Origin of the sequence: Pseudomonas sp. NKUCC02_KPG, from assembly GCF_019345465.1 — a bacterium.
Lineage (GTDB): Bacteria > Pseudomonadota > Gammaproteobacteria > Pseudomonadales > Pseudomonadaceae > Aquipseudomonas.
Genome location: NZ_JAHKRC010000016.1, coordinates 1 through 115,343 on the forward strand (window position 1 = coordinate 1; position 115,343 = coordinate 115,343).

Here is a 115,343-nt window from a genome sequence, read left to right on the forward strand (position 1 = left end):
CTGCACAACGACCCGGCAACCGGCGTGATGCGTCACGCAGATGCGGGCTACGACATCGCCATCGACTGTGCAAACGAGCAGGGCCTGAACCTGCCGATGATCAACGGCTGACCCACGGGCACGAACCCTGTGGGGGCGGGCTTGCTCGCGATGCAGACGCCTCGGTGCTTCAGGCGATACGAGGCGATTCAATTGCAGGCAGGCCCGGCGACACAGTACGGGCTTGTTTGCGGATATTCAGAGGGTGTGAGCATGAGCAACAATCCGTTTACCCAGCAACTGCAAGGCGTTCGTGTACTGGACATCAGTCGCGTACTGGCCGGGCCACATTGCACCGCGATGCTTGCTGACCTGGGGGCCGATGTCATCAAGTTTGAAGTGCCCGAGGAGGGCGATGATGCCCGTCATCTGGGGCCGTTCCTGGACGGTGAAAGTGTCTACTTCGGCTTGATAAACCGCGGCAAGCGAAGCGTTGAGATCGATTTTAAAAACCCTGCGGACCGTCAGCGCTTCTATGAACTGGTAGCCGATGCCGATGTAGTGGTGGAGAACTTCCGCCCCGGTGTCACTCAGCGCCTGGGTATCGATTTCGATAGTCTCAAGCAGCACAACCCGCGCCTGATCTACGCCAGTATTTCCGGCTTTGGCCAGGAAGGCCCGCTGTCCAGGCGTCCAGCCTACGACATCGTGGCGCAGGCCATGTCCGGCCTGATGAGTGTCACCGGCTTTGCCGCCACCGGCCCGACTCGCAGCGGTGAGGCCATCGGTGATCTGTGCGCTGGCGTCTATGCCGCCTGGGCAATCAGCTCGGCACTGTTTGCCCGCGAACGGCATGCGCCGGGGGCGCAGTACATCGATGTGGCCATGTTTGACGTGTTGTTCAGCCTGCAAATGACGGGCTTGTCCAACCTTTACGCCAACGGTGTGGCTCCGGGGCTGGTCGGTAATCGGCATCCGGTTTCGACGCCCTTTGACACCTACCGTGCAGCGGATGGCCTGGTGGTGATTGCAGTGGCGAGCAATCGTCTGTTTGAGCGTTTGTGCCAGAGCATGGGGCAGCCGGAACTGGCGACGGATGCGCGCTTCATCAATGACACCCAGCGCACCCTGAACGAGCCTGCGCTACGGGCCGCCATTGAAGCCTGGACCACACAACACAGCGTCGAGCAGTTATGCGATGGCTTGCTCGATGCCGGTGTGCCGTCTTCCCCGGTATGGGATCTGGCCGAAGCAGCAGGCAGTGAGCACGCCCGTGTTCGCCAGTTGCAGTTCCAGCCGGAGGGCGCAGCGCTGCCGCTGGTGCCGCAACCGGTTTTCTTCAACGGCCACAAACCCCACGCGACCACCATTGCCCCGCGTTTGGGAGCAGACAACGCCCTATTTGGCTTGAACAAAGCAGGAGTACAACCATGAACTTCGAAATGACTGCAGAAGAGTTGGCCGTGGTCGAAAGTGCCGAGCAAGTGGCCCGTGAAGTGATTCAACCGCTGGCCCAGCACTACGACGAAACGGAGTCGTTCTGTCTGGCGAGCATCAGGGCCCTGGGGGATTTGGGCTGCATGGGGATCAACCTGCCAGAAGAGTATGGCGGCCTGGGCATCGGCAGTCTTGCCATGAGTCGTGTGGTGGAAGCGGTGGCGGGTGCCTGTGCCTCCACCGCATCGGCCATGACCGCGCACTTTTTGGCCACTGACTCGATCCTGCTTGGCGGCACAGAAGAGCAAAAGCAGGAGTGGCTGCCACGGGCGGCCAGTGGCGAATTGCTCGGAGCCTTCGCCCTGACCGAACCGGCGGCGGGCTCCAATCCGGCCGACATGCGTAGCCGCGCAGTGCGGGAAGAGGGCGGCTGGCGTGTGCGCGGCAGCAAGCACTACATCACCAACGCCAAGGAAGCGGACTTTATCGTGCTCTACGTCAAGACTGACGCAGACGCCGGTCACAAGGGCATAAGCGCATTTATGGTGCCCCGTGGAACAGCGGGTATCAGCTTCTCCAGCCCGGAAAAAACCATGGGCCTGCGTGGCAGTACCATCTATGAGCTGTCCCTCGATTGCTGGCTGCCGGAGTCGGCGCTGCTGGGTGTTGAGGGTCAGGGTTTCAACACGGCAATGGCGGTGCTGGATCGCGGGCGGGTGGAAGTCGCGGCCATGTCGCTCGGCATTGCCAATGCTGCACTGCAAGCCAGCCTGAGCTGGGTGCGTGAACGTCAGATCGGTCCCAAGCCGCTGGCGGCCTATCAAGGCACGCAATGGCGGCTGGCAGACATGTACGCACAGCTTGAAAGTGCGCGCATGCTGACCATGAAAGCTGCCGCCCGGCGTGACAGCGGCGAGCGCTTCAGCCTGGACTCGGCCACCGCCAAGCTGGTGGCCGCCGAATGTGCGGGGTTTATCACCGATGCCGCGCTGCAATTGCACGGCGGTTATGGCTACAGCCGGGACTTGCCGCTGGAGCGCTATGTGCGTGACGCGCGAATCCTGCGGATTTTCGAAGGCACTTCCGAAGTGCAGAAAATCATCATCTCCCGTGCCTTGCTCGACGCCGCCAGATAGTCGGTCTGTGGCAGGTTCGGATTGGAGCCTGCCCGCTGTTGCAAGGATGCACTGAGGTTCGGTCAAGGATTGGAAAAGTCTTTCCCAAAACAACACGGCGCACCTTGGGTGCCAGCCTGAAGGAACTGCTTATGTCCACGCACAACCAGGATTCACCACGGGCCTCGCTGGTCGAACAGCGTTCTATTGATTACATCCCTGAATCGGAGCGCCACGGCCGCCTGTTCAGTCAATTCACCCTGTGGTTCGGGGCCAACCTGCAAGTGACCGCGATTGTCACCGGGGCCCTGGCCGTGGTGCTGGGCGGCGATGTGTTCTGGTCGTTGATCGGCCTTTTGATCGGGCAGGTGCTGGGCGGCACCATCATGGCGTTGCACGCTGCACAGGGCCCGAAACTGGGGTTGCCGCAGATGATTTCCAGCCGCGTGCAATTCGGCGTCTACGGCGCCGTGATCCCGATTGTGCTGGTGTGCCTGATGTATGTGGGCTTTTCAGCCAGCGGTTCGGTGCTGGCCGGGCAGGCCGTGGGGCAGTTGGTCGGGGTGAGCGATTCGTGGGGCATCTTGATTTTTGCTGCGCTGATCGTACTGCTGACCGTTCTGGGGTATCGCACCATTCACATGATCGGCCGCGTGGCGAGCGTGGTCGGGGTGCTGGCGTTTTTCTACCTGTTCTACACCTTGATTTCACAAAACGACATTGGCCTGCTGCTCAGCAATAAACACTTTTCGCTGAGCAGTTTTCTCCTGGCCATTTCGTTGTCCGCATCCTGGCAGATCGCCTTTGGACCATATGTTGCGGACTACTCGCGTTACTTGCCTGCCAACACCTCTTCGTTGAAAACCTTTCTGGCGGTGGGGCTTGGCTCTGTGGTCGGCTCGCAAATCTCGATGGTTTTCGGTGTGTTTGTGGCGGCGCTGGCGGGAAGCCAATTTGCCGGACATGAGGTGTCGTACATCGTCGGCATGGGGGCGAGCGGGGTGATGGCGGCGGTGCTGTATTTCTGCGTGGTGTTCGGCAAGGTGACCATCACCACGCTCAATGCCTACGGCAGTTTCATGTCGTTGGCGACTATTGTCAGCGGTTTTCGCGGTAATCACGACATATCCAAACCCCTGCGCCTGTTTTACATCCTGCTGATGGTGGGTTTTGCCACCGCACTGGCGCTGCTGGGGCAGCATTCGTTTCTCAAGGATTTCTCGGCATTTATCCTGTTTTTGCTGGCGTTTTTCACCCCGTGGAGCGCGATCAACCTGGTGGACTTCTACCTGATCAGCAAAGAGCGGTACGACGTGCCGGCCTTGTCTAACCCGAATGGCCGATACGGGCGCTGGAACCTGCGCGGTATTCTGGTCTACGCCTTTGGGGTGGTGGTTCAATTGCCGTTCATTGCGACCAGCTTCTACACCGGGCCTCTGGTGGAGCAACTGGGCGGGACTGATATCTCGTGGATCATCGGCCTGACGCTGCCTGCGCTGGTGTATTACCTCGTGGCGCGCAAGTCGGTGCAGTCGTTGCCGGATCAACTGATTTTGCCCGTCGAGCCCGCAACGGTTTAAGGGCTATCCAATCAACACAGGTGCGCAGTGCTGTTTGTTGTCGGCACTGCCCCTGTAGCCATAGAGGAAGAAACTATGAAGGTGCTGGCCTGTATCAAGCGCGTGGTCGATTACAACGTTAAAGTGCGCGTCAAAGCGGACAACTCCGGCGTTGACCTCGCCAACGTCAAGATGTCGATGAACCCCTTCTGCGAAATCGCTGTGGAAGAAGCCGTACGCCTTAAGGAAAAAGGGATTGCGACTGAAATCGTCGTCGTCTCCATCGGCCCGGCCACCGCTCAGGAACAGCTGCGTACCGCGCTGGCACTGGGTGCAGATCGCGCCATTCTCGTCGAGTCCGCCGAAGACCTGACCTCCCTGGCCGTAGCCAAGCTGCTCAAGGCCGTTGTCGACAAGGAACAGCCTCAGCTGGTGATCCTGGGCAAACAGGCCATCGACAGCGACAACAACCAGACCGGCCAGATGCTGGCTGCGCTGACCGGTTTCGGTCAGGGCACTTTCGCTTCCAAAGTCGAAGTGGCAGGTGACAAGGTTGCCGTGACCCGTGAAGTGGATGGCGGCGCGCAAACTGTTTCGCTGAGCTTGCCAGCGATCGTCACCACTGACCTGCGTTTGAACGAGCCGCGTTATGCGTCCTTGCCAAACATTATGAAAGCCAAGAAGAAGCCGCTTGAAGTGCTGACCCCGGACGCGTTGGGTGTTTCCACGGCTTCGACCAACAAAACCCTGAAAGTTGAAGCGCCTGCAGCACGCAGCGCTGGCATCAAGGTCAAGTCGGTGGCTGAACTGGTCGAGAAACTGAAAAACGAAGCGAAGGTGATCTGAGCATGACTGTCCTGATAATCGCAGAGCATGACGGTGCGGGCATTGCATCGGCAACCCTGAATACGGTGGCTGCTGCTGCCAAAATTGGCGGTGATTTGCACGTGTTGGTTGCAGGCCAGGGCATTGGCGCTGTAGCCGAGGCCGCCGCGAAAATCGCTGGCGTGGCTAAAGTGCTGGTCGCCGACAATGCGGCTTACGCCCATCAGTTGCCTGAAAACGTGGCGCCATTGGTTGCTGCTCTTGTTCAAGGGGCAGGGGGTGCTGGCTACAGCCACATCCTGGCGGCTGCCACGTCCAACGGCAAAAACATCCTGCCGCGCGTTGCTGCGCAGTTGGACGTGGATCAGATCTCCGAGATCATTTCGGTCGTCAGCGCTGATACTTTCACGCGTCCGATCTATGCCGGCAATGCCATTGCCACCGTGCAGTCCACTGCGCCGGTAAAAGTGATCACCGTACGTGCGACCGGTTTCGACCCGGTTGCCGCAGAAGGTGGTTCGGCAGCGGTTGAAGTGGTTGCAGCGGTTCACGATGCAGGCACTTCGTCGTTTGTTGGCGAAGTACTGGCCAAGTCGGACCGCCCTGAACTGACCGCTGCCAAGATCGTCGTTTCCGGTGGTCGCGGCATGCAGAACGGTGACAACTTCAAGTATCTGTATTCTCTGGCGGACAAGCTGGGTGCCGGTGTGGGGGCTTCCCGCGCAGCAGTGGACGCAGGTTTTGTGCCTAACGACATGCAGGTCGGCCAGACCGGCAAAATCGTTGCGCCACAGCTGTACATCGCGGTGGGCATTTCCGGCGCGATCCAGCATCTGGCCGGCATGAAAGACTCCAAGGTGATCGTTGCGATCAACAAGGACGAAGAAGCACCGATCTTCCAGGTGGCCGATTACGGCCTGGTAGCGGACTTGTTCGAAGCTGTGCCTGAACTGGAACAGGCAATCTGACCCCAGAGGTGAGAGATGCAAAAAAGCCCCCGGAGATTGTCCGGGGGCTTTTTGGTACAGCAGGGGTTATCAGCTGTAGCTGTTAACTTTGACCAGTGCAGGCTCTGTTTGAGCCTTTTCCCAGGTCAGGGTCAAGGTTTGCAGGATGCGCGCCATGTAGTCGCTATCGGCGGCAGCCTTCTTGCCCACGTAGCCTTGGCCACGGCGGTACATTTTGAGGTGGGCTCGCATCTGTGGACGGTCCTCCTCGAAACTGGTTTCTTCCTTGCACGAAGTCACTGCATCGATACGAACATCACCGGCGTCACTGATCCACAGAATGTGATCGTTCAGCGTGTCTTTCTGGGCGGCGAAGAGTCGAGCCAGCTCGTTAACAGTCGGTTGGTTATTCAGGTTCATAGCTAACTCCTTGACCACTCGTTGATCTGTCTAATTGATTCGCGCAACTGCACCTGCAGCGCTACGTAGTGTCCATCTAAAGCAGATCTGTCTTGAGTTCGTCATATGTAGTCGTAAAACCCGGCACTACATAAAGAGCGTAAAGCGAGGGAGATCAGCGTGAACCAGGATGCCAGGGTGACATGACGCATCAGCCACAAGCTTCTTGAGGACGTTTCGCTAGCCTCTGTCGTCTTTGACGCGGACGATCAAGCCAGGTCAGCTTCATCAATTCTGCCTTGTGGGCAGTACCTATCCCGGAACAGCCCGACAGCTCGTCGGACATGCTTGCAACAACCCTTTCCAGCGCTTCCGGTGGGGAAGACGTCTGCATAATGCTGGGGGAAAATCGTGTCGTCAATACATATGTAGTGATTATTTTCGAGCACTACATATGTGACTGACGGGTCGTTTTTCAGCATGCCGGTCATCCCGTCAAGCCCGGGCACACGCAGCCCGCGCCGCGATGTTTCGCTGGGCGACGGGCTGCCTGGGGTTAGATCAGGTGGGGTGAGCCGGCGCGTTGAAGCGCCTGCAGAATCAAGCTAGAGGCTGCGCACCCGCCCCGGATAATTCATCACAAACTGCACATGGGCCTTTACGCCCGTGGCCAGGGTTTGGTCATCGGCGGTGAAGTAGGGGCTGTGGTTATTCGCCACTTTGCTCATGTCCTGGTCTTCAGGCGTGGCCCCCAGGAAGACGAACAGCCCCGGCACTTTCTCGGCGTAGTACGAGAAGTCTTCGCTGGGCGACAGGGATGCCTCCAGCCGTTGCACCTTGCCGGGCGCTGCGAGTTCAAGCGCCGGGACCATGGCCGCCGTCAGTTGCGGGTCGTTGGTGGTGACCGGCGCATGGTTGACCAGCAACAGGTTGGCTTCGGTCTCATAGGCGCTGGCAATGCCTTGCACCAGCGGCGGCATTTTTTTCAGCAGGGTGTCGCGCACCGCCGCGCTGTTGCTGCGGATGGTACCGGTCATTTCCACGGTCTCTGGAATGATGTTGGCCGCCGAACCTGCATTGACGGTGCCGACGCTGATCACCCCCATCCCCTGGGTCAGGTCGGCGCGCCGGCTGACCAGGGTCTGCAGGCCGTTGATGATGCCTGCACTGGCCACCACGGGGTCAACTCCGCTCCAGGGCGCCGAGCCGTGGGTCTGCTTGCCCTTGACGATGATGCGAAAGCCGTCGCTGCTGTTGAGTACGGTACCGGCCTTGTAATACAGGTGGCCGGTGGGATAACCCGCCATCACGTGCACGCCGAAGATGGCTTCGACCTTGGGCGAGTCCAGTGCACCGTCGCGGATCATGGCCTGGGCGCCAATCAAGGCATCGGACTCGAACTCGTCCACGTCCGCCGCGCCTTCTTCTGCGGGCTGGAACAGAAATACGACCGTGCCCGCGACCTGATCACGGTGTTCGGCCAGTACTCGGGCTGCGCCCACCAGCATGGCGGTATGGGTGTCATGGCCGCAGGCGTGCATGACCGGAACGGTTTTGCCCAGGCGGGTACCGGTGGCCGTGCTGGCGTACGGCAGGCCGGTCATCTCCTTGACAGGCAGTGCGTCCATGTCGGCGCGCAGGGCCATCACCGGGCCGGGGAGTCCGCCCTTGAGCACGGCCACCACCCCCGTCTTGCCCACTTGGGTGCGCACCTGCAAACCCAGGCTCTTGAGCTGTTCGGCGACCAATGCAGCGGTCTTGAACTCCTGATTGCCCATTTCGGGGTTCTGGTGAAGGGTATGGCGCAGCGAGATGACCTGGGCGTTGACCGAATCGACGGCGGGATCGACCCAGCTCAGGTCCGCGGCCTGGCTGGCGGTGGCAGTCAGTGCGCTCAATAGCGCGAGGTACAGAGGGGCAGGGCGTAGACGGGCAAGCATTGAGCTTCTCTTGTTTGTTGTTTTTGGGCCGCACAGGTTATGTCGTCACCCATCGGAGTGGTTCGACCGGCTGGCTAAAACCGTTCGATTATCGAACATTGGCCAAGGGTCCAATTGATCTGCACCCATGAGCGGGCCTACTCTGGCGTACGTGACACCCATAAAAATGACAACACCGAGTACCTTGCCGATGGATAGCCGCCTGCTGAGTGAACGCAGTAGCGTGTTCCGACACGCAGACCCCCATGCCGTATCCGATTACGTGAACCTGCATGTGGGTCAGCACTGTATTGGCCTTTCCAGAACCACACGCCCCCTGGCGAGCCTCAATCACCGAAAATTCGCCGAACTTGACCTGTGCCGCATCAGTTACGGCGGCAGTGTCCGCGTGACGTCACCTGCGCTGGAGACCATCTTCCACCTGCAGGTCCTGTTGAGCGGCAATTGCCTGTGGCGTGGCCCGACCCGTGAGCACCATCTGGTGCCGGGCGAGCTGTTGCTGATCAATCCCGACGACCCGGTCGACCTGACGTACTCCCAGGATTGCGAAAAATTCATCCTTAAAATACCGGCCAGCTTGCTTGAATCGGTGTGTGACGATCAGCGCTGGCGGCGACCTGCGGGTGGTGTGCGCTTTATGCGCAATCACTATAGGCTCGATGAGCTGGAAGGCTTTCTCGGCTTGCTGGGCATGGTATGCCAGGAGTCCGAGGCCAGCGACCCGCTGCTGCGGGTGCAGGAGCACTACACGCAGATTATCGGCAGCAAGTTGCTGACGCTGATGCAGACCAACATCAGCCGTGAAAACCTGGCCTCTGCCAGTGCCAGTATCGAGCGCATCCTCGACTACATCGAACGCAACCTGAAGCAGGACCTGAGCGGTGAAGACCTGGCCGCACAGGCGCACATGAGTCCGCGCTCGCTCTACACCCTGTTTGAACGCCAGTTGGGCTTTACCCCCCTGCAATACATCCGCCAGCGCAAGCTCGAGCGTATCCACGCCTGCCTGAACGACCCGAGCTGCACGGTACGCAGCCTCACGGAACTGGCGCTCGATTACGGCTTTATGCACTTGGGCCGTTTTTCCGAAAGCTACCGTTTGCAGTTTGGCGAGCTGCCTTCGAGCACCTTCAAGCGCCGGCATTGCGTCGCCCTGTAGATACTCTGTTGCCAGCCGGCCTGTTCAGAGAAATGTGCTTCGCTAAAAAGGTCGGCCTGTAGGCCGCCTCGGCGGGCAGTTGATCTTGTTTTTGCACTGGTTTTTGATCTGCCTGCCCTTCGGGAGGCCGGAGCGAGGGCCGTACGCCAGGGCAAGGCCTTTTTGGTTCCTTTTGTGGCTGTTTGACAAAAGGGACTCGCCGTAAGGGCGAAACCATCGTTTCAGTTAACCGCGAATGCTGGATATGTACCTCGTGTGCCAGTTGTTTTGCGATGCGCCCGCAGCGATGCCGAGTACATATCCATTCGATGTGTCACGACTTTCTACGGGTTCCGCCCTTACGGCGGGTCACTTTTTCCAGACGCCGAAAAAGTAACCAAAAAGGCTTGCCCTACCATACGGCCGCCTCGCCCAGGCTCGGTGGTTCCCTCACTCCGGCACTGTCATGGAGGCACGCCGCGACGGGCCATCCATGGCCCATCGCGGCTGGCGCGGCGTCCTGCCGCGCCACCCCCATAACAGCACCTGCGTTCGGCCTTCTGTGATGGGCATTCGCGTCGTCTGGACATACGTGTGGCTCTAGCAAAAGCAAAATGCATCGCAGACGCCACAGAGCCTTGCACAAAACGTTTTAGCGCCAACAAACAAGTCGCTGACGAGGAACGAAGGCTGCGATCGGCATGATCGCGGTGCATCTGAAGCATCGGATTGAATGGTTTTGCGGTCGCTGCGTGCCCGATCGCAGCCTCGCGGAGCTCGTCAGCGGCTACGTAGTGACAGAGCTCTGCGCACTAATCGGATAACGATCCGCAGTAAACGGATATTGCTTCTCGAATCGACTCCCTAACCTGACCGGGCCTGAACAATAACAACGGAGGCCCTGGCCATGTCCCTGGGAATCGATTACTTGAATGCCATGCTTGAAGAAGACAAGGACAAGGGCGTCTACCGCTGCAAGCGCGAGATGTTTACCGACCCTGATCTCTTCGAACTTGAAATGACCCACATCTTCGAGGGCAACTGGATCTACCTCGCCCACGAGAGCCAGATCCCCAACGTTAACGACTTTCTGACCACCACCATTGGGCGCCAGCCGATTTTTATCGCGCGCAACAAGGCCGGTGAGCTCAACGCTTTCCTCAATGCCTGCAGCCATCGCGGCGCCATGCTGTGCCGGCACAAGACCGGCAATCGTGCCAGCTACACCTGCCCGTTCCACGGCTGGACCTTCAACAACAGCGGCAAGCTGCTCAAGGTCAAGGACCCGAGCGCGGCCGGCTACCCCGAAGGTTTCAACTGCGAAGGTTCCCACGACCTGACCAAAGTTGCCCGTTTCGAGTCCTATCGCGGCTTTCTGTTTGGCAGTCTCAACCCTGACGTCAAATCCCTGGCCGAACACCTGGGTGAGTCGGCCAAGATCATCGACATGATCGTCGACCAGTCCGCCGATGGCCTGGAAGTACTGCGCGGCGCCAGTTCCTATATCTACGAAGGCAACTGGAAACTCGCCGCTGAAAACGGCGCCGATGGCTACCACGTCAGCTCCGTGCACTGGAACTACGCCGCCACGCAAAACCAGCGCACCCTGCGTGAAGCCGGTGAAGAAATCAAAACCATGAGCGCCGGTAGCTGGGCCAAGAGCGGTGGCGGTTTCTACTCGTTCGACCACGGCCATTTGCTGCTCTGGACCCGCTGGGCCAACCCCCAGGATCGCCCGGCCTACGAGCGCCGCGACGAGCTGTCACGGGACTTCGGCCAGGCCCGCGCCGACTGGATGATCGATAACTCGCGCAACCTGTGCCTGTATCCCAACGTCTACCTGATGGATCAGTTCAGCTCGCAAATCCGCATCGCCAGGCCCATCTCGGTCGACAAGACCGAGATCACCATTTACTGCATCGCCCCCAAGGGCGAAAGCAGTGAAGCGCGCACCAAGCGTATTCGCCAGTACGAAGATTTCTTCAACGTCAGCGGCATGGCCACCCCGGATGACCTGGAAGAGTTCCGCTCCTGCCAGACCGGTTACGGCGCAGGTCGCGGCTGGAACGATATGTCTCGCGGTGCCGAGCACTGGGTCGAAGGTGCCGATGCCGGTGCCCGTGAAATCGACCTCAAGCCCTTGCTGTCCGGCGTTCGTACCGAAGATGAAGGCCTGTTTGTGCTGCAACACAAGTACTGGCAGGAAACCATGCTCAAGGCTACGGCGTGCGAGCCTGGGCTGATCCCCGTGGAGGCCGTGCAATGAACAGCCTCTATGGAATGGTGTGCGAATTTCTGTATCGCGAAGCGCGTTACCTGGACGACGGCCAGTGGGATCAATGGCTGGAACTGTACGCCGCCGATGCGAGTTTCTGGATGCCGTGCTGGGACGACAACGACACCCTGACCGAAGACCCGCAAAGCGAAATTTCGCTGATCTGGTACGGCAGCCGTGGCGGCCTGGAAGACCGGGTGTTCCGGATCAAGACCGAGCGCTCCAGTGCGACCATGCCCGACACCCGCACCTCCCACAACCTGAGCAATATCGAGATCGTCGACGAGGCCGACGGGCTGTGCCAAGTGCGCTTCAACTGGCACACCCTGAGCTTTCGCTACAAGACCACTGACAGCTACTTCGGCACCAGCTTTTACACCCTCGACCTGCGCGGCCCCCAGCCGCTGATCAAGGCCAAGAAAGTAGTGCTCAAGAACGACTACGTGCGTCAGGTCATCGACATCTACCACATCTGATCAACGCTGTGATGCGTGCCTGAAGGTGCCTGCGGGCACCTGCGGCCCGGCATCGCCTGCGAGGTACATTATGAGCTTTCAAATTGCGCTCAATTTCGAAGACGGCGTTACCCGTTTTATCGAAGCCAACAGCCAGGAAACCGTCGCCGATGCGGCTTACCGCCAGGGCATCAATATCCCGCTGGACTGCCGCGACGGTGCCTGCGGTACCTGCAAGTGCTTTGCCGAAGCCGGGCGCTACGAGCTGGGCGACGACTATATCGAAGACGCGCTGAGTGAAGATGAAGTCGAGCAGGGCTACGTGCTGACCTGCCAGATGCGTGCTGCCAGCGACTGCGTATTGCGTGTGCCCGCTTCTTCGACAGTGTGCAAGACCCAGCAGGCCAGTTTTGAAGCGAGCATCAGCGATGTGCGCCAGCTGTCCGAGAGCACCATTGCGCTGTCGATCAAGGGCGAGTCCCTGAGCAGTCTGGCCTTCTTGCCGGGTCAATACGTCAACTTGAATGTACCGGGCAGCGACCAGTCGCGGGCTTACTCCTTCAGCACGCTGCAAAAGGATGGCGAGGTCAGTTTCCTGATTCGCAATGTGCCCGGCGGATTGATGAGCAGCTTCTTGACCGGGATTGCCAAGGCGGGCGACAGCATGACCCTGGCCGGGCCGCTGGGCAGCTTCTATTTGCGCCAGATCCAGCGCCCGCTGTTGCTGCTGGCCGGAGGCACGGGGCTGGCACCGTTTACCGCAATGCTGGAAAAAATCGCCGAGCAGGGCAGCCCGCACCCGGTGCATCTGATCTATGGCGTGAGCAACGACTTTGATCTGGTTGAAATGGACCGCCTGCAGGCCCTGAGCGCCCGCATTGCCAACTTCAGCTTCAGTGCCTGCGTGGCCAACCCGCAGAGTCAGCATCCGCTCAAGGGCTACGTCACCCAGCATATCGAGCCATGCCATCTGAACCAGGGCGATGTCGACGTGTACCTGTGCGGCCCGCCGCCGATGGTGGAGGCAGTCAACCTCTACATCCGTGAGCAAGGCATTACACCGGCCAATTTCTACTACGAAAAATTCGCCGCGGCCGCTTGATTCCTTTTTAACCGAGGTTGCCATGAACAACAGATTCGACAACAAGGTCGTGCTGGTTACCGGCGCAGCCCAAGGCATCGGACGCCGTGTGTGTGAACGCTTGCTGGCCGAAGGCGCGCAGGTCATTGCGGTGGATCGTTCTGAACTGGTTTTCGAGCTGCAGGGCGAGGGCGTGCTCACCCTGACGGCCGACCTTGAACAGTACACCGACTGCGCTCGGGTGATGGCTGAGGCGGTAAAAACCTTTGGCCGTCTCGATGTGCTGATCAATAACGTGGGCGGCACCATCTGGGCCAAGCCGTTCGAGCACTATCAGGTCGAAGAAATCGAGGCTGAAGTGCGCCGCTCGTTGTTCCCCACCCTGTGGTGCTGCCATGCGGCGCTGCCCTACATGCTGGAACAGGGCCGTGGCGCAATCGTCAATGTGTCTTCAATCGCCACCCGCAGTGTCAACCGCGTGCCTTACGGCGCGGCCAAGGGCGGAGTGAATGCACTGACTGCCTGCCTGGCGTTCGAGAACGCCGGGCGCGGCATTCGGGTGAATGCCACCGCACCGGGGGGGACCGAGGCACCGCCGCGACGTATTGCGCGCAATGACGCCGAGCAAACCCCGGACGAGAAAGTCTGGTACCAGCAAATCGTCGACCAGACCCTGGACAGCAGTTTGATGAAACGCTACGCCAGCCTCGATGAGCAGGTCGGCGCGATCCTGTTTCTGGCCAGCGACGAAGCCTCCTATATCACCGGCGTAACCCTGCCGGTCGGCGGCGGCGACCTCGGCTGAAGGGCCGGTATCAAGTACCTGACGGGAAGACTGAAATGAACCAAGTCCTGATTGAAAGCCTGACGACCCTGATCGTCGACCTGCCCACCATCCGCCCGCACACGCTGGCGATGCATACCATGCGCAAGCAGACCCTGGTGATCCTGCGCCTGCGTTGCAGCGACGGCATCGAAGGTATCGGCGAAGCCACCACCATCGGCGGCCTGGCCTACGGGTACGAGAGCCCGGAAAGCATCAAGGCCAACATTGATGCGCACCTCGCGCCAATGCTGGTGGGCAAGCCTGCGGACAATATCAATGCCGCCATGCAGACCCTGGACAAGATTGCCAAAGGCAATACGTTTGCCAAGTCCGGGATCGAAAGCGCGTTGCTGGACGCTCAGGGCAAGCGCCTGGGGCTGCCGGTCAGCGAGCTGCTGGGCGGTCGGGTACGTGACAGCCTGGAAGTGGCCTGGACCCTGGCCAGTGGCGACACCGCCCGGGATATCGCCGAAGCCGAGCAGATGCTGGATGTGCGCCGTCACCGGATCTTCAAGCTCAAGATTGGGGCCAACCCGCTGGAGCAAGACCTCAAGCATGTGCTCGCCATTAAAAAGGCCTTGGGCGACCGGGCCAGCGTGCGCGTCGACGTCAACCAGTACTGGGACGAATCCCAGGCCATCCGGGGCTGCCAGGTGCTGGGTGACAACGGTATCGACCTGATTGAACAGCCGATTTCACGGGTCAACCGCTCGGGCCAGGTGCGCCTGAACCAGCGCAGTCCGGCGCCGATCATGGCCGACGAGTCCATCGAAAGTGTCGAAGACGCCTTTAGCCTTGCGGCAGACGGCGCGGCCAGCGTATTCGCCCTCAAGATCGCCAAAAACGGCGGCCCTCGCGCCGTGCTGCGTACTGCGCACATCGCCGAAGCTGCGGGTATCGCCCTGTACGGCGGCACCATGCTTGAAGGTTCGGTGGGCACGCTGGCATCAGCCCATGCGTTCCTCACCCTCAAGCAACTGACCTGGGGCACAGAACTGTTCGGGCCGTTGCTTTTGACCGAAGACATCGTGACCGAGGCGCCCCAGTACCGGGATTTTGAGCTGCACATTCCGCGTACCCCGGGTCTGGGCCTGATGCTGGACGAAGAACGCCTGGCGCGCTTCAGCCGCTGACACTTGTCCTTTCCAAACCCGCAGTAATGATTTTCAAGGAGCCCCCCCATGCTTTTCCACGTAAAAATGACCGTGAACCTGCCACTCGACATGGACCCGGCCAAGGCCGCGACGCTCAAGGCCGACGAAAAGGAACTGGCCCAGCGCCTGCAACAGGAAGGCAAGTGGCGCCACCTGTGGCGCATTGCCGGGCACTACGCCAACTACAGCGTATTTGACGTGGCCAGCGTCGAGGCCTTGCACGACACGCTGCTGCAATTGCCGCTCTTCCCCTACATGGATATCGAGATCGAAGGGCTCTGCCGCCACCCGTCCTCGATCCATGACGACGACCGCTAACCCTTTCATTCCCTCGCACAAGAACAAGATAAGGTGAGCCCCATGACCGTGAAAATATCCCACACTGACGGTATCCAGAGCTTCTTCAAAGAAGCCGCCGGCTTTGGCAGCGACAATGGCAGTCCGCGTCTCAAAAGCATCATCCTGCGAGTGCTGCAGGACAGCGCAAAAATCATCGAAGACCTTGAAATCACCGAGGACGAATTCTGGAAGTCCGTGGACTACCTCAACCGTCTGGGCGGCCGCTCGGAAGCCGGTCTGTTGGTAGCAGGCCTGGGCATCGAGCACTTTATCGACCTGTTGCAGGACGCCAAGGATGAGCAGGCCGGTCAGGTCGGCGGCACGCCTCGCACCATCGAAGGCCCGCTGTACGTGGCCGGTGCGCCGCTGTCCGAAGGGCACGCGCGGATGGACGACGGCAGTGAAGAGGGTGTCGCCACTGTGATGTTCCTCGAAGGCCAGGTGTTCGACGCCCAGGGCAAGCCGCTGGCTGGCGCCACGGTCGACCTGTGGCACGCCAACACCAAGGGCACCTATTCGTTTTTCGACCAGAGCCAGTCTGAGTACAACCTGCGTCGGCGCATCATCACGGATGCCGAAGGTCGCTATCGCGCCCGCAGTATCGTGCCATCGGGCTACGGCTGCGATCCACAGGGGCCGACCCAGGAATGCCTGGATCTGCTGGGGCGCCACGGCCAGCGTCCGGCCCATGTGCACTTCTTTATCTCGGCCCCCGGCCATCGGCACCTGACGACCCAGATCAACCTGTCGGGCGACAAGTACCTGTGGGACGACTTTGCCTATGCCACCCGTGAAGGTCTGGTGGGTGAAGTGCAGTTTCGCGACGATGGCGCCCGTGATGTGACGGGGCGATATGCCGAACTTGCCTTCGACTTCCAGCTGCAGCAGGCCGCCGCCCCGGCAGCCGAGTTGCGCAGCCATCGCCCGCGGGCGTTGCAGGAAAACTGTTCGTCCAGCAACAGTTGAGCAACACCCAGGCGTGAATCCGGGCACTCCGGAGGCGGGTAATCCCCCCGGACGAGCCCTGAATCCGGGCCCGCAAGGTGAATCGATACAGCGGCATGGTCTGTGCAATGTTCCTGAAAAAACACTTCAGGAACCACACCCATGCCTGCAACCGCTTCGAACAAACCGCTCATTCGTCGTAGCCGACTCTGGCAAGCCCTGACCCTGGCCGTCGTCAGTACAGGGCTTGCGACACTGGTCAGCGCCGATGACAGCGATGTCCCTTCGCTGGCCGGCAAACGCATCGCCATCAGCATGACGGGCACCAGTCATTATTTCGATGTGAAAGCCTTTGAAGCGCAGGTCGAGGAGGTCAAGCGCCTTGGCGGCACGCCGATCACCCTGGATGCCGGGCGCAATGATAAAAATCTGGTGACGCAACTGCAGACGGTGGTGACGCAAAAGCCGGATGCCGTGATCCAGACCCTGGGCACCCTGAGTGTGATTGACCCGTGGCTCAAGCGCATCAGCAAAGCCGGTATACCGCTGTTCACCATCGACGCACCCTCGCAATACAGCCTCAACAACACCACTTCGGACAATGTCGCCACGGGTAAAAACCTGGCCGGGCAACTGGTGGCAGACAGCGGTGGCAAGGGCAATATTCTGGTGTTCAACGGCTTCTATGGCGTGCCGGTGTGCGCGATCCGTTATGACCAGCTCAAGCTGGCCCTCAAGGATCATCCTGAACTCAACATCATCGACCCCGAACTGCGGGATGTGATCCCCAACACCGTGCAGGATGCCTACAGCCAGGTCAGCGCGCTGCTCAACAAATACCCCAAGGGCAGCGTCACCGCGATCTGGTCCGCCTGGGATATTCCCCAACTGGGCGCCAGCAAGGCGCTGGTGGACGCCGGGCGCACGGAGATCAAAACCTATGGTGTCGACGGCACGCCTGAAGTGCTTGAGCTGCTTAAGCGCGAGGACTCACCGGTGGGCGCAGTGGTGGCCCAGCAACCGGCACTGATCGGTAAAACCGCCGTGCAGAATGTGGCGCGCTATCTGGCCGGGCAGCATGACTTGCCCAAGGAAACCCAGGTGCCGACGTTGCTCACTACCGCGGCCAACCTTGAGCAGGTGCAACGTCTGCGAGGCGATCAGTGATTCCCCCCGCGCTGCATCTGCAGGGTATCGCCAAGCGCTTCGGGCCTACCCAGGCGCTGGACGGCGTAGACCTGTGGGTCGAGCGCGGCTCGATTCACGGCCTGGTGGGTGAGAACGGCGCCGGCAAATCGACCCTGATCAAGGTACTGGCTGGCATCCACCGGGCCGACAGCGGCACCCTGGCGATCGACGGGCAGCCCTTTACTGCGTTGAGTCCGCGTCAGGTCGAGGCCTTGGGCGTACATTTCATTCATCAGGAGCGTCTGTTGCCCGCCCGTTTTACCGTGGGTGAAGCGCTGTTCTTTGGTCATGAACTCAGGTGCGGCCCTTTTGTCCGGCGCCGCGCCCAGGACCGTGAGGCGGCACGGCTGTTACGTGAGTACTTTGATCTGGAGTTCCCGGCGGGCGCACTCGTCAGCGAGCTGGACAGTGCGCAGCGTCAGATTCTGCAAATTACCCGGGCCTTGCTGGCCAAGCCCAAAATACTGGTGTTCGACGAACCCAGCGTGTCCCTGGTCAAGCGCGAAGTCGATCAGCTGTTGGCAATCATTCGTCGTTTGCGCGATCAAGGCCTGACGATTGTGTATATCTCTCACTACCTGCAGGAAATCGAAAGCCTGTGCGATCAGGTTACGGTGCTGCGCAATGGTCGGGCCGTGGCGGTGGTCGATCCGCGTACCACCTCGACCACGCAGATTGCCCGGCTGATGGTCAATCGCGACGTCGGCGAGATGTACCCCAAAGATGTGGTCAAGCCGGGTGAGGTGGTGCTTGAACTCAAGGGTTTGGGTTTTGGTTCTGCGTATCACGACATCAATGTGAGCCTGCGCCGGGGCGAGGTGCTGGGGCTGACCGGACTGGTGGGGTCCGGTGCCAAGGAACTGCTTAAAAGCCTGTTCGGCCTGGTGCAGCCCGACCGTGGCAGTGTGCACTTGCAGGGGCGCCTTGTGCGCCTCAAGTCCCCCCGCGACGCCGTTCGCAAAGGCATTGCGCTGGTTCCTGAAGAACGCCGCAGCCACGGGGTAGCGCCGCTGCTGTCAGTGCTTGAAAACCTGACCCTGGCCGGGCTTTCGCGGTTCAGCCGCTGGGGGCTGATGAACCCCGCGGCCGAGGCCCGGGAAAGCGAACGACTGATCGCTGAACTGGGTATCAAGACTGCGGGCCGCGACGCCCCGGTCCGGCAACTGAGTGGCGGCAATCAGCAAAAAGTCGCACTGGGTAAATGGCTGGGTCGCGGCTGCGCGGTGTACCTGCTTGACGAGCCCAGTGTGGGGGTCGACATCGGGGCCAAGGTCGAGATCTATCGCCTGATCGGCCGCCTTGCCCAGCAAGGCGCGGCAGTGCTGGTGCTGTCCTCGGACTTGCCGGAGCTGATGGGTATTACCGACCGGATTCTGGTGATGCACCGTGGGGCCCTGGCCGGTGAGTTCGATGCACGCCAGGTCGACAGCGACCGTTTGCTGGCCTGCGCCACAGGGGCCCGTGAGTTGTCCGCCCCGTGCCTTTCTTTCGAGCGGGAGCCTGAACATGCCTTCGTCTGAAATCCTCGCCCGGCCTTTAGTGCGCAGGCTGGGCCTGCTGGTGCTGCGCCGGGGTTCACTGCTGGCGTTCCTGCTGATTCTGGCGGTGTTCGCGGTCAGCGCGCCCAACTTTCTCAGCCCGGGCAACATTGCCAACGTGTTTGCCCAGTCGGCGATCCTGGGCATCCTCGCCTTTGGCCTCACCTGCGTGGTGATCGGCGGTGGTTCCAACGTTGTTTCGGGCGGTCTCGATCTGTCCCTGGCGGCCAATCTGGGCCTGTGTGCGGCGGTCTACAGCAGCCTGAACAACGCGGGACTGCAGGCCGGGGAGGCTATTGGCCTGACCTTGCTCTGCGGGCTGGCCGTCGGTGCCCTGAACGGTTTTACCGTGGTGGTGCTGCGCCTGCCGCCACTGCTCGCAACCCTGGCGAGCATGAACCTGATTGCCGGGCTGGAGCTGGTACTGACCCAGAACAGCGTGTTGCCCACCGATTCGGCGTTGCTGGACACCCTGGCCAATGGCGAGTGGCTGCAGGTGCCTGCGCTGGCCTGGGTGCTGCTGGGTGTGGCGTTGTTGCTGGGCCTGCTGATTCAGCACAGTCCTTATGGATTGCGTTTGTACGCGGTAGGCGAATACCCCGAGGCGGCACGGGCCGCCGGGTTGGGGGTGGGCCGCTACGTGTTTTCCAGTTACCTGATCGCGGGGCTGTGCGCCGCCATTGCCGCCTTTTGCTCGGCCGCGTATTTCAGCGGCAGCACCACGGGTTCCGGAGAAATGCTGCTCTCGGTCGTGGCCATCGCTTTTCTGGGGGTGGTGTTTTCAAGGCGGCTGGTGGCGAACATCCCCGGCACGTTGTTGGCGACGCTGTTGCTGGGTTTTTTGATTAACGGTTTCCAACTGCTGAACATCGCCAGCTTCTGGGTCAATGGTGTGCAGGGGGTCCTTATTTTAGTGGTGGTGGCCATGTCCAGCGCCTTGCGCACAGAGGAGGGCGGACAATGACCACGCTCGCTGCAACGCCCGTGTCTACGCTGTTTTTATCCCGCGCATTGCGGGGGATCCTGCCGCTATTGATCGTCGTGATCGTTGGGTTTTTCGCGGCGACAGCGCCGGGGTTCTTGACCCTCGGCAACCTGAGCAGCCTGCTGCTGAACAATTTTGTGCTGCTGGCGATAATTGCCATCGGCATGACCTGGGCGGTGGCGGCAGGGGGGATCGACTTGTCGGTGGGCACGGCGCTGGACTTCGCCAGCCTGGCCTTTGTGGTGGTGCTCAATGGCGGTCATGGCCTGGCCATTGCGATACCCGCAGCCTTGCTCGCCGGGGTGCTGGTGGGCGGCTTCAATGCGGGGCTGATCGCAGGTCTTGGCATTACGCCGTTTCTGGCAACCCTGGGTACGTTGTTTATCGGCATCAGCGTTCAGCAATTACTGTCTGAAGGGGGGCAGCCGATCTACATCGCGCAGAGTGTTTTGCCGGGGCTCACCGGTATGACGTGGCTGGGGGTGCCGCTGCCGTTGTGGCTGGTACTGGGCGTGGCGGTGGGGTACGGGGTGATACTGGCCCGAGGGCGACTGGGGCGAGAAATCCTGGCGGTTGGCACCCAGGTGCAACTGGCGCGCTACTCGGGGCTGTCAATCCGCGTGATCAGCCTCAAGGTGTTTATCGCCAGTGCGCTGGCCTGTGCCGTGGCCGGGATTGTGCTCAGTTCCACGGTCAACGCCTACGTGCCGATGTCGGGCAATGCGTTCTTGATCAATGCCATTGGAGCGGTGTTCATGGGCACCACCCTGAGCCGAACCGGGCGCGCCAACATCCCCGGCACGTTGCTGGGGGTGTTGTTCATCAATGTGATTGCCAATGGTCTGTTGCTGATTGGCTGGAACTTCTATTGGCAGCAGGTGGCGACCGGCGCGCTGATTTTGCTGGTGCTGGCGTTCAGTTTCGCCAGCCGCCGCCTGCAGTTGGGGCACTCGTCGTGATCTATCCGGCCTTGAGGCTATTGCCGATCTGCCACACATACAGTGGCTCAGTCCCGTTGACGGCCCAGTCACCGACTATCCGTGCCTTGTATATCCACGGGTTGTGGGAGGCTGCCGTGCGGGCATTGCGCCAATGGCGATCCAGCGCCTTGCTCACACTGACCCCTGAAGCCCCCAGGGCGTTGAACAGATCGCTGGTCGCCCGCAGGATCAACTCCGACACCACGACCTGAGCTTTTGACGTCTCGATTTCGGCATCGATGTTGGCCTGGCGCTCGGCGTCTGTGTCCTGGGCCAGTCGCGCTACATAGGCCCGTTGCAGAGGTTCCGCCGAGCGCAGAGTAGCCGCTTCGGCCGCATACACCTGGGCCGATATCTGCCCGACCACCTGCAGGATCTGGGCGTCGCCACTGGCGGTGTCGGCATTGCCGTGGCTGAACACCCGTTTGCGTTCGCGAACCTCTTGGGCAATATCCCGTTCCACGGCACGGCCAATGCCCGCCAGTACGGCCAGCAGCACCAATTGATAAAACGCCGTCTGGTATTTAAACCGCGTCTCGAAGGGAATCACGTGTTCGGCGCTCAGGGGGACATCCACATACTGCGAGGTGCCGCTGCCGGTGGTGCGCTGCCCGAAGCCGTCCCAATCATCGCTCTGGGTCACGCCGGGGTGACTTGCATGCACCAGCGCAATCACGTCGGCGCCGTTGTCGGAGCGTTGGGCGTACACATCGATCCAGTCGGCAAAGATACTGCCGGTGCTGTAGTACTTGGCCCCGTTGAGCAGGTAGTTCTCACCGTGGGGGGTGATTTTGGTGAGGATTTCCCCCAGTTTGACCGCGCCGACCTCGGTCCAGCCATTGCCTACCAGTTCACCTGCCACAAAGCGTGCGAACCAGGCCCCGCGTAACGGGCCAGGAGGTGCATTGAGGCGGTCTTCGACAAACGCAAAATGGCCGCGCAGTGATTGTGGAATGTTGGAGTCGGCTTCGGCCAGCTCGATCAGCAACTGGAACAATTGACCGATGGACGCACCGGCACCGCCATACTCGACGGGCACTCTGATTGCGCCAAAACCGGCCTGTTTCAACCAGCGAATGGGCTCGTAGGGCAGCTCGCGAGCGTGTTCGCGTTCAACATTGCCGGCGGCGATTTTGCGGAACAAGGGACGAAAGCGATTGGCCAGGGTTTCGTAGTCGGTACCCGCGGACAGAGGTGAAGCGGTCATGGCAGTTCTCCTGAAATGGAAGATTCCTGTCATGGGGGATTGCATGGTTTGTGCCGTTGGCGACAAGCCCGCAAAGCCTGGGATTCGCTCAAGCCAACTGACTGCTGGCCAACAGTTAAAAGCCAAGGTGTACGAAAACAGCACAGCCACCCTCACGAATACCCCTGTGGGAGCGGGCTTGCTCGCGGGGGTATCGCCGCGGTTTAACTCAAGGATCGCGGCGCCCGTATCTCGACCAGGCCCGCTCCCGCAGAGCAGGCGTAGAACCGGCACGGCCTGTGCAACAGCGCCTGCAATGTGTAGCGTCAGGAGCAATTCGATGTCCCGTGAAATCCGTTTGAATGCCTTCGACATGAACTGCGTCGGCCATCAGTCCCCGGGCCTGTGGGCCCATCCCCGTGACCGCTCGTGGCAGTACAAGGATCTTGAATACTGGACCGACCTGGCCAGGATCCTGGAGCGTGGCAAGTTTGACGGGCTGTTTATCGCCGATGTGCTGGGGATCTATGACGTGTATCGCGGCAATGGCGATGCGGCGATCCGCCAGGGCGCACAGGTGCCGGTCAATGATCCGCTGCAATTGATCCCGCCAATGGCCCTGGTGACGGAGCACCTGGGGTTTGGCCTGACCGCGTCGTTGTCGTTCGAGCATCCGTACCCCTTTGCCCGGCGCCTGTCGACGCTTGACCACCTGACCAAGGGCCGCGCGGGCTGGAACATTGTCACCTCCTACCTTGAAAGCGGTGCCAAGAACATCGGCCAGCAAACCCTAACCGAGCACGATGCCCGCTATGACTATGCCCAGGAGTATCTGGAGGTTTGCTACAAGCTGTGGGAAGGCAGTTGGGAAGAGGGCGCCATCCTGCGTGACCGTGAACGGCGGGTGTTCAGTGACCCGAGCAAAATCCATGAAATCCGCCACGACGGCAAACATTTCCAGGTTCCGGGCATCCACCTGTGCGAACCCTCGCCGCAGCGTACGCCGGTGCTCTATCAGGCTGGCGCCTCCAGCCGGGGCAAGCAGTTCGCAGCCGAGCAGGCCGAGTGTGTGTTTGTGGCCGCGCCGTCCAAGGTGCTGCTGAAAAAAACCGTCGCCGATATTCGTCGACGTGCCGCCGAGGCGGGGCGCGACCCCTCGAAAATTCTGATTTTCAACCTGCAGACCGTGATCCTCGGCGAGACCGATGCACTGGCCAAGGCCAAGTTCGAAGAATACAAAAGCTATGTCAGCTACGAAGGTGCAATGGCCTTGATCAGTGGCTGGACCGGGATCGATTTCAGCCAGTTCAAGCCTGACGAGCCCCTCAAGCACGTGCACACCAATGCGATCCAGTCCGCCGTCGAAACCTTCTCCACGGCCGATCCGAACACCCTCTGGACCCCCAATGCGCTGGCGGACTGGGTGGGCATCGGCGGTTTCGGACCGCTGTTTGTCGGCAGCCCTGAAACCGTGGCTGACCTGCTCGAAGAGTGGGTGGCCGAGACTGATGTGGACGGCTTCAACCTGGCTTATGCGGTGACCCACGAGACCTTTATCGATGCCGTGGATTTGCTGGTGCCTGAGCTGCAAAAGCGCGGTGTGTACAAGAAGGAGTACGCCCCGGGCACCCTGCGCGAGAAGTTGTTTGGCGAAGGTCCCCGCCTGGCTGAAGGACACCCGGGGGCGGGCTATCGCAACCTGGGCGAGCTTAATCGGGCCCAGGAAAAACAACGGGCCTGAAGCCCGGCGCTGGACACAGCGGGTGAGCTGAACGCAGCATGGGTGATCGATCCTGCGTTCAGCGCTTAATAACTTCAAGAACGAGTGAGTAACCATGAGTGAGCCGCAAACCGGACAGGCAACTCCTGCCATCCGTGAGGCCGATGTATTGATTGTGGGCGGTGGCCTGAGCGGCACCTTGTTAGCCATGCAACTGCTGCGCTTACCCGGCGCCCGGCGCATCGTGCTGGTGGAGCCCAGGCCCGAGCTGGGCCGGGGCGAGGCTTACAGCGCCACCGAACTGGGGCATACCCTGAACGGTAATGCAGCGCGCATGAGCATCGAGCCCGATGATGCCGATGACCTGACACGTTGGTTGCAGGCCCACCTTGATGACGGCGGCTGGCCGGAGTCGGGTGCCCAGGATCTACCGGCCAGCGAATTGTTCCCGCCCCGCGGGCTGTTCGGCGTGTATGCCCAGCAGCGTCTGGCGCAGGCACTGATCATCGGCGAGGCGAATGGCTCCAGCCTGACCCATGTGCGCGATGAAGTGATCGACCTGCAAACCCTGGAGCACGGCGTGAGGGTCACGCTCAAGGAGGGGGCCCGGTGGCAGGGCGCAGTGGCCGTATTGGCAACCGGCATGTTCCCGGCGGCCCGTACGGCCCAGCGCGAGTCCAGCGGCCTTAACGCTGCGGCACTGGACCCGTGGAATGTCGAAGCATTGCGAGCACTGCCGACGGATGCCCGGGTGCTGATCATCGGCTCGGGGCTGACCATGATCGATGCCCTGGAATCCCTTGACCAGGCGGGTCATCGCGGGCCGATCGACGTGTATTCGCGTCACGGCCTGTTGCCCCATGTGCGCCGTCAGCCGCCCGCCTGGGAGGATTTTCTGAGCCTGTCGCCGGAGCTGCGCAGCCCCTTGCAGTTGCTGCGCGAACTGCGTCGTCAATGTGCGCTGGCGCAGGCGCAGGGTATCGACTGGCAGGCGCCGCTGGACACTGTCCGGGTGCACATTCCAAGGCTTTGGAGCCAGGCCAGTGATGCACAGCGCCGTCAATTTGTGCGGCATGCCCGGCCCTGGTGGGAAAGCCATCACCATCGTTCGCCGCCCCAGGGCAATGCCTTGCTGGAACGGCTGCTCAAGGAAGGTCGGCTGACGGTGCGTGCCGCGTCCCTGCAAGGTTTAGACAGTGCCGGCCTTCGAATTCGACTGCGTTACCGTGGGCAAACTGAAGCGGTGTGGGTGCAAGGGGATGGGCTGATCAACTCCACCGGCATCGAGTACGACTGGCGCCGTGTGGATAAAGCCTTGCCCCGGCAACTGCTGCAGCGTGGGTTGATACGGCCCGGCAACCTGGGGCTGGGCATTGCCGCCGACGCGGGCGGAGCGGTTTTGAATGCCGACGGCGAGCCGGGACAAAGGCTGTTTGCGATGGGCCCACCGTTGCGTGGCATGTGGTGGGAAAGCACTGCGGTGACGGACGTTGCACTACAAGCCAAGGCATTGGCCAATCGGTTGGCTATAGAGTTTTGACCTGACAGACCGCGTCGGCCGCATTCACTGTCTGGCACAAATCCCTGTGGGAGCGGGCTTGCTCGCGATGGCATCTACGCGGTACGGCTGAAAGACCGCGTCCTCAGCATCGCAGGCAAGCCAGCTCCTGCAGGTCTTGCGCTAGCCCCTGAATCTGCGTCCCGGACATAGAATCGGACACGCACAATGGCCATATAAATCCCCTTTTGGCCTGCCTCCCTCTGTGATCGGTTCTGGCTGTCGGCAAGAATCAACCCCACCACTCAAATAACAACAAATCCTTTCGTCCTTACCCTCGGCCTTCTAAAGGCCTCTGCCGTGTACAGAACATAACAACTATCGATCTCACGCCGAACCTGGGGAACTGATCCATGGACACTCTGAAATGCTTACTGGGCGCCACTGTCTGTGGGCTCACGCTGCTGGCCACCAGCGTACATGCCGAACAGCGCGAGTTGCGGGTTTACAACTGGGCGGACTATATCCTGCCGTCCGTTCCCAAGGACTTCGCCAAACAGACGGGCATCAAGGTGACCTGGGATTCTTTCGACACCAATGAAGCCCTTGAAGCCAAGCTGCTGACCGGCAACTCGGGGTATGACCTGGTGGTGCCGTCCAATCAGTTTCTCGATACCCAGATCAAGGCGGGAGTGTTCCAGAAACTGGACAAGTCCAAGCTGCCCAACTGGCAGCACCAGGACCCGGCCCTGCTCAAGTTGCTGGACACCAATGACCCTGGCAACCAGTACGCGGTGCCTTACATGTACGGCACGGTGCTGATCGGCTTCAACCCGGCCAAGGTCAAGGCCGCGCTGGGCGAGAATGCACCGGTGGACAGTTGGGATCTGGTGTTCAAGCCCGAAAACATGGCCAAGCTGAAATCCTGCGGCGTGGCGATGCTCGATTCACCCTCGGAAATCCTGCCGTTGGCGCTGCATTATCTGGGACTGGACCCCAACAGCCAGAACCCGGCCGATTATGAAAAAGCCAAGGAGCTGATGCTCAAGATCCGCCCCTACGTGACCTACTTCAACTCGGCCAAGTACATGACCGATATCGCCAATGGCGACATCTGCGTGGCCATCGGTTATTCGGGCAGCTTCTACCAGTTCGGCAATCGCGCCAAAGAGTCGGGTAACGGTGTCGTGGTCGACTGGCGCTTGCCCAAAGAGGGCGCGCCGATCTGGTTTGACACCTTCGCCATCCCTAAAAGCGCGAAAAATGTCGAAGAGGCCCACGAGTTCCTTAACCACCTGCTGGAGCCCAAGGTCATTGCCGGGATCAGTGATTTCCTTGGCTACCCTAATGCCAACAAGGACTCCCTGGCGCTGATCAACAAGGACATCACCGCCAATCCGAACCTGACCCCAACCAGCGAGGCGCTGGAATCCCTGTATGTGGTGCAGCCGCTGCCGCAGAAAATGGAACGGGTGCGCACCCGGGTCTGGACCAGTATCAAGTCTGACAAGTAACCCCTCTGGGGTAGTGAATGGGGGTTATCGTCAAGTGCCTGCCGGGTTCCTAAACTGGGGGCACTTAATCGAACGACGAGAACAGCACCATGCGTATCCGAGAGCTTGGCATCACTATCGGTTCAGGTACCCCGGGCGTGTACAACGCCATCACCGACGTACCGGGTGTGCGAGTGGGGCATCACACGCTCAATGTTGAAACCGATGGGGTTTCCATCCATTCCGGTGTCACCGTGATTGAGCCCCGGGCCGGAGCCACCCATTTGCAGCCGTGTTTTGCAGGCGTGCATGTGCTCAACGGCAACGGTGACGCCACGGGGCTGGAGTGGATCCGGGAGGCGGGCTTGCTGGCCTCGCCCATTGCCTACACCAACACCCACAGTGTTGGCGTGGTTCGCGATGCGCTGGTAGCTGCCGAGCGGGAGATGGGCAAGCAACATACCTACTGGTGCATGCCCGTGGTGCTGGAGACCTACGACGGAACGTTGAACGATATCTGGGGCCAGCACGTGACTGCCGAGCATCTGCAACTTGCCCTGCAAGCGGCCGAGTCCGGGCCTGTGGCAGAGGGCAACGTCGGGGGCGGTACCGGAATGATCTGCCACGAATTCAAGGGCGGGATCGGCACGTCATCACGGGTATTGAGCCCGGAGCAGGGGGGCTGGACGGTAGGGGCGCTGGTGCAGGCCAACTACGGCGTGCGTGAAGCCTTGCGGGTGGGCGGCTACCCGGTCGGCACGGTGCTGGATGACGTGCCATCGCCCTTCAAAAGCGGGATCAATGTCGGCGTGCCGGGCATGGGGTCGATCGTGATTACCCTTGCCACCGACGCGCCCTTGTTGCCCCATCAGTGCACCCGTCTTGCACAGCGTGCCAGTGTCGGGTTGGCGCGGGTGGGGGGAGGAACCGAGGACTCCAGCGGCGATATCTTCATTGCCTTTGCGGTGGGCAACCAGAACTTGCCAGCGGCCAACTTCGGTCATCCGGGTGAGCCGACAACGGCGTTGCAGATGGTCAACAACGACTACATCTCGCCGCTGTTCGTGGCAGCGGCCGATGCGGTAGAAGAAGCCATTCTCAATGCCATGCTGGGCGCCGATGACCTGACAGGCTGTGGCCATACGGTGCTGGCGCTCAAGCCTGAGCGATTGCTGGCGGCGCTCAGGCAGGTGGGCTGGAAAGCACCTTGAGCCTGTAGTCGCTGCCGAGGCACGAAGGCTGCGAGCCTTTAGCGATATACATCGCCAATCGCAGCCTTCGTGCCTCGGCAGCGACTACGGCCGGGGGCGGGATATTGGTTCAGAGCTTCGGCAATTGCCCGACGCGAGCCATCATTTCGGTGACGATCTGCAAGTCCAGCATGAACTGCTCGACCGTCTTGAACTCGTTGTCGGTATGGCCGGTGTACTTGACGTTGGGCATGGCCAGACCGAACTGCACGCCATTGGGCAGTTCATGGACCGATGTCGCACCCGCCGAGGTGCCGAAGGTGTGTTCCATGCCGAGGTTTTCGCTGGCTACGGCCAGCAGCGCCTTGACCCATTCACCCTCCGGGTTGCGGTACATCGGTTCGGCGATGGTGTAGTCAAACGTCACCGCCACCTGCTTGCTCTTGCTCCAGGCATCCAGCTTCCCGGCAATCTGCTCCTTGAGCACCTGCGGGGACTTGCCCTTGGGCACGCGCAGGTTCACGGCAAGCTTGAGGGCCTTGTCATCCAGCCCGACAAACGTCAGTGACGTGGTCAGCGGCCCCATGAACCCGTCGGCAAAACCAATCCCCAACTTGCCACCTTCGTAGTCCAGGCCCCAGTTCTCGGCGCCATAGTGTGCGGCATCGGTAACGTGGTTGTGCTTGAGGGCGACCTGGCCATCAATGCTGCTGATGAAGTCCAGCATCCTTGCCACCGGATTGACCCCGGACTCGGGCTCTGAGGAGTGGGCAGACACCCCCGTGACGGTCAGCACGACATCCTTGCCGACCACCTTGGCGCTCACTTCGAAATTCACGCCATTGCGCCTGGCATAGTCGGCACCGGCTTTATTCAATGTGGCGGCCAGCTCTTCAGGCGTGTCCGTGACCAGGGTGGCGACCGAGGTCGACGGGATCTGATTGGTTGCCATGCCGCCCGTGAGCGAGATGATTTCCGCGCCCTGACCCTCGGCGTTACGCCGCGCAAATGTGGCCATGACCGTGCCGTAGCCTTTCTCGGCGATCACTACGGGGTAGCCGCCATCCAGCGCCAGGTTGTAGTTGGGGACCGGGTTGTTTTCGAAGTAATAGGGGATGGCGTCACCGGAGGTTTCCTCGGTGGTGTCGATCAGCAGCTTGAAGTTTCTGGCCAGCGGCAACTTCTCCTCCTTGATCACTTTCATGGCGTACATCGCCACCACGATGCCGTTTTTGTCATCCTCGGTGCCACGACCGTACATGCGATCGCCAATCAGGGTGACCTTGAACGGATCGAGTTTTGTGCCGTCCTTGAGCACCCAGTTTTCCGGGGTTACCGGCACCACGTCGGCGTGGGCGTGAATACCGACCACTTCATCGCCACTGCCTTGCAGGGTGACTTCATAGACGCGGTTGTCGACATTGCGAAAGTTCAGGTCGAAGGCCTGGGCAAGGCCCTTGATCTTGTCGGCGATCTTGATGAATTGCGGGTTCTCGTACTGGGGCACGCCGTCCAGGTTGACGGTCGGGATGGCAACCAGCTCTCGCAGGGTCTGGGTGGCCTCCTTGCCGTATTTCAACCGCGTGTAGAGGCCCAGCAGACGATAGATTTCGTTCTGTTGCTCAGGGGTCAATGCCTTGTTGTCGAGAAAGGCGTTGAGGGTCGGCTGCAGGTTGTCGGCCCTGGCAAGATCGCTCTTGGCCAGCGCACCCAGAAAATGCCTGAAGTCAGTGACCGGGGTTTCACTGAAGGTCTTGAGGATGGTCGCGCTCTGTTGCGGGGTGATGGTGGCGTGGGCAGCGGTGCTGAACGCCGCAAGGCTGGCCATCATCAATGTCGCGGCGGCCAGGTGCTTAAGTGGAAAGTGCATGGTGTGGGGCATTCCTTTGCGGGCAGTGGGGTGGAAATGGAGGCAAATGAAACAAAACATTTCCAAACTTACACTGCAAGGAAGTGCAACGGTAGGTGCTTTTTATTCCTGCGCCTGTAAAAACAGCGAGAACAGTTCGGACTGTGACTTGATTCCCAGCTTGCTGTACATGTGCTTGCGATGCACCTTCACCGTCTCTGCGGAAATCGCCAGTTTTCGGGCAACTTCCTTGTTCGAACAGCCGCTTAGCAGCAATAGCCCCACCTCCATTTCCCGTGCGGTCAAGGGTGTACTCAACTGCTCGGTAGCGGTTTCCAGGCGGCTTTGCCAGTTGGGTGTCAGCTCTGCTGCCTCCCTGGGTTCGCGCTCGAACACCAGGCGCTGGCGCATCAGTGCGGCCACCCAAGGCTGTACCAGCCCCAGCAATGCGGTCTGTTCCAGGCTGAACCGGCACTGGCTGCCCAGTGACAGGCTCAGGGTTCGTTCATTGTCGAGTTGCACATTGATATGCACCTCGTCGGTGACGATATTCAGGCGGAAGTAGCGCTGGTAGTAATCGGTCTGTTCAAAGCATTCCGGGGCCACGTCCTGCAGCCGGAACAGCCCGCTTTTCGGTGATTCGCGGTTGGCAATGTAGAACGGGTCCAGCAGGTACAGGCCCTTGAGATAATCCTGGAACAGTGAATCCATACCGCCGTCTTCGCCGGGGGATTCGGCCAGGACCTGCGGTTTTCCCGCGCTATAGATCAGCACCACCCAGTTGTCCACGGGCACATAGCGGCCCAGCAAACGCACCAGCGCCGTCCAGAAATTGGGCTGGTCGAGGGTTTCGATCACCCGGCCCACCGCGTCATGCCAAGCCACATCCTGCAACGTCAGATTCATCTCACTACCCATTGGGTGTTACCCCATCGAAGTCATTTAAAGGCGCTGTGCCGCGCACCATACTCGGCTCATCCCTGGGTAAAAGGACCTGAGATGAACATTGAAATGGTGCAACTGGCTGGCCGTGACGGCGACACCGCTTATAACCTGTCGCGCACATTGAATGCCATCGCCACCTGCGCTGGCGATACGGATTTGCTGGTGTTTCCAGAGACCCACCTGACCGGATTTGTCGGCGGCCAACAGCTGGCGCAGGTGGCCGAGCCCCTGGACGGTCCGACTCTGCACGCTGTGTTGCAGGCCGTACGGGAGCGTGGTGTCGGTGTGGTGGTCGGGATTGCCGAGGTCCATGAGGGCACGTTCTACAACACCTCGGTACTGGTGACGCCCGAGGGGATCGCGCTGCACTACCGCAAGACCCATCTTTGGCCGTCGGAACGTGGCGACTTCTGCCCTGGCGACCGTTTTACCACCGTTGTGTGGCAGGGCGTTCGGATTGGCCTGCTGATCTGTTACGACATTGAACTGCCGGAAACCAGCCGGGCCCTGGCGCAACTGGGGGCCGAACTGATCATCGTCACCAACGGCAACATGGATCCCTATGGCCCTGTGCACCGCACGGCAATCATGGCCCGCGCCCAGGAAAACCAGGCATTCGCCGTGATGGTCAACCGCGTAGGGGCAGGGGACGACGGGCTGGTGTTTGCGGGTGGCAGCATGGCGGTCGACCCGTTTGGGCGGGTGCTGGTTGAAGCCGGGCGCGAAGAAAATCGCCAGGTGGTGGCGCTGGATTTTGATCAGCTGAAGGCTGCCCGCCGTGATTACGACTACCTCAAGGATCGCCGTTTGTTGCTGTCGGGCACACAGCTCGAACATGCAGACGGTCGTCGCGAACTGTTGATCGGAGCCTGAACATGAATAATAAAAACGGTATGCGCCTGGCCCTGGCCGCGGTGTTGAGTTGCAGCCTCGCGAGCGCGGTTGCGGCGCAACAGCAGGTGAACATCTACAACTGGTACGACTTTATTGCCCCCGACACGATGAAAAACTTTAAGGCCGAAAGTGGAATCGGCTCGATGTACGACGTGTTCGATAACAGCGATGTGATGCAAAGCAAGCTGATGGCCGGGCGCAGTGGCTATGACGTTGTCGTCGCCACCGGGGATCTGCTGCCCAACCTGATCAAGGCCGGGGTGCTCAAGGAGCTGGACCCCGCGCAGTTGCCCAATCGCTCACACCTGGACCCGGACATCCTGGCCAAGATGCAGAGTAACGATCCGGGTAATCGCTACGCCGTGCCTTACCTGTGGGGCACCACGGGGGTGGGCTATGACGTCGACAAGGTCAGGGCCGTGCTTGGGGCGGATGCGCCGGTCGATTCCTGGGACCTGATCTTCAAGCCCGAGAACCTGAGCAAGCTCAGCCAGTGTGGCGTGGCGATGCTGGACGCTCCCAGTGAAATCATCCCTATCGCCCTGCATTACCTGGGGCTGCCCTACAACAGCACCAACCCCCAGGACTACCAGAAGGCCGAGGCCTTGCTGCTGACGCTGCGGCCTTACATTCGCTACTTTGACTCGTCCAAATTCATCACGGACCTGGCCAATGGCAACGTGTGTGTGGTGGTGGGTTGGGCAGGCGGGGTGCAGGACGCCAAGACCGCCTCCCAAGTGGCCGGCAATGGGCGAAACATCCGTTACAGCATTCCTCGCGAAGGTGCGCCGATCTGGGTCGAAAGCATGGTCTTGCTCAAGGACGCGCCCAACCCGCAGCAGGGCCTGGCATTCATCAACTACATGCTGCGCCCGCAGGTGATTGCGCAGACCTCGACCTACCTCAAATACCCCAATGCCAATCAGGATTCCAGGGCGCTGATAGACGAAAAAATCCGTGACAACCCGGAAATTTACCCCGGCAAGGACGTCATGCAGACGCTGTTCCCGCTTGAGCCGCTGCCCCTGAAACTTGAGCGGGTACGGACACGGGTATGGAGCAAGGTTAAAAGCGGGACGTGAGCCTCACAAAACCAGAGCTTCATCATCACTGTGGGAGCGAGCAAGCCCGCTCCCACAGGAGTGCTACAGAATCGCCGTCTCGCGACAGACTTTGCTCGCCCTCGGCATCGCCGGCAGCACTGCTTCTTGCAAGGTCCGTGCTGCCGGGTGGGTAAAGCGCATCTGCGGGGTAACAGGCATGTCCTCCACCAGCTTGCCTTCGGCCAATACCACCACTCGCTGGCAAAAGCGCTGCACCAGGCTCAAGTCATGGGTAATCAGCAAAAAACCCGTGCCGCAGTCGCGCCTTACTTGTGCCAGCAAATCCAGAATCTGCACTTGCAGCACCCGATCAAGGTTGGACAGGGCCTCGTCGAGAATAATCAGCTGAGGCCCGATCGCCATGGCCCGGGCAATCCCGGCGCGCTGCAGTTGGCCGCCGCTCAGTTGCGCGGGGAGTTTGTCGATGTCCCGGGCCTCCAGCTGGACCTGCTGCAACAGGTGTTCAACCCGGGCCTTGCACGACTCGGTAGACATTGTGCTGAGATGGCGCAGAGGCTCGGCAATGCTCCAGCCAATGCTGCGCTGGGGGTTGAAGGCACTGAGGGCGTCCTGGAATACCATCTGCACGCTTTGCAAAAACGGCGGCTGGCCATTGAACACGATGCTGCCCTGATCGGCGGTTTCCAGGCCCATCAGCAGGCGCGCCAATGTGCTTTTGCCGCTGCCGCTGCCCCCCAGCAGGCCAAGGCTCTGGCCTTGCTCCAGGTCCAGATTCAATCCGTCGAGCACGTGCACTCGATGCCGTTTGCTGAAAAAACCGCCAGCGGTATAACCGTGACTCAGGTCGCGTACTTGAATAAAGCTCATGGCGCGCAGCCCTCCAGGGTCAATGAGTGATGCGCCGCCAGCAGCGTGCGCGCTTCCTTGCTTTGCGGTGCGTTGAACAGTTCATGCACACCGGCATGCTCGACAATCCGCCCGTTGGCCATGACGCTCACCCGGTCGGCGCAGCGCGCGACGACGCCCATGTCATGGGTGATCAGCAGCACGCCCAGGTTGCGTTGTTCCACCAGCCGCTCGAGCAGGTCGAGAAAGCGGGCCTGGGCCACAACATCCAGATCGCTGGTGGGTTCGTCGGCCAGCAAAAAGCGGCTGTCGGCCAGCAGGGCCAGGGCAATCATCATCCGCTGCAGCATGCCGCCGCTCAGTTGAAAGGCGAATGAGTCGAGCACCCGCTGATCATCGTGCAAACCCACTTCGTGCAAGGTGGTCTGGATCAGCCGCTCGGCCTCGGCGCCTCCCAGGCCACGGGTCTGCAGGGTTTCGAGTGCGTGCTGGCGCAATGAGCGCACCGGGTTGAAGGCGCTGCGCGGGTTTTGCAGCACCAGCGCCACTTCACGGCCGCGCAAGTGCGTGGCTTCAACCGGGCGCCCGTCCAGTAGCAAGGTTGCGCCGCTGCTGTGGACACCGGGGGGCAATAAATCGAGGATGCCCAGGCTGGTCAGGGACTTTCCGGAACCGCTGGCGCCCACCAGCGCATGCACCTGGCCAGCCGTGAGGGTCAGTTCCACCCGGTCAACCAGGGTGCGTTGCTGGTGTTTGAGGGTCAGGTCGCGAATGGTCAATGTGTGCTTCATTCCTTGATCTCCGCCAGTACGCTTGGGTCGAGCCGGTCACGCAATGCATCGCCCAGCAGGTTGAAGGCCATGACCGAGATAAAGATCATCAGGCCGGGCCAGAGCAGGAGCTGCGGCTGGGTCCAGATAAACTCCTTGGCGTCGTTGATCATCACCCCCCACTCAGGCGTCGGCGGGCTGACGCCCAGACCGAGAAAGGACAGGCCCGAGACGTGCAGCATCATATGGCCGATGTCCATCGACGCCAGGACCAGCAACTGCCCCACGACGTTGGGCATCACGTGCTGGCGCAGGCGGGTCAGGCGTGAAGCACCGGCCAGTTGCGAAGCCAGTACATAGTCGCGATTGCGCTGGGCCAGGACCATGCCGCGTACCATTCGCGCATACCAGGCCCAGTGGGACAGGGCGATCGCGATGATGACGTTGGTCAGGCCGGTGCCCAGCAAGGCAATCAGAAAGAACGCCAGCACCAGAGTAGGGAAGGTCAGGAACATGTCGCAAAGACGCATCAGGAACATGTCCACCTTGCCGCCGACGATGCCCGCGATACCGCCAATGACCACGCCCAGCACCAGCACCAGGCCCAGCACCAGCACCACGCTGCCCAGGGACAGTTGCGTCCCGACGATAAGGCGCGAGAGCACGTCGCGCCCCAGGTGGTCGGTGCCCAGCCAATGGCTGGCGCTGGCGGGCAGCAGGCGGTCGTCCAGATTCACCAGGGTCGCGTCGTAAGGCGCCAGCCAGGGGCCGAGCAGCGCCATCACCAGCAACAGGGCCACCAGTACGTAACCGATGCGCAGGCCGTGTTTTTTGCGGGTATAAGCCGCAGCTATTGCGCTCATGCCATCACCCCCGACAGACGCGTACGTGGATCGAGCCAGGCGTAGCAGATGTCCACCACCAGATTGCACACCACCAGCAGCGTGGTCAGCAGCAGGGTGAAGCACTGCATCACCGGAAAGTCGCGATTGAGCACCGCGCTGACCGCGAAGCGCCCGACACCGGGCCAGGCGAAGATGGTTTCGATCACCAGTGCACCGCCCAGCAACTCGCCGATATGCATGCCCGTGGCGGTCACCAGCGGCATCCAGGCATTGCGCAGGATATGGTCGCGCCACACCCGTTTTTCATTGAGGCCACGGGCCCGGGCGTAAAACACATGACGATGCTGGCGCACGTCGAGCAGGCTGGCGCGCAGCAGGCGGGCGTTGATCGACATCGACATCAGCGCAATGGCCAGGACCGGCATCAGCAGATGCTGCGGGCTGCCCCGGCCCATCGGTGGCAACCAGCCCAGCCACAGGGAGAACAAGGCGATCAGCAGAAATGCCAGCCAGAAATTGGGCATCGACACGCCGATAAAGGTGATGAAACGCACCACCTGATCGGGCCAGCGTCCTTTCCAGCGGGCAGCCGCCAGGCCCAGAGGAATGCTCATCACCAGCGTGGTGAGCAGGGCCAGGCCACCCAGCTGCAAGGTAGCAGGCAGGTAATAGAGGATGTCGTCGAGCACCGGGCGCCCGGTGATATAGGAAATGCCGAAATCGAGATGCAGGGCATTCCACAGCCAGGTGAGGTATTGCTCGGGCAGGGGGCGGTCAAGGCCAAGGGCATGGCGCGCCTCGGCCAGAGCGGTGTCGGTGGGCGGGATCTGCGACAGGCGCAGATAGTCCAGTGCCGGGTCGCCGTTGCCCAGGTGCAGCAGGACAAAGACGATCAACGACACCCCCAGCAGCACCGGGATCAGCAGCACAAGCCGCAGGATGATATAGCGCAGCATGGTTATGGCTTCCCTGTGGTTGGGTGCATGACCTCGAACGGCACGTCAAACAGCGTGCTGCCGAATTGCACGTTGTCGACGTTGTTGCCGCTGACACTGATGGCCGTAAGGTGTGAGATCGGCAGGTACACCGCCTGATCGTGCAGGGTGGTGAGGATTTCGCGGTAATCCTCGGCGCGCTTGCTTTCATCCGTTTCGCCCAGGACTTCGGCGATTTTATGGTCGATGGCGTCCTTCATCGGCAGGCCGCGTTGGGCCATGTAATCCGCGTGGCCTGCGTAGCGCATGGAGCTGACAAATGAGTGGGGGTCATAGGGCGCGCCCCAGGTGTCGGCGAAAATCATGCCGAACTTGCCTTCACGCTGGCGCTGGACCAGGGCGCCGTCTTCTTCGGCGCGCAACTTGACCTCGATACCGACCTTGGCCAACTCCCCCTGAATGATTTCAGCGAGATTTTTTTGCAGGGCGCTGGGGCCCAGAAACACCAGGTCGGTGCTCAGTGGCTTGCCGTCTTTCTCGCGAATGCGTTTACCCGCAGGGACTTTCCAGCCAGCCGCCTCAAGGGTTTTTTTCGCCTGCTCGGGGTCATGGGGCAAAGCCTTGAGGCCAAGATCGGCGTACGGCATGTTACTGGCGAACAGCGCATCGGCACGGGGTTCCTGGCCATGCAGCACCTTGGCGATGATGGTGTCCTTGTCCACGGCCTGATTGATTGCCTGGCGCACCGCCAGTTCATTGGTGGGTGCCAGGCCGGTGTTCATTGCCACGGTGCGAGTGGCCAGTGGTGCGGAAATGGCGGCTTTGAAGCCTGAATCGCGCAGGCGTACGAAAGTGCCCGGCGAAATTTCGCCGTCGGCGCCCTGGATCAGATCGATTTCTCCGGTTTGCAGGGCGATGGCGCGGCTGTCGGGGTCGGAGATGACCTTGACCATGACCGAGTCATAGGCCGGTTTTGGCCCCCAGTAGTGCTCGTTACGGTCGAAGCGGTCGTATTCGCCGCGCCGGGTCTGGGCGAGCACCCAGGGCCCGGTGCCCACCGGCGTGCCCGGCTTGGCGTCGGGTGCGCCAAACCGCAGCGGGCGCACTTGTGCCAGCTCCATCAGGGTCGGGTAATAAGGGTGTTTGAGCACCAGCACCAGCGTGTGCTCGTCCGGCGCTTCGACGCGCTCAAGGGTGGAGACCAGCTCCATCCACTGGTGGCGCTTGCTGTTGGCCAGCACCGCATCAAGGTTGGTTTTGGCGGCACTCGCGTTGAAGGGGCTGCCATCACTGAAGGTTACGTTGTCGCGCAGGGTGAAGGTGTAGGTCTTGCCGTCCGGCGACACGGTCCAGTGAGTTGCGAGCCAGGGTTCCAGGGTGCCCTGTGCCGTGTACCGCACCAGGGGTTCATAGACCATTGCCTGGGCATACATCTGGTTGGGCGAGTAGCCTCGGGGGTCCAGCGGACCAGCATTGGTCGGCCATGAATAGGTCAGCGTGGGGGCCGGGGCGGCGGCCCAGGCAGTCGAGATGCCTGCGCTCAGGCAGGCTCCAATCATCCATAAAGCCAGCTGTTTTTTAGTCCGTGACTGCTTCACACTGCTTCTCCCTCAATTGATGGCTATTGGCCTGATCAGATGCTGGGTATGAAGTCTATGTCAAAAGTTCATAACTGCGAGGCTGATTGGATGCTGAGGGTCACTATTTCGCTGGACGATGATTTGTTGGCTGCCATTGATGCGCGCGTGGGCACCCACGGCTATCAGGGGCGCTCCGAGGCCATACGTGATTTATTGCGTGCCGGGTTGCTGGAACCGGAGCAGGGTGACCCTCAAAGTGCCTGTGTCGCGACCTTGAGCTACGTGTATGACCACGCTACGCGGGAGTTGTCCAAGCGTCTGAATACGGCCTTTCATGAGCACCATGACCTGACGCTGTCGACGCTGCATGTGCACCTGGATCAGGGCAAGTGCATGGAAGTCTCGGTGCTCAAGGGCACGGTGGGGAAGGTGGCGGAGCTGACGCGTCATGTGATGGCCGAGCGTGGGGTTCGGCATGGCAGTGCGCAGATTATTCCGTTGGGCTAGGTGGGCCGGGTACCAAAAGCACTATGTGGCGGCTTGCGCACGACCTGTAGTCGCTGACGAGCCGTGCGAGGCTGCGATCGTCTTGGTGCGCCACTGCGACGTAGCAGTCGTGAAATCAGCTTGCACGATTAATCAGGCACTGCGCGTGTACCGGTTTAGCGACTGCTTCACGCTCGAACGTAGCCTCGTTCTACTCGTCAACTGCTACGTAGAGGGCCCGATACAACGCGTTGCAGGTGTCGCCACACCAGTCGGCCCAGGGTAATGGACCAGTTGCACAAGGCAATCCCCAGGATTATCCAGAGCAGGGTGTGCATTCCGTAGTTAACGATGATCTGCCCGGCCAGCCAGGGGAAACCGAATACCCCGACAAAATACGCCAGGCTGAACAGCACCAGCGACTGTGGCGTCAGCCCGGTAGGTGCTTCGTTGGCAGCCAGGCCGTTGATTACCGAGTACGTCAGGCCGTAGCCGACCCCAAGCACAATGGCTGCCAATAAATAGATGAACCCGGAGCTGACAAAGAACATCAGCATCAACACCGAAACCACCATCAAGGCCGTCAGCAAGCAGGACATGACATAGGGGTCACGCCTGACAATCAACCCCGCAATCAGCAGGCGACAGGTGATTGCGGCACCCATGAAGCCCAGGAAGAAGAGTGAATAGTCCAGCTGGTTGAGTGTCGCGTAAGAGGTTTGAAAACTGGACAACCCTCCGAAGATGGCGCCGCCCAGGCCAACCATCATGATCGCGAACACGGCCTTGGAACGCAGCACCAGCGCAGCAGCCTGCGGCGTGATTTTGCAGGGGGCGACGGAGCCGGGTGTGCTGTGCTGGCGCTTGATTCCTGGGCCGATGACCACAAACATCAGGCCACCCAGCAGGCTGGCAACGGCCGCCACCAGGAACGCCGATTCCACCGGGTAACCCAGTGCCTGGGCTGCACGACCGAGCAAGGGGCCCGTGCCGATGCCGGTCATCATGCTGCCCGAGAGCAAGGCGAAGTGTTTCACCCGTTGCGCGGGCTCGATGAGCATGGCCACGACGATCGGCCCCAGGTTGTAAAACACTCCCCAGCCCAACCCCAGCAGCAAGCCAAAGATCAGCACCGCGGTGCCATGATCGGGCAAGGTAGCGAAACCCAGGCAGGCGGCGGCCAGCAGCAGGGAGCCACAGGCTATGGCCCTGGGAGCGCCGAACAGGTCGGTCAGGTGGCCGGAAAAAATCACTGCCAGGAAGGTACTCAGCATGGCGACCGAGATGATCGTGCCAGCCTGCGACTCACTGCCGCCGTGGGCGCTGAGCATCATGGCCAGTAAAAAAGTGGTGCCATAAGACAACGACAGCAGGTAACTGGCGAGGCAGAAGAGCCCGAAGACGCCCTTGGCCTGTTGGGGGGGAGTGGATGGCATTGCGGGTCGTCCCTGAAGTTCGAGTGTTGTTGTGCGGCACATCGAACGTTAATAACAGACAACCCCTGATCTCAGGATTCAAACCTTTGAATCCTGAGATCGGCAGAACCTAAACAAACACGCTGTCGAGACGCTTCAAGCCACAGAGCGCAGCCTTGGGTTACTGGTCAGCGGCCACAAATCCCGGTTTCAGGCTCGCACTTTGATGGGCGCGGGTAATCACCGTGATGACCGCCAATGCCGCAATGACCAGTCCCGGTGAAGTCGCCAGCAGCACCCCGGTCGTTCCGGCCCCGGCGGCGAGGATCTGACCTGCGGCCAAGGGACCTGCAACCGAACCCAGGCGCCCGATAGCGACCGCAGCGCCGACGCCGGTTGCCCGTACGGCGGTCGGGTACAGTGGCGGAGCCATTGCATACAGCACCAGCTGCGCCGCCATGACAAACAGGCCCACGGCAAAGCCTGCGGTGGCCACGGGCACAATCCCTACCGAAAAGCCGATCCCGGCCAGTGATGCCAGTAGCCCGGCATAGACGCCCAGAACCACCTTGATCGGGTTGCAGCGGTCCAGCAGCAGGCCACCGAGCAAGGAACCCAAAGCACCGCCTATGTTGAACAGCATTTGCACCATGCCCGCTTGCGGTTTGGTAAAGCCCTGGGCGAGCAGCAGCGTGGGCAGCCAGTTCAGCAGCATGTACATCACGGTCAGGGTAAAGAAGTAACTGAGCCACAACGCCAGGGTCGAACGGCCACGACCTTCACCAAACAGTGCCTGGCCCGTGGACACGCGCAAAGCCTGACTGACGTCCTGGCGGAAAACCCGGGACTCGGGCAGCAGGATGATCATCAGGGGCACTACCAGCAACGGGGCCAGCCCGCCGATGATAAAGGTGGTTTGCCAGTGGTCATGGGAGAACATCGCCACTACCGCTGCCAATGCGCCGCCCAGTGGCACGCCGCAATACATGATGCTGATCGCTGTGCCACGACGGCGTTCGTCTACCGCTTCGGCACACAGGGCGATCAGGTTGGGCAGGGCAGCGCCCAGGCCAAGACCCGTCATGAATCGCACCAGCAGCAAGTGGGAGTAGCTGTCTACATAGGCGGTCAACAGGGAGAAGACGCCAAACAGGATGACCGCGCCGATGAGGATCTTTTTACGGCCGATTCGATCGGCAATCCAGCCGCCGAAGAATGCACCGGGCAGCAGGCCGATGATCCCGGCACTGAACACCCAGCCCATCATTTTCGGGTCCAGGGCAAAGGTTTGACGCAGGCCGGCGGCGGCAGTGCCCGCGGCTTGCAGGTCAAACCCTTCGATAAGCGCAACGATAAAGCACAAAGCGATTGTCAGCGTCGAACGATGCTGTGGAGTGTTCATGGACGAACCTCGTTATTGTTTTTGTAGGGGGGCTTTCTGCGAGCCAAATAAAGATTAACAAAGATAACTAAAAAAAGAAGCTGAGATTGTTATTGGCTTCAAAATGAGATTAAAGGTGTTTAAGACGGGCTTTTAGCCAGTATCTGCCAGTGAATATCAAAACTAGATAAGAAACATAATGTTCGATTATCGGTCATTTATGATTGACGTTGCTTTGACTTGTTTCCATTCTCTGGCTCAGGAAACGCCAAGAGAGCGTTCTGGTTCTGTCAAAAACAACAATAAATGGACATTCAATATGCATACGCTCAACCAAGGCGCCCTGCGCTTGTTCCCGCTTTCGTGCATTGCCCTGTGCCTGTTCAGCACCCCGGTTTGGGCCCAGGGATTTATCGAAGACAGTCACGGCACCCTGACCTTGCGCAACTACTACATGGACCGTGATTACAAGGACGGTGGCGCCAAGACCGCAGCGCGGGAATGGGCCCAGGGCTTCATTGCCAACATGGAGTCGGGCTTTACCGAAGGTACAGTCGGTTTCGGGCTGGATGTGCGTGGTCTGCTGGGGGTCAAGCTGGACTCTTCGCCTGACCGCAGCGGCACCGAACTGCTGCCGGTCAATAGTGACAAACAGGCTGCGGATGAGTACTCGCGACTGGCCTTCACCGGCAAGCTGCGTTTTAGCCAGACCACGCTCAAGACCGGTGATGTGTCGATTTTTCTGCCGTTTGCCTTTGCCAGCCCGTCGCGGCTGTTGCCCCAGTCCTTTCGCGGGACCACCGTCAGCTCCAAAGAAATTGACGGCCTGACCTTCAACACCGGTTATATCGACGCGATCAACAAACGTGACTCCACCAACTACCAGGCCATGACCATCGCGTCCCCCAATGGCCGATTCAAGGGCTCGGCTGAAACCTCGCACCTGGCTTACGGCGGTGGTGATTATCAGGTCAACAAGAACCTGAGCGTGCGCGCCTACCATGTCGAGGTGGCGGATTTGTACAAGCAAAGCACCCTGGCATTGCTGCACGACCTGCCCCTGGGTGACGGCGTGCTGACCACCGACCTGCGCAGTTTTTTCAGTGATGAGGCGGGCAGTGCCACAGCAGGCAAGGTCGACAACATCAACGCATCGGCGCTGTTGGGTTATCGGCTGGGTGGGCATCGTTTAAGTGTGGGCTACATGCACTCCAGCGGTGATACGGCGACGCCTTACATCTCGGGTACAGAGTTGATGGGCATGAGCGAAATGACCATGAGTTCGGACTTTCTCAATGCCAAGGAGCGCACCTGGCAGGCCATTTACGACTACGACTTCACGGCGGTGGGGGTGGTGGGATTGAAAGGGCGGTTGCGTTATGTGCGCGGTGACAATATCGAACTGGCGTCCTTGAATGCGGATGATCGCAAGGAGCGCGAGTTTCAGATGGAGCTGGGGTACGTGATCCAGAGCGGGCCGCTGAAAAACCTGGGTCTTTTGGCGAGGAAGTCTATTTACCGAAACGACTTCCCGACAGGTGCGGCCTTTCGCGATGAAAACCAGACCCGCTTTCTGGCCATCTATACCTTGCCGATCTGGTAGGGGCGGTTTTGCGACCGCTGCGCGCTCGATCGCAGCCTCGTACTACTCGTCAGCGACTACAACACGGAGATGGTGGTGAATCTGTAGTCGCTGACGAGCCGTGCGAGGCTGCGTCCGGCTGCGAAGCAGTCGTGAAACCGGCTTGCACGGTTAATCCGGTATTGCGCGTGTTGCGGTTTTGCGACCGCTGCGCGCTCGATCGCAGCCTCGTACTACTCGTCAGCGACTACAACACGGAGAGGGTGGTGAATCTGTAGTCGCTGACGAGCCATGCGAGGCTGCGTCCGGCTGCGAAGCAGTCGTGAAACCGGCTTGCACGGTTAATCAGGCATTGCGCGTATTGCGGTTTTGCGACCGCTGCGTCGCAGTGGCGCACCATCTCGATCGCAGCCTCGTACTACTCGTCAGCGACTACAACACGGAGAGGGTGGCGAATCTGTAGTCGCTGACGAGCCGTGCGAGGCTGCGTTCGGCTACGCAGTGGCTACAGCGCCAGGTTACTCCTGATACACCTTTTTCAGCAGGCGCAGCAGTTCTTCACGCTCGGCGCTATCCAGCGCCGAGGTCGCGTCAATGTCGCTTTGGGCAGCGATGGCCTTGAGCTCTTTGAGCAGGGCTTCTCCGGTCTTGCTCAGGAAGATGCCGTAGGAGCGCTTGTCGGGTTTGCAACGAACCCGTACCGCCAACGCCCGACTCTCCAGTTTGTTCAGCAATGGCACCACTTGCGGGGGCTCAATCGCCAGCGCGCGGGCCAGGTCTGCCTGCATCAGGCCGGGATGCTGGTCAATGATCGCCATTGCCGAAAACTGCGCCGGGCGCAGGTCATGGGCCGACAGTCGGCTGATCAGGTTCTGGAACAGCTTTAACTGGGCGCGACGCATGGCATAGCCGATCAGTTCGTCCAGCGCGGTGTCCAGGGGGGCCTGTACGTCCGGGCTTTCAGGCAGGGCCTCTTGGGCGACGACAGGGGTGGCTGACTTGGCCATAAATAGAGGGATCCTTGCTCGAATGAAGTTAATAAACCTATCTAGTTTGCCGCGGTTGAAGGTTGATAGCCACCGCTGCGTTATTTTACGTGCGGTTGCCGCCAAAAAATTTGGTTAATTTAATTAATGGTTAATTGACATAACTAATTTTGCCGGTTAGTTTTTACTCATCTTCAAGCGAACAACAAGAGAGCAATCGCTATGAGCCAATACGAAGGCCGCTGGAAAACCGTCAAAGTCGAAATCGAAGACAGCATCGCCTGGGTGATTCTCAATCGTCCGGAAAAACGCAATGCCATGAGCCCGACCCTGAACCGTGAAATGATCGACGTGCTGGAAACCCTCGAGCAGGACCCGCAGGCAGGCGTGTTGGTGTTGACCGGTGCGGGCGATGCCTGGACGGCGGGCATGGACTTGAAAGAGTACTTTCGCGAAGTGGACGCCGGTCCCGAGATTCTTCAGGAGAAAATCCGCCGTGAAGCGTCGCAGTGGCAATGGAAGTTGCTGCGCATGTACGCCAAGCCAACGATTGCCATGGTCAATGGCTGGTGCTTTGGTGGCGGTTTCAGCCCGCTGGTGGCGTGCGACCTGGCCATCTGCGCCGACGAGGCAACGTTTGGCCTGTCGGAAATCAACTGGGGCATTCCACCGGGCAACCTGGTCAGCAAGGCAATGGCAGACACCGTAGGCCACCGCCAGTCGCTGTACTACATCATGACCGGCAAGACCTTCGACGGGCGTAAAGCCGCCGAGATGGGCCTGGTCAATGAGAGCGTGCCGCTGGCGCAGCTGCGTGAAGTCACCATTGAACTGGCGCGCAACCTGCTGGAGAAAAACCCGGTTGTTCTGCGTGCGGCCAAGCATGGCTTCAAGCGCTGCCGCGAACTGACCTGGGAGCAGAACGAAGATTACCTGTACGCCAAGCTCGACCAGTCGCGACTGCTGGACACCGAAGGCGGGCGTGAGCAGGGCATGAAGCAATTCCTCGATGACAAGAGCATCAAGCCGGGCCTGCAAGCCTACAAGCGCTAATCTCGCTGTTCAGGGTGCGCCGGTCGCACCCTGTAAATGAATTCCCGATAACGACAATAAAGAGGAATCACCATGTTGGACGTGCCCCTGCTCATCGGCGGAAAGTCGTGCCCGGCCCGTGATGGCCGAACGTTCGAGCGCTGCAACCCGGTGACGGGTGAGGTGGTGTCACGCGTGGCCGCCGCCACCCTGGAAGATGCCGATGCCGCAGTTGCCGCGGCTCAGGCTGCTTTCCCTGCCTGGGCTGCGCTGGCGCCCAATGAACGACGTACGCGGCTGCTCGCTGCTGCCGAGTTGATGCAGGCACGGGCGAGCGAGTTTATCGAGGCGGCGGGTGAAACCGGGGCCATGGCCAACTGGTATGGGTTCAACGTCAAGCTGGCGGCCGGCATGCTTCGTGAGGCCGCCTCCATGACCACCCAGATCAACGGCGAAGTGATCCCTTCCGATGTGCCCGGCAGTTTTGCGATGGCCTTGCGTCAACCCTGTGGCGTGATCCTGGGCATCGCGCCCTGGAATGCCCCGGTGATTCTTGCCACCCGTGCGCTGGCCATGCCGCTGGCGTGCGGCAACACCGTGGTGCTCAAGGCTTCCGAGCTGAGCCCGGCCGTTCACCGGCTGATTGGCCAGGTGTTGCAGGATGCGGGACTGGGCGATGGCGTAGTCAACGTCATCAGCAATGCTCCGGCTGATGCACCGGCGATTGTAGAGCGACTGATCGCCAATCCGGCGGTGCGCCGGGTCAACTTTACCGGCTCAACCCACGTGGGGCGCATTGTTGCCGAACTGGCAGCCCGTCACCTCAAGCCGGCCCTTCTGGAGCTGGGGGGCAAGGCGCCGTTTCTGGTGCTGGACGACGCTGACCTTGACGCCGCAGTCGACGCCGCAGCCTTTGGCGCTTACTTCAATCAGGGCCAGATCTGCATGTCCACCGAGCGGCTGATCGTGGACAACAAGGTAGCTGATGCCTTTATCTACAAGCTGGCAACCAAGGTGGCCAACTTGCGCGCCGGTCATCCCCAGGCGGACGACTCGGTACTCGGCTCGCTGGTGGATGCCAGCGCCGGTGTGCGGATCAAGGCACTGATCGACGATGCGGTCGGCAAAGGCGCGCGGCTGGTGGTGGGTGGTCAGGTCGAGGGCAGCATCATGCAACCGGCGTTGCTCGATGGCGTGACCTCGAGCATGCGCCTGTACCGCGAAGAGTCCTTTGGCCCGGTTGCCGTGCTGCTGCGCGGGGACGGCGATGAGGCCTTGCTGAGCCTGGCCAACGATTCGGAGTTCGGGTTGTCGGCGGCTATTTTCAGCCGGGACACCGGGCGTGCCCTGGCTCTGGCCCAGCGGGTCGAATCGGGCATTTGCCATATCAACGGCCCGACGGTCCACGATGAAGCGCAAATGCCCTTTGGTGGAGTCAAGTCCAGCGGTTGCGGCAGTTTTGGCGGCAAGGCGTCGATCGAGCAATTCACCCAGTTGCGCTGGATCACCTTGCAGAACGGGCCGCGCCACTACCCGATCTGATCGTCTGCACAAGGCATAACAATAACAAGGAGCCATGCCTGCGCCATGCCGCTTAAGTGTCGGACGGGCAGCGCATGCCTTGATGGAGGAGCATGACGTGAGTTTCGAATTCAATTCCCCGGCCAAGTCCCCTACACCGGCGCCACGTTATCGCGAGGTGGCCATCGGTCACCCGGCGGTCGAAGTGCTGGAGGTCGGCGGCATCTTGCACATGCGCTCCCTGGAAACCCTGGAGCCGATGCCCGAACGTTTGCTTGATCGCCTGGTGCACTGGGCGCAGATCCGGCCCGGGCACACCTTTATCGCTGCACGGGACGCTGATGGCCAATGGCGTCGCATCAGCTATGCCCAGATGCTGGAAGACGTTCGCGCCATTGCGCAAAGCCTGCTGGCCTATGGCCTGGGGGCAGAGCGTCCGCTGGCGATCCTGTCGGGCAACGATATTGAGCATTTGCAGATGGCGTTGGGGGCAATGTATGCCGGTATTCCTTACTGCCCTGTTTCCCCTGCCTATTCGTTGCTGTCCCAGGATTTTGCCAAGTTGCGCCATGTCTGCGACCTGTTGCAGCCGGGCCTGATCTTTGTCAGTGACGCGGCGGTTTATCAGCGTGCCGTGGGCGCGGTATTGCCCTCAGACACGCCATTGGTAGCGGTACGCGGCGAGATGGCGGGGCGGCCCCAGGTGAGCTTTGCCAGTTTGCTGGAGCAGCCGGGCGGCGCCGAGGCCCAGGCTGCGTTCATGGCGTCAGGCCCGGACAGCATCGCCAAATTTCTCTTCACTTCAGGCTCGACCAAGCTGCCCAAAGCGGTGATTACCACCCAGCGCATGCTTTGTGCCAATCAACAAATGCTGTTGCAGACCTTTCCGGTTTTTGCCGAAGAACCCCCGGTGCTGGTGGACTGGTTGCCCTGGAACCACACGTTTGGCGGCAGTCATAACCTCGGGATCGTCCTCTACAACGGCGGTACGCTGTACCTGGATGGCGGTAAACCAACCGCTCAGGGCTTTGCCGAAACCCTGCGCAACCTCAAGGAAATCTCGCCTACTGCCTACCTCACCGTGCCTAAAGGCTGGGAAGAACTGGTCACGGCGCTGGAAACCGACAGCGAGTTGCGCGAGCGTTTTTTTGCCCGCATCAAACTGTTCTTTTTCGCCGCCGCGGGCCTTTCGCAAAGTATCTGGGACCGCCTCGACCGGGTTGCCGAGCAACACTGTGGCGAACGCATCCGGATGATGGCCGGGCTGGGCATGACCGAAGCCTCGCCTTCATGCACCTTCACCACCGGGCCGTTGTCGATGGCCGGTTATATCGGTCTGCCGGCGCCGGGCTGTGAGGTCCGTCTGGTACCGGTGGATGGCAAGCTGGAAGGGCGCTTTCGCGGCCCGCACATCATGCCCGGTTACTGGCGCGCCCCCGAGCAGAGTGCCGAGGCGTTTGACGATGAAGGCTTTTACCGCTCCGGTGACGCCATCAAGCTGGCCGATCCTTGCAACCCGCAATGGGGGTTGATGTTTGATGGGCGGCTGGCCGAGGACTTCAAATTGTCATCCGGGGTGTTTGTCAGCGTGGGGCCGCTGCGCAACCGGGCCGTACTCGAAGGTTCTCCCTATGTTCAGGATCTGGTGATCGCAGCGCCGGATCGCGAATGCCTTGGTGCGTTGGTATTTGCCCGGCTGTACGAGTGCCGACAGTTATCGGGCTTGCCTGCCGACGCCAGCGACGCGCAGGTGTTGGCCAGTGAACCGGTGCGCCAGTGGTTTGCTGACTGGTTGCAGCGGCTCAATCTTCAGGCCAGTGGCAATGCCAGTCGCCTGGAATGGATCGCGCTGCAGGATGAGGCCGCGTCGATCGATCGCGGTGAAATCACCGACAAGGGTTCGATCAATCAGCGTGCAGTGCTGCAATGGCGAGCGGCGCATGTGGAAGCGCTTTATCGCGGGCAGGCGCCTTCGATCCTGCGTGCTGGCAAGCCGTCGTGAGCCCTGGGGGGCAGTACTCGGCATTCACCGATGTCGCCATTCTTGAGGCGGTTCGTACCCCGTGGGTCGACCTGGGCGGGGCATTGGCCCAGGTTTCACCGATCGACATGGGGATCAAGGTCGCCCGTGAAGTGCTGGCCCGTGCCGGGCTGGACGGGGGGGCAGTGGACTCGGTACTGGCGGGTTCAATGGCCCAGGCCAGCTTCGATGCGTACATGTTGCCGCGTCATATCGGCCTCTACAGCGGTGTGGCGCAACAGGTGCCTGCCCTGGCGGTGCAGCGTATTTGCGCCACAGGGTTTGAACTGTTGCGCCAGGCTGCCGGGCAGTTGCATGACGGCATGGAACTGGCGCTGTGCGTGGGCACGGAGTCCATGTCCCGCAACCCGATTGCCGCCTACACCCATCGCGGTGGATTCCGCCTGGGGGCGCCGGTCGAGTTCAAGGATTTTCTCTGGGAAGCACTGTACGACCCGGCTCCCGGCGTGGACATGATCGCCACGGCGGAAAACCTGGCCACGGAGTACGGCCTGAGCCGTGAGGCCGTGGACGGCTATGCCCTCAATAGTCACCAGCAGGCACTTCACGCCCAGGCCAGCGGCTGGCTGGGGGATGAAATCGTCACCCTGCGCAATGAAGTGTTTGAGCTGGAAGGCTACCAGCCGCGGGGTATCAGCCTGCCGCGTCGATGTGAGTCGGTCAGCCTCGACAGTCATCCGCGTTCCACCGACGCCGCGGCCCTGGCCAGGCTGGGGGCCATTCACCCGGGGGGTGTGCAGACGGCGGGTAACAGTTGCGCAGTGGTGGATGGCGCTGCTGCCGCGCTGGTCGCCCGTGCATCGGCGGGGCAGCCGGCCCTGGCCAATTTACTGGCGACGGCGGTGGTCGGTGTTGCGCCACAACGGATGGGTATCGGCCCGGTGCCTGCGATCCAGTTGTTGCTCAAACGCAGCGGTTTGGCGCTGGACGCGATTGATCTGTTTGAAATCAACGAGGCGCAGGGCGCACAGGTTCTGGCGGTGGCACAGGCACTGGAACTGGACCGGCAAAAACTCAATTGCCGTGGCGGCTCCATTGCCCTGGGGCATCCCCTGGCCGCCACCGGCCTGCGCCTGGTGCTGACCCTGGCCCGGCAACTGCGCGAGCAGAATCTGCGTTATGGCATTGCCGCTGCGTGTGTCGGGGGTGGCCAGGGCATGGCGGTACTGATCGAGAATCCGCATTTTTCCACGATTTGAGGTTTTCCCATGTGGCAATACCAGGCGCCGCTGCGCGACATGCAATTTGTGATTGAACACTGGCTTGAGGCCCCACGGGCCTGGGCGCAAACAGAGCGCTTCCAGGACCTCGATCTGGCGCTGGCCCGCCAGGTGCTTGAAGAAGCCGGGCGGTTCAGCGCCCAGGTGCTTGCGCCGATCAACAGCAGTGGCGACCGCCAGGGATGTAGTTTCGACGCGGGCCGGGTGACGACGCCCGCCGGATTTGTCGAGGCGTATCGCGCCTACACCGAAGGCGGGTGGTCAGCCCTGGCGTGCGATGAGGCCTACGGCGGGCAGGGCTTGCCGCAGCTGCTCGATGCGGCGCTGCAGGAAATGCTCTATGCCAGCAATCATGGCTGGGCCATGTACACCGGCATCGCCCATGGTGCCTACCTGTGCCTCAAGGCCCATGCCCCGCAGTGGATCAAGGCGCGTTATTTGCCGCAGATTGTCAGCGGTGAAGCCTTGCCCACCATGTGCCTGACCGAGCCGCAGGCAGGCAGCGACGTCGGCCTGCTGCGCTGTCGTGCCGAACCGCAAGACGACGGCAGTTATCGTGTGAGCGGCAGCAAGCTGTTTATCTCTGGCGGCGAACACGACCTGAGCGCAAATATCCTGCATCTGGTGTTGGCACGACTGCCCGGTGCGCCTGCTGGCAGCCGGGGCATTTCGCTGTTTCTGGTGCCCAAGCTGCTGGACCACCATCAGGTCAACAACGTGCGTTGCGACGGTATCGAACACAAGATGGGGATCAAGGGCAGCGCAACCTGTTCGCTGGTGTTCGAGCAGGCACACGGCTGGCTGATTGGCGAGGCCAGTCGCGGTCTGGCGGCGATGTTCGTGATGATGAACTCGGCGCGGCTGCACGTGGGTCTGCAGGGGCTGGGACACGCCGAAGCGGCGTGGCAGAACGCTCGCGACTATGCCCTGGAACGCAAGCAGATGCGTGCGCCGGTGCGGCCTGTCGGGGTCAGTGCCGACGCCGCCGACCCGATCCATTTTCACCCGGCCATGCGCCGCACCTTGCTGGAGTTGCGCGCCTGCACCGAGGGGATGCGGGCCGTGGGCTATTGGGTGGCGCATCTGCTCGATGAGGCTGAGCACCAAGAGAGCCCGGCCGAGCGACAGCGCGCCCTGCAACTGGCAGAACTGCTGACGCCCGTGATCAAGGCGTTTTTCACCGACCAGGGGTTTCGCCAGGCCAGCAACGCTTTGCAGGTGTTCGGCGGTTACGGCTATGTCAGCGAGTTTGCGATCGAGCAAACCCTGCGCGACAGCCGGATCGCGATGATTTATGAGGGCAGCAACGAGATCCAGGCCAATGACTTGCTGTTGCGCAAAGTGCTGGGTGATGACGGCCGGGCGTTTGCCGAGTTGCTGGCGGTGATGCGCCAGGAGTCCGCGCTGGCCCTGGAGGCCTCGGAGTGTGCCGGTTTTGGCACTGAGCTGGAGCGACTGTGCGACAAGCTTGAAGCGGTGGTGGGCGCAGTTCGTGAGCGCGCTGGCGAGGAGATCGAGTATCCCTATCGGGTTGCCGGGGACTTTTTGCGGTTGTGCGGGGTGGCCCTGCTGGGGTTTGCCTGGGTACGAGGGGCGCGGGTGTCCCGTTTGCTGCCCGACAGCGACCCTGTACGCGCCGGCAAGCTACAAACTGCGCAGTTCTTTTTTGCCTATGTATTGCCAGAAGCCGACTACCGAATCGCCTCCATTCGTGGCGCACAGGCGAGCCTGGCGTTTGTCGAGTGATACCCGGAAAACACTGCTTCAGTGGATCCAATAAATCGATTTTCAAGTGACTAAGACTGAGTTCGTGGCCAGACAGGATTTCTGGCTACGAGATTGGTCGATAATCGAACGCTAAAGTGTAGAGGGTCTTTATAATTCAACGTGTTGTATTTAAAGGAAAAAATTAATATCTCTGCGCCGGTTTCAGGATCTGAGGGCAGGGGTTCTTGATATTGTGACAATCCCTCATATTGCCTGTGGATCCATTAACGGGTTGACTAGCGCCCTGGCGATGGCTGGATTCCTTCCTGACCGTCGCCCATAAAAATTACAAAAAAAGGGTCTCGTCATGAAAGGCTTATCCAGAGCACAGAACTGTCAGGGTTCTGTCCGCTTTATGTCTGCGCGCACTGCCGTGTTTTGCGTTTGCCTTGTCCGGGTCGCTTGCGACAGGCAGGTGCAATGATGGATATCGATCTGAAAGCTCGCGTGGATAACGGTCCGATGGTGCGGTTTCAATGGCTCGCCATCGGGATCTGCATCGTGTTGAACATGATCGATGGCTTTGATGTGCTGGTGATGGCGTTCACGGCGGCTTCGGTGTCGGCCGAGTGGGGCCTGAGCGGGGCGCAAATCGGCATGTTGCTCAGTGCCGGGCTGTTTGGCATGGCGGCGGGTTCGCTGTTTCTCGCCCCCTGGGCAGATCGCATCGGTCGACGCCCATTGATCCTGTTGTGCCTGGTGGTCAGCGGCACGGGCATGCTGCTTTCGGCGTTGAGCCAGACACCGGTGCAGTTGGCGCTGCTGCGCGGGCTTGCGGGGCTGGGGATTGGCGGGATTCTGGCCAGCAGCAACGTGATTGCCAGCGAGTACGCCAGCAAGCGCTGGCGCGGCCTGGCAGTGAGTCTGCAATCCACCGGCTATGCCCTGGGTGCCACCCTGGGCGGTTTGCTGGCAGTCTGGTTGTTGACCCATTGGGGCTGGCGTTCGGTGTTTGTCTTCGGCGGGGTTGTGACCTTTGCGGTGATCCCGCTGGTGTTGCTGTGGCTGCCCGAGTCGCTGGACTTTTTGCTTGCGCGCCGCCCGGCCACGGCCTTGCAACGTATCAATAGCCTGGCCCGACGCCTGGGTCAGCCAGCCTTGAACCAGATGCCTGCTGCGGTGGTGAGTCCGGCGGGTGCCAGTACCGGCCTGACCAAGCTTCTGGCGCCCGCCATGCGCCGCACCACGCTGCTGATCTGGCTGTTGTTCTTCCTGGTGATGTTCGGCTTTTACTTTGTGATGAGCTGGACGCCAAAACTGCTGGTGTCGGCCGGGCTTTCGGCGCAACAGGGCATTACCGGCGGCGTGTTGTTGAGCGTTGGCGGGATCTTTGGCGCGGCGCTGATCGGCGGCTTGTCATCGCGCTGGCCGCTGACCCGGGTGCTGTCGCTGTTCATGCTGATTACCGCGGGCTTGCTAGTGCTGTTTGTCGGCTCTGGGTCTTCGGTCATGGCCGCGTTGGGGCTTGGATTGCTGATCGGGCTGTTTTCCAATGGCTGCGTTGCCGGGCTCTATGCATTGTCGCCAGTGGTGTATGACGCTTCCGTACGAGCAACGGGCGTGGGCTGGGGGATCGGCATTGGGCGTATCGGCGCGATCCTGTCGCCCATTGTGGCCGGTTTTCTGCTGGATGCCGGCTGGCAGCCCCTGCACCTGTATGGCGTGTTTGCCATCGTGTTCGTGATCGCGGCCGGTTGCTTGCTGCTGCTCAAACCGTCGACTTCGCAGGCACAACCGGCGCTGGCCCAGGCCTGATTCAACCTTCTGATCAATGCCCGGCCTGGCCGGGCGCATACCCTTATTTATCTGTCTGGGCGGGCTGTATCAGCTGCGGGGAGCGGCTGCGCCCAACAATCGGAGAACAATAATAATGAAGATGCTTACAGGTTTGCTGTCGTTGTCGGTGTGTGCCTCGGCAATGGCCCAGGATGCAGGTTTTTTTGACGGCGCGAAGGCCGATTTGATGCTGCGCAACTACTACTTCAATCGTGATTTTCGTGACCACAGCGCCGGCAAAAGCAAGGTGGATGAATGGGCGCAGGGCTTTATTCTGAAATTCAGCTCCGGTTACACCCCGGGGCCTGTGGGTTTTGGCCTGGAAGGGATTGCCATGCTTGGGGTCAAGCTCGACAGCAGTCGCGTGGCCAGTGGCTCCGAACTGCTGCCGGTGAACAGCGATGGTCGCGCGGCCGATAACTTTGGCCGGGCAGGGCTGGCGGCCAAGGCGCGCTTTTCGGAAACGGAAGTGAAGGTTGGCGAATTGCTGCCGGATGTTCCGGTGTTGCGGTACGACGATGGGCGACTGCTGCCGCAGACCTTCCGTGGCGCCATGCTGGTGTCCAGGGAGATTGAAGGCCTGGGGCTGCAGGCGGGGCAATACCGGGCCGTGAGCCTGCGCAATTCTTCGGACATGCAGGATCTGGCGGCGTGGGCTGCGCCGGGCGTGACCTCCGACCGATTCAACTATGCGGGGGCTGAGTACCGTTTCAATGAGCAGCGTACCCAGGTGGGGGCGTGGCATTCGCAGTTGGCGGATATCTATCAGCAAAGCTATTTCAATCTGCTGCACAAACAGCCGGTGGGTGACTGGGTGCTGGGCGCCAATCTGGGTTACTTCATCGACAAGGACGATGGTAGCGCGCGTATCGGTCGGGTCAGCAGCCGCACGGCGTACGGACTGTTCTCCGCGGCTACGGGCGGGCACACGTTGTACCTGGGGTTGCAGCGGGTCAGCGGGGACAGCGGCTGGATGTCGGTGTACGGCAGCAGCGGGCGCACGCTGGGCAACGACATGTTCAACGGTAACTTCAGCAATGCCGACGAGCGCTCCTGGCAAGCGCGTTACGACTACAACTTTGCCGCGCTCGGGGTGCCTGGATTGCTGGCGATGGTTCGCTATGGTCATGGCGACAACGCCACCACCAAACAGGGGACTAACGGCAAGGAATGGGAGCGCGATACCGAAGTCGGCTATACGTTCCAGAGCGGCACGCTGAAGAATCTCAGCTTGCGCGTCAACAACGCCACCAACCGTCGCAGCTTCAACAGCGACTTCGACCAGACCCGTGTGATCGTGAGTTATCCGTTGTCGATGTAGGGGGGCTGCGATGCAGGCAGTGCGGTGTGTCTGTCGAATCGCGTCGATACCATCGCGAGCAAGCCCGCTCCCACAGGGGGATGTGCCAGGTAGTAGATGCTGAGGGATGTGTGCGCCGCTCAGTCTCTATAGCCGCTCATGCGTTACTATGGCCGCTCACGTTTTCTGGATGCTGCCTGGATGAGCAAACCCGGTCAATTGGTGCTGATTGCACTGCGCAAGATGATTGCCTCAGGCGAGCTTGCCGCTGGCGAACGCCTCATGGAAATTCCCACTGCCGAGTTGTTCGGCGTCTCCCGCATGCCGGTACGCATGGCCTTTCGCACGCTTGAGCAGGAAGGCTTGCTGGTGCGTTTCGGCGGGCGCGGTTTTCAGGTGCGTTCGGTCAGTGCCAATGACATTGCGGGTGCGGTGGAGGTGCGCGGGGTGCTCGAAGGCCTGGCGGCACGTTTGACGGCCGAACGCGGGCTGTCGGGAGAGGCACGGGCCGCCCTGGAGTTGTGCCTGTTGCAAGGGGATGAGCTGTTCGATAAAGGCTTCGTCACCGAGGACGATCTTGAGGTCTATCACGACCTCAATATGCGCTTTCATCAGGTTATCGTTGAGGGCAGTCACAACCCGGCCATTGCCGATGCCCTGGCACGCAATGATCATTTGCCGTTTGCTTCAGTGACGGCGCTGGCGGTTGATCGCAAGGACATGGCCCGTGAATACCGGCGCTTCAACTATGCCCATATGCAGCATCATTCGGTGTTCGATGCGCTGGTCAGTCGCCAGGGTGCCCGCGCCGAAGCGATCATGCGCGAGCACGCCAACGCGACGTTGCGCTATGCCGAAATCTTCGGCTCGGCCACTGCCAATGAGCGGATGAAAGTGATCCACCGCTCCGATTGAAGTTCAGATATCCAGCACCAGCATGGGCGATTTCGAGCGCGAACAGCACGGAGTGAACTGATCGTTGCAAGCCTGCTCCTCTTCGGTGAGGAACATGTCGCGATGATCCGGAACGCCTTCCAGCACGCGGGTCAGGCACGTGCCGCATACCCCTTGCTCGCATGACATGGGTATATCGATGCCGTGACTTTCCAGGACCTGGACCACGGTTTTGTCCGCTGGAATATCGAAGACCTGGCCGGTGCTGCCCACCTTGACCGAAAAGCTGCCGTCGTTGCTGCTGTCAACCGGGGCGGCGGCGAAGTACTCCCGGTGCAGGGCGTGCTCCTGCCAGTCTTGAGCGCGCGCACTGTCCAGAACATGCTGCATGAAGCCGCCCGGGCCGCACACGTACAAATGGGTGCCGGGCTGCGGGCTGGCCAGCACCTGGGCTGCATTCAGGGCGGTCTCTGGCTGCTCGTCGAAGTGCATGAACACCCGGTCGGCAAAAGGCGAGTTGCGCAGGCGCTCGACAAAGGCCGCCCGCTCGCTGGACCGGGCGCAGTAATGCAGTTCGAAATCTGCGCCGCTGTGGGCCAGGCGCTCCGCCATGCACAGAATCGGGGTGATCCCTATGCCCCCTGCAAACAGCAAGCTGCGGCGGGCTTCGTGGATCAGCGGGAACAGGTTGCGCGGTTCACTGATGCGCAGGCTATCGCCACTCTTGATCTGTTCATGCAGGCTTTGCGAGCCGCCCCGTGAAGCCGGATCCCTGAGCACGCCAATCAGGTAGCGATGCTGTTCATCAGGATGGTTGCACAGGGAGTATTGGCGGATCAGTCCGCCGGGCAGGTGCACATCAATGTGCGATCCGGCACTGAACGCGGGGAGGGCGCTGCCATCGGCGTTGGCCAGCTCATAGGTGCAAATGCCCTGTGCTTCGTTGTTGCGAGATACCACCACCACATCAATCATGCTGCTTCCTCAAAGCGTTGCCATTGAGGGGGCTGGCCCACGTGCGCTCGCCCCCGTCCGGGAATTACTGCGCAGTGGCGATCAAGTGTGGCTCGGGTGTGCGTTCGCTGGCGATGATGCGGTCCAGGACGCGGCGTGACTGCACGCCGCCCGAGTCGATATTGAGCTTGAGCAATGCGCGTTGCGGGTGGTCCAGCAGGTTTTGTTGCTGTTGTTCGAGCATCTCCAGGTCTTCGCTGAAAATCTTGCCCTGGCCCTCGCGGATGGTCGCGGTGAGCGCCTGATCCTGAGGGTTGAAGTTGCGTGCCATCCCCCAGAAGTACCAGATCGAGGTGTCTGTTTCAGGGGTGATGAAATCGACCACGATGCTCGATGCCTTGAACTCGGGGGCTGCGTGGTAGCCGCCTTTGCCCGCGTGAGCGACCCCGACTTCGATCAAGACGTGGCTGGGTGGCGAGAAGCGGCAGATCTGCCAGCGGTCCACCGGCACATCGTCGGCCAGATTATTGCCGCGCAAGGCCATGCGCCAGAACGGCGGGGCCATGATGTTTTCCATGTGCCGCGCCGTGACGACTTCGTTGCCTTCAACCGTGGTGGTCGGGGCGACTTCGTCGATTTCCTTCTGGCCAATGCTGGAGGCGTGTACGTAGGTTTCGTGGGTCAGGTCCATCAGGTTGTCGATCATCAGGCGATAGTCGCAACCGATATGAAACAGGCCGCCGCCATAGGCCCATTCATCGCTCACCGCCCACTCCAGGTGGTGGATCAATGCAGGGTCGGCTTGATCCTGATCGCCGGGCCATACCCAGATAAAGCCGTAGCGTTCGACCACGGCATAGGTCTTGTTGCACGGGAAACCGCGTACCCGCTGTCCGGGCATCTCGACGGTTTTGCCGTCGCAGCCCATGACCAGCCCGTGATAGCCGCACACCAGGTTGCCGTTCTCGACATAACCCAGTGACAGGGGAGCACCGCGATGCGGGCAAAAGTTCTCGACAGCGGCGACTTTGTTTTCGTGGCCGCGATAAAAAACCATTTTCTCGCCGCAAATCTGCCGGCCCAAAGGCTTGTCGGTGATTTCATCGGGGGTGCATGCGACGTACCAGGTGTTTTTTGGGTACATGACCAATCTCCAGATCAGGTGTTATTGCTCTTATGGATCCATTAGGCGGCATTGGGATCTTTCAAGTCAATTTCATGTGGGAGTATTGTTGGGTTTGACTGGGGGTTTTGGCGATTATCGAACACAAAATGCAAAGGTGAGCGATAACAGTGGATCCATTAAATAAATATGCAGGGAGAGCCGATGTTCATCAACAGCTCCCCGAGAAGGCTATAAACTACCGTCTGCGTGGTTCTGGCTCGAAGGGTCTGCAAGGGCGGTCGTGTCATGGGCTTGTTAGATCATCGATAGCGAGTAGTGCATTCTTTAAATGACCAACCCCACTTCTACCTCCAATGCCACCTGGCAGCCGGTCATCGCGCTGGCGCTGGCCGCCTTTGTGTTCAACACCACGGAATTTGTGCCTGTGGGGTTGTTGAGTGCGATTGGCGGCAGCTTTGATCTGTCCACTGCCAAGGTCGGACTGATGCTGACCATCTATGCGTGGGTGGTTTCGCTGGCATCGCTGCCGATCATGCTGCTGACCCGCAACGTCGAGCGCCGCAAGTTGTTGCTCGTGCTGTTCGGGCTGTTTATCGCCAGTCATGTGCTGTCGAGCCTGGCGGCCAACTTCGGCATTTTGTTGTTAAGCCGGATCGGGGTAGCGTTGTCTCATGCCCTGTTCTGGTCCATTACGGCGTCACTGGCGGTGAGGCTGGCGCCAGAAGGCAAGGAGGTGCAAGCCTTGGGCCTGTTGGCGACCGGCACGTCGCTGGCGATGGTCATGGGTGTTCCCCTGGGCCGCTTGCTGGGTGAGGCGATGGGCTGGCGCACAACCTTTATCGTGATTGCGGTGCTTGCCGCAGTGCTGGTGTTTTGGCTGGCCAGAACCTTGCCGTTGTTGCCAAGCCAGAACTCGGGCTCCCTCAGAAGCCTGCCGGTATTGTTCAAGCGACCTGCGCTGGTGGCGGTCTATGTGCTGACGGCGGTGGTGATCACGGCACAGTTCACTGCCTACAGCTACGTCGAGCCCTTTGTGCAGGGTGTGGCCGGCATGAGTGGCAGTACCGTTACCCTGATTCTGCTGCTGTTCGGCGGTGCGGGGATTATCGGTTCCCTTTGCTTCAGCTGGTTCCACAAGTACAGCCCGCAGGCTTTCCTGTTGATCGCTGTAGGCCTGATCGCGCTGAGCCTGCTGTTGCTGTTGCCGGCCAGCAACTGGATTGAATCCCTGGGTGTGTTGAGCATTATCTGGGGGATGGCGATCATGGGGTTTGGTTTGGCGATGCAGTCCAGGGTTCTGACACTGGCGCCCGATGCAACGGATGTGGCGATGGCCATGTTCTCGGGTATTTACAACATCGGGATCGGCGGGGGTGCGCTGCTGGGCAGTTCGGTGGGCAGCCATTTCGGCTTTGCCTGGATCGGGCTGGCGGGGGGTTCGCTGGCGGGGCTGGCATTGGTGTTCTACGCCTGGACCATGTACCGGCTAAACCGCAGCGCCGCACAGGCCTGACAAACCGGGGTTCTGGCGCAATGCCAGAGCCCCGGAAGGTATTACACGGCGCTCAGATGCTCGTACAGAATCGTGGCGCCCACGATGATCAACACCACGCCGCCCACGATCTCCGCACGCTTGCCGACGAGGCTGCCCAGCGCCCGGCCAAGCATGGTGCCGATAATGACCATGGTCATGGTGGCCAGGCCGATGGCAGCAGCTGCCACCAGGATATTGACGTCCACAAAAGCCAGGCCGACGCCTACCGCCAGCGCATCGATGCTGGTGGCGATGGCCGTGACCACCAGAATCCAGAAAGAGTGTTGCGACGGTTTGTCTTCGGGCTCGTCTTCATCGGGTTTTACGCCGTTGTAGATCATGTACAGGCCCAGACCCAGCAGCAGGATGAAGGCGATCCAGTGGTCCCACTGAGTGACGTAGCTGCTGGCCGCCTGACCGATGGCCCAGCCGATCACAGGCGTAATGGCTTCGATCACACCAAAGATCAGACCGGTGCGCAGGGCTTCGCTGAAACGGGGTTTGTGCAGGCTTGAGCCTTTGCCGATGGCGGCGGCAAAAGCATCGGTGGACATGGCGAAAGCCAGGAGAATCAGGGCAATTGGGTTCAATTCAGTCATCCAGCCGGGCTTGAGACAACGACATAGCACTGCGCGCCCGACTTCAGCACAGGTATGACGTTGGTCTCGCAAATCCGTATGGATGCCATGGCCACGGCAGGTTGCCGAGAATGTTGACCAGAGCGCCGCCACGCAAGTGACGGCCAGCTACTCCCCAAAGAGGGGCGCAGAATAACAGCAAATGATGCAATTAAGGGAAAAGGCTAAATTTATCGTAGGATTCTTCGTTTATAAGATCGCCTGAAAACCGTGGTCAGCTCCCGCAGGGGGGCATTCAGGCCGACGTGCTGACCATCGACCCCGAGCCGCTGCTGCCCTGGGCTGTCAGTGCCTGCAGCAATGCGGCCGTGGCCGCTTGCAGCGCCGCAGTGGTCGCCGTCACTTGTGCCTGGGCCCCGGCAACGGCAGCGGCCTTGGCGTCCGGGCTCTGGTCGCTGGCCTGAATGCTTTGCAGTGCCTGCATCTGCTGCTGGAGCTGTTTTTGCAGTTGCGCGATCTGTTTTTTCAACTGCTTGACCGTGTCTGAACTGTCGTCACTGCTGTCTGGTGCAGGTGCCGCATTGGCGCCCCTGGACGCTCGCGGCTTGACCTGTTCGGTGGCCGTGGCGCTGGCGTCACTCACGGCGCTGCTGTCCGGCGCGTTGCTGGATGCAGTGCTGGCCACGCTCTGGATATTCAGGCTGGATGCCAAGGGGTTGATGCTGCCGACCATGTCGATTCGTCCTTTAAACCTTATGCCATTCAAGTCCATCGGCAGGGCGCGCCAGTGCTTTAGGCCGTGGCGCGAAATAAGCCGGATCACAGGTCATATGCTTATTCCCTAACGGTATTTAAATTAAATTTCTTATACCTATAAAGTCATACCCCTGCGTACAGGTCGACCAATCGACGCGCCGCACGAAATGAACCAACACGGGACCTCCGTGAGTTTCTGATCGATCAGCGCGCCATTGGGTGTGCTCTGCGTGGGAGTGATTTATGTCTGCACCGTCTGCCTCTGCGATTGCTGTAAGCATCGCCCCTCAGTCTTTTGAGATTCGCCCGTTCAGCGGTGCCGTGGGAGCCGAAATCATCGGGCTTGATCTGGCGTTGCCGGTCAATGACCAGGATTTTGCGCGCATTCACCGCGCGCATCTGGAGCATCACGTAGTGGTGTTCCGCGATCAGCGCATTACCCCGCAGCAACAGATCGCCTTCAGTCGCCGTTTTGGCATTTTGCAGATCCATGTGCTCAAGCAGTTTCTGCTGACCGGGCACCCGGAAATTCTCATCGTCTCCAATATTATCGAGAACGGCCAATCCATCGGCCTGGGGGATGCGGGCAAGTTCTGGCACTCCGATCTTTCCTATAAAGAGCTGCCGAGCCTGGGCTCGATGCTGCATGCCCAGGAGCTGCCGAGCGAAGGCGGGGATACGCTGTTCGCCGACATGCACAAAGCCTGGGACGGCCTGCCGCAAGCCTTGCGCAGTGCCGTGGAAGGCCGCTCGGCCGCGCATTCGTATACGGCGCGCTACAGCGAAACCAAATTTGAAGGCAACTGGCGCCCGACCCTGACCCCGGAGCAATTGGCTCAGGTCAGCGAGGTGGTGCATCCGGTGGTACGGACCCACCCGGAAAACGGCCGCAAGGCCCTGTTTGTCAGCGAGGGTTTCACGACCCGCATTGTGGGCCTGCCCGAGGATGAAAGCCGCCAGTTGCTGGCAGAGCTATTCGCCCACAGCGTGCTGCCTGAAAACATCTACCGCCATCAATGGCAGCCCCATGACCTGGTGTTCTGGGATAACCGTTCGCTGATCCATCTCGCTGCCGGATGCCCAAGCCATCTGCGTCGCAAGCTCTATCGCACCACCATTCAGGGCAACGCCCCTTACTGATCGTCCCTATTTCAAGGAGCATAGCCATGCCCAAATCATTCAAAACCGTCGCTGCCAGTGTAGGCCTGGGCTTGAGTCTGCTTGCCGGCAGCCTGGTCGCACCCACCGTGGCCCATGCCGAAGGCGAGATCCGTATCGCCGAACAGTTCGGCATTGTCTACCTGCTGCTCAACGTGGTGCGCGATCAAAACCTGATCGAGAAACACGGCAAGGAGGAGGGCATCGACATCAAGGTCGACTGGACTCAATTGTCCGGCGGAGCGGCGGTCAACGATGCCTTGCTTTCCGGTTCCATTGACATTGCCGGCGCCGGGGTTGGCCCGCTGCTGACTATCTGGGATCGCACCCACGGCAAGCAGAACGTCAAGGCCGTGGCATCGCTGGGCAACTTTCCGTACTACCTGCTGAGCAATAATCCGAACGTCAAAACCATTGCCGACTTCTCCGAAAAGGACCGCATTGCCGTGCCTGCTGTGGGTGTTTCCGTGCAGTCACGCTTTTTGCAATATGCGGCTGCCAAGCAATGGGGCGACAAGGAGTTCAACCGGCTGGACAAGTACACCATCGCCGTCCCCCATCCTGATGCCACGGCTGCGCTGATTGCCGGTGGTACAGAGCTGAGCGGGCATTTTTCCAACCCGCCGTTCCAGGATCAGGCGCTGAAAAACCCCAACGTACACGTGGTGCTCAATACCTACGACTTGCTCGGCCCCAACTCACCGACCGTGCTGTTTGCCACCGAGAAGTTCCGTAACGACAACCCTAAAACCTACAAGGCCTTCGTCGAGGCGTTGACCGAGGCGGCCGAGTTTGCCCAGAACGACAAGGCTGCTGCCGCTGACACATACATTCGCGTAACCAAGTCCAAAGTCGATCGCGACGAGTTGCTGAAGATCATCGACACCCCGGAGTACGAGTTCAGCGTGACGCCGAAAAACACTTACCCACTGGCTGAGTTTCTGTACCGCGTTGGCGCGATCAAAAACAAACCCGACTCCTGGAAAGATTACTTCTTCCAGGACGCCAAACCGCTGCAGGGGAGCTGACAGCCATGAACGCCTCCGTGCAAGGCCACACGGCCAGCCACTTGAACGCAACAGGGCCTGCCCTGTTGTCGGTCGATCAGGTAAGCCTTGAGTACCGCACGCCGCAACGTGTGGTGAGGGCGACCCACCAGGTCAGTTTTGAAATCGATCCGGCGGACCGTTTTATCCTGCTTGGCCCTTCGGGCTGCGGCAAGTCGACGTTGCTCAAGGCGGTCGCCGGGTTTCACACACCCTGTGAGGGGCAGATCCGTCTCCAGGGCCAGGCCGTCACCGCACCGGGGCCGGACCGTATGGTGGTGTTCCAGGAGTTTGATCAGCTGCCGCCCTGGAAGACGGTCAAGCAAAACGTGATGTTCCCTTTGCTGGCCTCCAAAACCCTGCCACGGCGCGAAGCCGAGGAACGGGCATTGCATTATCTGGACAAGGTCGGCCTGGCAGCGTTTGCCGATGCTTATCCGCACACCTTGTCCGGTGGCATGAAGGCTCGCGTGGCGATCGCCCGGGCCTTGGCGATGCAGCCGAAAATCCTGTTGATGGACGAGCCCTTTGCCGCACTCGACGCCCTGACCCGGCGCAAGATGCAGGAAGAATTGCTGCTGCTCTGGGAGGAGGTGCGCTTTACCTTGCTGTTTGTCACCCACTCCATCGAAGAGGCGCTGGTGGTGGGCAACCGGATCTTGCTGCTATCGCCACACCCCGGGCGTGTGCGGGCTGAAATCAACAGCCATCAGTACGATCTGCACAGCCTGGGTGGTACGGGGTTCCAGCACACGGCGCGGCGCATTCATCGGCTGCTGTTCGATGAAACCGATGCAGGCACTGACGAACAACCCCTGAATTTCGCTGATATCCGTATCGCTTATTGAGCCGTGGAGGATTGCCCGATGAGCCAATCATCATCTGTACGCCAGGAGTATGAAGTGGTCCTGGAGCCGTTGCTGACGGTGCCGCTGGAGCGCGAACTGCCCCTTGGCCAGCGTCTCTGGCAGCAGGGCTGGTTACGCAAAAGCCTGATTCTGGTCGTGCTGGCCGTGCTCTGGGAGCTGCTGGCGCGCTACCAGAACAACGACCTGCTGCTGCCCACGTTCTTGCAAACGAGCAGTGCCCTGTATCACGGCCTGATCAGCGGTGAATTGCTGAGCAAGGTGGGCATTTCCATGGTGGTGCTGCTCAAGGGGTACCTGATCGGGATCCTTCTGGCGTTTGCGCTCACCACGCTGGCGGTCTCGACCCAGTTGGGTCGTGATTTGCTGAGCACCCTGACGTCGATGTTCAACCCGTTGCCGGCCATTGCCCTGTTGCCACTGGCATTGCTGTGGTTCGGGCTGGGGCAGAACAGCCTGATTTTCGTGCTGGTGCATTCGGTGCTCTGGGCGTTGGCCCTGAACACGTATGCGGGTTTTCTCGGCGTCTCGGAAACCCTGCGCATGGCCGGGCGCAACTATGGGTTGAAGGGCATCCGCTTTGTGCTGTTTATCCTGATCCCGGCAGCGCTGCCATCGATCCTCGCCGGTCTGAAAATCGGCTGGGCATTTGCCTGGCGCACGCTGATTGCCGCCGAGCTGGTGTTCGGCGCCACGAGCGGCAAGGGCGGTCTGGGCTGGTATATCTTCCAGAACCGCAATGAGCTGTACACCGACAAGGTGTTTGCCGGGCTGGCGGTGGTGATTCTGATCGGCTTGCTGGTGGAGAACCTGGTGTTCGCTACCCTTGAGCGGGTCACGGTCAAGCGCTGGGGCATGCAGCGTTGATGTGCAAAACCCGGAGCGCTTGAAGGCGATCCGGGTCCCGTCATTGTGTTCTTACTAATTCCCGCCGGCCTGATTCTTCAGGCCTTTGTTCTTTTTGGTCCGTACTGGCCGCAAAACGTTGTCGTTTAAACGCAAAAAATCCCCGTTTTTCAAGCGTATGCATGTGATTGATGGCTATGTGCTACTTATTGCTTGTCATTCATGGCAGGCGTTGGCATGATTTTGACACTAAGGTTATTCCCTAAGTGTTTGCTGTCGGGATCAAGGATCACGCTCTGCTTGATGCAGGCATCATCCTCACCTCGCTGCTTCCTTGATGTATCTCCTGAATTTTCCCGGAATCGCTTGATGGCACTGACGATTGCAGCGAGTTTCAAGCTCGGCCGTTACGTTCAAATCAGTGATTTGGCTTCACGACCTCTTTTTCGGAGCGAACGCCATGCAGTTATTCAAAAAACTGATGAACATTCTGGAGCAGGCTGATCGCAGTCGCGAGCGTACTGGCAATCCTTTATTTGTCCCGCCTGAGTTCGAACACCTGAAACGGGATCTCAACATCGTTGAGCAAGCCCGGCGCCACGGTGAGCAGGGCTATCCCCCTGAGGAAGCAACCCGGCTGACGGCGACGGAAGAGACCATCCGTGTGACCCTTGAGCTGGAGCGGGAAAAGGTTCTGGCGTGGGCCGAGTCGCGGATCGCAGTGGTTCAAAACCGTCTGGATGCTCTGGATATCGGCGCTACGGTGAGCCGCTGTGCTCATGTTGACCAGGATTTCGAACGTGCCATAGACAGCCTGGTGAGCGATTACGCGATACGGCTGCAGCGCCTGGAGTACAGCGTGCGCGAGCGCGAGGCTGAGTTGTGTGCCTACAAGGCAGAGCATCACTCGGGATTTGAAAAACATCAAAAGCGTCGCAATCAAGCATTGGGGATCTATCAGGACGAGATTGCCGACGTGCGCAATGAACTGATGGCGCTCAAACAGCAGTTCCTTGAAAAGCTTGAGTCGGATGTCCTGGCGTGCAATGAGCAACTGGTCAGCTACCAGTCGGCCCTGGACGAAAAGCGCAATGTGAAACCCCGGCTGGCCAGTGGCCTGAACAAGGCCGAAATGATTTTGGCCGGGCTGGTTCAATGCTATCGCGCCGAAAACCAATTGCATCGCAATGGTCGACGAGTGCCTGCTTACTTCAGTGAGCGTATTGCGCTGAAGGCAATCGCTTTGCCCGACAGCGATATGGCTGAGGATGAAATTCGTCTGGCCTCGCAGCAGCAAGCGCTGGTGGATCTGATTGAACAGCTGGAGCAGATTCGCGGCCGGATTCAGTCCTCGTTCTATCAGAAATACAATCAACTGATGCCGCTATCCTGGCTGCCTGAATACCCGCCTGTGATGGAGCAACGCATCACTGCAAGCCCGGTTTGAGGTGAGTGCGGGCTGGTCACTTACGTCCAGCCCAGCGTGACTGCCGTCAACAGCAGATACCTGGCGCCCTTGGCCAGGGTGACGATCAGCACGAAACTCCATAGCGGTTCGCGCATGATGCCGGCAATCATGGTGAGCGGGTCGCCGATTATCGGCACCCAGCTCAGCAGCAGCGACCATCGGCCATAGCGCAGATAGAACGCGCGGGCCTTGTCGAGTTTTTGCTCGCTGACCGGAAACCAGCGTTTGTGTCGAAAGCGCTCGACCGAGCGGCCCAATACCCAATTCAAGACCGAACCCAGGACATTGCCGAGGGTGGCCACGACCAGCAGTGTCAGGGCGACGTACTTGCCGGACAGCATCATGCCGACCAGCACAGCTTCCGATTGCATGGGCAGGAGTGACGCGGCACCGAATGCCGCCAGGAACAGGCCGAAATAGCTGGTTAATTCAAACACGCGAACTTCCACGAGTGATGGGCGCCGGCCTTGTGTTGTGGGAGCGGGCTTGCTCGCGATGAAGGCGCTGTGGTCTTTCTGGCCAACCGGGTCGATGCTATCGCGAGCAAGTCCGCTCCCACAGGGATCGAGGACAGTTGCTCGCGCAAAGGCTTGGTCAGGCGGCCCTTATCGCAGCCTTTTGCAGCGACTACAAGTTTTGTGATGCCTGCAGGTGGCGCTGTGAGGGGGGGCCGGTTCTCCCAGAGGATCTGATCAACTAGAGGTCGGATTCGCACTTAAAAGCCAAGTCAGAAACCCGCCAATACATTGGTCTCTAAATTTCCGCCGCGCAGGCATGAGCAGATGAATATTCAAGAAATTCGTTATTATCTATCAGTGTGCTGCCTGGTATTAGGCTGCTCAATACCCATCATGGGAATAGTTGTCTGGGGAATAACCGAAGTTTTCCCCCTCGAAGGACGAGCCTTATACATTGCCTACGCGTCAACACTATAGTGTGTTGGTCTTGGTTGGCTTGCGTGTTTACATACCAAAATTAAATCGTGTTGCTTAGTTTTCTCTCGCGCCAAGTACAACGTCAGCAAGTGAGCTCAGTGTTCCGTCAGTCGCTTCTGTAACACTATTTCCGCTTCAATTTTCATCCAGCCTGCTAAGACCCCAATACTGTTTTGAGCATGGAATTTTGCCTTGGACTCCAGCTCGGCGCGCTCGGTCCCGATCTCTTGTAGCCCATTCCCTCATCAACGGCTTGTATAACTTGATTACCGTAGGAGGCAACCATCAATAAAATGTCTGGTACCAAGGTAACAACCGACCGCTTAAATAAATCTTTGACGTTTGCCTGTAATGCTCATGTAACTAAGGCTGGCCAACTCTAACGATCCTCGTTTTTGATAGGCGATCCTACAACCTTGACAGGTAACTTAACTCGACAGTCCTTTTTTTATCCTGAAGAGAATGTGGTATAGGGGCAGGATTGACGCGGCATCGAATGCCACCAGGAACAGGCCACAAACAGCTGGTTAATTCAAACACGCGAACTTCCACGAATAATGGGCGAGGGCCTTGTGTTGTGGGAGCGGGCTTGCTCGCGATACAGGCGCTGTGGTCTTTCTGGCCAACCGGGCTGATGCCATCGCGAGCAATCCTGCTCCCACAGGGATCGAGGACAGTTGCTAGCGCAAAGGCGTGGTCGGGCGGCGCTGGGAGGGGGCAGGTTCGCACAGCGGATCTGATCAACTACAGGTCGGATTCGCACAAAAAAACCGTTCTTGTATCTGTTCGAATGATCCTCAACGACCCGCCTGCCGGCGGCTTCTGATGCTCGATCACAGACAAGGACCCAAGACATGCAAATGCCGAAAACCATCCAGATCAAAAACGGTGAAAAGGTCTCTCCCACGTTCTCGGCCCAGGAGTACGCCAACCGTCAGGCGAAGCTGCGTGCCTATATGGCGCAGAACAATATCGACGCTGCGGTATTCACGTCCTATCACAACCTCAACTATTACAGCGATTTCCTGTACTGCTCGTTTGGCCGCAACTATGCGCTGGTGGTGACTCAGGACAGCGCGGTGACCATCAGCGCCAATATTGACGGCGGCCAGCCGTGGCGCCGGACCATGGGCACCGACAATATTGTGTATACCGACTGGCAGCGCGATAACTACTTTGTCGCGATCCAGCAGGCCCTGCCCAAGGCCGGTCGCATCGGGATCGAGTTCGATCACATGAACCTGCTCAATCGTGACAAGCTCGCCAGCCGTTACCCCCAGGCCGAGCTGGTGGATATTGGCGCGCCGTGCATGCGCATGCGCATGATCAAGTCAGCCGAAGAACACGCCATTATTCGCCACGGTGCACGGATCGCCGATATTGGCGGCGCGGCCATCGTGGAAGCGCTGCGTGATCAGGTGCCCGAATATGAAGTGGCGCTGCACGCGACCCAGGCCATGGTGCGGGAAATCGCCCGTACCTTTCCCGATTCCGAGCTGATGGACACCTGGGCCTGGTTCCAGTCGGGGATCAATACCGACGGCGCACACAACCCGGTGACCACCCGCAAAGTGAACAAGGGCGATATTCTGAGCCTCAACTGCTTCCCGATGATTGCCGGTTACTACACGGCATTGGAGCGCACCCTGTTCCTGGACCACTGCTCGGACGAGCATCTGCGGCTGTGGGAAGTTAACGTCAAGGTGCATGAGGCCGGCCTGAAGTTGATCAAGCCCGGCATGCGTTGCTCGGACATCGCCTTGCAACTCAACGAAATCTTCCTGGAGCATGATCTGCTGCAATTCCGCACTTTTGGCTATGGCCACTCGTTTGGCACTCTTAGCCATTACTATGGCCGCGAAGCCGGGCTGGAGCTGCGTGAAGACATCGACACGGTGCTGGAGCCGGGCATGGTGGTGTCCATCGAGCCGATGATCATGATTCCCGAAGGTCGTCCGGGTGCGGGCGGGTATCGCGAGCATGACATCCTGATCGTCAACGAGCAGGGCGGGGAGAACATCACTCATTTCCCGTACGGCCCGCAGCACAACATCATCAAGAAGTAGAGTTGCCTTGACCCTGTGGGAGCGGGCCAGCCCGCTCCCACACAATTGCCAAGCTCGATACCAGCGCATGCGTACGCAGATTACGCAGCGTTTTCTGACCTGTTTACCCCTGCCAAAAAGAACACAATGAGGGTATCTGTCATGTCCCGCGTCCCGACGTTGCTTGCCGTTTTCCTGTCCCGCATCTCTTTCCCCGGAGGTGCTCAATGAGTATCCCAAGTGCAAGTCTGGCATTACCTCTGACAACCGAGCAGGAAACCGAGCGTCTCAGCGAGCGCAAGGCGCTGCGCCGTGCTGCCACGGCCAGCTTTATGGGCAACTTTGTCGAGTGGTTTGACTACGCAGCCTATGGCTATCTGGCGACTGTCATTGCGCTGACGTTCTTCCCGCAAACCGATACCACCACAGGGCTGCTGGCGACCTTCGCGGTATTTGCCCTGTCGTTTATCGTGCGCCCCATCGGTGGCCTGGTCTGGGGTCATTTTGGCGACAAGTACGGGCGGCGCAGTGCCTTGTCCTGGTCGATTCTGATCATGACCCTTTCGACCTTTTGCATCGGCATTCTGCCTACCTACAACCATATCGGCCTGTGGGCTCCGGCGTTGTTGCTGTTGATTCGCCTGGTGCAGGGTTTTTCGGCGTCGGGGGAGTACGCTGGGGCCTCGGCCTTTCTGGCCGAGTATGCGCCCGAGGGCAAGCGTGGTTTCTACACCAGCATTGTGCCCGCGAGTACCGCAGCCGGATTGCTGTTTGGCGCGATGTTTGTTGCCGGAATGCACGCGTTGATGACCGTCGAAAACCTTCACGACTGGGGGTGGCGCCTGCCGTTTTTACTGGCGGCTCCCTTTGGTCTGGTAGGGCGCTATATCCGCGTGCACCTGCAGGACTCACCCAAGTTCCTGGAAATGGAACAGCGACTGGAAGCCAAGGAGTGTGCGACCCATGCCCCGGTCCGTGAATTGCTGACTGTGCATCGTCGGGCAGTGATGATCGGGATTGGCGTGACCTGCCTGAACGCCGTGGCGTTCTACCTGCTGCTCAGTTACATGCCGACCTATCTGTCGACTGAAATGGGCATGAGCGAGAGTGATTCGTTTATTGCCTCGACGGTGTCGCTGGCGACCTATATCGGCCTGATTTTTCTGATGGGCACGCTGTCTGACCGTTATGGCCGAAAGACCATGCTGGTCACCGCGTCGGTGCTGTTTTTGCTGCTGACATTTCCGCTGTTCGGGATGCTTGGCAACCCGTCGCTGCTGGTGATTCTGATGATTCAGATTGCCTTCGGCGCGATGTTGGCCATGAACGACGGTACCTTGCCGTGTTTCCTGGCCGAGATTTTCCCGACCCGGGTCCGTTTCAGCGGATTTGCCTTCAGTTTTAACGTGGCCAACGCGGTGTTCGGCGGGACTGCCCCGTTTATTGCCACCTGGCTGATTCATATGACCGGCAACAAAATGGCCCCGGCCTGGTATTTGCTGGCAGCGGCTGTGGTAGCGCTGGTTGCGATGCTGGCCAGTCGCGAGACGGCGCACACCGCGTTGCAAGACTAAACACACCGCTGAAATACGCCTGTGGGAGCGGGCTTGCTCGCGAATGGATCGATGCGTACTGATTGTCAGACCGCGTCAAAGCCATCGCCAGCAAGCCCGCTCCCACAGGTTTTCTGGCCTGTGGGCAGGGCTCAGTGCAACGCCACTTGCTTGCGCTCACCAATCGGCGACACCCCAAACAACCGGCTATAACATTTCGAAAAATGCGCCGCCGAGACGAAGCCGCAGGCGAGGGCGATGTCGCGCACTTGCGACTCGCTGCGCAGCAACAGGCTTCGCGCTCTGGCCAGGCGCAGTTCCAGGTAATACTGGCTCGGTGTGCGCTGCAGGTGTTTGTGAAACAGGCGCTCCAACTGACGCACCGACACCTCGTTCAAGCGCGCCAGGTCCTCAAGGCTGACCGGCTCTTCAAGGTTGGCTTCCATGATGGCTACCACCTGGCTGAGCTTGGGTTGGGAGGTCCCCAGCTTCTGGCGCAGCGGCACCCGTTGCTGCTCCTGCGCTCCCCGCGCCCGGTCACACAGCAGCAGCTCGGCCGCGTGGGCGGCGATTTCCCGGCCACCCGGCTCTCGAGCGATCAGTTGCAGGGTCATGTCCATCGACGCCACGCCGCCCGAGCAGGTGTAGCGGTCGCGATCCAGTTCAAATAGCTGATTGGAAATGATGATCCCCGGGAAATGGTCCTTGAGGGTTTCGATGTCTTCCCAGTGAATGGTGCAACGATAACCCTTGAGCAAACCGGCCCGTGCCAGCCAGTAGCTTCCGGTGCAAATGCCGCCCAGCGCGACCCCTTCGTGTGCCAGCTTGCGCAGCCAGTTGAGCACGGGCCGGCTACTGAGGTGGGACACGATGGGGTTTGAACCCACCACCAGCAAAATATCCAGTTTTGGCCCATCACCCACCACATGGTCGGGCAGGATGCGCATGCCATTGCTGGCAGTGACCGGATCCAGGGTAGGGGCGATGATCACGGTGCGAAACATTTCACAGCGGGCGGCCATGTTGGCCATGCGCAGGGTTTCGATGGCTGAGGCAAAACCGATGGTGGTGAAGTTTGGTATCACCAGAAAGCCCACGGTTTTTACCGTGGGCATGTTGATCGGTGACGCTGTAACAGGCGTTGCCATCCTTACGCTCCTCTAGATGACCCCGGACGCGTTTAGCGTCGGGGTTCACGCAGGTTGTTGCATCTCCAGGCCGGGGCTGGGGATGCAAGGTTCTGTGCTTTGGGTGTAAGGAAGCATTTGTTGTGCCAGCAGCTAACAGCTTGTTATTGCGGAAAAAAATTATCGCCGTCAGAGGCCCGAGGATGCCCGGCGTGTGTGGCCCCGTCCCGCAGAAGGTGTCGGCGACAGGTACCGCCAGCGCTCGCGCAGCCTTGTTGCCACGGCCATGACCCTGGTCAAACGCCCTGACTTTAAAAGCCGGTACAACCCCTTTGTGAGGAGTCAATAACAATACCAGCACGGCCCGTTTCGAGGGGATCACCCCAGATCGACGCCTTAAAGGAATAACGCGATGCTTTCTACCTTCCCACGTCTGGCGCTGGTCGGCCTGACGTTGTTTTGCACTGTTCAGGTGCAGGCCGGTGAGCCGACAACGGCCCCTGTCCCCGAAAAATCCCTGATCGAGCGGGGCCAGTACGTGGCCAGGCTTGGCGACTGCATAGCCTGTCACACCGCCCAGGGAGGGGCTGTGATGGCAGGCGGGCTGGAACTGAAAACGCCGATGGGCACGATATATTCGAGCAACATCACGCCAGACCCCGAGACCGGCATCGGTCAGTACAGCTTTGAGCAATTTGACCGGGCCATGCGCGAAGGAGTGACGCCTGCGGGGCAGAACCTGTACCCGGCCATGCCGTATCCGTCCTACGCCAAGATGAGCGAAGAGGATATGCGCGCGCTTTACGCCTATCTGATGCAGGACGTAACGCCGGTGAAAGTGGCCAATATTGAGGCAGACATGGGCTTTCCGTTCAACCAGCGCTGGGGCCTGGCGCTATGGAACTGGGCCTTTGTCGACCAACAGCCGTTCGTTGCCGACCCTGGCAAAAGTGTCGAGCTGAACCGGGGTGCTTATCTGGTGCAGGGCCTGGGGCATTGCGGTTCCTGCCACACGCCTCGGGGCATCGCCTTCCAGGAAAAGGCTCTGGACGATGGGGGCCGCAGTGGCAAGCACTACCTGGCGGGTGAAACCGTTGAAGAATGGCGCGCCTTGAGCCTGCGCAACCTGTGGACGGTGGAGGACACGGTGCAGTTGCTCAAAACCGGGCAAAACCGGTTTGCCACGGTCTCGGGCAACATGGCCGACGTCATTCATCACAGTACCCAGCACTTCACCGACGCCGATTTGACCGCCATCGCCAGTTACTTGAAGTCGCTGCCACCGGGCAAGGATGATTTGCCGATGCCTGCTGTGGCAATCGAACCGGCCAAGGCACCGGACACGCTGTTTACCAGCCGTGGCGGGTTGGGCTACACGCAGTTCTGTGCCGACTGCCATCGCCCGGATGGAGGGGGTGTCAAAGGCATGTTCCCGCCGTTGAACGGCAACCCGGGGATCGTGGCGGCTAACCCGACCACCCTGTTGCACATCACCCTGACCGGCTGGAAAACCCCGCAAACTGCAACGCACCCACGGGTTTACACCATGCCCGGGTTTGCGCGCCTGGGGGATGATGAAATTGCCGAAATCCTGAGTTTTGTGCGCAGCAGTTGGGGCAATGACGCCCCGGCGATCAAGCCCGCGCAAGTGGCCAGCATGCGCAAGCAGCTCAACCCCCAGGTCACTGACGAGAGTGCGTTTGTGACGCCGCGACTGGCCAATCTGCTCAGCGCTGCCAATGCCGACCAGGTGGTGCGCGGCATGCGCTTGCACTTGCAAACCAAGGCATTGCTGGCGGACAACGTTGGCAATGCGCTTAATTGCACCAGTTGCCACCTGAACGCGGGCACCGTGGCTGATGGCTCTCCGTTTGTGGGTGTGTCGGCGTTCTTCCCCGGCTATGCGCCGCGTGCGGGCAAGGAAGTGACGCTGGAGGAGCGGATCAATGGGTGTTTTCGCCGTTCGATGGATGGCAAGCCGTTGCCGGTGGCCTCACCTGATATGCAGGCGATGGTGGCGTATTTTGACTGGATGAAAATGAACACCGTCGCGGGCGACAAAGTGGCTGGTCGGGGCGTGGGCAAGGTTGACCCCACCATCAAGCCCGATCCTGAAAACGGCAAGGTGATTTATGCGCAGCAATGTGCGGTGTGCCACGGTGACAACGGCCAGGGCCTGAAGCATGCCGACGGCAGCTTTGTGTACCCGCCGTTGTGGGGGGACGAGTCGTTCAATATCGGCGCGGGCATGGCACGCACGTACACGGCGGCAGCGTTCGTCAAACGCAACATGCCGATCGGCTTCCACGAAAAATTCCCGCTGGGGCAGGGCGGGCTATCGGATCAGGAAGCGGTGGATGTGGCGCAGTACTTCTCCCATCAGCCACGGCCTGACTTTGTCGACAAGGCCAAGGATTGGCCTGAAGGCGGCAAGCCGGTGGATGCACGGTATTGAGGTAAAAGCCCGCGCCCTCTCACGGAAGGAGAGGGCTGGGGTGCTTTTCAAACATGGGGTGTCGGGTGCGCCTTGACCTGCGGGCTGGCGTATTGCGGTTTGAGCACGCCCTGGTTGTCCAGCAGCCAGGCGTCCATCACTTTGCGCACCACAGGGCCCGCTACCCGGCCACCGGCTTCGCCGTTTTCGATCATCACTGAAATCACGATCTGGGGATCTTCGGCTGGTGCAAAGCCCACAAACAAGGCGTTGTCACGATTGCGCTCGGCGGTTTTGAGGCGGTTGTAACGCTCGCCCTGCTTGATCGCCACCACCTGTGCCGTACCACTTTTGCCGGCAATCCGGTATTGCACACCCTGGGCTGCTGCCCGGGCGATGCCGCGCGGGTCGTGCATCACCAGTTGCATGGCGTGGTTGACCTGATCCCAATCCCGGGGATCACGCAGCACCAGATTGGGGATCGGGTGCTCATCCACCGGCGGCGTACCGTCAACGGTTTTGGCCAGGTGCGGACGGTTCCATACACCTTTGTTGGCAATCAGTGCGGTGGCCTGGGCCAGTTGCAGGGGGGTGACCTGCATGTAGCCCTGGCCGATCCCCAGAATGACGGTTTCACCGGGGAACCAGGCCTGGCGGCGGGTGCTGCGCTTCCATTCACGGGACGGCATCAGGCCGGACGACTCTTCAAACATGTCCAGGGACACCTTCTGCCCAAGCCCGAACTCCGCCATGTAGTCATGCATGCGGTCGATGCCCAGTTTGGAGGCCAGGTCATAAAAGTAGGTGTCGTTGGAGCGCATGATTGCCGCGTTCAAGTCCACCCAGCCATCGCCGCTGTGGTTCCAGTTGCGGTACTTGTGATCAACGTTGGGCAGCTGGAAATAGCCCGGGTCAAATACCCGGGTCGAAGCTGAAATCACGCCGCTGTCCAGGCCCGCAATCGCCACTTCGGGCTTGATCGTCGAGCCGGGTGCATACAGGCCACGCAAGGCCCGGTTAAACAGCGGCTTGTCGATGGAATCACGCAGGCTCGAATAGTCCCTGGAGCTGATGCCGGTCACGAACAGGTTGGGGTCGAAGCTGGGTTTGCTGACCATGGCCAGCACTTCGCCTGTTTTCGGGTCCAGGGCAATGATCGAGCCACGACGATCGCCCAAGGCTTCTTCGGCAGCTTCCTGCAGCTTGATATCCAGGCTCAGTACGATGTTTTTACCGGCCACGGCATCGGTGTGGCGCAGTACGCGCATGACCCGGCCCTGGGCGTTGGTTTCGACCTCTTCAAAACCGACCTTGCCGTGCAGTTCATTTTCATAAAAGCGTTCGATGCCGGTCTTGCCTATGGACTGCGTGCCCCGGTACTGGGTGGCATCCAGTTGTTTGGCTTCTTTTTCGTTGATACGCCCCACATAACCGACCGAATGGGCAAAGTGATCGCCCTGGGGGTAATGGCGCACGAACTGTGCCTCGACATCGATACCCGGCAGGCGGAATTGATTCACGGCCAGCAGGGCAATTTGATCTTCCGTCAGCTCGTACAGCAGGGTAGAGGGATCAAACGGGTGGCGCGCCTGCTTCATGGCCTTGGCAAATACCGCACGGTCTTCGTCAGGCAGGTGCAGGATGCTCATCACCGAGTCCAGCACTTTGGCGGTATCCCCGGCCCGTTCCCGGGTAATGGTCATATTGAAGCTGGGTTGGTTATCGGCCAGCAGCACGCCATTGCGGTCGTAGATAAAACCGCGCTCAGGAGGGATTGGCAGCACGTGTACGCGGTTGTTCTCGGAGACCGTGGAGTTGTAGTCAAACTCGGTGACCTGCAAAAAATACATACGGCCGATCAGCGCGCAACTGATGGCCAGCACCAGCCCCGCGCACGCGATCAGTCTTTTATTGACCAGGCGTTTTTCGCTTTCGTGATCTTTAAGAGGGATCGGTTCGGGCATGTGGGGTGTCTCGCGTGAGTCAACAGATAGCAGCAGCCAGCCAGGCTGCGAAATTCGGCGCACACCTTACCAAGAAGCCTGATGTCGAGTCAGGTTATTGGTTGGCTTGTATATGAAAGCCGACGGACTGTTGTGGCTGTAAACTGCACTTTTTCAAACGGAGCCCCCATTAATGCTGCCCTTGATCAACTGGCACCCCCATGCGCCCTTGCAGCGCCTGCACCTTGACTGGCTGGAACAGGCAGGGGTTGAGGTGGCCGTGCTGCGTCTGGACCTGATCGATCCGCTGATCAGCGGCAACAAGTGGTTCAAGCTCACCGAGCACTTGCTGGCGGCCCATGCAGCGGGGGCTGAAGGGTTGATCAGCCTGGGGGGCGCCCATTCCAATCACTTGCATGCCCTGGCGGCAGCCGGTAAGCGTTTTGGTTTTGTCACCGTGGGGCTGTTGCGCGGTCATCCTCAGCAAACCCCCACCACACTGGACCTTGAGCTTTATGGCATGCAGTTGCACTGGCTGGGTTTTGCCGGTTATCGGGCCCGCCATGAACCCGGCTTCTGGCAGCCCTGGCAGACCATGTACCCGAAGCTGCATCAGGTGCCGGAGGGCGGTGGCGGGGTGGCGGGAGCCTCGGGATGCAAGTCGCTGGTCAGCAGGGTACGCAGTCAGCTGGCGGATGTGGGCTGGGATGATTACGACGGCTGGTGGTTGGCGGCAGGCACCGGCACGACCCTGGCCGGGCTGGTGCTGGGCGAGGAGGGCGCGCGGTGTGTGTATGGCGCGCTGGCGGTGCCACTGGATCACGGTGTCGCGCCACAGGTGGAAGCCATTTTGCAGGCGGGCGGGGCAACGGAGCGCAATTTTCAGTTGATAGAGGCCAGTCGCGGTGGCTTTGCCAGGGTCGATGACGATTTGCTGGGGTTTATTCAGGACAGCGAAGCGGCCTGTGGCTTGCCGCTGGAGCCTTTGTATACAGCCAAGGCGTTGATGGCCCTGAAACAGGCAGTCAAGGAAGGGGTCTTTGCGCGGGGGATGCGTCTGGTGTTTGTCCACACCGGCGGCTTGCAAGGCCGCCGGGGGTTTGTTCGGCAGGTTTAACCGCGCCCAGGCAGCATGCGCAGCAGGGTGTTGTCCTTGATCAGGTAGTGGTGCGCGAGCCCTGCAACGGCATGCAGGCCGATCAGCCAGTAACCGATGGTGCCGCCCAGTTCGTGCCAGCTCTTGATCTGCTTGGCGAAGTCAGGGTCCTTGGCGGTGAGCGGCAGGATGTCGAAGCCGTAGAAAAACACCGACTTGTCGTTGTAGCTCAACACCAGGTAGCCCAGTACCGGCATGGCGATCATGAACAGGTACAGCGCCCAGTGCATGAGCGTGGCCAGTGCTGTTTGCCAGGCAGGCGGGGTTGGGGTGATTTTTGGCGCGACGCCCAGGGTTCGGGCCAGCAACCGTAGCCAGACCAGCGCAAAGACGGTCAAACCGAGCATGAAGTGCGCGTCTTTCATCAGGTTGCGACCGGCGCTGTCCTTGGGAAAGATCCCGCGAAACTCAATGGCGGCGTAGATCAAGACAAACAACAGCACCATGAGCCAGTGCAGGGCGATGGACATTCGACTGTAGTGATGGGCGGTGCTTTTCCAGGACATGGTGTTTCCTCACAGTTCAGGTCTGAAGCCTCCGTTCTTGTGTGACGGAGTCCCTCTACTTTAAGCGAGTTGGGCGATTTCGCACTGAGATACGTCAGCTTTCTGGGTTACCCGGCACATTTGGCCAAAGGTCGGACACTAAAAACAAACGTTCGGCTTCTTCCCAGTCGCCCTCACTGTTCTGCACCAGACGGACCAGCAGTTGGGCCGGAGCCTGGGGGTGCAGTTCGGCAAGCCACACGTCGAGCTGTTGCGCCGTCCATATCCCTTCGGGGCCATAGAGTGCCGGGGCAAGCCAGGCATGACGGGGCAAGGGCTGCCAGCAACCGGCAGGGCTTTGGCGGATAAACGCCGGCCAGTCGCGCTGATGCAGCCAGCTGCCGCGCAGGTGCTGGGGGTTGGCGCCTGCCGGGGCCTGTGCCTTGCCCGGCCACGGATACAGCAGGTAGCCACCGAGCCACAGGTGCGCGCTGAACGTCTGGATATCAAGGTTGGCAAGGACTTCGCGGCTTTCGGGGCGGCTGGACATGGGGAGCTGATGCTGGCTGAAATGCTTGAGCTTGCGGTCCAGCCGGTCATTGCTGCCGGGGCCGAGCCATTGGGCAGGGTCCGTGCCGTCTGCGTCCTGAGGCCCTAGGTAGAGCTTGATTGCCAGTTCCAGGTGATGCACGCCTTCGCGGTCACGCACCAGCAGGTCCAGTTCCCCCAGGGTATGCCCGCCCAGGCGGATCGGCAGGTTGGCCGCAATCAACTCGACGCCCGGCGCGTGCTGCACGGCAAATTGCCACAGGCGCTCGTAGTAACGCCCCAGGCGGCGGGTGGTCGCCAGTGCCAGCCAGTGCTGCAGCGGTTCGCTGCACCGGTCCAGCTCGCGCAGCCAGTGCTCAAGCTGCTCCGGGGCCTGTACCCAGTCGCTGCCTGCCAATGGGTGACGTTGGGGCCAGGGTGTGCGGCTCAGCATCGGTGGGGCGAGAATCACCCACGCCAGGTCGCGCACCTCAGGGTGGCGCAATTGGTGGGGCAGGTTGAGCAAGTCGGGAAAGAGTGTCATTGAGCGAGCATAGCTGTTTGCCAGACCCCGGGGCTGAAAGGGTTTTGTCTATCGTCGTCTTTCGCCCATAATCGTTGTTTTCGCACGCATTGAATCCCGCAGGAGCCCCATGGAGCAATTTCGCAATATCGGCATCATAGGTCGTCTGGGCAGCTCCCAAGTGCTCGACACGGTTCGCCGACTGAAAAAATTCCTGCTTGAGCGGCACATGCACGTGATCCTCGAAGACACCATCGCCGAGGTGTTGCCCGGTCATGGCTTGCAAACCTCGTCGCGCAAAATGCTCGGCGAAGTCTGCGACATGGTGATTGTGGTCGGCGGCGATGGCAGCTTGTTGGGCGCGGCCCGCGCACTGGCCCGCCACAACGTCCCGGTATTGGGCATCAACCGTGGCAGCCTGGGCTTTTTGACGGACATCCGTCCGGATGAGCTGGAAGTCAAAGTGGCCGAAGTACTCGACGGTCACTACCTGGTTGAGAACCGCTTCCTGCTGCAAGCCGAAGTTCGCCGTCACGGTGAAGCCATCGGCCAGGGCGACGCCCTGAATGACGTGGTGCTGCACCCTGGCAAATCCACGCGCATGATCGAGTTCGAACTGCATATCGACGGTCAGTTCGTGTGCAGTCAAAAGGCCGACGGCCTGATCGTGGCGACGCCCACCGGCTCCACGGCCTACGCGATGTCAGCGGGCGGCCCGATCATGCACCCCAAGCTCGACGCCATTGTGATCGTGCCCATGTACCCCCATACCCTCAGCAGTCGCCCGATTGTGGTCGATGGCAACAGCGAGCTGAAAATCGTCGTGGCCAAGGACATGCAGATCTACCCGCAAGTCTCGTGCGATGGTCAGAACCATTTCACCTGTGCTCCGGGCGACACCATCAACGTCAGCAAAAAAGCGCAGAAGCTGCGCCTGATTCACCCGTTGGACCACAACTACTATGAAGTGTGTCGGACCAAGCTTGGCTGGGGTAGCCGACTGGGCGGCAGGGCTGACTGATGCTCGATCCAGCGCGCAGTTACGATCTGATCGGTGACGTGCATGGCTGTGCTCATACCCTTGAGCACCTGCTGGAGCGTCTGGGCTATCGCAAACTCGCCGGTATCTGGCGACACCCGCAACGGATGGCGGTGTTCCTGGGTGACATCATTGACCGCGGCCCGCGCATTCGCGAGTCGCTGCATATTGTTTACGACATGGTCAGGTCCGGTCAGGCCCTGTGCCTGATGGGCAACCATGAATTCAACGCGCTGGGCTGGTGCACACCCGCGCCCGTCGCAAGTGGCAGGCAGTTTGTGCGTGAGCACACCCCGCGCCATGCCCGGCTGATCCACGAAACCCTCGAGCAGTTCGACCAGTACCCTGCTGAATGGCGTGAGTTCGTGCAGTGGTTTTATGACATGCCGCTGTTTGTCGACGCCGGGCGTTTCCGGGTGGTGCACGCCTGCTGGGACGCCGAGGTGATTGCCACCTTGCGGGCGCAATACCCCGATGGCTGTATCGACGAGGCGTTTTTGCAGGCGGCCGGGATGCCGGACAGTTTTGCCAACATGAGCTTCAACCGACTGTTGCGCGGTACGGACATGCGCCTGCCGGGCGGCATGACCCTGACGGGTGGTGACGGCCTGACGCGGGCATTCTTTCGCACCAAGTTCTGGGAAGACGACCCCAAAACCTACGGCGATATCGTGTTCCAGCCTGACGCGCTGCCTGATCGCGTGGCGCAACAACCGCTGTCCTCCACCGAGAAGAGCGCCTTGTTGCGCTACGGCATTGATGAGCCGCTGTTGTTTGTCGGTCACTACTGGCGCAGTGGTCGGCCTGCGCCGATCCGCCCCAACCTGGCGTGCCTGGATTACAGCGCGGTGCTGTACGGCAAGCTGGTGGCATACCGTCTGGATCAGGAGACCCGGCTCGATCCGAACAAATTCGTATGGGTGAATGTAGATCGCCCAGAGGCCATTCAATGAGTGCTGTAGCTGTTTTACGTTTGCCGCTGTCCGTCGACCTTAGCGGCTTTGTTGCCTTGCTCAGGCGCATGCAGGTCCCGCATCGGGTCAGCGAGGAAGCGGGCGAGCAGGTGTTGTGGGCGCCCGAGGCCATCGCCGATGATGTGCGCAGTTTGTACCAGCGTTTTCCTGTGGGTGATCCGGAGCACGAACTGCCCATCGTTGAACGTCCGGCGGCCATGCCCCGGCCGGGTTTTGCCCAGCAACTGCGTGCCAGCCCGGCCACGGCGGTGGTGTTGCTGCTGTGTGTGATCGTGGCTGCAGTGACGCAACTGGGTGATAACCTGTCGGCCCTGAGCGGGCTGACCTTTCTCGATTTCAGCATTCGAGGCCAGTACATCCAGTTTGTCCCGCTGTCCGACAGCCTGGCGTCGGGGCAGTGGTGGCGATTGTTCACCCCGATGCTGATTCACTTCGGCTTTCTGCACATTGCCATGAACGGCATGTGGTACTGGGAGCTGGGGCGGCGCATTGAAATGCGCCAGGGCAGCATCAACCTGATTGGCTTGAGCCTGTTGTTCAGCCTGGTATCCAACTTCGCCCAGTACCTGTTTGGTGGCCCGAGCCTGTTTGGCGGGTTGTCCGGGGTGTTGTACGGGCTGCTGGGGCATGTCTGGATTTACCAGATGATGGCGCCAAACCCCTTGTATCACCTGCCTCGCGGGGTACTGGTGATGATGCTGGTGTGGCTGGCGCTGTGCATGTCGGGGCTGGTGTCGATGATCGGTTTTGGCCAGATTGCCAACGCGGCCCATGTGGGCGGTTTGGTGATCGGGTGCCTGACCGGTTTGCTGGGCGGGCTTTGGGCGCGGCGCAAACAGATGGCTTAATTCTGTAGTCGCTGCCGCAGGCGGCGATGGGCTGCGCAGCGGCCCTGCTTTTTTGAAGGTCCTTTGGACCTTATCGCAGCCTGCGGCAGCGACTACAGGTTTACTTTTTAGAGTGGAAACGAACCATGTCCTCTTTCAACGAAATGATTCAAAACATCACCCCCGAGATCTATCAGAGCCTGAAACTGGCCGTTGAAATCGGCAAATGGGCAGACGGCAACAAACTCACCGCCGAACAGCGCGAGCTGTCGTTGCAGGCGATGATTGCCTGGGAAGTGCAGAACCTGCCTGAAGACCAGCGCACCGGTTACATGGGTCCGCAAGAGTGCAGCTCCAAGTCGGCACCAGTGCCTAACATCCTGTTCAAGTCGGATGCCATCCATTGATTGAGATTGGCCGTGGTGCAATCAGCAAGATGTCGGCAAACCTTGAAACGCCGACCGTTCAGTATGCGTTTCGTTTGGGCGATACCGAGGTGCCGGTCAATCCGTTGATCGGTACCAAACTGCGTCTGGAATACCTGGGTGAGATCAACTGCACTCACTGCGGGCGCAAGACCAAAAAGAGCTTCAGCCAGGGCTACTGCTACCCGTGCATGACCAAGCTGGCGCAATGCGATGTGTGCATCATGAGCCCGGAGCGTTGCCACTACGAGGCAGGCACTTGCCGTGATCCGTCGTGGGGCGAGCAGTTTTGCATGACCGATCACGTGGTGTATCTGGCCAACTCCTCGGGGATCAAGGTCGGCATCACCCGTGCCACCCAGTTGCCGACACGCTGGCTCGACCAGGGCGCCAGCCAGGCGCTGCCGATCGTGCGGGTTGCAACCCGTCAGCAATCGGGCTTTGTCGAAGACCTGTTCCGCTCGCAAGTGGGCGACCGAACCAACTGGCGTGCACTGCTCAAGGGCGATGCCGAGCCTGTTGACCTGAGTGCCGTGCGTGAGCAATTGTTCGAGAGCTGTGCCGAAGGCATGAAAACCCTGCAGGAGCGTTTTGGCCTGCAAGCGGTCCAACCCTTGTCAAACGTGGAGCCCATTGAGATTCGCTACCCGGTCGAGCAGTACCCGAGCAAGATCGTCAGCTTCAATCTGGACAAGGATCCGATCGTGGAAGGCACGCTGATGGGGATCAAGGGCCAGTACCTGATCTTTGACACAGGCGTGATCAATATTCGCAAATACACGGCCTATCAACTGGCCGTGCATCAGTAAAAGGACTCCAGCATGCGCACCGAACAACCGCAAATGATCTACCTGAAGGACTACCAGGCGCCCGAGTACCTGATCGACGAGACGCACCTGACCTTCGAGTTGTTCGAGGACCACACGCTGGTCCATGCGCAACTGGTGATGCGTCGCAACCCGGCACGTGGCGCGGGGTTGCCGGCGCTGGTGCTGGACGGTCAGCAGCTTGAGCTGCTGTCGGTCAGCCTCGACGACATCGAACTGGCGGATGATGACTATCAGTTGGGCGACAGTCATCTGATCCTGCACCCGACCGCTGAGCAGTTTGTGGTCGACACCAGCGTCAAGATCCACCCCGAGTCCAACACTGCGCTGGAAGGCCTGTACAAGTCCGGCGGGATGTTCTGCACCCAGTGCGAAGCCGAAGGCTTTCGCAAGATCACCTATTACCTCGATCGTCCCGATGTGATGAGCAAGTTCACCACCACCGTGGTGGCCGAGCAGCACCGCTATCCGATCCTGTTGTCCAATGGCAACCCGATTGCCAGCGGTCCCGACGAAGACGGTCGGCACTGGGCAACCTGGGAAGACCCGTTCATGAAACCGGCCTACCTGTTTGCGCTGGTAGCGGGGGACCTGTGGTGCGTTGAAGACAGCTTCACCACCATGAGCAATCGCGTGGTTGCACTGCGCATTTATGTCGAGCCGGAAAACATCGATAAATGCCAGCACGCCATGGTCAGCCTGAAAAAGTCCATGGCCTGGGATGAAGAAACCTACGGTCGTGAATACGATCTGGATATCTTCATGATCGTCGCCGTGAACGACTTCAACATGGGCGCGATGGAGAACAAGGGCCTCAACATCTTCAACTCCAGCGCCGTACTGGCCCGCGCCGAGACCGCGACCGATGCCGCTCACCAGCGGGTCGAGGCCATCGTGGCCCACGAGTACTTCCACAACTGGTCGGGCAACCGCGTGACCTGCCGCGATTGGTTCCAGCTGTCGCTCAAGGAAGGCTTCACGGTGTTCCGTGATTCGCAGTTCTCGGCAGACATGAACTCGCGCACGGTCAAGCGCATTCAGGACGTGGCCTATCTGCGTACCCACCAGTTCGCTGAAGACGCGGGCCCAATGGCTCACGCGGTACGCCCTGACAGCTTTATCGAAATCTCCAACTTCTACACCCTGACCGTTTACGAAAAGGGTTCTGAAGTGGTGCGCATGATCCACACCTTGCTGGGGGCCGAGGGCTTTCGCAAAGGCAGCGATCTGTACTTCGAGCGCCATGACGGCCAGGCCGTGACCTGCGATGATTTCATCAAGGCCATGGAAGATGCCAACGGCGCCGACCTGAGCCAGTTCAAACGCTGGTACAGCCAGGCAGGCACTCCGCGTCTTGCCGTCAGCGAACACTACGATGCCGCGCAGAAAACCTACAGCCTGACCTTTGCCCAAAGCTGCCCGGCCACCCCGGACAAGGTCGAAAAACTGCCGTTCGTGATTCCGGTCGAGCTGGGCCTGTTGAACGCCCAGGGCACTGAAATTGCCCTGCAACTGGCGGGCGAATCAACTGCCGTGGGCACCAGCCGCGTACTGTCGGTGACTGAGGCCGAGCAGACGTTCACGTTTGTCGGTATCAACGAAAAGCCGTTGCCATCGTTGCTGCGCGGTTTCTCGGCACCGGTGAAACTGAGTTTTGCCTACAGCCGCGACCAACTGATGTTCCTGATGCAGCACGATACCGACGGCTTCAACCGCTGGGATGCAGGCCAGCAACTGTCGGTGCACGTGCTGCAGGAATTGATTGGGCAACATCAGCGCGGTGAAGCACTGGTGATGGATTCGCGTCTGGTAGAAGCCTTGCGCAGTGTGCTGGGCAATCAGGCGCTGGATCAGGCCATGGTCGCTGAAATGCTGTCGTTGCCGGGCGAAGCCTACCTGACTGAAATCAGCGACGTGGCGGACGTTGAAGCGATCCACATCGCTCGTGAGTTCGCTCGCAAGCAACTGGCCGACAGCCTGTTCGACGGTTTGTGGGCCCGCTACAAGACTAACCGTGAAGTGTCGAAAGTCACGCCATACGTGGCTGAAGCCGAACACTTCGCCCGTCGTGCGCTGCAAAACATTGCGCTGTCTTACCTGATGCTTGCCGGTAAGCCAGAGGTGCTGGCGGCGGCTCTGGAGCAGTTCGAGCACAGCGACAACATGACCGAGCGCCTGACGGCGCTGGCGGTACTGGTCAACTCGCCTTACGAGGCTGAAAAAGCCGCGGCGCTGGTCAGCTTTGCCGAGCACTTCAAGGACAATCCACTGGTCATGGATCAGTGGTTCAGCGTTCAGGCCGGCAGCACCCTGCCGGGTGGCCTGCAGCGTGTGCGGGAGTTGATGGAACACCCGGCATTCAACCTCAAGAACCCGAATAAAGTGCGTGCTCTGGTGGGTGCGTTTGCCGGACAGAACCTGATCAACTTCCATGCCGCGGATGGCTCGGGCTATCGCTTCCTGGCGGACCTGGTGATCCAGCTCAACGGCTTCAATCCGCAGATTGCATCGCGGCAACTGGCGCCGTTGACCCGCTGGCGCAAATACGACGGCGCCCGTCAGGCGCTGATGAAAGCGGAACTGGAACGCATCCGCAATTCGGGCGAGCTGTCCAGCGACGTGTTTGAAGTGGTGAGCAAAAGCCTGGCGTAAACCTGTTCACTTTCAAATGTGGGAGCGGGTTTGCTCGCGATGGTCGTTAACGAAGACGCGTATTGGCTGAGTAAATACGGTGTTCTGGAGTCCATCGCGAGCAAGCCCGCTCCCACAGAGGCGCAAATCGCTCAAGTGAACAACCGTGGTCTTGAAAAAGGCGCTGCCCGAGTGATCGGGCAGCGCCTTTTTCATGGCGTCGACTTTTGCTCTTGCAGGGTTACCAGGCGCGATACCGGTACCCCGTTAAACACCAGCGTGTAGTTGATGGGCCCCTTCAACGCCTGGATATCGTTATCGACATAGGAATGTTCATGGTCGGTGAGCCGGGCGATGGGCTGGCCGTCGCGGTAAATCTGCACGGGCTTGCCAGTCGGGGTTTCTGTGCGCCAGGACAGGTTGACCTGGGTGCGATCGGGTTGTTGCTGCGCAGTGAGCTGTCTGACACCCAGGGGCCCGATCAGGGGCAGGCCATCCATTGTGTAACGGGTCAGGTCCGGTTTGACGCCAAGCCAGGCCAGCACGGTGGGGGTGATGTCCGCCTGGCTGGCAAAACCGTACAGGCCCTTGAAATCGGGGTTCAGGGGTTTGCCGATGGGGGCCGTCAGTTGTGCGTTGCCTTTCTTGTTCATGGCGATAAAGGTGGTTTTTTCGCTCAGGGTTTGCTCGCCGTGGTCCTTGCCTTCAGGCAAGTGCCTGCCGTGATCGGGCAACACGATCACCAGCCAGTCTTCTTCGGGATGGGCTTTCTCACGGCGTTGGAGGGCCCGGAGTATCTGCCCGACCTGGGCATCTACGGTCTGAATCGCCTGTTGATACTCGGGTGTGAAGCCGAGTCGGTGGCCGGTGATATCGGGTTCATCGAAGTGGGCGTACAGCAGATCGGGCTGGCCGTTTTCCAGTTCATGACTGACGTTGTCGACGACGCACGGATCAACCCCCGAGCACTTGAAAGCCAGGTCGATGTAGCCCTGGGCAATATCCTCGGTGAAGTTTTCGTGGATCACGTTCCAGCTCACGATGCTGGCCGTCTTGCGGTCAGGGAAGGCCAGCTTGAGCTGTTTGAACAGGCTGGGCGCCTGATTGCGCAGGGCCTCGTCATTGGCGTTGACCTGATGGCGGTCAACCCAACTGCCGGTAAGGATGGTTGTCCAGCCCGGGCCACTGACCGTGGGCTGCTGGGTGGAGGTACCCAGTACCCCGCCGGTGTAGCTTTTGTACAGGTGCAAGCGGGCAATAGTGGGCGCCTTGCCCTGTTGAATGGCCTGTTGCAGCTTTTCGTACTGCATGCCATCCACGCCGATGAGCAAGGCCTTGTGGGTTTTGAGGGTGGGGGTGTCGGCAGCAGGGGCTGCCAGTGCCGTGAATGTGAGGCTCAGACAGACCGTAATCAGGGCACACCTTAGTAACATCATGCTCACCTCCGTGACGTGGATGGTCATCGCTTACATCAGCTTAGTCCTTCTGGTGAGCTGGCTTGCCTGCGATTCAGACGCTGCGGTCTGGCAGGCAGGCTGGGTTGATGCCATCGCGAGCAAGCCCGCTCCCACAAAACAAACACAGTTTTGTGCAGGTTTAGAACTTCCAGCTGACCGATGCCGTGACGTTTCGCGGTGCGCCAAAGTTACTCTGGCCGTAACGAACGCTTTGCAGGTATTTCTCGTTGGTCAGGTTGTCCAGGTTGAGCTGGGTGCTCCAGTGCGGATCAATGTCGTAGCTGGTCATCAAGCCCACCAGCGCATAAGCGGCCTGGTTGGCGGCAGGGGCGTCGTCGTTCTCGATTTTGCTCTGCCATTTGAGGCTGCCGCCGACCTTGACCTTCGGCGCCATCGGCAATCTGTAGGTCATGGAGGAGGTCAGGGCATTGCGCGGGATAAATTTACGTCCGCGCTGGTTGTCGGCATCGGTGATGTAGACATAGGTATAGCCGCCGCTGATTTGCAGACCCGGGGCCAATTCCCCCGAAGCTTCAAGCTCCAGGCCGCTGCTTTTGTACGACATGCCGTCATACAGGTAGCCGCCCAGCGCAGAGTCAAAGCCAGCATAAGTGGCGACGTTGTCCTGTTTGGTGTGGAACACCGCAGCCGAAACGTCCAGTCGCTTGTCCAGCAAATGCCCCTTGATTCCAGCCTCGTAGCTTTTGCCTTCCAGGGGTTCCAGTACCTGGCCCTGGGTGTTGAGGTAGTACTGCGGATTGAAGATCCTGGTGTAGCTGGCATACAGCGAATACTGCGGGGTGAGGTCGTAGACCAGGCCTGCGTATGGCGTGACCTTGCCATGAATCCTCACGTTGCGGCCCGATCCGTAGTTTTCGCCGTCGCTGTCGGCACTGAGCATGCGTGCCCCGGTGATCAGGTGCAGGTCGTCGGTCAGGCTGAAGCGGGCACCGGCGTAGAGGCTTTTCTGGCGGTCCGTGTAGTTGGAGGTTCCGTCGGCATTGGCGATGTTGTAGGTGGGCTTGGGGAGGCTGCCGTTGAGGGCATCTTCCAGCGACACCGGGGTGTAGTACGACGCGCTGCCGTACAGCGACGCCTCCTGGGTGCGCGAGCGTGCCACGTTGGCGCCGAAGGTCAGTTGGTGCTCGCGGCCACCCAGGCTGAAAGGGCCGCTGAACGACAGGTCGCCATCCAGCTCGCGGGTCTTGCCCTTGTATTTGGAAGCCAGGCCCGTGTAGCCAGTGGTCGAGCCATTGTCGCCATAAATGTAGAACATGTCGGTGTCTTCGCGGTGCTCCATGGCCGTCAGGGTCAGCGTTGACTTCCAGTCATTGACAAAGCGGTGCTGCCACTCGGCAAAGGCCCGGGTGGTGCGTACATCCCAGTACACCCAGGGTTGGGCAATGTTGGAGGAGGTGCTGCTGTAGTGCACCGCATTGCCATTGCTGTCGGTGAGTGGCAACGCGCCCCAGCTGGCACCGTTGGCGTCGCTTTTCTGGTCTTCGTAACCGACGGTCAGGGTATCGTCGTCGGTCAGGTCGAAAGCCAGCATGCCACTGAAAATGTTCTTTTCCCGGGAATAGCGGTCCAGATAGGAATTGCCCACTTCGTTGGCATAGATCACACGCCCGCGCACATTGCCCGAGTCGGTCAGCGGCCCGGAAACATCCAGGTCGACCCTGCGCTTGTCCCAGGAACCGGCGCTGACGCTGACCTTGGCTTGCGGCTCATACGTGGGGCGCTTGCGAATGAAGTTGACCGTGGCAGAAGGGTTGCCGGCGCCCGTCATCAGGCCGTTGGCACCGTGCAAAACGTCTACTTGCTCGTAGGGTGCGGTGTCGATATCGCCCACCAGCACGCCGCCGGTAAGCCCCATGCCCATACCGTCGTACTGGAAATTGGTGATATCAAAACCGCGGGCGGTGAAGTACGTGCGGTCGGTCTCGACCTTCTGCACGTTCACCCCCGGAGTGCTCTCCAGCACATCGCGAATGCTGTTGAGCTGAAAGTCATCCAGTTGCTCACGCTTGATACTGGTAATGCCCTGGGGCGTTTGCCCGGCGGTGAGGTTCAAGCGTGTCGTCGTGGCACTCGGCTTGGCCTGATAGCCCTGTGGGGCCTCATCGCTGTCTGCCGTTGAGGTGATGCTGGTGGACGGCAGATTCAGGGTGTTTTCATCGGCCAGGGCAGTATTGCAAATACTCAAGGCGAGCAGCGTGAGGGCTGACGCGGGCAGGGTGAACAGTGGGCGCATGATCTGCGAATACTCCGGACGGGAACTGCGTAAACGAGAATTGGTTACAAAGCTTTACATTTGTATTAATGATAATCAATTCTATTTATCAATCTTTATTATTCGTATTTGTGCGCCCGCGCGGTTTACCGTTTTCGATCGCAGATCGGCTAAGGGCAGATTCTGTATTTACATGGGGTGTGTAGTGGCTGACGAGGAACGAAGGCTGCGTCCGGTTTGGTGCGCCACTGCGACGCAGCGACCGCAAAAACTGCCCCCCGGTTTTTCCTGATTCACCGCAACATCCGGGTTTACGACGGCTTCGCCGCCGAACGCAGCCTTCGTTCCTCGTCAGCGACTACAGATTGAGCCGCGCCCCCCCATAACAGCACCTTGCCCGAAACGTTTTAACGCCCACTTACAAGCCGCTGACGAGCAGTGCCCATTCCGCCCTAGAAATCCCAGCGGGTATTGAGCATCACATTGCGCGGGTCGCCGTAATACGCGGTGTTATAGAAGCCGATGTTGGTGTAGTACTCCTTGTCGAACAGGTTGTTGACGTTGAGTGTGGTGGAGAGGTGCTCGTTGACTTGATAGCGGACCATCGCATCAACCAGCCAGTAGGCATCCTGGCTAAAGTCCTGGTATTGGTCCCTGGCGCGGTTGTAGATGTTCTGCCAGCTGCGATTCTGCCAACGGGCACCGCCGCCGATGGTCAAGCGCTCCAGCGGCCCCTTGAACCTGTAGGTGGTGTACACGCTCAACTGGTCCTCGGGCTCCCAGGTGGAGATTTTTTTGTCTTCGCTGTCACGGATGACCTTGTGCGTAAAACCGGCCTGCGCTTGCCAGCCAGGCGCCAGTTCACCGGATATTTCGGCTTCAAAACCCTTGGCTTTGGCCTTGGTGCCGATCGACGCGTAGAGAATCGACGGGTTGGTCGGGTCTGCGTTGTATTCGGCATCCGGTTCGGCACGGTTGCTTTCATGTACCTCGAAATAGGCCAGGCTGGTGTTCAGCCTGCCACCATAGAATTCACCCTTGATCCCCACTTCGTAGTTTTTGCCTTCATCCGGCTCGAGCACCTTGTTCTTGCGATCACGGTTGTAGGTCTGCGGCATGAAGATGTCGGTGTAGCTGGCATACGCCGTGAAATGGTCGTTCAGGTCGTAAGTGGCGCCCACATAGGGCACCAGCCGGCCAGTTTCGGTGATGTCGTAATCGCCGGTCAGCCAGTAATTGGCGACCCGTGTACCGAGCAACAGATTCAGCTCATCGGTCAGGTTGAAACGGGCGCTGATGTAGCCTGCGGTTTGTCGCGTGGTGGTGTCGTTATATTGGGTGGGTGCGCCCCAGTTCGGCTCCGTGGTCTTGCCATCGAAGTTCCAGAAATCAATCACGTTGGCACTGAGGAAGGTCGGGTTGCCGTAGTCCTTGCCTTGCCAGTGGGCGGTGGAGGCCGACGCTCCGATGACCAGTTCATGTTCGCGGCCGGCCAGGCTGAAGGGGCCGCTGAAGTAGGCGTCGGCGGCGTCGGTGCGGGTGTTGCCGGTAAATTTGTTGGCATAGATCGATGACAGTCCGGTGGCAGGGAATGGCCCGCTCATGACCGAACCCAGCGGGGCATCGTAGCTGTTGACCTGATGGGTCAACTGCGCCTTGCCGACCCAGGCGTTGGCGAAGCTGTGCTCCAGGGTGGCGAACACGCTCTGGGTGGTCTGCTCCCAGCGGCTCCAGTTGGCGCCGTTGTTGTACGAGCGCTTCACGTCGATGCGTTCGCCAGTGCGGTCGAATAACGGGCGACTGCCTGACCAGCCCGAAGCATGGGGGTCGTTGTTCTGATAATCGAAGCCCACGGTCAGCAGGGTGTCATCGCTCAGATCGGCTTCCAGAGTGCCGAAATAGACACCGGTCTTGCGCTCGTAACGCTCCATGAACGAGTTCTTGTCCTGATAGGCAGCCACGGCCCGGCCACGCAGGTTGCCGCTGTCGGTGAGCGGGCCGCTGACGTCGACTTGGGTGCGGTAGTTCTCCCAGCTGCCAGCCCCTGCTTCGATGCTGGCCTTGAAGTCGCGGGTCGGTTTCTTGCGGATCAGGTTGATCGTCGCACCCGGCGCGCCTGCGCCAGTCAGCAGGCCGGTTGCACCCTTGAGGATTTCCACCCGGTCATAGATGGCCATGTCGCTCAGGGTTTGCCCCGAGGAGTAGGCCGAGTTGCGCAGGGTGGGAATGCCGTCGTACTGGAAGTTCTCCACCGAGAAGCCGCGGGCATAGTAGTTGGTGCGCTCGCTGTCAAAGGTCGACACCGTGATGCCCGGGGTGTGGCGCATCACTTCGTCGATGGAGTTGAGGCCAAAATCATCCATGTGCTGACGGGTGATCACCGTGATCGACTGCGGCGTTTCCCGCGGCGTCAGCACCATGCGGGTGGCCGTTGCGATGGTGCCGGGGGTGTAGGAGCCGCTGCCTTCGGTGATGGTGCCCAACTGGTTGGACATGACCTGGGTAGCCTGCAACTCCAGTTGCCCGTTGTTCTGGGGCCCCCGTGCAATAACGCGGTAACCGTCGCCTTCTCTGACCGCTTGCAGGCCCAGAGGCTCAAGGAGTCGCTGCAAGCCTTCACCGACGTCAAAGCTGCCGCTCAGGCCGTCGCTGTGGATGCCGGTGGTCAGCGTCGAATCAACGGCGATCATCACGCCGGCTTGTTGGCCAAAGCTGCCCAGCACCGAGTCCAGACTGCCCGGTGCGATGCGGTAGGCGTGCTCGCTGCCCGGTGCTGCGAATGCCCCGTGGCTGGTCGTGGCAATGGATAAACCAAATACAAGGGTGCGCAATGCACCGGCAAGGGGGGTAAGTCGGCTGTGCATAAAAAACTGTCCATGTGTGAGAAGGGTAGGCATTGCGCTGTTAATCAGCGTCTTCCCTGAACTTGATGCACCAGATGGGAAAAACTGCCTCCTGTGCTGAAAATAAAAAATCTTCAGGCAGGGACGACGTTGGCCCAGTAGCCGAAAACACGCTGCACACGGATCGGCAGCACGTGGGTGAGCAGGTCGAGGCTGGCGTCCGGACGGTCGATGGAGAACGACCCCGACACCTGCAAGGCGGCCACCGCGGGGTTGCAGCGCACCACGCCAGGTCGATAGCGGTTGAGCTGGGCAATGACCTGGGACAGTGGCATGCGCTCGGCGATCAACAGGCCGTTGACCCAGGCATCGGCACCGGCCGACACCTGGCTGCAAGGTCCGGCGCCATGGCGGTCGAACGTCAATTGTTGACCGGCGCCAAGGTTGAAACGGTCACCCCGTGCCAGCTCGATCGAAGCACTGCCGGTCAGTACCTGCACCCGGGTGCCGTCGATCCCGGGCAGGTTCTGGCTGATGACCAGGCGTGAGCGGGCCGCTGGCAGCACCCGGCCATGGACCGTGCTCAGGCAGACGTTGGCCCCAGTGATCAGTACGCGGCCCAGGTTCAGCGTCAGGTCGGTACCGGTGCCCGTGGTTCGGGCATCGAGGGCGGTGTGGGTGTCCAGCGTCAGCTCGACCTGCCGGGCCAGGGAGAATTGCCTGCGCTCACCGGTGGCGGTGCGGTAGTCGCTGAACAGTTCCGGCAGCAGTATCCGTTCACGCACGCTGAAGCCCGTGGCCAGCGCCACCCCTAGACCGGCAAACCCCTTGAGCAGTGTGCGTCGCGATGTGGCATGGCGTGCGCGCAATAACGTGCGCGCTCCTGCGGCGGGGAGCATGCGGGTACTGTCGCGAAAATCAGCGTTCAGCCCGGTCAAGCGTTGCCAGGCCATCTCATGCTGCGCAGATTGCGTGCGCCAGTGCTGGCAGGCCTGACGTTCGGCTTCGGTGCTGACGCCCGATTGCACGATAACCATCCACTGCAGGGCCTGCTCGACCACATCATGGTCCAGGCGCTGGGCATTGCAGGGTTCAAACCGGTTCACCCGGCGTACACCGCGCTGTAACAGTGACGATAGGCCTTGAGCATGGCTTTTTGCACGACGTTGACTGTCAGGTCCATGTGCGTGGCAATTTGCGGGTAGGTCAGGCCGTCCAGTTGCGAGAGCAAGAAGATTTCCCGCACCCGGGTGCCCAGGCCATCGAGGACCTGGCCGACAGCGTCAAGGGCTTCGAGCACCAGCAGGCGTGACTCAGGGGAGGGCACATGCTCTGGTTCAAGGGCTGCCAGCGACTCCATGTACGCCCGCTCCAGTGCCTGGCGGCGAAAATACTGGCCGCACAGGCGGCTGGCAATGGTGGTCAGGTACGCACGGGGCTCACGTAACACCGGTGGCGTGTCAGTGCGCAGCATCCGCAAAAAGGTGTCCTGGGCCAGATCCAGCGCCTGCTCCTGATTGCCCAGTTTGCGGCGCAACAATTGCACCACCCAGCCGTGGTGCTGAACGTAGAGCTCACCCAGGGCACAGCGTGTGGAAGAAGGGGACGTGAGCATCGATTGCAATTCCAGAGCAGACACTGACAAGGATGGCAATGATAGCGCTTCTCATTAGCGTGTGCTCGGGAATGTTGCTGGGTGTGTCGAGTGACGAGGTTTGCGATCGTGAATCCAGGTGGCGGGTTTTACGACTGCTTCGTTGCAGTGGCGCACCAAACTGGACGCAGCCTCGTTCTACTCGTCAGCGACTACAGGCGATTACTGGCGGCTTACTTGTCGGTCAGGATCTTGGGGTTGGAGTTGCCCCACACCGTGTACAGGTCCGCCAGCAGTGCACCGTTGATGTCTTCAACTTCTGCCTGGGTGATTTCGGCTTTGCCTTGATGCCCGAACAGCACCACTTCATCGCCACTCTTCACATCCGGCGCGTCGGTGACGTCGACCATCAGGGTGTTCATCGAAACCTTGCCCACCACTGGCACACGGTGCCCGTTGATCAGCACGATGCCTTTGTTGGTGAAGGCACGACGGTAGCCGTCAGAGTAACCCACGGTGATGTTGGCCAGTTTCGAGTCGCGGCCCAGGGTGTAGGTGCGGTCGTAACCGACGGTGTTGCCCTTGGGGTAGCTGTTGACCGAGGCAACGTGGGATTTGAACTGCATCACGCGCTTGTAGTCGGTGTGGGACGGCACGGTGTCACCGAACAGCGCGCCGCCAGGGCGGACCATGTCCAGGTGCGACTCGGGCACTTCAAGGGTGGCGAACGAGTTGGCCGCGTGCAGGGTGATCTTGCTGCGATCAAGCTGGGCCGTGTCGATCAACCATTGCGCCTGCTGGTTGAAGGCCTTGAGACCGGCGCGCACGTCATCGGCATCTTCGACCGCGAAGTGGGTCATGATCGCCCGCACTTCAAGGTTCGGTACTTTGGTGATGGCGACCGCATCGCGACGGCCTTCAGCCGTGGTCATTTCCACGCCGTTGCGGCTCATGCCACTGGAGTTCAGCCCCAGGTGAACCACCAGCGGACGACCGTGCTGTTCGGCGATCAGGCTGGCCTTGACGGCGAAATCGAGGTTGCCCACCAATTCTTCCATGTTGTACGGCAATGCCGCTTCCAGCTCGCTCAAAGCCGCCGTGCGCACGCGAATCAGCTGGCCCTTGAAGCCGCTTTCACGCACGACGCGTGCTTCTTCATTGCTCGCGACGCCCACACACGGCACACCCATGGCGATGATCGATGGCATCAGCAGGCCGATCCCGTGACCGTAGGCATCAGCCTTGAGCACGGCGCAGATTTTCGACTTGCCGGCGAGGGTGGTTTGCAGCACGCGAATGTTGTTTTCGAACGCGGCTTTGTTGATCTCGACCCAGGCATTGCTGTCCTGTGTGTTGACCTGGGCAACGCCGTCGACCATCGACAGGGGCGGCGCAGCAAAGGCCGGGTTTTGCAGTAAAGCCATGCCCAAAGAGAGGGCAAGAAGGGTACGGGTGAAGGGCATTTTCAGAGTTTCCATACGTTTTTTTTATGGGGCGGGGAGTGATGCGCGGCCATACTAGAATCGGCCTGCTGGAATTGTCACTCCCTCGGCCGCGGATCTGTCTGAAAGTGTCGTGTCAGGCTTATCGGCGCCACGCCAGCAGCACCACGCCCACCGTAATCAGGCTGATCCCTGCCCATTGGCGGATATCGAGCTTTTCACCCAGCAGCGTCACCCCCAGCACGGCAACAATCACCACGCTGAGCTTGTCCACGGGTGCAACCAATGAGGCCTGGCCCAGTTGCAAGGCGCGGTAGTAGCAAATCCACGACGCGCCGGTGGCAAGCCCCGACAACACCAAAAACACATAGCTGCGGGCCGATATCGAGCCCAGGGACTGATATTGGCCGGTCGCATACAGGATCAACGCCAGGCTGACCAAGACCACCACGGTCCGCAGCAACGTGGCGAAGTCGGAGTTGATCCCGGTGATGCCGATCTTCCCGAAAATGGCCGTCATGGCAGCGAACACGGCCGACAGCAGCGCCCAAAATGTCCAGCTTGAATAGAACGAAGTGCCCATAAATTTACCTGAAGGGTCAGAAACGCTGGTTGTGTGTCAGTGCATGTCGGTTTTCAGCCAGACCGAAACCCATAAACCGCTGTGGTTGAGCTTATCCGAAAACGTGAGTTCAACCCTGGCGCCGATACGCCCGGCGATGGCCTTGACGATCGAAAGCCCCAGTCCCGAGCCCGTTTCGCCGGAGCCCAGGCTGCGATAAAACGGATCGAAGATGCGGGCCTGTTCGTCGAGGGCAATGCCCGGCCCGGTGTCCTTGACATACAGGCGTACGCTGCCGTGGATCAGCTCCACGCCAAGATCGACCCTGCCCCCTGGCGGGGTGTAGCGAATGGCGTTGTCCGTGAGGTTTTTGACCAGGGTAAACAGGTCCATGTCATTGATCATGAGCTGCACATCTTCGTCGCCTTCCACCCCGATATCGAGTTGCTTGCGCTGCGCCAGGGGCAACAAGTCTTCCAGCACCCGGCGAAACACGTCATGTACTGAAACCCGGGTGCGTGGGCGTTCAGCGGTAAATTGTGCGGCGGCCAGGCTCAGCAACTGGTCGATCAGTTGCCGGCTGCGCTCAATCCCTCGGGACAAGGGTTCCAGGCGCTCGCGGGCCTGCTCCGGCATCTGGGTCGCGGCCAGTCGTTCGGCCTGCAGTGACAGAGCGGTCATGGGCGAGCGCAGTTCGTGGGCGGCGTCGGCGACAAAGCGCCGCTGGCTGTCCATGGACTGCTCCACGCGGGCGAGCAGGCGATTGATAGCCACCACAAAGGGGCGGATTTCAGTGGGTAGATGCTGCTCGTCAATGGGATGCAATGCTTGCTCGGCACGCTGATCGATTTGCGCGGCGAGGGTCGCGATGGGCCGAAACAGCTTGCGCACCAGGTCACTGACCACCAGGAGCAGCACAGGAAACAAAAACAGGAAGGGCAACACACTGCGCCAGGCACTTTCGCGGGCGTCCTTGTTGCGGGCATCGACCTCCTGGGCGACGGCAATGCGCTCGCCGTTGGCGGTGGTCCTGACCAGCACGCGAAAGGCTTCGCCGCCCACGTCTACCGTGGACAGGCCATCGGCCAGGGTGGTGGGCAATGGCAACGGCAGAGCGTCGTCGGTATTGCCCGGGGCTTTTTTACCATCGACCAGGTATTGAATGATTACCCGGGCCTCTTCGTCATCCCCCGCCGGGCCCAGGCCCTGAGGGTAGTGCAGGGTCATTTGCTGGCGATCGAACAGAAGGGCGATCTGATGCAGGTTTTCGTCCTGCAACTCGTGGGCTTCGTCCAGGGCCGAGAAAAAGGCAAACACGCTGGCGATCACGGCCACCAGCACAATGGTCAGTGACAGTGCCGCCGATAGCCTGAGTTGAACCGACTCCCTCAAGCGTTTTTTGAAACCATCCATCCCATTCCCCTGACGTTCTTGATGATGTGGCTGCCCAATTTTCGGCGCACGGAGTGAATCAGGAACTCGATGGCATTACTTTCGACTTCGTTGCCCCAGCCATACAGACGATCTTCAAGTTCACTGCGCGACAGAATCGCTCCCGGACGCATCAGCAATGCTTGCAGCAGGGCGAATTCGCGGCTGGAAAGGGCGACGCCGTCTTGAGTCTCGGTAGTGGCCAGTTTGGAGACCGGATCCAGGGACACCACACCGTTACTGAGCAGGGGCAGGGCGTTGCCATCCTTGCGCCGCAGAACCGCACGCATGCGCGCCAACAGTTCAGCCATGTCGAAGGGTTTGAGCAGGTAGTCGTCGGCTCCGCCGTCCAGGCCGCGCAGCCGGTCGTCGAGGCTGTCCCGGGCGGTGAGGATCAGCAAGGGCACCGGGTTGTTGCGGGCACGAATGCTGGCCAGGACTTCAAAGCCATCCTTGCCGGGCAGGCCGAGATCCAGCAGCACCATGTCGTAGCGTTGGGTTTCCAGTGCGCTCAGGGCTTTGAGGCCGTTTTTCACCCAGTCCGCTGCATAACTGGCGTCCGTGAGTGCGCCCTGGATCGCATCGCCAATCATGGGATCATCTTCGACCAGCAATATGCGCATGTGCCGCTCCGGAAAATAAAACAGGCGCGCCGGTTTTCACCGTCGCGCCTGTATTGAAGCACCTGTGCCGTGGCTTGTCCGCCCGACGCTTCAGGAATTGCCTTTCATCGAGTCAAATGCCTTGAGCAGGTTGTCCATGGCCGCCTTGCACTCGGCCGTGCTCGGGCTGTCGGCACGCAGGGCATCCAGTGCGTGGTCAATGGCCTTGTCCAGCACATGCCAGTCGCTGGCAGCCCGGGGTTTGATCCCCGCTTCGGCAGAGTCCCAGCTGGTTTCGAGGTCCTTGATACGGGTTTTCGCCCCCGACAGATCATTGTTGGCGACCCGTGCGCTGACGTCAGCGGCGATGCTGTGAAAGGGTGACAGGTCGCCCAGCTTCGAGCCCGTCGTGCTGTATGTGCTGGCGGTGGCGGCACTCAGGTCTGCCGGTTTGTCGGCAGGTTTTGAGCAACCGGCGGTGATGCTCAGCAGCAGGATTGAGGAAACGATGCCAATACGACGAATCAGGGTTTGAGGGTGGCGCATGGTGATGTCCTTGATGGAAATTTAAAGGTTCAGGCCGTAACGGCTTTGCGGTTGTTCGCATTGAACTGGGCGGCGGCCACCAGCAGCACAATCACGCACAGGAACAGGGCGCTGGTCCAGGTGGCACCCATGCCCAGGCCGCCATAGGTTTTGGCCTGGGTCAGCAAGTCGCCCAGCGAAGCACCAAATGGTCGAGTGAGGATGTAGGCGATCCAGAAGCTCAGGACGGGGTTGGCACCCATGCGCCAGGCCATCAGGGTGAGGGCAATCAAGCCTGCGAAGATCACCGCGCCGAGGGTGAAACCCAGGCCCAGGGCTTCGGTTGCCAGATCACCGGCCGCCGTGCCGAGGGCGAATGTGCAGAGCACCGTGGTCCAATAGAACAACTCACGCCTGGGCGTGACAATCTCGCGGATCGACAGGCTGCGTTCGGTGCGGTACCAGGCCATGAAGTTGATCGCCAGCAACCCGGAAAAAATCGCCGTGCTGGTGTACAGACTCACCTCCAGCTTGTCGGTGAGGATGTCGGTGATTTGCGTGCCGACGATGCTCACCAGTACCACGGTCAGCCAGTAGATCCACGGGGTGTAGGCCTTGGTGCGCAGTTGGCAGAACAACGCAATTGCCAGCAGTGCGGCCATGCCGATACTGGTCCAGCCCGCGCCGAAGCCCGCGTCAACGGCCAGGTAATCGGCGCCGGTTTCGCCCACGGTCGTGGACATGATCTTGATCACCCAGAATGACAGCGTCACCTCGGGCACCTTGTTCAGCCATCGGGCTGCAGTGGCATTCATTTGCGTAACCTCTGTGATGCGCGGTCATTGGCGCAGGACAAAAGGTACGGCACGACACTTAGCTGAGACTGAGGGCGTTCAACTTTTCAGGACATGGGCCTGGCCCACAGTGGTCAGTTGCACCGCGCTGCCAATGGCTGGCGCCATCAAACCCGGGCAATGCACCGGTAACGACCGGCCCGGCTCGAGTGTGCCTGCCACCAATGTGACGCTCAGGGTGCAGGTATTGCCGCCAAAATCGCGCTCGGTGACCACCCCTCTACAGCCTGTGCCATCCGGGGATGCCGGGCTGACCTGCAGTTGTTCGGGCCTGAGCATGATCTGCGCCGTTTTGCTGCGGCCCTGATGGTTGACAGCAATCCGGCCCAGGTCGCACTCGGCCCAGCCGTTATCGATCCTGGCGGGTATGAGCACGGCTTCGCCGAGGAACAGTGCGGTCTGCTCGTCCCTGGGGTGCAGGTACAGCGCCATCGGCTGGCCGGCCTGCACCAGGCAACCCTGGCGCATCACCGCGAGCTGATCGGCAAAAGACAGGGCTTCGCCCTGATCGTGGGTCACCAGAATCGCTGTTACCCCTGCATCTGCCAGCAAGCGTGCGACCATTTTGCGCATGGCGGTACGCAACCCGGTGTCCAGGGCTGAAAACGGTTCATCCAGCAGCATCAGGCTGGGCTGTTGCGCCAGCGCACGGGCCAGCGCCACCCGTTGTTGCTGCCCGCCAGACAATTCGTGGGGCCAGCGCGTGGCCATGTTTGAGTCCAGGGCCACGCTGTCCATCAGTTCGGCGATGCGTTCATCTCTGGCGTGGCCCTTGGCAGCCAGCCCAAAGCCAATATTGGCGGCCACGTTCATATGCGGGAACAGGGCGCCATCCTGTGGCACATAACCGATCCGGCGCTGGTGGGCAGGGACGTTCCGGGTGCTGTCCAGGAGGACCTTGCCGTTGAGCGAGAGGCTGCCGGAGTCGGGTGATTCAAAACCGGCAATCATGCGCAGCAGGGTGGTCTTGCCTGAGCCGGACGGCCCGACAATGACTGTTCTGCTGCCGGAGGGCACCGCCAGAGTGATGTTGTCCAGGGCGCGCTGAGAGCCGAAGGTTTTACAGATCGCGTTGAGTTCGAGAGCGTTCATCGGCCAGCCGTGCGTTTGGATTGATGGTAAAGAAGCCCGGTCAACGGCAGTGACAGCAGGATCATGATCAGTGCATAGGGCGCTGCCGCCGCATAGTCGATTTCACTGGTCATGGCCCAGAAACCGGTCGCCAGGGTGCGAGTGCCGTTGGGCGCCAGAAGCAGGGTGGCGGTCAGCTCATTGGTAATGGCCAGAAACACCAGCGCGGCGCCTGCGGCCGCTCCCGGTGCGGCGAGACGCAGGGTGATCAGCCACAAGGCCCGGGCCGGGGAGCGGCCGAGGCTGCGGGCCATGTTCTCCAGTTCAACGGGGGCTTGAGCAATGCCTGCGCGCAGGCTCACCAGTGCCCGGGGGATAAACATCAGCAGGTAGGCGAGCAGCACGGTGAGGGTGGTTTGATAGATCGGTCTGGCGAAGTGGATGGTCACGGTCACCAGCGCCAGCGCGACCACAATGCCGGGCAATGAGCTGGTGATGTAGTTGCAGCTTTCCAGCAGGCGTTGCAGGCGTCCGGGGGCGCGAATCGACAGCCAGGCAATCGGCACCGCCGCACAGGTGGTCAGCAAGGCGCCCGCCACCCCCAGAAACAGGGTCTGCTCCAGTGCCGGGAGCAGATCGCTCCAGTGCCATACCTCCCTTCCTCCCGCGATCAGCCATTTGCCGAGGGTCAGCAACGGGACACCCAGCGCCAGCAGGCAGGTCGCGCTGCACACCCCCAGGGCAAGCAGTGTGGCGGGACGGCCCAGGGGCACGATCCGCTGTTCGCGGGCGCTGCCCGAGCCCACGCGGGCGTAGCGGGCATGCCCCCTGGCGGCAGACTCGGCGGTGAGCATCGCCAGACAGCACAGCGCCAGAACCGCCGCGAGCATATTGGCCCCCGGTCCGTTGAAGGTGGATTTGAACTGGTCGAAGATCGCGGTGGTAAAGGTATCGAAACGGATCATCGCGTACAGGCCGTATTCCGCCAGCAGATGCAGGCCCACCAGCAACGCGCCGCCGCAAATGGCCAGGCGCAATTGCGGCACCACTACGCGCCAGAACACGGTCCAGGGCTTGAGCCCCAGGGATTGGGCAACGTCTTCGATGGCGGGATCGAGTCGACGCAATGTCGCGGCGACCGGCAAGTAGAGAAAAGGGAAGTAGGCGATGACCGAGACCAGCACCCCGGCCGGTAATCCATGAATCGATGGCACCAGGCTGACCCACGCGTAGCTGTGCACAAAGGCAGGCACTGCCAGGGGTGCAACGGCCAGCAATGACCATGCGCGCCGCCCGGGCAGGTTGCTGCGCTCGGTCAGCCAGGCCAGGGCTGTGCCCAGCAGCACGCACAAGGGAAGGGTGATCAGCACCAGCAATACCGTGTTGACCAGCAGTTCGCCTACCCGTGGTCTGAACACGAGCGCTTCGATCTGCTCCCAGCCGACGTGCCAGGACACGCCGATCACAAAGGCAATCGGCAGTAATGACAGCAGCGACACCAGCACCGCCAGCCCCGTCACCCAGGTGCCGCTGCGGCTCAACAAGCGGCGGCGTGAGCGTGATGCGCAAAGGGCGGGCCCAAGGCCCGCCGGCAGGGTTTCAGGCAACAATTAGAGGAGTCCGGCCTGAGTCATGAGGGCCACGGCTTTTTTGCTGTCCAGGCGAGAGGCATCGACCTTGGGGGCGTCAAGTTGCGTCAACGGGACCAGCTTCGGGTTGGACGGGGCGTTCTGGCCCACGGCGTATTCGAACGAATTGCCCTCTTTGAGAACCGCTTGACCGTCCTTGCCGGTGATCCACTTGAGGAACGCCTGGGCCTGCTCCGGGTGCTTACTGGACGCCAGTACGCCGCCCCCGGAAATGCTGACAAAGGCGCCCGGGTCCTGGTGCTTGAAGTAATGCAGGGTGGTGTCCTTGCTGTTTTCGCCCGTCTTGGCCTGATCGACGAAGCTGTAGTAGTGGTAAATCACGCCGCTGTCGACCTGGCCCGCATTGACGGCTTTGAGCACTGCACTGTTGCCACGGTAGATGGCGGCATTGGCTTTCATCCCCTTGAGCCAGTCGAGGGTGGCGGCTTCGCCCTTGAGTTCGAGCACGGCGGCGACAATGGCCTGGAAGTCGGCCCCTGCAGGCGACGCGGCCCAGCGGCCTTTCCAGGCGGGAGCGGCGAGGTCAAGCAGGGACGCCGGCACCTCGGTTGCGGGGAGCTTGCTCGGGTTGAACACAAATACCGTGGACCTTGCAGCAATCCCCAGCCATTTACCTTGGGCCGGACGATAGGCAGAACCGACCTGTTCGAGAGTGGGGGGGGCTACTGGCGCTAGCAGTCCGGCGTTATCCACCAGAACCATGGCCGGGGAGTTTTCGGTCAGGAACACGTCAGCGGGTGAGGCGCTGCCTTCCTGGACGATCTGGTTGCCCATCTCGGTGTCGTCGCCGTTGCGCACGGTGACTTTGATCCCGGTTTGCCTGGTGAACCCCTCGACCCAGGATTTGGTCAGGCTTTCGTGCTGGGCGTTGTAGACCACAATGCCGTCGTCGGCGTTTGCTCCGGTGACGTGTCCGGCGCTGATCAATGCAGCGCTCAACAGGGCGGTTTTAAACAAAGAAGGGAAACGGCTGACCATGATGTGCAACTCCGGTTTTTATGATGTGCGCGCGGCTGACGACGAAGACAGTGCGTAATGGCTCCAGAATCAATGGGAATCATTAGCATGCTCAGGCGCGGCGAATGTAGAACCGGGAATGAGAAAAAAACGTCAAATAAATGGTTAATTGATGTGATGGGCTTTTTGCTGTGCGGCAGTCGTAAGGTCGGCTTCCACGGTTAGTCAGGCATACCGCATGTACCGGTTTTGCGACCGCAGCGCGCTCGATCGCAGCCTCGTTCTACTCGTCAGCGACTACATGCGGTACATGCGGTACATGCGAGATGGGTGCCGAATCTGTAGTCGCTGACGAGCCGTGCGAGGCTGCGATCGTTTTGGTGCGCCACTGCGACGCAGCAGTCGTAAAGTCGGCTTCCTTGGTTAATCTGGCATACCGCGTGCTCCGGTTTTGCGACCGCTACGCGCTCGATCGCAGCCTCGTTCTACTCGTCAGCGACTACATGCGGTACATGCGGGATGGGTGCCGAATCTGTAGTCGCTGACGAGCCGTGCGAGGCTGCGATCGTTTTGGTGCGCCACTGCGACGCAGCAGTCGTAAAGTCGGCTTCCTCGGTTAATCTGGCATACCGCGTGCTCCGGTTTTGCGACCGCTACGCGCTCGATCGCAGCCTCGTTCTACTCGTCAGCGACTACATGCGGTACATGCGAGATGGGTGCCGAATCTGTAGTCGCTGACGAGCCGTGCGAGGCTGCGATCGGCGTGATGCGGCACCCCGACGTAGCCGTCGTAAAGTCAGCCTCGCTCTAAACCCCTGAGCCCTGCCAGTTGCGAGCCAACATGGCGTAGATATACCGGCTGGTCCATTCGCCGTTGACCCACTGGCTTTCAATCAGGCAGCCCTCCTGTTTCCACCCCAGTTTGCTGAACAGGGTGTATGAACCGGTATTGCGGATATCGATGGACGCATACAAACGATGCAAGTCGTAGTGTTCGAAAACCACGCCAATCAACGCTGTCAGCGCTTCCGATGCGATGCCTTGCCGGTGAAACGACGGGGCGAATATGCAACCGATCTCTGCCTGTCTGGACGCCTTGCTGGCCATTCGAATCATCACTTCACCGGTCAGGATTCCTTCTGGATGCTTGACTATGGCCCAGCGCACTTCATCCCCGTCATGTTCAGCCTGGGGGTTCAAGGCGCGCTCGAAGCGCTCCCTGATGGCCTGTGGGTCAGGTTGCACCTTAAATAGGTAGCGGTAGGTTTCAGGCAGTAAGTGATAGCCCAGAAAAGCCGGGAAGTCTTGCTCCGTAAAAGGTCTGAGCAAGAGGCGGCTGGTGTAAATCTGGGGCATTTGCGGTGTGTCGGTCATCGTGTCTCCGTGAGTCTTTTTGTTGTTGTGTATCGGATTTCAATGCTTGCGGTAATACGCAGGCCCGCACGGGCGCGTGTTTACCCCAGCGTCCCGACAATATTGACGCTGACGTTCTCCGGGATTTCGTTTTGCGACAGTACGTGCAACCCCGGGCTGAATACCCGCGCATATCGCGCCAGCAGCGGACGCAGTTGCGGCATGACCGTCAGCACCGGCGGATGACCGTCCTTGCGCAGTTTTTCCTTGACCACCGGCATGGCGTTTTGCAGTTGGTTGAGCAGATTCGGCTCCACGGGAATGTTGTCCAGGCTCACCGGGCCCGCTTGCTGAGCAATGCTCAAGGCTCCCAGCAGGGTGTTTTCCAGGGCATTGTCGAGCACGAACACACTGACTTCATCCCGTCGCCCGGTAATGCTCGAGACGATGTTGCGGCGCAAGGCATAGCGCACGTCGGACGCCAGCAGGACAGGGTCTTTGGTGCTTTCGCTGCTTTCCACCAGTGCCGTGGCCACGGTGACGATGTCGCGCAACGAGATGTTCTCCACCAGCAACTGGCGGTACACCCGGTGCTGCTGGGTATAGGACAGCTGGCCCTTGAGGTTCTCGGTCAGTTTGGGCGCCAGTTCGGTCAGGCGTTGCATCAGGTTGTCGACGTCGTCGTGTTTGAAGATGTCCGCCAGGTTGTCGCGGATCACCTTGTTCAGGTGCGTGGCAATCACCCCGGCGCAGTCAACCACTTGATAACCCAGGTTCAGGGCCCGGCTCTTGTCGACCGGGTTGATCCAGACCACCGGCATTTTGTAGGCCGGGTCGATGCCCAGAATCCCGTCCACTTCGCCGTACAGATCGGCCGAAGGGATGGCCATCAGGTGGTCGGCATGGATTTCTGCACCTTCGATCTGCTCGCCGTTGATATGGATGGAGTAGTGCGCCGCCTTGAGTCGCAGGCTGTCGCGGATCTGGATTTCGGGCAGCAGGAAACCCAGGTTTTCCGAGAGGGTCTGGCGCAAACCGCGCACGCGCTGGGTCAGGGGCGCGCCCGCTGCTTCATTGACCAGCCCCACCAGCTTGTAGCCCAGGGACACTGAAAGCCGCTCCACGTGGGGGATGTCATCCCACGCCAGGCTCTGGCTGCGCTCGTTTTGCATGGCGGCGCTGAGTGCGCTGACCGCTTCAAGCTCAACAGCCTCGGCCGGAGGCTGAAAGCGTGACACGCTCCAGGCCACACCACCGACAATCGCGGCAAAACCCAGGAACGCGATGTGCGGCATGCCGGGCACCAGGCCCAGTACCAGCAGGATCCCGGCCACGGTGTAGAGCAAGGCTGGCGAGGCCAGCAACTGGCGGCGCACCTGGGTGGTGATTTCGGCAGATTCGTTGATCCGCGTCACGATCAAGGCGGCGGCGGTGGACAGCAACAGCGCTGGGATCTGGGCCACCAGGCCGTCACCGATGGTCAGCAGGGCAAATTGCTTGAAGGCCAGCCCGGCGGGCAAGTCGTACACAAACAGGCCGATGGCGAAACCACCAAACAGGTTAATGATCAGGATCAGGATCCCGGCAATTGCATCGCCGCGCACAAATTTCGATGCACCGTCCATGGCGCCGTAAAAGTCGGCTTCCTTGGAGATGGTCTGGCGTCGTTGCTTGGCCTGGTCCTGGGTGATCAGCCCGGCATTGAGGTCGGCATCGATGGCCATCTGTTTGCCGGGCAGAGCATCCAGGGTGAAGCGCGCCGTCACCTCGGAAATCCGCTCGCCGCCCTTGGTGACGACCATGAAGTTGATGATCATCAGGATCACGAACACGATCATCCCGACGATAAAGTTGCCGCCGATCACCACTTCACCGAACGATTCGATGACCTTGCCCGCAGCCCCCGTGCCGTTATGGCCTTCGAGCAGCACGATACGGGTCGAGGCCACGTTCAGCGTCAGGCGCAGCAGGGTGGTGATCAGGATCACCGTGGGGAACAGGGAAAAATCCAGCGGGCTTTTGGACGACACGCTGACCATCAGCACCAGCACGGCCATGGCGATGTTGAAGGTGAACAGGATATCCAGCAGCAACGGCGGCAAGGGCAGGATGATCATCGCCAGGATCGACAGAATCACCAGCGGGATCCCGATGCGGCCACTGCGCAGCGTCGGGAGGAGGTTGTGCAATACGTTCATGTTTATGCCTTGTTCGCCATGCTTTCGGGTATCGGTAGGTTGTCCGGCAACTGCGGTTTGGCCCGCATTCCGCTCTTGTATGCCTTGAGTTGCAGGATGTAGGTCAGCACATGGGCGACGGCGGCATACAGCGGCGCCGGGATCTGCTGGTTGACCTGGGTGGTGAAGTAAATGGCCCGGGCCAGGGGCGGTATTTCAAGCACTTCGAGTTTGTGGGCGGTGGCCATTTTGCGGATATACAGGGCCATGTCATCGACGCCCTTGGCGATCACGAAGGGCGCCTGGGCCTTGTTGGTGTCGTACTTGATGGCCACGGCGTAATGCTGCGGGTTGACGATCACGGCATCGGCGTCCTGGATCACCTTGCTGATCTGGCGCTGGGAAATCTGGCGCTGGATCTGCTTGATCCGGGCCTTGACCTCGGGGCGGCCTTCCTGGTTCTTGTGTTCTTCCTTGCGCTCCTGTTTGGTCATGCGCAGTTTTTTCAGGAAGAAGTAGCGCTGGATCGGAATGTCGATGGCTGCAAACACCACAAATATGCCCATCAGCGCGATCAGGATGTTGAACGTCATGTTGAACGCCGTACCGATGGCCGTGGGCAGGCTGGTGCGCTGCAAGGCGATCAGTTGGGGGACGGCGTCGCTGATCAACAGCCAGGCCACACCGATCAGCACGGCAATTTTGGCCATCGACTTGAGCAGTTCGACCCAGTTCTGTTTCGAGACGATGCGCCCCAGGCCCGTGATCGGGTTGAGCTTGCTGAATTTCGGATAGAAATTCTTGGCCACGAACACCCAGCCCCCCGGGATCAGTGAAAACACCACCACCAGTACGCTGGTGAGCAGCAGGGGGGCGAGTATCTTCACGAACAGGGCCATGTTGTGGCTCAGAATCAGGCCCAGGTCCTCCTGGGTGATTTCACTGGAGTTGAAGTTCAGGAACGAGATCCGGAAGCTTTCTTCAAGCCCGTGGTAGTAGCTGGAAAACACCATCTTGAGGATCAGCAGGGTGGCAATCAGCGACACGGTGGTGGACAGGTCCTTGGAGCGGGTGACCTGACCGTCATCTCGGCTTTTGCGCAGCTTCTGGGGCGTGGCGTCTTCGGTTTTTTCCTGGGCGCTGTTGTTAGACATCCGACCCTCCTTCGAGCATGGCACCGATGTTGTCCAGCAGGTCGCGGGTCAGGTGCAGGTAGTTTTCCGGCAGGTTGGGCAAGGTCAGGTAGATGCACAGCAAGCCCACCAGAATGGTGATCGGGAACCCCAGGGAAAACAGGTTCATCGAGGGTGAGATACGGTTGAGCAGACCAAAGCAGAACTGCACCAGCACCACGCAGAACACCATCGGCAGGGTCAGCAGCACGGCGGCGCTGAATACCCAGGCCACGGCCTGGATGAACACGGTGTAGCTCTGGTAGTTGCCAGAGCTTCAACGAAATGCTGCCTGACGAGGACTCCAGTGCTTTCGAACCGCCTCCCCTGGATTACAGCGTTCCACCGACCAGCAGTGGCGGGCTGTACCGTTCGGGGTTCGGCGGCTCGCTGTACCAGGACAAACGTGCGGTTCGGGTGGGGGACATTCTGACCATCGTGCTCGATGAGTCGACCCAGTCGAGCAAAAGTGCCGGCACCAGCTTTGGCAAGAAATCCGGGGTGGGCATCGACGTGCCGACCATCCTGGGCAAGACCTACCCCAACCTGGAAACCAAGGTGGGGGCGGGGCGCGACTTTTCCGGCTCCTCCAACAGTTCACAGCAGAACACCCTGCGTGGCTCGATTGCGGTGACGGTGCACAAGGTACTGCCCAACGGCACCTTGCTGGTCAAGGGCGAGAAGGCGCTGCGCCTCAATCAGGGCGACGAATTCATCCGTCTGGCCGGGCTGGTGCGCATGGATGACATCAACCGCTACAACCAGGTGTCATCCCAAAGCGTGGCCAACGCCCGTATCTCCTATGCCGGGCGAGGCGTGCTGAACGACAGCAACTCGGCAGGCTGGCTGACGCGCTTCTTCGCCAGCCCCTTGTTTCCGATGTGAGTGGACAGTTTTTTATGCGAAGCATTTTTTATAGCGGGCTGGCGGCGCTGGCCCTGTTGCTGGGCATGCCAGCACACGCGGCGACTTTGATGGATCTGGTGGACATCGAAGGGATCCGCTCCAACCAGGTGATTGGCTATGGCCTGGTGGTGGGGCTGGACGGCAGCGGCGACAAGAATCAGGTCAAGTTCACCAACCAGTCGGTGGCCAACCTGATCAAACAGTTCGGCATCAACCTGCCGCCCAATGTGGATCCCAAGCTGAAAAACGTGGCTGCAGTGACCGTCACCGCGAGCATTCCGGCGTCGTACAGTGCCGGGCAGTCCCTGGACGTGACGGTCTCGTCCCTGGGTGATGCCAAAAGCCTGCGCGGCGGGCAACTGCTGCTGACCCCGCTGATGGGCGTGGACGGCGAAGTCTATGCACTGGCCCAGGGCGCCGTAGTGGTGGGCGGGGTCAAGGCTTCGGGGCGCAGTGGTTCCAGTGTGTCGGTCAACAGCTCCAATTCGGGCCTGATCCCTAACGGGGCGACGGTCGAGCGGATGATCCCCAGCGATTTCAATGAGCGCAGCGATGTGATGCTCAACCTGCGCAAACCCAGCTTCCAGACGGCCAGCCGGGTTGCCGAAGCGGTCAACGCACGTTTTGGCGCCGGCAGCGCCACGGCCCTGAATGGCACCAAGGTGTCGGTCACGGCGCCGATTGCCACCAGCCAGCGCGTCAGCTACATGGCCATTCTTGAGTCCCTGGACGTGCAGGAAGGCAGAACCCGGCCCAAGGTAGTGTTCAACAGCCGCACCGGCACCGTGGTGGTGGGGCAGGGGGTGCGGGTCAAGGCGGCGGCGGTGGCCCACGGCACCTTGACCGTGACCATCAGCGAAACCCCGCAGGTCAGCCAGCCTGGCGCGTTTTCGGGTGGGCAGACCGCCGTTGTACCGCGCTCCGACATTGATGTCAGCCAGCAGCGCAACCCCATGTTCGCCTGGCCCGACGGTGCCGACCTGGACAGCATCATCAAGACGGTGAACAGCCTCGGGGCGACACCGGATGATGTGATGAGCATATTGCAGGCACTGGAACAGGCCGGTGCCCTGAACGCTGAATTGATCGTGATTTAAGGCCCTTTCACCATGAGCATTACCCAAATTTCGCAACACCGAAAATCGGGGCAGGAGCCTTCTGCCGATGTGGCCGTGGCACGCCAGGCACGTCTTGAAAACGTGGCGGAGCAGTTCGAGGCCATGTTCTTGCAGCAGATCCTCAAGCAAATGCGCAAGGCGGGCGATGTGTTGTCCGAGGGCAGCCCGATGCGCAGCCGCCAGGGCGACACCCTGCGTGAGTTCCACGACGAAGCGCTGGCCGAAAAGCTGGCTGGCCATCGCAAAACCGGGATTGCTGACATGCTGGTCAAGCAGCTGTCTCCCGGCATGCCATCTACACCCCCCGCGGCCCCGGCCCAGAGCGGGCAGTGCGGCGCGCCCGAGGCCACGGCTGGCCTGCTGGCCGCCAACAAGGCGCTGACCAGTGCGCGGGCTGCCCACCATGATTTGCCCCCTGCTGCCCCTAAACCGCAGATGGTCGACAGCTTGCTGGCACCCATCGTCAACACCTGGCAGCGCGGTATCGACAGCCTTGGCAAGGGGGCTGCCGGGTTGGTGGCGCTGGTGGAAAAAGTCATCCAGCACGAGTCGGGCGGGCGGGTGGCGGTGGTCTCGCCCAAGGGCGCCCGTGGCCTGATGCAACTGATGCCGGGCACGGCCCGGGAAATGGCCCAGGAGCTGAACCTGCACTACAACGAGCAGCGCCTGACCCGTGATGGCGAGTACAACAAGCAGTTGGGCACGGCGTATCTGGACAAACTGCTCAAGCGCTATGACGGCGCCACGGCGCTGGCGGTGGCGGCGTACAACGCCGGGCCCGGGCGAGTGGATGAGTGGCTCAAGAGCAATGGCGACCCGCGCCAGGGCACGATCAGCGTCAGTCAGTGGGTGGAGCGCATTCCGTTCAAGGAAACCCGCAACTACACCCGTTCGATCCTGGCCGACCTTGGCCAGAGCGGTCTGTCGCCCAGAGCGCCGTCCGCTGCTACGCGCAGCGGGAAGATTGATGGCCTGGCATTTAAGTCGGGCGCCATTGCGGTCGCCTCAAGCACACAGGACCTCACTACCACCGTCAGCCGTGCAGCCGAACTGAGTTCACCGGCCTTTGCCCAGAACATGCGGGTTGCGCGCAAGGAGATTGAAACATGAGCCTCATGGGCCAGATCGGTTATTCCGGTGTATCGGCGGCGCAAGTCGCACTGAACGCGGCGGCACAGAACATTGCCAACATCCGCACCCCGGGTTACAGCCGCTTGTCCGTGCAGACGGGCTCGGTCGGCGGGCAGGGCCAGCAGGTGGGGGGCGGGGTCAACGTAATCGGGGTCAAACGCATCAGCGACAGCTTCAAGACCCAGCAACTGTGGCGTGCCACCACCGACATGAACTACTACCAGGCCGGTCAGGACTACTTCAGTTCGCTGGAAGGCGTGATGTCGGGGGAGGGTTCCAACCTGAGCACCGGGCTCAACAACTTCTATGCTGCCCTGAGCGCTGCCAGCAGCAGCCCCGGTGATATCCCGTTGCGCCAGCAGATCCTGTCCGAGATGAAAAATCTCACCCAGCGCTTCAACGGGCTCAACAGCAATATCGACAATCAGCTCAAGGGCCTGCATGAGCAACGCTCGGCCATGGGCACCGAAATCAACGGTCTGAGCAATAACCTGGCGCTGCTCAACCAGAAAATCGTGCAGGCCGAATCCAACGGTGCCGACAGTTCTGCACTGCGCGATCACCGCGAGTCCCTGGTGGGCGAGCTGAGCAAGTACGCCGATGTGCGCGTGAGCGAAAGCCGCGACGGCTCCCTGACCGTGTCCCTGGCCAACGGCCAGCCACTGGTCAGCGGCAAAACCGCGGGCCAGTTATCGATCACCCTCAACGCTGCAGGTGAACAGGAAGTGGCGCTGAATTTTGCAGGCACCAGTTTCCCTTTGCATCAGGACACCCTGGGCGGCGCGTTCGGCGGGCTCTACAACGTCGAGCACAACAGCTTGCTGCCCGCCCGTGAAAGCCTCAAGGAAATGGCCGGGGCTCTGGCGACCCTGGTCAATGACACCCTGGCGACCGGTTTTGACCTCAATGGCAACCCGGGCAGCCCGCTGCTGACGTTCGACCCCAGCAGCACCAACGGCCTGTTGCAGATGAATAACGTCAGACCCGAAGAGCTGGCGCTGTCCGGTGTTGCGGGCGAGAGCGGCAACAACCAGGTGTTGCTGGACCTGATCGAACTGAAAAACACCCGGGTCACGGTGGGCGGCAACTCGGTGACGTTGAGCGAAGCCTACAGCGGCATGCTGGGGGATGTGGCCAGTGCCAGCCGACAGAACCAGGCCGACCTCAAGTCTGCCACCACCGTCACCGAGCAGGCCCAGAGCCAGCGCGACAGCGTGAGTGCGGTGAGTGATACCGAAGAAGCCCAGGCGGTGATGGATTACAACAAGGCGCTGCAAGCCAACATGAAGGTCATCCAGACCGCCAACAGTATTTTCGACACCATTCTGGCGGCTGTCTGAAGCCCGGCACACCGACTTGAGTAAAGGCCTGAACACATGCGAATCACCAACGTACACACCTCTGCCCTGATGCACAGCAACATGAATCGCAACGCCGAGGCGATCGGCAAGCTGCAGGCACAAATCGGCAGCGGCCTGCGCATCCAGAAACCTTCGGACGACCCGATTGCCAGCGCCCGCCTGATGCGTATCGAGCGCGAGCAGGCCAGCCTGGAACAATACAACCTCAATATCGGCCGGGTATCGGACAACCTCATGGTGCAGGAAACCTATTTGAAGTCCGGCTCCGACGCCATGCTCGGCGTGCGCGATCTGCTGCTGTGGGCCGGTAACGACAGCAACAGCGGCGAGGATCTCTCGGCCATCGCCGATGAAATGTCGAGCCTGGAACAGAGCATCATGAGCTACTTCAACGCCAAGGACGAAGCGAGCAACTACCTGTTTTCGGGCACGCTCAGCAACACCCCGGCCGTGACCTTTGACCCGGCCAGCGGCACCTACAGCGTGACGGGCAACGACCAGCACCGTCAGGCGGTCGTGGGCAATGGCGTGATGATCGATGACAACGTGACGGCCAGGGACATCCTGGGTCCCAATGCCGACCTGCTGAACGATCTGCACAGCCTGGTCGACAGTCTGAAGGCCGCGCCCAACGACCCGGCCACCCGCCAGCAGCTCAAGAACACGCTGGACAGCCTGGACCAGACCCACGGCCGCGTGCTGGGCGGGCTGACCGAGCTGGGCGGGCGCCAGAACACCCTGACCCTGCTGGGTAACGGCAACGCCGATGTGTCGCTGGCCAACCAGAAAGTCCAGGGTGATCTGTCGCAACTGGACCTGGGCGGGGCGTTCCTGCAGGTCAGTGGCTACGAGCTTTCAATGCAGGCCAGCCAGAAGGTCTATACCCGCGTAGCGGCCATTTCCTTGTTTGACCTGATGTAAACCAGAACCGGAACACCCGACATGAAAGTTGTAAACGAACGCTCGGCCATTGCTTCTTATGACCTGGGCATGCGCACTCAGGCCCAGCAGCGCGACACCGTGCCCCAGCAGCGTGTGCGCAATGCCAGGCCGCCCGAATTGGCCAGCGCCCAGCGCCAGCCGGGGAAAATGGCCGGGCTGAGCCTGCAGTTGAACCAGCAGTCGTCTTCCATTCAGGCCGCGCACCTGTACCTGACCCAGGTCACCGAGCAGTTGAGCAGTTTCAAGCGTGATCTTGGCCGCAGCCTCAACGGCTCGGCCAAGGGCGGTCTCGAAGGTGAAACCCTGGCCCGTTCTGTCAATCGCCTCAACGACCTGCTGGAGAACCGCAGCCGGTTATCGGCCGCCAGTGTCGATGCCCAGATGGGCCTTAACCTGGACCTGCCGTTGCGCAGCCGTTTCAGCATTCAGGGGCTTGAATCCCTGAACGAGGTACAGGCCTCGGGCAGCGAAACCCTGCTGTTCAGTGCCGGGCGGCACATGCCGGGGCCGATTGCCGTGGTGCTGGACGACGACATGAACGAGCGCCAGATCCTGCGCCGCTTCAACACCAGCCTGGCCCAGGCCGGGTTGCATGCCGAGGTCAACGGCGAAGCGAAATTGCGCTTCTCGGCCACCGAGTCGCAATGGGGCAAGCTCAAGGGCCAGATGTCGATCCAGGGTGAAGACAAACTCTTCGCCCGGGCCAGTTTTACCCCGGTGCACAGCAAGGAGGAAAACCTGCTGGGCGCACCCTTGATTGCGCCCAAAGGTACGGGCCGGGCCGAGCTGCGTCAGTTGATGGCCACGGTGGACAAAGGGCTGGTGCGGGTCAACGGGGTCATCGAGCAACTCAATCAGCGCCAGGGGCATGTCCGGGAGCAGATCGGTCGCCACGAAAGCAAGGATGAAAAGCGCTGGGCCCACGACTTTGCCGGTCGCGTGTTTGAGGGCGAAGCCGGGCAGGGCAGTGACTACCTGAAAGTGGCGCAACTGGTGCAATGCCAGGCCAATGTGTCGCGGCACCGGGTGGTCGGGTTGATGGGCTGAGTCGAGAGGTCAGCTGGTTTGCAGGTCGCCGGCCCGGATGTCGGTGGTGTAAATGCCCCGTGCCGCCCGCATGGGCACCGGGGGCATGAGCGGCCTGATATCGATCAGCTCCCAGGCCAGCCAACCGTCCTCGTAATAGCTTGCACAGGCCGCTGGCACGTCTTGCGGTTCAAACGGGCGTATGGCCTTGACCCGTACGATGGCCACGGCGATGCCCTCGGGGTCTTCATCACCGTCGATATGCAGAAATCGCTTGTTCTCGACAATCAGCAGGTCTTCGGTCGGGGCCAGTTCGGGGTGCCAGCGCCGCACTTCAAGGGTTTTCTCCCCCGAGGCAATTCGGCTGGCGCCGGGGTGAACAATGGACAGGGTTTTGATGGCACTCTCCTTAGTGGCCTGGTTGCCCGAGCAGTGACTGCTCGTAGGCGGCGGTCATGGTCTGCCAGGTTTTTGGATCGGCAGGGATCAGATGCTCGATGCGCAAAGACGTTACCGTGATGTCGAGCGGCATGCCGAAGGTGGTGAACGTGGACATGAAATTCAGCTCGCCCTGAGGGGAGCGGATACGGGTCAGCACCAGCGGTGGCAGCTCATTGCTCACGGCGGCGCAGGACGGCGGGGCATCGAGGGTTTGCAGCAGTTCGGCCAGGGCCGGGTTGTCCAGCGCCTCGCGGGTAGCCCGCTGCCAGGCAATGCTGCGGATTTGCTCGGGGTTGATCAAGTGGTCGCCCAGGCCGCCGGGTTGCAGCAGGGTGGTCAACAGGTTCAAGCCCTGCGCCGCGTCGGCGGGCAGCCCCAGCAGATTGAACAACACCCGGGTGCTGGCGTTGGCTGCCAGCACCTGCCAATGGCTGCCCAGCACGATCGCCGGAGCAGGGTTATTGGCGTGCAGCACATGGCTGATGGCGTCACGCACGGCGTCCATTGCCGGGGAGGACAGCGGGGTGGTTTCGTAGCGAGGCGCGTAACCTGACGCCAGGAACAGGCTGTTGCACTGCTCCAGCGGGACCTCCAGGGCCATCAGCAAGTTGTGCAGGGTGCCTGGGCCGGGCCGGGCGCGGCCGGTTTCAATGCAGCTCAAATGGCGCTGGGAAATGCCTGCGATCATGGCCAGGTCGAGCTGGCTCAAGCGGGCCTGTCGGCGCAGCAAGCGCAGCTGGGGTCCGGCGGTTGTCGGGGCCGTGGTACGGGGGAAGGGTTGGCTGTTCATGCATCAACTCTGGCAGTGGCCATGATCGGCGTCCATGACCTGTGAGGTCATTGCGGGTGCGGCAAAAGTATCACTAACTGGCGTCCCGTCAGCCCCCGCTAAAGGACAGTACATGAACAAACCCTATCTCGCCCTTGCCGCATTGCTGGGCTTCGCCGGTTACACGGGCTACACGATGTGGACGGCGCAGCAGTCGCTGGTGGCTTTCGGCCTGGGCCTGATGTCCAGCCCCGACACGGCTCAGGTCGTAATTGACCTGTACCTGCTTGCGGTTCTGGCCTGCATCTGGATGTACCGGGATGCTCGCGCCAAAGGCCGTTCGTTGGCATCGGTGCTGCCTTATCTGCTGCTTACCGCCGTTTTTGTTTCCGTGGGGCCGCTGCTGTATATCGTGGTCGATGGGTTCAGGTCGGGCGTCAAAACACCTGCTGATATCTGACAACGCCCTGCCAATAGCGACATTGCGACACCTTTTACACATGCACGCTGTTCTGGATTAGATTCAGGCCCTCATAATGCCAGCATTAAAAAGCGTGTCGTCGTGCAGATGAGGTGATGTCTTGTTGAGTGGTGAAAAAAGCTCGGTCGAGCTGAATTGGAA

99 protein-coding genes and 1 pseudogene (1 of these 100 running past the window's edge) are annotated in these 115,343 nt (G+C 60.4%); 58 read left to right on the forward strand and 42 right to left on the reverse strand.

What is annotated here, in order from left to right; all coding sequences use genetic code 11:
* The 6 genes from KO536_RS24350 to KO536_RS19720 all read left to right on the forward strand — a co-directional run.
* Positions 1-111: hypothetical protein (locus tag KO536_RS24350; protein ID WP_257623014.1), on the forward strand; the 111-nt coding region annotated here is incomplete at its 5' end.
* 141 nt (positions 112-252) lie between these two features.
* Positions 253-1,413 (forward strand): CaiB/BaiF CoA-transferase family protein, encoded by a 1,161-nt coding sequence (locus KO536_RS19700; protein ID WP_219262697.1) that lies wholly within the window; start codon positions 253-255, stop codon positions 1,411-1,413.
* Positions 1,410-2,552, forward strand: a complete 1,143-nt coding sequence (locus KO536_RS19705; protein ID WP_219262698.1) for an acyl-CoA dehydrogenase family protein — start codon at positions 1,410-1,412, stop codon at positions 2,550-2,552. Before KO536_RS19700 ends, KO536_RS19705 begins: the two co-directional genes overlap by 4 nt.
* 131 nt (positions 2,553-2,683) lie before the next feature.
* Positions 2,684-4,111, forward strand: coding sequence for a cytosine permease (locus KO536_RS19710; RefSeq protein WP_219262699.1), 1,428 nt, complete (start codon positions 2,684-2,686; stop codon positions 4,109-4,111).
* Positions 4,112-4,186: 75 nt separating this feature from the next.
* Complete coding sequence (locus KO536_RS19715; protein WP_219262700.1) at positions 4,187-4,936, forward strand: electron transfer flavoprotein subunit beta/FixA family protein; 750 nt, start codon at positions 4,187-4,189, stop codon at positions 4,934-4,936.
* Between the two features lie 2 nt (positions 4,937-4,938).
* A complete protein-coding gene (locus KO536_RS19720; RefSeq protein ID WP_219262701.1) occupies positions 4,939-5,883 on the forward strand; it encodes an electron transfer flavoprotein subunit alpha/FixB family protein in 945 nt (314 codons plus the stop codon).
* A gap of 69 nt (positions 5,884-5,952) precedes the next feature.
* Here KO536_RS19720 and KO536_RS19725 read toward each other — a convergent pair whose 3' ends face one another.
* Both KO536_RS19725 and KO536_RS19730 read right to left on the reverse strand, forming a co-directional pair.
* Positions 5,953-6,282 carry a hypothetical protein gene (locus tag KO536_RS19725; RefSeq protein ID WP_219262702.1) on the reverse strand — a complete coding sequence of 110 codons (330 nt, stop codon included), beginning with the start codon at positions 6,280-6,282 and terminating at the stop codon, positions 5,953-5,955.
* Positions 6,283-6,866: 584 nt separating this feature from the next.
* The gene (locus tag KO536_RS19730; protein WP_133078505.1) at positions 6,867-8,201 is read right to left on the reverse strand and encodes an amidohydrolase; all 1,335 of its coding nucleotides are present in this window, start codon (positions 8,199-8,201) and stop codon (positions 6,867-6,869) included.
* Positions 8,202-8,391: 190 nt separating this feature from the next.
* On the opposite strand from KO536_RS19730, the gene KO536_RS19735 reads away from it, so the two are divergent.
* The 12 genes from KO536_RS19735 (at position 8,392) to KO536_RS19790 (ending at position 21,084) form a co-directional block, all read left to right on the forward strand.
* Positions 8,392-9,360, forward strand: coding sequence for an AraC family transcriptional regulator (locus tag KO536_RS19735; RefSeq protein ID WP_219262774.1), 969 nt, complete (start codon positions 8,392-8,394; stop codon positions 9,358-9,360).
* Positions 9,361-10,246: 886 nt separating this feature from the next.
* A complete protein-coding gene (gene benA, locus KO536_RS19740) occupies positions 10,247-11,605 on the forward strand; it encodes a benzoate 1,2-dioxygenase large subunit (RefSeq protein ID WP_133078506.1) in 1,359 nt (452 codons plus the stop codon).
* Positions 11,602-12,090 (forward strand): benzoate 1,2-dioxygenase small subunit, encoded by a 489-nt coding sequence (gene benB, locus KO536_RS19745; RefSeq protein ID WP_133078507.1) that lies wholly within the window; start codon positions 11,602-11,604, stop codon positions 12,088-12,090. The genes benA and benB overlap by 4 nt, the downstream gene beginning before the upstream one ends.
* Before the next feature lie 70 nt (positions 12,091-12,160).
* Positions 12,161-13,171, forward strand: coding sequence for a benzoate 1,2-dioxygenase electron transfer component BenC (benC, locus tag KO536_RS19750; RefSeq protein ID WP_219262703.1), 1,011 nt, complete (start codon positions 12,161-12,163; stop codon positions 13,169-13,171).
* Between the two features lie 22 nt (positions 13,172-13,193).
* Positions 13,194-13,955 carry a 1,6-dihydroxycyclohexa-2,4-diene-1-carboxylate dehydrogenase gene (locus KO536_RS19755; RefSeq protein ID WP_133078509.1) on the forward strand — a complete coding sequence of 254 codons (762 nt, stop codon included), beginning with the start codon at positions 13,194-13,196 and terminating at the stop codon, positions 13,953-13,955.
* Positions 13,956-13,990: 35 nt separating this feature from the next.
* Positions 13,991-15,109 carry a muconate cycloisomerase family protein gene (locus KO536_RS19760; protein WP_219262704.1) on the forward strand — a complete coding sequence of 373 codons (1,119 nt, stop codon included), beginning with the start codon at positions 13,991-13,993 and terminating at the stop codon, positions 15,107-15,109.
* Between the two features lie 48 nt (positions 15,110-15,157).
* Positions 15,158-15,448 (forward strand): muconolactone Delta-isomerase, encoded by a 291-nt coding sequence (gene catC / locus KO536_RS19765; protein WP_133078511.1) that lies wholly within the window; start codon positions 15,158-15,160, stop codon positions 15,446-15,448.
* A 42-nt stretch (positions 15,449-15,490) separates the two neighbouring features.
* Positions 15,491-16,435: a catechol 1,2-dioxygenase gene (gene catA, locus KO536_RS19770; protein ID WP_219262705.1), complete on the forward strand. Its 945-nt coding sequence runs from the start codon at positions 15,491-15,493 to the stop codon at positions 16,433-16,435.
* Positions 16,436-16,576: 141 nt separating this feature from the next.
* Positions 16,577-17,581: a sugar ABC transporter substrate-binding protein gene (locus KO536_RS19775; RefSeq protein ID WP_219262706.1), complete on the forward strand. Its 1,005-nt coding sequence runs from the start codon at positions 16,577-16,579 to the stop codon at positions 17,579-17,581.
* Complete coding sequence (locus KO536_RS19780) at positions 17,581-19,122, forward strand: sugar ABC transporter ATP-binding protein (protein ID WP_219262775.1); 1,542 nt, start codon at positions 17,581-17,583, stop codon at positions 19,120-19,122. Before KO536_RS19775 ends, KO536_RS19780 begins: the two co-directional genes overlap by 1 nt.
* Positions 19,109-20,104: an ABC transporter permease gene (locus KO536_RS19785; protein ID WP_219262707.1), complete on the forward strand. Its 996-nt coding sequence runs from the start codon at positions 19,109-19,111 to the stop codon at positions 20,102-20,104. Before KO536_RS19780 ends, KO536_RS19785 begins: the two co-directional genes overlap by 14 nt.
* Positions 20,101-21,084, forward strand: a complete 984-nt coding sequence (locus KO536_RS19790; protein ID WP_133078515.1) for an ABC transporter permease — start codon at positions 20,101-20,103, stop codon at positions 21,082-21,084. Before KO536_RS19785 ends, KO536_RS19790 begins: the two co-directional genes overlap by 4 nt.
* Before the next feature lies 1 nt (position 21,085).
* Here KO536_RS19790 and KO536_RS19795 read toward each other — a convergent pair whose 3' ends face one another.
* Positions 21,086-22,312, reverse strand: coding sequence for an acyl-CoA dehydrogenase family protein (locus KO536_RS19795; RefSeq protein WP_219262708.1), 1,227 nt, complete (start codon positions 22,310-22,312; stop codon positions 21,086-21,088).
* A gap of 319 nt (positions 22,313-22,631) precedes the next feature.
* On the opposite strand from KO536_RS19795, the gene KO536_RS19800 reads away from it, so the two are divergent.
* The 4 genes from KO536_RS19800 to KO536_RS19815 all read left to right on the forward strand — a co-directional run bounded on the left by KO536_RS19800 (position 22,632) and on the right by KO536_RS19815 (position 28,213).
* The gene (locus KO536_RS19800; protein ID WP_219262709.1) at positions 22,632-24,032 is read left to right on the forward strand and encodes an LLM class flavin-dependent oxidoreductase; all 1,401 of its coding nucleotides are present in this window, start codon (positions 22,632-22,634) and stop codon (positions 24,030-24,032) included.
* Between the two features lie 94 nt (positions 24,033-24,126).
* On the forward strand, positions 24,127-25,551 hold the full coding sequence (locus KO536_RS19805; protein WP_219262710.1) for an FAD/NAD(P)-binding protein: 1,425 nt from the start codon (positions 24,127-24,129) through the stop codon (positions 25,549-25,551).
* Positions 25,552-25,922: 371 nt separating this feature from the next.
* Positions 25,923-27,023 (forward strand): polyamine ABC transporter substrate-binding protein, encoded by a 1,101-nt coding sequence (locus KO536_RS19810; RefSeq protein ID WP_133078518.1) that lies wholly within the window; start codon positions 25,923-25,925, stop codon positions 27,021-27,023.
* An 89-nt stretch (positions 27,024-27,112) separates the two neighbouring features.
* Complete coding sequence (locus tag KO536_RS19815; RefSeq protein ID WP_219262711.1) at positions 27,113-28,213, forward strand: P1 family peptidase; 1,101 nt, start codon at positions 27,113-27,115, stop codon at positions 28,211-28,213.
* 109 nt (positions 28,214-28,322) lie between these two features.
* Here the strand turns inward: KO536_RS19815 and KO536_RS19820 are convergent, their stop codons facing one another.
* Together KO536_RS19820 and KO536_RS19825 are read right to left on the reverse strand one after the other, a co-directional pair.
* On the reverse strand, positions 28,323-30,062 hold the full coding sequence (locus tag KO536_RS19820) for a dipeptidase (RefSeq protein ID WP_219262712.1): 1,740 nt from the start codon (positions 30,060-30,062) through the stop codon (positions 28,323-28,325).
* A 102-nt stretch (positions 30,063-30,164) separates the two neighbouring features.
* Entirely contained in the window at positions 30,165-30,947 is a 783-nt protein-coding gene (locus tag KO536_RS19825; RefSeq protein ID WP_133078521.1) for a response regulator transcription factor, read from the reverse strand.
* 93 nt (positions 30,948-31,040) lie between these two features.
* Here KO536_RS19825 and KO536_RS19830 point away from each other — a divergent pair, with 93 nt between their 5' ends.
* A complete protein-coding gene (locus KO536_RS19830; protein WP_133078522.1) occupies positions 31,041-31,859 on the forward strand; it encodes a carbon-nitrogen hydrolase family protein in 819 nt (272 codons plus the stop codon).
* A gap of 2 nt (positions 31,860-31,861) precedes the next feature.
* Entirely contained in the window at positions 31,862-32,962 is a 1,101-nt protein-coding gene (locus tag KO536_RS19835; protein ID WP_219262713.1) for a polyamine ABC transporter substrate-binding protein, read from the forward strand.
* A 63-nt stretch (positions 32,963-33,025) separates the two neighbouring features.
* Here KO536_RS19835 and KO536_RS19840 read toward each other — a convergent pair whose 3' ends face one another.
* From KO536_RS19840 to nikA, 5 genes are read right to left on the reverse strand one after another with little or no spacing between them, the layout of a single operon-like run.
* Positions 33,026-33,811, reverse strand: coding sequence for an ATP-binding cassette domain-containing protein (locus KO536_RS19840; RefSeq protein ID WP_219262714.1), 786 nt, complete (start codon positions 33,809-33,811; stop codon positions 33,026-33,028).
* Positions 33,808-34,581, reverse strand: a complete 774-nt coding sequence (locus KO536_RS19845) for an ATP-binding cassette domain-containing protein (protein ID WP_219262715.1) — start codon at positions 34,579-34,581, stop codon at positions 33,808-33,810. Before KO536_RS19845 ends, KO536_RS19840 begins: the two co-directional genes overlap by 4 nt.
* A complete protein-coding gene (gene nikC, locus KO536_RS19850) occupies positions 34,578-35,423 on the reverse strand; it encodes a nickel ABC transporter permease subunit NikC (RefSeq protein WP_219262716.1) in 846 nt (281 codons plus the stop codon). The genes KO536_RS19845 and nikC overlap by 4 nt, the downstream gene beginning before the upstream one ends.
* A complete protein-coding gene (nikB, locus tag KO536_RS19855) occupies positions 35,420-36,361 on the reverse strand; it encodes a nickel ABC transporter permease subunit NikB (protein WP_133078527.1) in 942 nt (313 codons plus the stop codon). Before nikB ends, nikC begins: the two co-directional genes overlap by 4 nt.
* A gap of 2 nt (positions 36,362-36,363) precedes the next feature.
* A complete protein-coding gene (nikA, locus tag KO536_RS19860) occupies positions 36,364-37,938 on the reverse strand; it encodes a nickel ABC transporter substrate-binding protein (RefSeq protein ID WP_133078528.1) in 1,575 nt (524 codons plus the stop codon).
* Positions 37,939-38,028: 90 nt separating this feature from the next.
* Between nikA and nikR the strand changes: the two genes are divergently transcribed.
* Positions 38,029-38,427 (forward strand): nickel-responsive transcriptional regulator NikR, encoded by a 399-nt coding sequence (nikR, locus tag KO536_RS19865; protein WP_219262717.1) that lies wholly within the window; start codon positions 38,029-38,031, stop codon positions 38,425-38,427.
* A gap of 197 nt (positions 38,428-38,624) precedes the next feature.
* Here nikR and KO536_RS19870 read toward each other — a convergent pair whose 3' ends face one another.
* Positions 38,625-39,842, reverse strand: a complete 1,218-nt coding sequence (locus KO536_RS19870; RefSeq protein ID WP_219262718.1) for an MFS transporter — start codon at positions 39,840-39,842, stop codon at positions 38,625-38,627.
* 160 nt (positions 39,843-40,002) lie between these two features.
* Positions 40,003-41,223: a 3-(3-hydroxy-phenyl)propionate transporter MhpT gene (gene mhpT / locus KO536_RS19875; protein ID WP_133078531.1), complete on the reverse strand. Its 1,221-nt coding sequence runs from the start codon at positions 41,221-41,223 to the stop codon at positions 40,003-40,005.
* A 298-nt stretch (positions 41,224-41,521) separates the two neighbouring features.
* Between mhpT and KO536_RS19880 the strand changes: the two genes are divergently transcribed.
* Positions 41,522-42,805 (forward strand): OprD family porin, encoded by a 1,284-nt coding sequence (locus tag KO536_RS19880; RefSeq protein ID WP_219262719.1) that lies wholly within the window; start codon positions 41,522-41,524, stop codon positions 42,803-42,805.
* Between the two features lie 497 nt (positions 42,806-43,302).
* On the opposite strand, the gene KO536_RS19885 is transcribed toward KO536_RS19880, so the two are convergent.
* Positions 43,303-43,791 (reverse strand): MarR family winged helix-turn-helix transcriptional regulator, encoded by a 489-nt coding sequence (locus KO536_RS19885; protein WP_019822411.1) that lies wholly within the window; start codon positions 43,789-43,791, stop codon positions 43,303-43,305.
* Between the two features lie 201 nt (positions 43,792-43,992).
* On the opposite strand from KO536_RS19885, the gene KO536_RS19890 reads away from it, so the two are divergent.
* The 8 genes from KO536_RS19890 to KO536_RS19925 all read left to right on the forward strand — a co-directional run bounded on the left by KO536_RS19890 (position 43,993) and on the right by KO536_RS19925 (position 55,342).
* Positions 43,993-44,823: a p-hydroxycinnamoyl CoA hydratase/lyase gene (locus KO536_RS19890; protein ID WP_019822412.1), complete on the forward strand. Its 831-nt coding sequence runs from the start codon at positions 43,993-43,995 to the stop codon at positions 44,821-44,823.
* Between the two features lie 72 nt (positions 44,824-44,895).
* Positions 44,896-46,344, forward strand: coding sequence for an aldehyde dehydrogenase (locus KO536_RS19895; protein WP_219262720.1), 1,449 nt, complete (start codon positions 44,896-44,898; stop codon positions 46,342-46,344).
* Between the two features lie 97 nt (positions 46,345-46,441).
* Complete coding sequence (locus tag KO536_RS19900) at positions 46,442-48,325, forward strand: feruloyl-CoA synthase (protein ID WP_374105715.1); 1,884 nt, start codon at positions 46,442-46,444, stop codon at positions 48,323-48,325.
* Positions 48,322-49,563 (forward strand): thiolase family protein, encoded by a 1,242-nt coding sequence (locus tag KO536_RS19905; protein ID WP_219262721.1) that lies wholly within the window; start codon positions 48,322-48,324, stop codon positions 49,561-49,563. Before KO536_RS19900 ends, KO536_RS19905 begins: the two co-directional genes overlap by 4 nt.
* 9 nt (positions 49,564-49,572) lie before the next feature.
* Positions 49,573-51,330 (forward strand): acyl-CoA dehydrogenase, encoded by a 1,758-nt coding sequence (locus KO536_RS19910; RefSeq protein ID WP_219262722.1) that lies wholly within the window; start codon positions 49,573-49,575, stop codon positions 51,328-51,330.
* Between the two features lie 444 nt (positions 51,331-51,774).
* Positions 51,775-53,106, forward strand: a complete 1,332-nt coding sequence (locus tag KO536_RS19915) for an MFS transporter (protein ID WP_219262723.1) — start codon at positions 51,775-51,777, stop codon at positions 53,104-53,106.
* Positions 53,107-53,221: 115 nt separating this feature from the next.
* A complete protein-coding gene (locus KO536_RS19920) occupies positions 53,222-54,448 on the forward strand; it encodes an OprD family porin (protein WP_219262724.1) in 1,227 nt (408 codons plus the stop codon).
* A 180-nt stretch (positions 54,449-54,628) separates the two neighbouring features.
* Positions 54,629-55,342 carry a GntR family transcriptional regulator gene (locus tag KO536_RS19925; RefSeq protein WP_133078537.1) on the forward strand — a complete coding sequence of 238 codons (714 nt, stop codon included), beginning with the start codon at positions 54,629-54,631 and terminating at the stop codon, positions 55,340-55,342.
* A gap of 3 nt (positions 55,343-55,345) precedes the next feature.
* Here KO536_RS19925 and KO536_RS19930 read toward each other — a convergent pair whose 3' ends face one another.
* Positions 55,346-56,296, reverse strand: coding sequence for a PDR/VanB family oxidoreductase (locus KO536_RS19930; RefSeq protein WP_219262725.1), 951 nt, complete (start codon positions 56,294-56,296; stop codon positions 55,346-55,348).
* Between the two features lie 64 nt (positions 56,297-56,360).
* The gene (locus KO536_RS19935; RefSeq protein WP_133078539.1) at positions 56,361-57,419 is read right to left on the reverse strand and encodes an aromatic ring-hydroxylating dioxygenase subunit alpha; all 1,059 of its coding nucleotides are present in this window, start codon (positions 57,417-57,419) and stop codon (positions 56,361-56,363) included.
* A 310-nt stretch (positions 57,420-57,729) separates the two neighbouring features.
* On the opposite strand from KO536_RS19935, the gene KO536_RS19940 reads away from it, so the two are divergent.
* Positions 57,730-58,914, forward strand: coding sequence for a sugar transporter (locus KO536_RS19940; RefSeq protein ID WP_133078540.1), 1,185 nt, complete (start codon positions 57,730-57,732; stop codon positions 58,912-58,914).
* Between the two features lie 41 nt (positions 58,915-58,955).
* Here the strand turns inward: KO536_RS19940 and mntP are convergent, their stop codons facing one another.
* Positions 58,956-59,525: a manganese efflux pump MntP gene (mntP, locus tag KO536_RS19945; RefSeq protein WP_133078552.1), complete on the reverse strand. Its 570-nt coding sequence runs from the start codon at positions 59,523-59,525 to the stop codon at positions 58,956-58,958.
* A gap of 283 nt (positions 59,526-59,808) precedes the next feature.
* Positions 59,809-60,246, reverse strand: coding sequence for a hypothetical protein (locus KO536_RS19950; RefSeq protein ID WP_219262726.1), 438 nt, complete (start codon positions 60,244-60,246; stop codon positions 59,809-59,811).
* Between the two features lie 266 nt (positions 60,247-60,512).
* Between KO536_RS19950 and KO536_RS19955 the strand changes: the two genes are divergently transcribed.
* From KO536_RS19955 to KO536_RS19975, 5 genes are all read left to right on the forward strand, one after another.
* Complete coding sequence (locus KO536_RS19955; protein WP_019822426.1) at positions 60,513-61,409, forward strand: TauD/TfdA family dioxygenase; 897 nt, start codon at positions 60,513-60,515, stop codon at positions 61,407-61,409.
* A gap of 26 nt (positions 61,410-61,435) precedes the next feature.
* Complete coding sequence (locus KO536_RS19960; RefSeq protein WP_133078543.1) at positions 61,436-62,455, forward strand: ABC transporter substrate-binding protein; 1,020 nt, start codon at positions 61,436-61,438, stop codon at positions 62,453-62,455.
* 5 nt (positions 62,456-62,460) lie between these two features.
* Entirely contained in the window at positions 62,461-63,321 is an 861-nt protein-coding gene (locus KO536_RS19965) for an ABC transporter ATP-binding protein (RefSeq protein ID WP_019822430.1), read from the forward strand.
* An 18-nt stretch (positions 63,322-63,339) separates the two neighbouring features.
* Complete coding sequence (locus KO536_RS19970) at positions 63,340-64,206, forward strand: ABC transporter permease (RefSeq protein ID WP_219262727.1); 867 nt, start codon at positions 63,340-63,342, stop codon at positions 64,204-64,206.
* A 439-nt stretch (positions 64,207-64,645) separates the two neighbouring features.
* Complete coding sequence (locus tag KO536_RS19975; RefSeq protein WP_219262728.1) at positions 64,646-65,632, forward strand: hypothetical protein; 987 nt, start codon at positions 64,646-64,648, stop codon at positions 65,630-65,632.
* Positions 65,633-65,652: 20 nt separating this feature from the next.
* Here the strand turns inward: KO536_RS19975 and KO536_RS19980 are convergent, their stop codons facing one another.
* Positions 65,653-66,090 carry a YqaA family protein gene (locus tag KO536_RS19980; protein WP_133078547.1) on the reverse strand — a complete coding sequence of 146 codons (438 nt, stop codon included), beginning with the start codon at positions 66,088-66,090 and terminating at the stop codon, positions 65,653-65,655.
* A 1,352-nt stretch (positions 66,091-67,442) separates the two neighbouring features.
* Between KO536_RS19980 and KO536_RS19985 the strand changes: the two genes are divergently transcribed.
* On the forward strand, positions 67,443-68,654 hold the full coding sequence (locus KO536_RS19985) for a M24 family metallopeptidase (RefSeq protein WP_219262729.1): 1,212 nt from the start codon (positions 67,443-67,445) through the stop codon (positions 68,652-68,654).
* 311 nt (positions 68,655-68,965) lie between these two features.
* Positions 68,966-70,207, forward strand: coding sequence for an MFS transporter (locus KO536_RS19990; protein ID WP_374105718.1), 1,242 nt, complete (start codon positions 68,966-68,968; stop codon positions 70,205-70,207).
* Positions 70,208-70,338: 131 nt separating this feature from the next.
* Here the strand turns inward: KO536_RS19990 and KO536_RS19995 are convergent, their stop codons facing one another.
* Positions 70,339-71,334, reverse strand: coding sequence for a GlxA family transcriptional regulator (locus KO536_RS19995; protein ID WP_133079230.1), 996 nt, complete (start codon positions 71,332-71,334; stop codon positions 70,339-70,341).
* Between the two features lie 391 nt (positions 71,335-71,725).
* Between KO536_RS19995 and KO536_RS20000 the strand changes: the two genes are divergently transcribed.
* Positions 71,726-73,768: a c-type cytochrome gene (locus tag KO536_RS20000; RefSeq protein WP_219262731.1), complete on the forward strand. Its 2,043-nt coding sequence runs from the start codon at positions 71,726-71,728 to the stop codon at positions 73,766-73,768.
* A gap of 47 nt (positions 73,769-73,815) precedes the next feature.
* Here the strand turns inward: KO536_RS20000 and mrdA are convergent, their stop codons facing one another.
* On the reverse strand, positions 73,816-75,711 hold the full coding sequence (gene mrdA, locus KO536_RS20005) for a penicillin-binding protein 2 (protein ID WP_219262732.1): 1,896 nt from the start codon (positions 75,709-75,711) through the stop codon (positions 73,816-73,818).
* A gap of 172 nt (positions 75,712-75,883) precedes the next feature.
* On the opposite strand from mrdA, the gene KO536_RS20010 reads away from it, so the two are divergent.
* A complete protein-coding gene (locus tag KO536_RS20010; protein WP_219262733.1) occupies positions 75,884-76,807 on the forward strand; it encodes a 1-aminocyclopropane-1-carboxylate deaminase/D-cysteine desulfhydrase in 924 nt (307 codons plus the stop codon).
* Here KO536_RS20010 and KO536_RS20015 read toward each other — a convergent pair.
* Both KO536_RS20015 and KO536_RS20020 read right to left on the reverse strand, forming a co-directional pair.
* Positions 76,804-77,352: a cytochrome b gene (locus tag KO536_RS20015; protein WP_219262734.1), complete on the reverse strand. Its 549-nt coding sequence runs from the start codon at positions 77,350-77,352 to the stop codon at positions 76,804-76,806. The two genes, KO536_RS20010 and KO536_RS20015, sit on opposite strands and share 4 nt — an antisense overlap.
* A 94-nt stretch (positions 77,353-77,446) precedes the next feature.
* The gene (locus tag KO536_RS20020) at positions 77,447-78,403 is read right to left on the reverse strand and encodes a DUF1853 family protein (RefSeq protein WP_133079235.1); all 957 of its coding nucleotides are present in this window, start codon (positions 78,401-78,403) and stop codon (positions 77,447-77,449) included.
* A 109-nt stretch (positions 78,404-78,512) separates the two neighbouring features.
* On the opposite strand from KO536_RS20020, the gene KO536_RS20025 reads away from it, so the two are divergent.
* The 6 genes from KO536_RS20025 to pepN all read left to right on the forward strand — a co-directional run bounded on the left by KO536_RS20025 (position 78,513) and on the right by pepN (position 85,126).
* Positions 78,513-79,403, forward strand: coding sequence for an NAD(+) kinase (locus KO536_RS20025; protein ID WP_095000386.1), 891 nt, complete (start codon positions 78,513-78,515; stop codon positions 79,401-79,403).
* Positions 79,403-80,374, forward strand: coding sequence for a metallophosphoesterase (locus KO536_RS20030; protein WP_219262735.1), 972 nt, complete (start codon positions 79,403-79,405; stop codon positions 80,372-80,374). The genes KO536_RS20025 and KO536_RS20030 overlap by 1 nt, the downstream gene beginning before the upstream one ends.
* Positions 80,371-81,243, forward strand: a complete 873-nt coding sequence (locus KO536_RS20035; protein WP_133079237.1) for a rhomboid family intramembrane serine protease — start codon at positions 80,371-80,373, stop codon at positions 81,241-81,243. Before KO536_RS20030 ends, KO536_RS20035 begins: the two co-directional genes overlap by 4 nt.
* 125 nt (positions 81,244-81,368) lie before the next feature.
* Positions 81,369-81,629: a YeaC family protein gene (locus KO536_RS20040; RefSeq protein ID WP_016780738.1), complete on the forward strand. Its 261-nt coding sequence runs from the start codon at positions 81,369-81,371 to the stop codon at positions 81,627-81,629.
* Entirely contained in the window at positions 81,626-82,456 is an 831-nt protein-coding gene (locus KO536_RS20045; RefSeq protein WP_133079238.1) for a DUF2797 domain-containing protein, read from the forward strand. The genes KO536_RS20040 and KO536_RS20045 overlap by 4 nt, the downstream gene beginning before the upstream one ends.
* Positions 82,457-82,468: 12 nt before the next feature.
* Positions 82,469-85,126 carry an aminopeptidase N gene (gene pepN / locus KO536_RS20050; RefSeq protein WP_219262736.1) on the forward strand — a complete coding sequence of 886 codons (2,658 nt, stop codon included), beginning with the start codon at positions 82,469-82,471 and terminating at the stop codon, positions 85,124-85,126.
* A 191-nt stretch (positions 85,127-85,317) separates the two neighbouring features.
* Here pepN and KO536_RS20055 read toward each other — a convergent pair whose 3' ends face one another.
* The 18 genes and pseudogenes from KO536_RS20055 to KO536_RS20140 form a co-directional block, all read right to left on the reverse strand.
* Positions 85,318-86,541 (reverse strand): alkaline phosphatase family protein, encoded by a 1,224-nt coding sequence (locus tag KO536_RS20055; protein ID WP_219262737.1) that lies wholly within the window; start codon positions 86,539-86,541, stop codon positions 85,318-85,320.
* A 160-nt stretch (positions 86,542-86,701) separates the two neighbouring features.
* Positions 86,702-88,816, reverse strand: coding sequence for a TonB-dependent siderophore receptor (locus KO536_RS20060; protein WP_133079241.1), 2,115 nt, complete (start codon positions 88,814-88,816; stop codon positions 86,702-86,704).
* Positions 88,817-89,247: 431 nt separating this feature from the next.
* The gene (locus KO536_RS20065) at positions 89,248-91,659 is read right to left on the reverse strand and encodes a TonB-dependent siderophore receptor (protein ID WP_219262738.1); all 2,412 of its coding nucleotides are present in this window, start codon (positions 91,657-91,659) and stop codon (positions 89,248-89,250) included.
* Between the two features lie 113 nt (positions 91,660-91,772).
* On the reverse strand, positions 91,773-92,744 hold the full coding sequence (locus KO536_RS20070; protein ID WP_219262739.1) for a DUF4880 domain-containing protein: 972 nt from the start codon (positions 92,742-92,744) through the stop codon (positions 91,773-91,775).
* A complete protein-coding gene (locus KO536_RS20075; protein WP_219262740.1) occupies positions 92,741-93,253 on the reverse strand; it encodes a sigma-70 family RNA polymerase sigma factor in 513 nt (170 codons plus the stop codon). Before KO536_RS20075 ends, KO536_RS20070 begins: the two co-directional genes overlap by 4 nt.
* Before the next feature lie 212 nt (positions 93,254-93,465).
* Positions 93,466-94,695: an alanine racemase gene (alr, locus tag KO536_RS20080; RefSeq protein WP_219262741.1), complete on the reverse strand. Its 1,230-nt coding sequence runs from the start codon at positions 94,693-94,695 to the stop codon at positions 93,466-93,468.
* Between the two features lie 121 nt (positions 94,696-94,816).
* The gene (locus KO536_RS20085; protein ID WP_133079246.1) at positions 94,817-95,257 is read right to left on the reverse strand and encodes an EamA family transporter; all 441 of its coding nucleotides are present in this window, start codon (positions 95,255-95,257) and stop codon (positions 94,817-94,819) included.
* 36 nt (positions 95,258-95,293) lie between these two features.
* Positions 95,294-96,649: an ATP-binding protein gene (locus KO536_RS20090; protein ID WP_219262742.1), complete on the reverse strand. Its 1,356-nt coding sequence runs from the start codon at positions 96,647-96,649 to the stop codon at positions 95,294-95,296.
* Entirely contained in the window at positions 96,625-97,290 is a 666-nt protein-coding gene (locus KO536_RS20095) for a response regulator transcription factor (protein WP_219262743.1), read from the reverse strand. The genes KO536_RS20090 and KO536_RS20095 overlap by 25 nt, the downstream gene beginning before the upstream one ends.
* A 90-nt stretch (positions 97,291-97,380) precedes the next feature.
* Positions 97,381-97,815 carry a hypothetical protein gene (locus KO536_RS20100; RefSeq protein ID WP_219262744.1) on the reverse strand — a complete coding sequence of 145 codons (435 nt, stop codon included), beginning with the start codon at positions 97,813-97,815 and terminating at the stop codon, positions 97,381-97,383.
* A 29-nt stretch (positions 97,816-97,844) separates the two neighbouring features.
* Positions 97,845-98,609, reverse strand: a complete 765-nt coding sequence (locus tag KO536_RS20105) for a hypothetical protein (RefSeq protein ID WP_219262745.1) — start codon at positions 98,607-98,609, stop codon at positions 97,845-97,847.
* Positions 98,610-98,687: 78 nt separating this feature from the next.
* Positions 98,688-99,740, reverse strand: a complete 1,053-nt coding sequence (locus KO536_RS20110; RefSeq protein ID WP_219262746.1) for an ABC transporter ATP-binding protein — start codon at positions 99,738-99,740, stop codon at positions 98,688-98,690.
* Entirely contained in the window at positions 99,737-101,329 is a 1,593-nt protein-coding gene (locus KO536_RS20115; protein ID WP_374105716.1) for an ABC transporter permease, read from the reverse strand. The genes KO536_RS20110 and KO536_RS20115 overlap by 4 nt, the downstream gene beginning before the upstream one ends.
* Complete coding sequence (locus tag KO536_RS20120; RefSeq protein WP_219262747.1) at positions 101,330-102,346, reverse strand: iron ABC transporter substrate-binding protein; 1,017 nt, start codon at positions 102,344-102,346, stop codon at positions 101,330-101,332.
* A 786-nt stretch (positions 102,347-103,132) separates the two neighbouring features.
* Positions 103,133-103,699, reverse strand: coding sequence for a GNAT family N-acetyltransferase (locus KO536_RS20125; RefSeq protein ID WP_219262748.1), 567 nt, complete (start codon positions 103,697-103,699; stop codon positions 103,133-103,135).
* Positions 103,700-103,779: 80 nt separating this feature from the next.
* A complete protein-coding gene (locus KO536_RS20130; RefSeq protein ID WP_133079254.1) occupies positions 103,780-105,876 on the reverse strand; it encodes a flagellar biosynthesis protein FlhA in 2,097 nt (698 codons plus the stop codon).
* A gap of 2 nt (positions 105,877-105,878) precedes the next feature.
* Entirely contained in the window at positions 105,879-107,009 is a 1,131-nt protein-coding gene (gene flhB / locus KO536_RS20135) for a flagellar biosynthesis protein FlhB (RefSeq protein ID WP_219262749.1), read from the reverse strand.
* Positions 107,002-107,292: pseudogene (locus KO536_RS20140) on the reverse strand (flagellar biosynthetic protein FliR); the annotation flags it as partial. The gene flhB and the pseudogene KO536_RS20140, both read right to left, overlap by 8 nt.
* Positions 107,293-107,312: 20 nt before the next feature.
* On the opposite strand from KO536_RS20140, the gene flgH reads away from it, so the two are divergent.
* The 6 genes from flgH to KO536_RS20170 are packed head-to-tail and all read left to right on the forward strand — an operon-like array spanning position 107,313 to position 113,532.
* The gene (gene flgH, locus KO536_RS20145; protein ID WP_257623012.1) at positions 107,313-107,912 is read left to right on the forward strand and encodes a flagellar basal body L-ring protein FlgH; all 600 of its coding nucleotides are present in this window, start codon (positions 107,313-107,315) and stop codon (positions 107,910-107,912) included.
* A gap of 14 nt (positions 107,913-107,926) precedes the next feature.
* Positions 107,927-109,030, forward strand: coding sequence for a flagellar basal body P-ring protein FlgI (locus KO536_RS20150; protein ID WP_257623013.1), 1,104 nt, complete (start codon positions 107,927-107,929; stop codon positions 109,028-109,030).
* Between the two features lie 12 nt (positions 109,031-109,042).
* Positions 109,043-110,161, forward strand: a complete 1,119-nt coding sequence (locus KO536_RS20155) for a lytic transglycosylase domain-containing protein (protein ID WP_219262750.1) — start codon at positions 109,043-109,045, stop codon at positions 110,159-110,161.
* A complete protein-coding gene (gene flgK, locus KO536_RS20160; protein WP_219262751.1) occupies positions 110,158-111,522 on the forward strand; it encodes a flagellar hook-associated protein FlgK in 1,365 nt (454 codons plus the stop codon). The genes KO536_RS20155 and flgK overlap by 4 nt, the downstream gene beginning before the upstream one ends.
* 36 nt (positions 111,523-111,558) lie before the next feature.
* The gene (flgL, locus tag KO536_RS20165) at positions 111,559-112,464 is read left to right on the forward strand and encodes a flagellar hook-associated protein FlgL (RefSeq protein ID WP_219262752.1); all 906 of its coding nucleotides are present in this window, start codon (positions 111,559-111,561) and stop codon (positions 112,462-112,464) included.
* A gap of 21 nt (positions 112,465-112,485) precedes the next feature.
* On the forward strand, positions 112,486-113,532 hold the full coding sequence (locus KO536_RS20170; RefSeq protein WP_219262753.1) for a hypothetical protein: 1,047 nt from the start codon (positions 112,486-112,488) through the stop codon (positions 113,530-113,532).
* 9 nt (positions 113,533-113,541) lie between these two features.
* Here the strand turns inward: KO536_RS20170 and KO536_RS20175 are convergent, their stop codons facing one another.
* Positions 113,542-113,910, reverse strand: a complete 369-nt coding sequence (locus KO536_RS20175) for an ASCH domain-containing protein (protein WP_219262779.1) — start codon at positions 113,908-113,910, stop codon at positions 113,542-113,544.
* 10 nt (positions 113,911-113,920) lie between these two features.
* Complete coding sequence (locus KO536_RS20180; protein ID WP_133079265.1) at positions 113,921-114,742, reverse strand: helix-turn-helix domain-containing protein; 822 nt, start codon at positions 114,740-114,742, stop codon at positions 113,921-113,923.
* Between the two features lie 112 nt (positions 114,743-114,854).
* On the opposite strand from KO536_RS20180, the gene KO536_RS20185 reads away from it, so the two are divergent.
* Both KO536_RS20185 and KO536_RS20190 read left to right on the forward strand, forming a co-directional pair.
* On the forward strand, positions 114,855-115,181 hold the full coding sequence (locus tag KO536_RS20185; RefSeq protein WP_219262754.1) for a DUF2834 domain-containing protein: 327 nt from the start codon (positions 114,855-114,857) through the stop codon (positions 115,179-115,181).
* Positions 115,182-115,302: 121 nt separating this feature from the next.
* Positions 115,303-115,343, forward strand: partial view of an AzlC family ABC transporter permease gene (locus tag KO536_RS20190; protein WP_219262755.1) — the beginning only. 670 nt of this gene lie beyond the right edge of the window; 41 of the gene's 711 nt are visible here — the first part of the coding sequence; its start codon is at positions 115,303-115,305; its stop codon lies beyond the right edge, outside the window.

What these genes read in the sequence shown, in the direction of transcription:
- KO536_RS19700 (WP_219262697.1), top strand. Translation starts at nt 253, where the DNA reads ATGAGCAACAATCCGTTTACCCAGCAACTGCAAGGCGTTCGTGTACTG.
- KO536_RS19705 (WP_219262698.1), top strand. Translation starts at nt 1,410, where the DNA reads ATGAACTTCGAAATGACTGCAGAAGAGTTGGCCGTGGTCGAAAGTGCC.
- KO536_RS19710 (WP_219262699.1), top strand. Translation starts at nt 2,684, where the DNA reads ATGTCCACGCACAACCAGGATTCACCACGGGCCTCGCTGGTCGAACAG.
- KO536_RS19715 (WP_219262700.1), top strand. Translation starts at nt 4,187, where the DNA reads ATGAAGGTGCTGGCCTGTATCAAGCGCGTGGTCGATTACAACGTTAAA.
- KO536_RS19720 (WP_219262701.1), top strand. Translation starts at nt 4,939, where the DNA reads ATGACTGTCCTGATAATCGCAGAGCATGACGGTGCGGGCATTGCATCG.
- KO536_RS19725 (WP_219262702.1), bottom strand. Translation starts at nt 6,282, where the DNA reads ATGAACCTGAATAACCAACCGACTGTTAACGAGCTGGCTCGACTCTTC.
- KO536_RS19730 (WP_133078505.1), bottom strand. Translation starts at nt 8,201, where the DNA reads ATGCTTGCCCGTCTACGCCCTGCCCCTCTGTACCTCGCGCTATTGAGC.
- KO536_RS19735 (WP_219262774.1), top strand. Translation starts at nt 8,392, where the DNA reads ATGGATAGCCGCCTGCTGAGTGAACGCAGTAGCGTGTTCCGACACGCA.
- benA (WP_133078506.1), top strand. Translation starts at nt 10,247, where the DNA reads ATGTCCCTGGGAATCGATTACTTGAATGCCATGCTTGAAGAAGACAAG.
- benB (WP_133078507.1), top strand. Translation starts at nt 11,602, where the DNA reads ATGAACAGCCTCTATGGAATGGTGTGCGAATTTCTGTATCGCGAAGCG.
- benC (WP_219262703.1), top strand. Translation starts at nt 12,161, where the DNA reads ATGAGCTTTCAAATTGCGCTCAATTTCGAAGACGGCGTTACCCGTTTT.
- KO536_RS19755 (WP_133078509.1), top strand. Translation starts at nt 13,194, where the DNA reads ATGAACAACAGATTCGACAACAAGGTCGTGCTGGTTACCGGCGCAGCC.
- KO536_RS19760 (WP_219262704.1), top strand. Translation starts at nt 13,991, where the DNA reads ATGAACCAAGTCCTGATTGAAAGCCTGACGACCCTGATCGTCGACCTG.
- catC (WP_133078511.1), top strand. Translation starts at nt 15,158, where the DNA reads ATGCTTTTCCACGTAAAAATGACCGTGAACCTGCCACTCGACATGGAC.
- catA (WP_219262705.1), top strand. Translation starts at nt 15,491, where the DNA reads ATGACCGTGAAAATATCCCACACTGACGGTATCCAGAGCTTCTTCAAA.
- KO536_RS19775 (WP_219262706.1), top strand. Translation starts at nt 16,577, where the DNA reads ATGCCTGCAACCGCTTCGAACAAACCGCTCATTCGTCGTAGCCGACTC.
- KO536_RS19785 (WP_219262707.1), top strand. Translation starts at nt 19,109, where the DNA reads ATGCCTTCGTCTGAAATCCTCGCCCGGCCTTTAGTGCGCAGGCTGGGC.
- KO536_RS19790 (WP_133078515.1), top strand. Translation starts at nt 20,101, where the DNA reads ATGACCACGCTCGCTGCAACGCCCGTGTCTACGCTGTTTTTATCCCGC.
- KO536_RS19795 (WP_219262708.1), bottom strand. Translation starts at nt 22,312, where the DNA reads ATGACCGCTTCACCTCTGTCCGCGGGTACCGACTACGAAACCCTGGCC.
- KO536_RS19800 (WP_219262709.1), top strand. Translation starts at nt 22,632, where the DNA reads ATGTCCCGTGAAATCCGTTTGAATGCCTTCGACATGAACTGCGTCGGC.
- KO536_RS19805 (WP_219262710.1), top strand. Translation starts at nt 24,127, where the DNA reads ATGAGTGAGCCGCAAACCGGACAGGCAACTCCTGCCATCCGTGAGGCC.
- KO536_RS19810 (WP_133078518.1), top strand. Translation starts at nt 25,923, where the DNA reads ATGGACACTCTGAAATGCTTACTGGGCGCCACTGTCTGTGGGCTCACG.
- KO536_RS19815 (WP_219262711.1), top strand. Translation starts at nt 27,113, where the DNA reads ATGCGTATCCGAGAGCTTGGCATCACTATCGGTTCAGGTACCCCGGGC.
- KO536_RS19820 (WP_219262712.1), bottom strand. Translation starts at nt 30,062, where the DNA reads ATGCACTTTCCACTTAAGCACCTGGCCGCCGCGACATTGATGATGGCC.
- KO536_RS19825 (WP_133078521.1), bottom strand. Translation starts at nt 30,947, where the DNA reads ATGAATCTGACGTTGCAGGATGTGGCTTGGCATGACGCGGTGGGCCGG.
- KO536_RS19830 (WP_133078522.1), top strand. Translation starts at nt 31,041, where the DNA reads ATGAACATTGAAATGGTGCAACTGGCTGGCCGTGACGGCGACACCGCT.
- KO536_RS19835 (WP_219262713.1), top strand. Translation starts at nt 31,862, where the DNA reads ATGAATAATAAAAACGGTATGCGCCTGGCCCTGGCCGCGGTGTTGAGT.
- KO536_RS19840 (WP_219262714.1), bottom strand. Translation starts at nt 33,811, where the DNA reads ATGAGCTTTATTCAAGTACGCGACCTGAGTCACGGTTATACCGCTGGC.
- KO536_RS19845 (WP_219262715.1), bottom strand. Translation starts at nt 34,581, where the DNA reads ATGAAGCACACATTGACCATTCGCGACCTGACCCTCAAACACCAGCAA.
- nikC (WP_219262716.1), bottom strand. Translation starts at nt 35,423, where the DNA reads ATGAGCGCAATAGCTGCGGCTTATACCCGCAAAAAACACGGCCTGCGC.
- nikB (WP_133078527.1), bottom strand. Translation starts at nt 36,361, where the DNA reads ATGCTGCGCTATATCATCCTGCGGCTTGTGCTGCTGATCCCGGTGCTG.
- nikR (WP_219262717.1), top strand. Translation starts at nt 38,029, where the DNA reads ATGCTGAGGGTCACTATTTCGCTGGACGATGATTTGTTGGCTGCCATT.
- KO536_RS19870 (WP_219262718.1), bottom strand. Translation starts at nt 39,842, where the DNA reads ATGCCATCCACTCCCCCCCAACAGGCCAAGGGCGTCTTCGGGCTCTTC.
- mhpT (WP_133078531.1), bottom strand. Translation starts at nt 41,223, where the DNA reads ATGAACACTCCACAGCATCGTTCGACGCTGACAATCGCTTTGTGCTTT.
- KO536_RS19880 (WP_219262719.1), top strand. Translation starts at nt 41,522, where the DNA reads ATGCATACGCTCAACCAAGGCGCCCTGCGCTTGTTCCCGCTTTCGTGC.
- KO536_RS19885 (WP_019822411.1), bottom strand. Translation starts at nt 43,791, where the DNA reads ATGGCCAAGTCAGCCACCCCTGTCGTCGCCCAAGAGGCCCTGCCTGAA.
- KO536_RS19890 (WP_019822412.1), top strand. Translation starts at nt 43,993, where the DNA reads ATGAGCCAATACGAAGGCCGCTGGAAAACCGTCAAAGTCGAAATCGAA.
- KO536_RS19895 (WP_219262720.1), top strand. Translation starts at nt 44,896, where the DNA reads ATGTTGGACGTGCCCCTGCTCATCGGCGGAAAGTCGTGCCCGGCCCGT.
- KO536_RS19910 (WP_219262722.1), top strand. Translation starts at nt 49,573, where the DNA reads ATGTGGCAATACCAGGCGCCGCTGCGCGACATGCAATTTGTGATTGAA.
- KO536_RS19915 (WP_219262723.1), top strand. Translation starts at nt 51,775, where the DNA reads ATGGATATCGATCTGAAAGCTCGCGTGGATAACGGTCCGATGGTGCGG.
- KO536_RS19920 (WP_219262724.1), top strand. Translation starts at nt 53,222, where the DNA reads ATGAAGATGCTTACAGGTTTGCTGTCGTTGTCGGTGTGTGCCTCGGCA.
- KO536_RS19925 (WP_133078537.1), top strand. Translation starts at nt 54,629, where the DNA reads ATGAGCAAACCCGGTCAATTGGTGCTGATTGCACTGCGCAAGATGATT.
- KO536_RS19930 (WP_219262725.1), bottom strand. Translation starts at nt 56,296, where the DNA reads ATGATTGATGTGGTGGTGGTATCTCGCAACAACGAAGCACAGGGCATT.
- KO536_RS19935 (WP_133078539.1), bottom strand. Translation starts at nt 57,419, where the DNA reads ATGTACCCAAAAAACACCTGGTACGTCGCATGCACCCCCGATGAAATC.
- KO536_RS19940 (WP_133078540.1), top strand. Translation starts at nt 57,730, where the DNA reads ATGACCAACCCCACTTCTACCTCCAATGCCACCTGGCAGCCGGTCATC.
- KO536_RS19950 (WP_219262726.1), bottom strand. Translation starts at nt 60,246, where the DNA reads ATGGTCGGCAGCATCAACCCCTTGGCATCCAGCCTGAATATCCAGAGC.
- KO536_RS19955 (WP_019822426.1), top strand. Translation starts at nt 60,513, where the DNA reads ATGTCTGCACCGTCTGCCTCTGCGATTGCTGTAAGCATCGCCCCTCAG.
- KO536_RS19960 (WP_133078543.1), top strand. Translation starts at nt 61,436, where the DNA reads ATGCCCAAATCATTCAAAACCGTCGCTGCCAGTGTAGGCCTGGGCTTG.
- KO536_RS19965 (WP_019822430.1), top strand. Translation starts at nt 62,461, where the DNA reads ATGAACGCCTCCGTGCAAGGCCACACGGCCAGCCACTTGAACGCAACA.
- KO536_RS19970 (WP_219262727.1), top strand. Translation starts at nt 63,340, where the DNA reads ATGAGCCAATCATCATCTGTACGCCAGGAGTATGAAGTGGTCCTGGAG.
- KO536_RS19975 (WP_219262728.1), top strand. Translation starts at nt 64,646, where the DNA reads ATGCAGTTATTCAAAAAACTGATGAACATTCTGGAGCAGGCTGATCGC.
- KO536_RS19985 (WP_219262729.1), top strand. Translation starts at nt 67,443, where the DNA reads ATGCAAATGCCGAAAACCATCCAGATCAAAAACGGTGAAAAGGTCTCT.
- KO536_RS19990 (WP_374105718.1), top strand. Translation starts at nt 68,966, where the DNA reads ATGGGCAACTTTGTCGAGTGGTTTGACTACGCAGCCTATGGCTATCTG.
- KO536_RS19995 (WP_133079230.1), bottom strand. Translation starts at nt 71,334, where the DNA reads ATGGCAACGCCTGTTACAGCGTCACCGATCAACATGCCCACGGTAAAA.
- KO536_RS20000 (WP_219262731.1), top strand. Translation starts at nt 71,726, where the DNA reads ATGCTTTCTACCTTCCCACGTCTGGCGCTGGTCGGCCTGACGTTGTTT.
- mrdA (WP_219262732.1), bottom strand. Translation starts at nt 75,711, where the DNA reads ATGCCCGAACCGATCCCTCTTAAAGATCACGAAAGCGAAAAACGCCTG.
- KO536_RS20010 (WP_219262733.1), top strand. Translation starts at nt 75,884, where the DNA reads ATGCTGCCCTTGATCAACTGGCACCCCCATGCGCCCTTGCAGCGCCTG.
- KO536_RS20015 (WP_219262734.1), bottom strand. Translation starts at nt 77,352, where the DNA reads ATGTCCTGGAAAAGCACCGCCCATCACTACAGTCGAATGTCCATCGCC.
- KO536_RS20020 (WP_133079235.1), bottom strand. Translation starts at nt 78,403, where the DNA reads ATGACACTCTTTCCCGACTTGCTCAACCTGCCCCACCAATTGCGCCAC.
- KO536_RS20025 (WP_095000386.1), top strand. Translation starts at nt 78,513, where the DNA reads ATGGAGCAATTTCGCAATATCGGCATCATAGGTCGTCTGGGCAGCTCC.
- KO536_RS20030 (WP_219262735.1), top strand. Translation starts at nt 79,403, where the DNA reads ATGCTCGATCCAGCGCGCAGTTACGATCTGATCGGTGACGTGCATGGC.
- KO536_RS20035 (WP_133079237.1), top strand. Translation starts at nt 80,371, where the DNA reads ATGAGTGCTGTAGCTGTTTTACGTTTGCCGCTGTCCGTCGACCTTAGC.
- KO536_RS20040 (WP_016780738.1), top strand. Translation starts at nt 81,369, where the DNA reads ATGTCCTCTTTCAACGAAATGATTCAAAACATCACCCCCGAGATCTAT.
- pepN (WP_219262736.1), top strand. Translation starts at nt 82,469, where the DNA reads ATGCGCACCGAACAACCGCAAATGATCTACCTGAAGGACTACCAGGCG.
- KO536_RS20055 (WP_219262737.1), bottom strand. Translation starts at nt 86,541, where the DNA reads ATGATGTTACTAAGGTGTGCCCTGATTACGGTCTGTCTGAGCCTCACA.
- KO536_RS20060 (WP_133079241.1), bottom strand. Translation starts at nt 88,816, where the DNA reads ATGCGCCCACTGTTCACCCTGCCCGCGTCAGCCCTCACGCTGCTCGCC.
- KO536_RS20065 (WP_219262738.1), bottom strand. Translation starts at nt 91,659, where the DNA reads ATGCACAGCCGACTTACCCCCCTTGCCGGTGCATTGCGCACCCTTGTA.
- KO536_RS20075 (WP_219262740.1), bottom strand. Translation starts at nt 93,253, where the DNA reads ATGCTCACGTCCCCTTCTTCCACACGCTGTGCCCTGGGTGAGCTCTAC.
- alr (WP_219262741.1), bottom strand. Translation starts at nt 94,695, where the DNA reads ATGCCCTTCACCCGTACCCTTCTTGCCCTCTCTTTGGGCATGGCTTTA.
- KO536_RS20085 (WP_133079246.1), bottom strand. Translation starts at nt 95,257, where the DNA reads ATGGGCACTTCGTTCTATTCAAGCTGGACATTTTGGGCGCTGCTGTCG.
- KO536_RS20090 (WP_219262742.1), bottom strand. Translation starts at nt 96,649, where the DNA reads ATGGATGGTTTCAAAAAACGCTTGAGGGAGTCGGTTCAACTCAGGCTA.
- KO536_RS20095 (WP_219262743.1), bottom strand. Translation starts at nt 97,290, where the DNA reads ATGCGCATATTGCTGGTCGAAGATGATCCCATGATTGGCGATGCGATC.
- KO536_RS20100 (WP_219262744.1), bottom strand. Translation starts at nt 97,815, where the DNA reads ATGCGCCACCCTCAAACCCTGATTCGTCGTATTGGCATCGTTTCCTCA.
- KO536_RS20105 (WP_219262745.1), bottom strand. Translation starts at nt 98,609, where the DNA reads ATGAATGCCACTGCAGCCCGATGGCTGAACAAGGTGCCCGAGGTGACG.
- KO536_RS20110 (WP_219262746.1), bottom strand. Translation starts at nt 99,740, where the DNA reads ATGAACGCTCTCGAACTCAACGCGATCTGTAAAACCTTCGGCTCTCAG.
- KO536_RS20120 (WP_219262747.1), bottom strand. Translation starts at nt 102,346, where the DNA reads ATGGTCAGCCGTTTCCCTTCTTTGTTTAAAACCGCCCTGTTGAGCGCT.
- KO536_RS20125 (WP_219262748.1), bottom strand. Translation starts at nt 103,699, where the DNA reads ATGACCGACACACCGCAAATGCCCCAGATTTACACCAGCCGCCTCTTG.
- KO536_RS20130 (WP_133079254.1), bottom strand. Translation starts at nt 105,876, where the DNA reads ATGAACGTATTGCACAACCTCCTCCCGACGCTGCGCAGTGGCCGCATC.
- flhB (WP_219262749.1), bottom strand. Translation starts at nt 107,009, where the DNA reads ATGTCTAACAACAGCGCCCAGGAAAAAACCGAAGACGCCACGCCCCAG.
- flgH (WP_257623012.1), top strand. Translation starts at nt 107,313, where the DNA reads ATGCTGCCTGACGAGGACTCCAGTGCTTTCGAACCGCCTCCCCTGGAT.
- KO536_RS20150 (WP_257623013.1), top strand. Translation starts at nt 107,927, where the DNA reads ATGCGAAGCATTTTTTATAGCGGGCTGGCGGCGCTGGCCCTGTTGCTG.
- KO536_RS20155 (WP_219262750.1), top strand. Translation starts at nt 109,043, where the DNA reads ATGAGCATTACCCAAATTTCGCAACACCGAAAATCGGGGCAGGAGCCT.
- flgK (WP_219262751.1), top strand. Translation starts at nt 110,158, where the DNA reads ATGAGCCTCATGGGCCAGATCGGTTATTCCGGTGTATCGGCGGCGCAA.
- flgL (WP_219262752.1), top strand. Translation starts at nt 111,559, where the DNA reads ATGCGAATCACCAACGTACACACCTCTGCCCTGATGCACAGCAACATG.
- KO536_RS20170 (WP_219262753.1), top strand. Translation starts at nt 112,486, where the DNA reads ATGAAAGTTGTAAACGAACGCTCGGCCATTGCTTCTTATGACCTGGGC.
- KO536_RS20180 (WP_133079265.1), bottom strand. Translation starts at nt 114,742, where the DNA reads ATGAACAGCCAACCCTTCCCCCGTACCACGGCCCCGACAACCGCCGGA.
- KO536_RS20185 (WP_219262754.1), top strand. Translation starts at nt 114,855, where the DNA reads ATGAACAAACCCTATCTCGCCCTTGCCGCATTGCTGGGCTTCGCCGGT.